Origin of the sequence: Kitasatospora sp. MAP5-34, from assembly GCF_029894335.1 — a bacterium.
In the GTDB taxonomy this organism is placed as follows: domain Bacteria; phylum Actinomycetota; class Actinomycetes; order Streptomycetales; family Streptomycetaceae; genus Kitasatospora.
Genome location: NZ_JARXZC010000007.1, coordinates 1 through 113,190 on the forward strand (window position 1 = coordinate 1; position 113,190 = coordinate 113,190).

General features: G+C 71.4%; 101 protein-coding genes, 5 tRNA genes, 1 other RNA gene and 2 pseudogenes (1 of these 109 only partly in view). 46 read left to right on the forward strand and 63 right to left on the reverse strand.

Annotation, left to right across the window (positions count from 1 at the left end):
• The first annotated feature begins 957 nt into the window (after positions 1 to 957).
• Genes P3T29_RS09050 through P3T29_RS09060 form a run of 3 tightly spaced genes read left to right on the forward strand, consistent with a single transcriptional unit; the run spans position 958 to position 2,175 of the window.
• Entirely contained in the window at positions 958 to 1,527 is a 570-nt protein-coding gene (locus tag P3T29_RS09050; RefSeq protein WP_280715781.1) for a TetR/AcrR family transcriptional regulator, read from the forward strand.
• A complete protein-coding gene (locus P3T29_RS09055) occupies positions 1,520 to 1,867 on the forward strand; it encodes a nuclear transport factor 2 family protein (RefSeq protein ID WP_280715782.1) in 348 nt (115 codons plus the stop codon). The genes P3T29_RS09050 and P3T29_RS09055 overlap by 8 nt, the downstream gene beginning before the upstream one ends.
• Positions 1,864 to 2,175, forward strand: a complete 312-nt coding sequence (locus P3T29_RS09060) for a TfoX/Sxy family protein (RefSeq protein ID WP_280715783.1) — start codon at positions 1,864 to 1,866, stop codon at positions 2,173 to 2,175. Before P3T29_RS09055 ends, P3T29_RS09060 begins: the two co-directional genes overlap by 4 nt.
• A 420-nt stretch (positions 2,176 to 2,595) precedes the next feature.
• On the opposite strand, the gene P3T29_RS09065 is transcribed toward P3T29_RS09060, so the two are convergent.
• Together P3T29_RS09065 and P3T29_RS09070 are read right to left on the reverse strand one after the other, a co-directional pair.
• Entirely contained in the window at positions 2,596 to 4,020 is a 1,425-nt protein-coding gene (locus tag P3T29_RS09065) for a DUF234 domain-containing protein (RefSeq protein ID WP_280715784.1), read from the reverse strand.
• A gap of 448 nt (positions 4,021 to 4,468) precedes the next feature.
• Positions 4,469 to 5,755, reverse strand: a complete 1,287-nt coding sequence (locus P3T29_RS09070; RefSeq protein ID WP_280715785.1) for an MFS transporter — start codon at positions 5,753 to 5,755, stop codon at positions 4,469 to 4,471.
• A gap of 146 nt (positions 5,756 to 5,901) precedes the next feature.
• Between P3T29_RS09070 and P3T29_RS09075 the strand changes: the two genes are divergently transcribed.
• Entirely contained in the window at positions 5,902 to 6,810 is a 909-nt protein-coding gene (locus P3T29_RS09075; RefSeq protein WP_348532806.1) for a winged helix-turn-helix domain-containing protein, read from the forward strand.
• A gap of 571 nt (positions 6,811 to 7,381) precedes the next feature.
• On the opposite strand, the gene P3T29_RS09080 is transcribed toward P3T29_RS09075, so the two are convergent.
• The 6 genes from P3T29_RS09080 to P3T29_RS09105 form a co-directional block, all read right to left on the reverse strand.
• On the reverse strand, positions 7,382 to 8,176 hold the full coding sequence (locus tag P3T29_RS09080; RefSeq protein WP_280715787.1) for a GntR family transcriptional regulator: 795 nt from the start codon (positions 8,174 to 8,176) through the stop codon (positions 7,382 to 7,384).
• Between the two features lie 599 nt (positions 8,177 to 8,775).
• On the reverse strand, positions 8,776 to 9,624 hold the full coding sequence (locus P3T29_RS09085) for an ABC transporter permease (RefSeq protein ID WP_280715789.1): 849 nt from the start codon (positions 9,622 to 9,624) through the stop codon (positions 8,776 to 8,778).
• 2 nt (positions 9,625 to 9,626) lie between these two features.
• Positions 9,627 to 10,595, reverse strand: a complete 969-nt coding sequence (locus P3T29_RS09090; RefSeq protein ID WP_280715790.1) for an ATP-binding cassette domain-containing protein — start codon at positions 10,593 to 10,595, stop codon at positions 9,627 to 9,629.
• A complete protein-coding gene (locus P3T29_RS09095; protein WP_280715791.1) occupies positions 10,592 to 11,485 on the reverse strand; it encodes a DUF4097 family beta strand repeat-containing protein in 894 nt (297 codons plus the stop codon). The genes P3T29_RS09090 and P3T29_RS09095 overlap by 4 nt, the downstream gene beginning before the upstream one ends.
• 90 nt (positions 11,486 to 11,575) lie before the next feature.
• Positions 11,576 to 12,115 (reverse strand): hypothetical protein, encoded by a 540-nt coding sequence (locus P3T29_RS09100; protein WP_280715792.1) that lies wholly within the window; start codon positions 12,113 to 12,115, stop codon positions 11,576 to 11,578.
• Positions 12,116 to 12,394: 279 nt separating this feature from the next.
• Positions 12,395 to 13,084 (reverse strand): alpha/beta hydrolase, encoded by a 690-nt coding sequence (locus P3T29_RS09105; RefSeq protein WP_280715793.1) that lies wholly within the window; start codon positions 13,082 to 13,084, stop codon positions 12,395 to 12,397.
• A gap of 351 nt (positions 13,085 to 13,435) precedes the next feature.
• On the opposite strand from P3T29_RS09105, the gene P3T29_RS09110 reads away from it, so the two are divergent.
• The gene (locus tag P3T29_RS09110; RefSeq protein ID WP_280715795.1) at positions 13,436 to 14,926 is read left to right on the forward strand and encodes an alpha/beta hydrolase; all 1,491 of its coding nucleotides are present in this window, start codon (positions 13,436 to 13,438) and stop codon (positions 14,924 to 14,926) included.
• A 202-nt stretch (positions 14,927 to 15,128) separates the two neighbouring features.
• On the opposite strand, the gene P3T29_RS09115 is transcribed toward P3T29_RS09110, so the two are convergent.
• The 6 genes from P3T29_RS09115 to P3T29_RS09140 all read right to left on the reverse strand — a co-directional run bounded on the left by P3T29_RS09115 (position 15,129) and on the right by P3T29_RS09140 (position 20,679).
• On the reverse strand, positions 15,129 to 15,953 hold the full coding sequence (locus P3T29_RS09115; RefSeq protein ID WP_280715796.1) for a hypothetical protein: 825 nt from the start codon (positions 15,951 to 15,953) through the stop codon (positions 15,129 to 15,131).
• The gene (locus tag P3T29_RS09120; protein WP_280715797.1) at positions 15,950 to 16,294 is read right to left on the reverse strand and encodes a PadR family transcriptional regulator; all 345 of its coding nucleotides are present in this window, start codon (positions 16,292 to 16,294) and stop codon (positions 15,950 to 15,952) included. Before P3T29_RS09120 ends, P3T29_RS09115 begins: the two co-directional genes overlap by 4 nt.
• Positions 16,295 to 16,409: 115 nt before the next feature.
• Positions 16,410 to 17,075, reverse strand: coding sequence for a response regulator transcription factor (locus P3T29_RS09125; RefSeq protein ID WP_280715798.1), 666 nt, complete (start codon positions 17,073 to 17,075; stop codon positions 16,410 to 16,412).
• A complete protein-coding gene (locus P3T29_RS09130; protein ID WP_280715926.1) occupies positions 17,072 to 18,415 on the reverse strand; it encodes a sensor histidine kinase in 1,344 nt (447 codons plus the stop codon). Before P3T29_RS09130 ends, P3T29_RS09125 begins: the two co-directional genes overlap by 4 nt.
• 43 nt (positions 18,416 to 18,458) lie before the next feature.
• Positions 18,459 to 19,622: an acyltransferase gene (locus P3T29_RS09135; RefSeq protein WP_280715799.1), complete on the reverse strand. Its 1,164-nt coding sequence runs from the start codon at positions 19,620 to 19,622 to the stop codon at positions 18,459 to 18,461.
• Positions 19,615 to 20,679: an alpha/beta hydrolase gene (locus P3T29_RS09140; protein ID WP_280715800.1), complete on the reverse strand. Its 1,065-nt coding sequence runs from the start codon at positions 20,677 to 20,679 to the stop codon at positions 19,615 to 19,617. Before P3T29_RS09140 ends, P3T29_RS09135 begins: the two co-directional genes overlap by 8 nt.
• Positions 20,680 to 20,977: 298 nt before the next feature.
• On the opposite strand from P3T29_RS09140, the gene P3T29_RS09145 reads away from it, so the two are divergent.
• A complete protein-coding gene (locus P3T29_RS09145; protein ID WP_280715801.1) occupies positions 20,978 to 21,403 on the forward strand; it encodes an MscL family protein in 426 nt (141 codons plus the stop codon).
• Positions 21,404 to 21,531: 128 nt separating this feature from the next.
• On the opposite strand, the gene P3T29_RS09150 is transcribed toward P3T29_RS09145, so the two are convergent.
• The 5 genes from P3T29_RS09150 to P3T29_RS09170 all read right to left on the reverse strand — a co-directional run bounded on the left by P3T29_RS09150 (position 21,532) and on the right by P3T29_RS09170 (position 30,496).
• Positions 21,532 to 22,650 (reverse strand): hypothetical protein, encoded by a 1,119-nt coding sequence (locus P3T29_RS09150; RefSeq protein WP_280715803.1) that lies wholly within the window; start codon positions 22,648 to 22,650, stop codon positions 21,532 to 21,534.
• A gap of 47 nt (positions 22,651 to 22,697) precedes the next feature.
• Entirely contained in the window at positions 22,698 to 24,386 is a 1,689-nt protein-coding gene (locus tag P3T29_RS09155; RefSeq protein ID WP_280715804.1) for a M48 family metallopeptidase, read from the reverse strand.
• A gap of 359 nt (positions 24,387 to 24,745) precedes the next feature.
• Entirely contained in the window at positions 24,746 to 26,869 is a 2,124-nt protein-coding gene (locus P3T29_RS09160; protein WP_280715805.1) for a vanadium-dependent haloperoxidase, read from the reverse strand.
• 263 nt (positions 26,870 to 27,132) lie between these two features.
• Positions 27,133 to 27,603 (reverse strand): hypothetical protein, encoded by a 471-nt coding sequence (locus tag P3T29_RS09165; protein WP_280715806.1) that lies wholly within the window; start codon positions 27,601 to 27,603, stop codon positions 27,133 to 27,135.
• A gap of 157 nt (positions 27,604 to 27,760) precedes the next feature.
• On the reverse strand, positions 27,761 to 30,496 hold the full coding sequence (locus P3T29_RS09170) for a LuxR family transcriptional regulator (RefSeq protein ID WP_280715807.1): 2,736 nt from the start codon (positions 30,494 to 30,496) through the stop codon (positions 27,761 to 27,763).
• A 147-nt stretch (positions 30,497 to 30,643) separates the two neighbouring features.
• Between P3T29_RS09170 and P3T29_RS09175 the strand changes: the two genes are divergently transcribed.
• Positions 30,644 to 31,006 (forward strand): nuclear transport factor 2 family protein, encoded by a 363-nt coding sequence (locus P3T29_RS09175; protein WP_280715808.1) that lies wholly within the window; start codon positions 30,644 to 30,646, stop codon positions 31,004 to 31,006.
• A gap of 60 nt (positions 31,007 to 31,066) precedes the next feature.
• The gene (locus tag P3T29_RS09180) at positions 31,067 to 32,884 is read left to right on the forward strand and encodes a prolyl oligopeptidase family serine peptidase (protein ID WP_280715809.1); all 1,818 of its coding nucleotides are present in this window, start codon (positions 31,067 to 31,069) and stop codon (positions 32,882 to 32,884) included.
• Positions 32,885 to 32,911: 27 nt separating this feature from the next.
• Here P3T29_RS09180 and P3T29_RS09185 read toward each other — a convergent pair whose 3' ends face one another.
• The 11 genes from P3T29_RS09185 to ffs form a co-directional block, all read right to left on the reverse strand.
• Positions 32,912 to 33,685: an SURF1 family protein gene (locus P3T29_RS09185; protein WP_280715810.1), complete on the reverse strand. Its 774-nt coding sequence runs from the start codon at positions 33,683 to 33,685 to the stop codon at positions 32,912 to 32,914.
• 74 nt (positions 33,686 to 33,759) lie between these two features.
• Positions 33,760 to 35,103 carry a hypothetical protein gene (locus P3T29_RS09190; protein WP_280715811.1) on the reverse strand — a complete coding sequence of 448 codons (1,344 nt, stop codon included), beginning with the start codon at positions 35,101 to 35,103 and terminating at the stop codon, positions 33,760 to 33,762.
• Entirely contained in the window at positions 35,096 to 35,617 is a 522-nt protein-coding gene (locus tag P3T29_RS09195) for a SigE family RNA polymerase sigma factor (RefSeq protein WP_280715812.1), read from the reverse strand. Before P3T29_RS09195 ends, P3T29_RS09190 begins: the two co-directional genes overlap by 8 nt.
• Positions 35,618 to 36,019: 402 nt before the next feature.
• On the reverse strand, positions 36,020 to 37,153 hold the full coding sequence (locus P3T29_RS09200; protein ID WP_280715813.1) for an aspartate-semialdehyde dehydrogenase: 1,134 nt from the start codon (positions 37,151 to 37,153) through the stop codon (positions 36,020 to 36,022).
• Complete coding sequence (locus tag P3T29_RS09205) at positions 37,150 to 38,430, reverse strand: aspartate kinase (protein ID WP_280715814.1); 1,281 nt, start codon at positions 38,428 to 38,430, stop codon at positions 37,150 to 37,152. The genes P3T29_RS09200 and P3T29_RS09205 overlap by 4 nt, the downstream gene beginning before the upstream one ends.
• 325 nt (positions 38,431 to 38,755) lie before the next feature.
• Positions 38,756 to 39,460 (reverse strand): DUF5063 domain-containing protein, encoded by a 705-nt coding sequence (locus P3T29_RS09210; protein WP_280715815.1) that lies wholly within the window; start codon positions 39,458 to 39,460, stop codon positions 38,756 to 38,758.
• Positions 39,453 to 40,052: a recombination mediator RecR gene (gene recR, locus P3T29_RS09215; RefSeq protein WP_280715816.1), complete on the reverse strand. Its 600-nt coding sequence runs from the start codon at positions 40,050 to 40,052 to the stop codon at positions 39,453 to 39,455. Before recR ends, P3T29_RS09210 begins: the two co-directional genes overlap by 8 nt.
• 231 nt (positions 40,053 to 40,283) lie before the next feature.
• Positions 40,284 to 40,613: a YbaB/EbfC family nucleoid-associated protein gene (locus P3T29_RS09220; protein WP_280715817.1), complete on the reverse strand. Its 330-nt coding sequence runs from the start codon at positions 40,611 to 40,613 to the stop codon at positions 40,284 to 40,286.
• A 115-nt stretch (positions 40,614 to 40,728) separates the two neighbouring features.
• On the reverse strand, positions 40,729 to 41,292 hold the full coding sequence (locus tag P3T29_RS09225) for a GNAT family N-acetyltransferase (RefSeq protein WP_280715818.1): 564 nt from the start codon (positions 41,290 to 41,292) through the stop codon (positions 40,729 to 40,731).
• Positions 41,293 to 41,358: 66 nt separating this feature from the next.
• Positions 41,359 to 43,563: a DNA polymerase III subunit gamma and tau gene (locus P3T29_RS09230; protein ID WP_280715819.1), complete on the reverse strand. Its 2,205-nt coding sequence runs from the start codon at positions 43,561 to 43,563 to the stop codon at positions 41,359 to 41,361.
• A gap of 69 nt (positions 43,564 to 43,632) precedes the next feature.
• Positions 43,633 to 43,723: signal recognition particle sRNA small type (gene ffs / locus P3T29_RS09235), an RNA gene on the reverse strand.
• Positions 43,724 to 43,855: 132 nt separating this feature from the next.
• Here ffs and P3T29_RS09240 point away from each other — a divergent pair.
• A tRNA-Ser gene (locus P3T29_RS09240) sits at positions 43,856 to 43,940 on the forward strand.
• 297 nt (positions 43,941 to 44,237) lie between these two features.
• On the opposite strand, the gene P3T29_RS09245 is transcribed toward P3T29_RS09240, so the two are convergent.
• Positions 44,238 to 44,555, reverse strand: a complete 318-nt coding sequence (locus P3T29_RS09245; protein ID WP_280715820.1) for a hypothetical protein — start codon at positions 44,553 to 44,555, stop codon at positions 44,238 to 44,240.
• A 232-nt stretch (positions 44,556 to 44,787) separates the two neighbouring features.
• Positions 44,788 to 45,990, reverse strand: a complete 1,203-nt coding sequence (locus P3T29_RS09250) for a serine hydrolase domain-containing protein (RefSeq protein ID WP_280715821.1) — start codon at positions 45,988 to 45,990, stop codon at positions 44,788 to 44,790.
• Between the two features lie 140 nt (positions 45,991 to 46,130).
• On the opposite strand from P3T29_RS09250, the gene P3T29_RS09255 reads away from it, so the two are divergent.
• Both P3T29_RS09255 and P3T29_RS09260 read left to right on the forward strand, forming a co-directional pair.
• Positions 46,131 to 47,372 (forward strand): histidine kinase, encoded by a 1,242-nt coding sequence (locus P3T29_RS09255; protein WP_280715822.1) that lies wholly within the window; start codon positions 46,131 to 46,133, stop codon positions 47,370 to 47,372.
• Positions 47,373 to 47,395: 23 nt separating this feature from the next.
• Complete coding sequence (locus P3T29_RS09260) at positions 47,396 to 48,076, forward strand: response regulator transcription factor (protein ID WP_280715927.1); 681 nt, start codon at positions 47,396 to 47,398, stop codon at positions 48,074 to 48,076.
• Positions 48,077 to 48,357: 281 nt separating this feature from the next.
• Here P3T29_RS09260 and P3T29_RS09265 read toward each other — a convergent pair whose 3' ends face one another.
• A complete protein-coding gene (locus P3T29_RS09265) occupies positions 48,358 to 49,248 on the reverse strand; it encodes an alpha/beta hydrolase (protein ID WP_280715823.1) in 891 nt (296 codons plus the stop codon).
• Positions 49,245 to 49,898: a CatB-related O-acetyltransferase gene (locus tag P3T29_RS09270; protein WP_280715824.1), complete on the reverse strand. Its 654-nt coding sequence runs from the start codon at positions 49,896 to 49,898 to the stop codon at positions 49,245 to 49,247. Before P3T29_RS09270 ends, P3T29_RS09265 begins: the two co-directional genes overlap by 4 nt.
• A gap of 106 nt (positions 49,899 to 50,004) precedes the next feature.
• On the opposite strand from P3T29_RS09270, the gene P3T29_RS09275 reads away from it, so the two are divergent.
• The 4 genes from P3T29_RS09275 (at position 50,005) to P3T29_RS09290 (ending at position 52,264) form a co-directional block, all read left to right on the forward strand.
• Positions 50,005 to 50,637, forward strand: coding sequence for a TetR/AcrR family transcriptional regulator (locus tag P3T29_RS09275; RefSeq protein ID WP_280715825.1), 633 nt, complete (start codon positions 50,005 to 50,007; stop codon positions 50,635 to 50,637).
• 390 nt (positions 50,638 to 51,027) lie between these two features.
• Positions 51,028 to 51,243 carry a type II toxin-antitoxin system VapB family antitoxin gene (locus P3T29_RS09280; RefSeq protein ID WP_280715826.1) on the forward strand — a complete coding sequence of 72 codons (216 nt, stop codon included), beginning with the start codon at positions 51,028 to 51,030 and terminating at the stop codon, positions 51,241 to 51,243.
• Positions 51,240 to 51,662, forward strand: coding sequence for a PIN domain nuclease (locus P3T29_RS09285; protein ID WP_280715827.1), 423 nt, complete (start codon positions 51,240 to 51,242; stop codon positions 51,660 to 51,662). Before P3T29_RS09280 ends, P3T29_RS09285 begins: the two co-directional genes overlap by 4 nt.
• 269 nt (positions 51,663 to 51,931) lie before the next feature.
• A complete protein-coding gene (locus P3T29_RS09290; protein WP_280715828.1) occupies positions 51,932 to 52,264 on the forward strand; it encodes a helix-turn-helix transcriptional regulator in 333 nt (110 codons plus the stop codon).
• A 273-nt stretch (positions 52,265 to 52,537) separates the two neighbouring features.
• Here P3T29_RS09290 and P3T29_RS09295 read toward each other — a convergent pair whose 3' ends face one another.
• The 3 genes and pseudogenes from P3T29_RS09295 to P3T29_RS09305 all read right to left on the reverse strand — a co-directional run.
• Positions 52,538 to 52,951: a DNA-binding protein gene (locus tag P3T29_RS09295; protein ID WP_280715829.1), complete on the reverse strand. Its 414-nt coding sequence runs from the start codon at positions 52,949 to 52,951 to the stop codon at positions 52,538 to 52,540.
• Positions 52,933 to 53,217, reverse strand: coding sequence for a hypothetical protein (locus P3T29_RS09300; protein WP_280715830.1), 285 nt, complete (start codon positions 53,215 to 53,217; stop codon positions 52,933 to 52,935). The genes P3T29_RS09295 and P3T29_RS09300 overlap by 19 nt, the downstream gene beginning before the upstream one ends.
• A gap of 166 nt (positions 53,218 to 53,383) precedes the next feature.
• A pseudogene (locus P3T29_RS09305) lies at positions 53,384 to 53,564 on the reverse strand (site-specific integrase); the annotation flags it as partial.
• A gap of 489 nt (positions 53,565 to 54,053) precedes the next feature.
• Between P3T29_RS09305 and P3T29_RS09310 the strand changes: the two are divergent.
• Complete coding sequence (locus tag P3T29_RS09310) at positions 54,054 to 55,601, forward strand: alpha-galactosidase (protein WP_280715831.1); 1,548 nt, start codon at positions 54,054 to 54,056, stop codon at positions 55,599 to 55,601.
• 595 nt (positions 55,602 to 56,196) lie between these two features.
• Here the strand turns inward: P3T29_RS09310 and P3T29_RS09315 are convergent.
• Positions 56,197 to 57,780, reverse strand: coding sequence for an Ig-like domain-containing protein (locus P3T29_RS09315; protein WP_280715832.1), 1,584 nt, complete (start codon positions 57,778 to 57,780; stop codon positions 56,197 to 56,199).
• Positions 57,781 to 58,291: 511 nt separating this feature from the next.
• Here P3T29_RS09315 and P3T29_RS09320 point away from each other — a divergent pair.
• Positions 58,292 to 59,506 (forward strand): metallophosphoesterase, encoded by a 1,215-nt coding sequence (locus tag P3T29_RS09320; protein WP_280715833.1) that lies wholly within the window; start codon positions 58,292 to 58,294, stop codon positions 59,504 to 59,506.
• 56 nt (positions 59,507 to 59,562) lie between these two features.
• On the opposite strand, the gene P3T29_RS09325 is transcribed toward P3T29_RS09320, so the two are convergent.
• Positions 59,563 to 59,904 (reverse strand): hypothetical protein, encoded by a 342-nt coding sequence (locus tag P3T29_RS09325; RefSeq protein ID WP_280715834.1) that lies wholly within the window; start codon positions 59,902 to 59,904, stop codon positions 59,563 to 59,565.
• Between the two features lie 464 nt (positions 59,905 to 60,368).
• Here P3T29_RS09325 and P3T29_RS09330 point away from each other — a divergent pair, with 464 nt between their 5' ends.
• The 4 genes from P3T29_RS09330 (at position 60,369) to P3T29_RS09345 (ending at position 65,414) form a co-directional block, all read left to right on the forward strand.
• On the forward strand, positions 60,369 to 61,814 hold the full coding sequence (locus tag P3T29_RS09330) for a prolyl oligopeptidase family serine peptidase (RefSeq protein WP_280715835.1): 1,446 nt from the start codon (positions 60,369 to 60,371) through the stop codon (positions 61,812 to 61,814).
• A 294-nt stretch (positions 61,815 to 62,108) separates the two neighbouring features.
• The gene (gene tuf, locus P3T29_RS09335; protein WP_280715836.1) at positions 62,109 to 63,290 is read left to right on the forward strand and encodes an elongation factor Tu; all 1,182 of its coding nucleotides are present in this window, start codon (positions 62,109 to 62,111) and stop codon (positions 63,288 to 63,290) included.
• A gap of 202 nt (positions 63,291 to 63,492) precedes the next feature.
• Entirely contained in the window at positions 63,493 to 64,416 is a 924-nt protein-coding gene (locus P3T29_RS09340; protein WP_280715837.1) for an NADP-dependent oxidoreductase, read from the forward strand.
• A 53-nt stretch (positions 64,417 to 64,469) separates the two neighbouring features.
• Positions 64,470 to 65,414 (forward strand): AraC family transcriptional regulator, encoded by a 945-nt coding sequence (locus tag P3T29_RS09345; protein ID WP_280715838.1) that lies wholly within the window; start codon positions 64,470 to 64,472, stop codon positions 65,412 to 65,414.
• A gap of 22 nt (positions 65,415 to 65,436) precedes the next feature.
• Here P3T29_RS09345 and P3T29_RS09350 read toward each other — a convergent pair whose 3' ends face one another.
• Both P3T29_RS09350 and P3T29_RS09355 read right to left on the reverse strand, forming a co-directional pair.
• Positions 65,437 to 66,531: a hypothetical protein gene (locus P3T29_RS09350; RefSeq protein ID WP_280715839.1), complete on the reverse strand. Its 1,095-nt coding sequence runs from the start codon at positions 66,529 to 66,531 to the stop codon at positions 65,437 to 65,439.
• Between the two features lie 271 nt (positions 66,532 to 66,802).
• On the reverse strand, positions 66,803 to 68,281 hold the full coding sequence (locus P3T29_RS09355) for a DUF4331 domain-containing protein (protein ID WP_280715840.1): 1,479 nt from the start codon (positions 68,279 to 68,281) through the stop codon (positions 66,803 to 66,805).
• Positions 68,282 to 68,578: 297 nt separating this feature from the next.
• Between P3T29_RS09355 and P3T29_RS09360 the strand changes: the two genes are divergently transcribed.
• Positions 68,579 to 69,229: a hypothetical protein gene (locus tag P3T29_RS09360; RefSeq protein WP_280715841.1), complete on the forward strand. Its 651-nt coding sequence runs from the start codon at positions 68,579 to 68,581 to the stop codon at positions 69,227 to 69,229.
• 352 nt (positions 69,230 to 69,581) lie between these two features.
• Complete coding sequence (locus P3T29_RS09365; RefSeq protein WP_280715842.1) at positions 69,582 to 70,661, forward strand: hypothetical protein; 1,080 nt, start codon at positions 69,582 to 69,584, stop codon at positions 70,659 to 70,661.
• Here P3T29_RS09365 and P3T29_RS09370 read toward each other — a convergent pair.
• Positions 70,649 to 71,230: a hypothetical protein gene (locus tag P3T29_RS09370; protein ID WP_280715843.1), complete on the reverse strand. Its 582-nt coding sequence runs from the start codon at positions 71,228 to 71,230 to the stop codon at positions 70,649 to 70,651. The genes P3T29_RS09365 and P3T29_RS09370 overlap by 13 nt on opposite strands.
• A gap of 477 nt (positions 71,231 to 71,707) precedes the next feature.
• On the opposite strand from P3T29_RS09370, the gene P3T29_RS09375 reads away from it, so the two are divergent.
• Together P3T29_RS09375 and P3T29_RS09380 are read left to right on the forward strand one after the other, a co-directional pair.
• Entirely contained in the window at positions 71,708 to 72,349 is a 642-nt protein-coding gene (locus P3T29_RS09375) for a BTAD domain-containing putative transcriptional regulator (RefSeq protein ID WP_280715844.1), read from the forward strand.
• Positions 72,350 to 72,452: 103 nt separating this feature from the next.
• Positions 72,453 to 73,049 (forward strand): HhH-GPD-type base excision DNA repair protein, encoded by a 597-nt coding sequence (locus P3T29_RS09380; protein WP_280715845.1) that lies wholly within the window; start codon positions 72,453 to 72,455, stop codon positions 73,047 to 73,049.
• A gap of 18 nt (positions 73,050 to 73,067) precedes the next feature.
• On the opposite strand, the gene pyrB is transcribed toward P3T29_RS09380, so the two are convergent.
• Positions 73,068 to 74,123: an aspartate carbamoyltransferase gene (gene pyrB, locus P3T29_RS09385; RefSeq protein WP_280715846.1), complete on the reverse strand. Its 1,056-nt coding sequence runs from the start codon at positions 74,121 to 74,123 to the stop codon at positions 73,068 to 73,070.
• A gap of 166 nt (positions 74,124 to 74,289) precedes the next feature.
• On the opposite strand from pyrB, the gene P3T29_RS09390 reads away from it, so the two are divergent.
• The 4 genes from P3T29_RS09390 to P3T29_RS09405 all read left to right on the forward strand — a co-directional run bounded on the left by P3T29_RS09390 (position 74,290) and on the right by P3T29_RS09405 (position 77,709).
• Positions 74,290 to 75,021, forward strand: a complete 732-nt coding sequence (locus P3T29_RS09390; RefSeq protein ID WP_280715847.1) for a rhomboid family intramembrane serine protease — start codon at positions 74,290 to 74,292, stop codon at positions 75,019 to 75,021.
• An 85-nt stretch (positions 75,022 to 75,106) separates the two neighbouring features.
• Positions 75,107 to 76,273 carry a hypothetical protein gene (locus tag P3T29_RS09395; protein ID WP_280715848.1) on the forward strand — a complete coding sequence of 389 codons (1,167 nt, stop codon included), beginning with the start codon at positions 75,107 to 75,109 and terminating at the stop codon, positions 76,271 to 76,273.
• Positions 76,274 to 76,392: 119 nt separating this feature from the next.
• A complete protein-coding gene (locus P3T29_RS09400; protein ID WP_280715849.1) occupies positions 76,393 to 76,689 on the forward strand; it encodes a type II toxin-antitoxin system VapB family antitoxin in 297 nt (98 codons plus the stop codon).
• A 282-nt stretch (positions 76,690 to 76,971) separates the two neighbouring features.
• Positions 76,972 to 77,709 carry a LytR C-terminal domain-containing protein gene (locus P3T29_RS09405; protein ID WP_280715850.1) on the forward strand — a complete coding sequence of 246 codons (738 nt, stop codon included), beginning with the start codon at positions 76,972 to 76,974 and terminating at the stop codon, positions 77,707 to 77,709.
• Positions 77,710 to 77,789: 80 nt separating this feature from the next.
• Here the strand turns inward: P3T29_RS09405 and upp are convergent, their stop codons facing one another.
• The gene (gene upp / locus P3T29_RS09410; protein ID WP_280715851.1) at positions 77,790 to 78,425 is read right to left on the reverse strand and encodes a uracil phosphoribosyltransferase; all 636 of its coding nucleotides are present in this window, start codon (positions 78,423 to 78,425) and stop codon (positions 77,790 to 77,792) included.
• 158 nt (positions 78,426 to 78,583) lie between these two features.
• Here upp and P3T29_RS09415 point away from each other — a divergent pair, with 158 nt between their 5' ends.
• From P3T29_RS09415 to P3T29_RS09455, 9 genes are all read left to right on the forward strand, one after another.
• Positions 78,584 to 78,799 (forward strand): hypothetical protein, encoded by a 216-nt coding sequence (locus P3T29_RS09415; protein ID WP_280715852.1) that lies wholly within the window; start codon positions 78,584 to 78,586, stop codon positions 78,797 to 78,799.
• Positions 78,800 to 79,082: 283 nt separating this feature from the next.
• Positions 79,083 to 79,652, forward strand: coding sequence for a hypothetical protein (locus tag P3T29_RS09420; RefSeq protein ID WP_280715853.1), 570 nt, complete (start codon positions 79,083 to 79,085; stop codon positions 79,650 to 79,652).
• 29 nt (positions 79,653 to 79,681) lie between these two features.
• Positions 79,682 to 80,179, forward strand: a complete 498-nt coding sequence (tadA, locus tag P3T29_RS09425; protein ID WP_280715855.1) for a tRNA adenosine(34) deaminase TadA — start codon at positions 79,682 to 79,684, stop codon at positions 80,177 to 80,179.
• A 68-nt stretch (positions 80,180 to 80,247) separates the two neighbouring features.
• Positions 80,248 to 80,337 (forward strand) — tRNA-Ser (locus P3T29_RS09430).
• Positions 80,338 to 80,506: 169 nt separating this feature from the next.
• Entirely contained in the window at positions 80,507 to 80,680 is a 174-nt protein-coding gene (locus tag P3T29_RS09435; RefSeq protein ID WP_280715856.1) for a hypothetical protein, read from the forward strand.
• Positions 80,681 to 81,093: 413 nt separating this feature from the next.
• On the forward strand, positions 81,094 to 81,258 hold the full coding sequence (locus tag P3T29_RS09440) for a hypothetical protein (protein ID WP_280715857.1): 165 nt from the start codon (positions 81,094 to 81,096) through the stop codon (positions 81,256 to 81,258).
• 116 nt (positions 81,259 to 81,374) lie between these two features.
• Positions 81,375 to 81,668 carry a Dabb family protein gene (locus tag P3T29_RS09445; protein ID WP_280715858.1) on the forward strand — a complete coding sequence of 98 codons (294 nt, stop codon included), beginning with the start codon at positions 81,375 to 81,377 and terminating at the stop codon, positions 81,666 to 81,668.
• Between the two features lie 341 nt (positions 81,669 to 82,009).
• Entirely contained in the window at positions 82,010 to 82,816 is an 807-nt protein-coding gene (locus P3T29_RS09450; protein ID WP_280715928.1) for an RNA polymerase sigma factor SigF, read from the forward strand.
• A 382-nt stretch (positions 82,817 to 83,198) separates the two neighbouring features.
• Positions 83,199 to 83,978 (forward strand): RNA polymerase sigma factor SigF, encoded by a 780-nt coding sequence (locus P3T29_RS09455; protein WP_280715929.1) that lies wholly within the window; start codon positions 83,199 to 83,201, stop codon positions 83,976 to 83,978.
• Positions 83,979 to 84,003: 25 nt separating this feature from the next.
• On the opposite strand, the gene P3T29_RS09460 is transcribed toward P3T29_RS09455, so the two are convergent.
• Both P3T29_RS09460 and P3T29_RS09465 read right to left on the reverse strand, forming a co-directional pair.
• Positions 84,004 to 84,903, reverse strand: a complete 900-nt coding sequence (locus P3T29_RS09460) for a tyrosine-protein phosphatase (protein WP_280715859.1) — start codon at positions 84,901 to 84,903, stop codon at positions 84,004 to 84,006.
• Positions 84,904 to 85,111: 208 nt separating this feature from the next.
• Entirely contained in the window at positions 85,112 to 85,309 is a 198-nt protein-coding gene (locus P3T29_RS09465; protein ID WP_280715860.1) for a hypothetical protein, read from the reverse strand.
• Positions 85,310 to 85,527: 218 nt separating this feature from the next.
• On the opposite strand from P3T29_RS09465, the gene P3T29_RS09470 reads away from it, so the two are divergent.
• Positions 85,528 to 86,133 (forward strand): GDSL-type esterase/lipase family protein, encoded by a 606-nt coding sequence (locus tag P3T29_RS09470; RefSeq protein WP_280715861.1) that lies wholly within the window; start codon positions 85,528 to 85,530, stop codon positions 86,131 to 86,133.
• Between the two features lie 87 nt (positions 86,134 to 86,220).
• On the opposite strand, the gene P3T29_RS09475 is transcribed toward P3T29_RS09470, so the two are convergent.
• Together P3T29_RS09475 and P3T29_RS09480 are read right to left on the reverse strand one after the other, a co-directional pair.
• Entirely contained in the window at positions 86,221 to 87,429 is a 1,209-nt protein-coding gene (locus P3T29_RS09475; protein ID WP_280715862.1) for an SPFH domain-containing protein, read from the reverse strand.
• 200 nt (positions 87,430 to 87,629) lie between these two features.
• On the reverse strand, positions 87,630 to 90,437 hold the full coding sequence (locus P3T29_RS09480) for an Ig-like domain-containing protein (protein WP_280715863.1): 2,808 nt from the start codon (positions 90,435 to 90,437) through the stop codon (positions 87,630 to 87,632).
• A gap of 380 nt (positions 90,438 to 90,817) precedes the next feature.
• Here P3T29_RS09480 and P3T29_RS09485 point away from each other — a divergent pair, with 380 nt between their 5' ends.
• The gene (locus tag P3T29_RS09485) at positions 90,818 to 91,261 is read left to right on the forward strand and encodes a globin domain-containing protein (protein ID WP_280715864.1); all 444 of its coding nucleotides are present in this window, start codon (positions 90,818 to 90,820) and stop codon (positions 91,259 to 91,261) included.
• Between the two features lie 10 nt (positions 91,262 to 91,271).
• Positions 91,272 to 92,486, forward strand: a complete 1,215-nt coding sequence (locus P3T29_RS09490) for a globin domain-containing protein (protein WP_280715865.1) — start codon at positions 91,272 to 91,274, stop codon at positions 92,484 to 92,486.
• Between the two features lie 57 nt (positions 92,487 to 92,543).
• Here P3T29_RS09490 and P3T29_RS09495 read toward each other — a convergent pair.
• From P3T29_RS09495 to P3T29_RS09505, 3 genes are all read right to left on the reverse strand, one after another.
• A tRNA-Arg gene (locus P3T29_RS09495) sits at positions 92,544 to 92,616 on the reverse strand.
• 89 nt (positions 92,617 to 92,705) lie between these two features.
• Positions 92,706 to 92,778 (reverse strand) — tRNA-Arg (locus tag P3T29_RS09500).
• Between the two features lie 162 nt (positions 92,779 to 92,940).
• Positions 92,941 to 93,031 (reverse strand) — tRNA-Ser (locus tag P3T29_RS09505).
• A 202-nt stretch (positions 93,032 to 93,233) separates the two neighbouring features.
• Here P3T29_RS09505 and P3T29_RS09510 point away from each other — a divergent pair.
• Positions 93,234 to 96,542: a PAS domain-containing protein gene (locus tag P3T29_RS09510; RefSeq protein WP_280715866.1), complete on the forward strand. Its 3,309-nt coding sequence runs from the start codon at positions 93,234 to 93,236 to the stop codon at positions 96,540 to 96,542.
• Between the two features lie 100 nt (positions 96,543 to 96,642).
• Here P3T29_RS09510 and P3T29_RS09515 read toward each other — a convergent pair.
• The 3 genes and pseudogenes from P3T29_RS09515 to P3T29_RS09525 all read right to left on the reverse strand — a co-directional run.
• A pseudogene (locus P3T29_RS09515) lies at positions 96,643 to 96,838 on the reverse strand (AraC family transcriptional regulator); the annotation flags it as partial.
• 35 nt (positions 96,839 to 96,873) lie between these two features.
• The gene (locus P3T29_RS09520; protein WP_280715867.1) at positions 96,874 to 98,535 is read right to left on the reverse strand and encodes a long-chain fatty acid--CoA ligase; all 1,662 of its coding nucleotides are present in this window, start codon (positions 98,533 to 98,535) and stop codon (positions 96,874 to 96,876) included.
• 165 nt (positions 98,536 to 98,700) lie between these two features.
• Positions 98,701 to 99,627: a glycoside hydrolase domain-containing protein gene (locus P3T29_RS09525; protein ID WP_280715868.1), complete on the reverse strand. Its 927-nt coding sequence runs from the start codon at positions 99,625 to 99,627 to the stop codon at positions 98,701 to 98,703.
• A 153-nt stretch (positions 99,628 to 99,780) separates the two neighbouring features.
• Here P3T29_RS09525 and P3T29_RS09530 point away from each other — a divergent pair, with 153 nt between their 5' ends.
• Positions 99,781 to 100,737 (forward strand): EamA family transporter, encoded by a 957-nt coding sequence (locus P3T29_RS09530; RefSeq protein ID WP_280715869.1) that lies wholly within the window; start codon positions 99,781 to 99,783, stop codon positions 100,735 to 100,737.
• Positions 100,738 to 100,996: 259 nt separating this feature from the next.
• Here P3T29_RS09530 and P3T29_RS09535 read toward each other — a convergent pair whose 3' ends face one another.
• From P3T29_RS09535 to P3T29_RS09550, 4 genes are all read right to left on the reverse strand, one after another.
• Positions 100,997 to 101,326, reverse strand: coding sequence for a hypothetical protein (locus tag P3T29_RS09535; protein ID WP_280715870.1), 330 nt, complete (start codon positions 101,324 to 101,326; stop codon positions 100,997 to 100,999).
• A 493-nt stretch (positions 101,327 to 101,819) separates the two neighbouring features.
• Positions 101,820 to 103,187 (reverse strand): FAD-linked oxidase C-terminal domain-containing protein, encoded by a 1,368-nt coding sequence (locus P3T29_RS09540; RefSeq protein ID WP_280715871.1) that lies wholly within the window; start codon positions 103,185 to 103,187, stop codon positions 101,820 to 101,822.
• A gap of 412 nt (positions 103,188 to 103,599) precedes the next feature.
• On the reverse strand, positions 103,600 to 104,943 hold the full coding sequence (locus tag P3T29_RS09545) for a 3-phosphoshikimate 1-carboxyvinyltransferase (RefSeq protein WP_280715872.1): 1,344 nt from the start codon (positions 104,941 to 104,943) through the stop codon (positions 103,600 to 103,602).
• The gene (locus P3T29_RS09550; protein ID WP_280715873.1) at positions 104,943 to 105,443 is read right to left on the reverse strand and encodes an AtaL-like protein; all 501 of its coding nucleotides are present in this window, start codon (positions 105,441 to 105,443) and stop codon (positions 104,943 to 104,945) included. The genes P3T29_RS09545 and P3T29_RS09550 overlap by 1 nt, the downstream gene beginning before the upstream one ends.
• Positions 105,444 to 105,810: 367 nt before the next feature.
• On the opposite strand from P3T29_RS09550, the gene P3T29_RS09555 reads away from it, so the two are divergent.
• Complete coding sequence (locus tag P3T29_RS09555; protein ID WP_280715874.1) at positions 105,811 to 106,704, forward strand: shikimate dehydrogenase; 894 nt, start codon at positions 105,811 to 105,813, stop codon at positions 106,702 to 106,704.
• Positions 106,705 to 106,753: 49 nt separating this feature from the next.
• On the opposite strand, the gene P3T29_RS09560 is transcribed toward P3T29_RS09555, so the two are convergent.
• A complete protein-coding gene (locus P3T29_RS09560) occupies positions 106,754 to 107,968 on the reverse strand; it encodes a transposase (RefSeq protein WP_280715875.1) in 1,215 nt (404 codons plus the stop codon).
• A gap of 328 nt (positions 107,969 to 108,296) precedes the next feature.
• Between P3T29_RS09560 and P3T29_RS09565 the strand changes: the two genes are divergently transcribed.
• Positions 108,297 to 108,968 carry a ScbR family autoregulator-binding transcription factor gene (locus P3T29_RS09565; protein ID WP_280715876.1) on the forward strand — a complete coding sequence of 224 codons (672 nt, stop codon included), beginning with the start codon at positions 108,297 to 108,299 and terminating at the stop codon, positions 108,966 to 108,968.
• A gap of 385 nt (positions 108,969 to 109,353) precedes the next feature.
• On the opposite strand, the gene P3T29_RS09570 is transcribed toward P3T29_RS09565, so the two are convergent.
• Positions 109,354 to 110,016: a ScbR family autoregulator-binding transcription factor gene (locus P3T29_RS09570; protein WP_280715877.1), complete on the reverse strand. Its 663-nt coding sequence runs from the start codon at positions 110,014 to 110,016 to the stop codon at positions 109,354 to 109,356.
• A 240-nt stretch (positions 110,017 to 110,256) separates the two neighbouring features.
• Between P3T29_RS09570 and P3T29_RS09575 the strand changes: the two genes are divergently transcribed.
• The gene (locus P3T29_RS09575) at positions 110,257 to 111,300 is read left to right on the forward strand and encodes a ScbA/BarX family gamma-butyrolactone biosynthesis protein (RefSeq protein WP_280715878.1); all 1,044 of its coding nucleotides are present in this window, start codon (positions 110,257 to 110,259) and stop codon (positions 111,298 to 111,300) included.
• Between the two features lie 139 nt (positions 111,301 to 111,439).
• On the opposite strand, the gene P3T29_RS09580 is transcribed toward P3T29_RS09575, so the two are convergent.
• The 3 genes from P3T29_RS09580 to P3T29_RS09590 form a co-directional block, all read right to left on the reverse strand.
• Positions 111,440 to 112,213, reverse strand: coding sequence for a glucose 1-dehydrogenase (locus tag P3T29_RS09580; RefSeq protein WP_280715879.1), 774 nt, complete (start codon positions 112,211 to 112,213; stop codon positions 111,440 to 111,442).
• A gap of 89 nt (positions 112,214 to 112,302) precedes the next feature.
• Positions 112,303 to 112,998, reverse strand: a complete 696-nt coding sequence (locus P3T29_RS09585; RefSeq protein WP_280715880.1) for an HAD family phosphatase — start codon at positions 112,996 to 112,998, stop codon at positions 112,303 to 112,305.
• A 110-nt stretch (positions 112,999 to 113,108) separates the two neighbouring features.
• Positions 113,109 to 113,190, reverse strand: partial view of a shikimate kinase gene (locus tag P3T29_RS09590; RefSeq protein ID WP_280715881.1) — the 3' end only. It continues 458 nt past the right edge of the window; 82 of the gene's 540 nt are visible here — the last part of the coding sequence; its start codon lies beyond the right edge, outside the window; its stop codon occupies positions 113,109 to 113,111.

The window sequence follows — 113,190 nt, forward strand, 5'->3', positions numbered from 1 at the left end:
GCTGAACGTGAACTCGACACTCACATCCTCGCAGGCCGGGAGCACCCTTCCTTGATCACGTCACCGCGCGAGCCACTGGCGCTGAATATCCGAGGCCTGTGTTCCGCTAGGACTTGCTGGTTATGAGTGCCGGCCACGTGCGCCTCTCAGCGGGGGATGTTCCCGCATGGTAGTACGCGCGGCGGGCGTCTGCTGGTGCTTCCCTGGAGAGTGGGACGGAGCCTGTGAGACAGAGGCCTTGCGGCGCAAGGAGAGATCGTCAGAGAGACCGAGCTCGGCAGACCCGCAGCCTTCTACACGCCCTCGAGACCGAGAAGAAGCGCCAGGAGAGCACGCGTCAGACCATCGGCGGGTTTGGCAGCTCGGAGGCGAAGTACAGCAGCAAAGTACAGCAACCGGGCCGTCCAGCAGTGACCACTGGCAACCCTGGCACCACCTATGACCTGCGCAGATGACCTCAGCGACCACGCTGCCTGTAATTCGGGACGAAGAGGCCGTGGGTTCAAATCCCGCCACCCCGACCCAGTAACACCAGCTCAGGGCCGGTGTCCTTCACAGGACACCGGCCCTGACTGCTTGTCGGGGAGCGCTCTGGAGAAATCTGGGAGAGAGTCCTAAAAGCCCTCTCCCGGAGATGCCCTCCTGACGGACACTCAGCAGGGCCGCGAAGGCAGACGTGGATGAGTCCGTGATGGAGCGTGCCGCGAACTCATCGCCTCGGCGACCGCCAAGGCAGCCGCAGCCAGGTACCGGCGTGCGCACGCGGCGTTCCCAGTCGTGTCCGTCCGACTGCTCAGCATCGCCCCCCCGTTCACCCAGGGAATCTCGTAGCTCGGCCGATCCCCGTGGATCTTCCACCGGGAGCGGCCGGCCCGGCTAGCGTGCTATTTTTGTGAGCAGTCGTTCAACTACTGGAGGGTGGCTGTGGGACGCAGACAGCTCTGGGACCCGGCAGAGGTGCTGACCTCCGCCATGCGGCTCTTCCGCCACCGGGGTTACCTCGGCGCCTCGCTGCGGGACATCGAAGAAGCCACGGGGCTGCACCCGGGCAGCCTGTACCGGGCCTTCGACAGCAAAGAAGGCCTGTTCCAGGCCGCGCTGGATGCCTACAACGACCAGGTGGTACAGGGCCGGGTCCAGGTCCATCTCCTGGAGCCGGCGGACCCCGTGGCGGGCATCCGGTCGTTCTTCACCTCGGCATTCGAGACCGGTCTCGATCCCGATCCGGGCTGCCTGCTCACCAACACCGCCGTGGAATCCTTCACCGTTCCGCAGGCCGCCGCAGGGGTGCGCCGTGGCCTGGAGGCGATCGAGTCCGGGTTCGCTGACGCCCTGACGCGCGCCCGCGCTCTGGGCCGGCTGTCGGCGGATCTGGACGTCGAGATGGCGGCAACCCAGCTACTGGCGCTCTATCAGGGCCTGCTGGTGCTCGTCCGGTCCGGCACGCCCGCCACCAAACTGCACACGATCACCGATGGCGCGATGGCGTCGATCGGCCCCGAGAGAAAGAGGGACAGTGATGAGTGACTCACAGCAGCTCTGGGAGAACTACGCCGCATGCTGGTCGGCCAACCCCGGCGAGCGGATCACCGCGCTCGGCGCGGTCGCTGTCGATGAGGTCGCCTACCGGGACCCGGGGACAGAGGTCAGCGGTCTGGCCGAGCTGGCCGCCTACATGGCCGGATTCGCCGGAGCTTTCCCCGGTCACCGGTTCCGCATCGACGAGGTACTCGAGCACCACGACCGGTCGCTCGCACGCTGGACCCAGCTCAGCGAGCAGGGCGAGGCCGCCATGACCGGCATGAGCACCGCGCTGCACCGCGACAGCCGGCTCGCCGACATCACCGGGTTCTTCCTTCCCGCATGAGCGGATCCCGCAGCCTCGCCGAGCACGTCGCCGACCAGCTGGCGCCGCTCGGCGCGGTCACCGTCCACCGCTACTTCGGCGGGTGGGCGGTCCGCAGCCACGGCAGGCAGTTCGCGATGGTCATGGACACCCTCTACTTCCGCGTCGACGACGCAGCCCGCTCCTCCTACGAAGAAGCCGGGTCAGTGCCGTTCAGCTACCGTGCCGCAGGTCGCGAAGTGGTGGTGCGCAGCTACTACAGCGTCCCGGCGGAGGCGATCGACGACCGTTCCGAGCTGTGCGCCCGGGCTCGCGCGGCACTCGCCTGATCGGCTGGCCCTCGTCGCTTGCCCGTGCGCCAGAACCCACCTGTGGCCACCGACCAACCCGGATCGTCAAGGGGCCAGAAGTACAGCAGCGAAGTGCAGCAACCTGGGCAGCCAGCGCCAACTTCCACCCCGCCTGACACCGTCTCTGACCTGCACGGATGACTCAGCGACCCCGCTGCCCGTGATTCGGGACGAAGAGGCCGTGGGTTGAAATCCCGCCACCCCGACCCAGTAACACCAGCTCAGGGCCGGTGTCCTTCACAGGACACCGGCCCTGACTGCTTCTCAGAAGCCCCTCTGGGAGAAGTCCGGGAGAGGATCTTGGATTTCTCCTACGGTCAGAGTGCCTGCGTCCCGCTGCTCAGCCAGCTTCGTGATGTCGCCCGCTCCGCTCGGCAAGGCTCATCAGAGAGCTACCGATCAGCGGGCGCGCCAGGCGCCGAGCAGTTCATCTGGTCCGTACGTTGCCTGGAGCCCTGCACAGCTGACGCCGCTTCGGGAGACCGCGACGAGCGGGATCGGGTCGTCTGTGAGCGCGGCCCTGTGCTTGTGCAGGGCGGCCAGGTCGTGAGCGTCGAACGGGGATGTCTCCAACCACTTGATCGACCCCAGAAACAACAGCTGCTTGGCAACGGGCTGACGATCAGCTCCAACGAGATCGATCTCGACGTCGTTACTACGGGTCCAGTAGCCACCGACGGCCGGGGCGGCCGGCAGATCGCTGTCAGGCAGGATACGAACGAGCGACTCACGAATCAGGGGCTCGACGGCGCGACCTCGCCAACTAGGCCACTGCTCTCGGACTCGCGCCAGAGTGAGGTCACCACGCATGCGCTCGATCTCTGCCATGTGCGGATCCAGGAAGGCCAACCAGAAGCGCAGGTACGGGTCCGCCACCCGGTAGCGACGCTCCTTGGAGGGGTGCAGGGCGATCGGAAGCTCGGCCGCCACCACACGCTTGTCGATCAGCAGGTCCGCTGCCCTGGTGAGAGTGCTGTGCGCGATGCCGCCGGCGGCACGGGCGATGTTGGTGAACGTCCGCTCGCCCGTCCCGATCGCTCGCAACACCTCCCGGCCCATCGCCTGCGGAGGGAACTCGGCAGCCAGCGACCGCTCGGCCGAAACCAGAAGCGCGGAGATCGGATTCTCCAGTGCTGCGCCGAGGAACTCCCACATCGAGGCGCCGACCGGCCACTCTCGGCAGATCAGTGGCAGCCCACCTGTGATCAGGGCGGCGTCGAAAGCAGTCGCGGGCTCCAGCTCGAGCATCTCGCTAAGATCAGCCGGATTGAGCGGCCCGACGACCATCTCGCGTCCGCGCTGATGGAACGGCCGGTCGTAGCTGTTGAGCGCCTCCATCATCGACAGATCCGAGCCGACAAGCAGAAGAAGGACGGGCTTGCGACTGAGCAGTCGGTCCCACGCCCGTTGGAGCATGCCCTCGAAGGCATCGATGCGCTCCATGAGGTAGGGCACCTCATCGATCACCACCACGCTGGGTGAGTCATCGGGCAGGATCTCGGCAAGCAGCCGGAAGGCAGCGTTCCACTGGGTCGGCGCCTCCTCCGCGAAGAGTGCCTTTCCCGGCAGTGTGGAGGTGGCGACCGCGTCGAGCAGCTCCACCAGTTCATCCTCGGCAGATCCGCCGCCGGCTGTGAAGAACAGCTGAGGGACCTCCGCACGCCGCAGGAACTCTTCGACCAGCGTCGACTTCCCAACCCGTCGGCGCCCTCGCATGAGCAGGCACTGACCGGGCTGCGCGGCGTCGGCACCAGCTTCTCGGACCTCATCGAGTGCGTGGTCCAGGATGCGCAGTTCTCGACCCCGACCAATAAACCGATGCACGTGGGGACCCCATCAGGTGGCGGAGACAGCGACTGCTAGATAGTAGCGCTAGAGATAGTATCTCACCGGAAACTATCTGTCCCTTGCGCGCGCCCGTGTCATCACACGCACCCCTCGAACCGCACATGCCGGAAGTACAGCAGCGAAGTACAGCAACCGGGGCGCCCAGCAGTGACCGCCAGCGCACCTGACGCCTCCTCTGACCAGTGCAGATGACCTCAGCGACCACGCTGCCCGTGATTCGGGACGAAGAGGCCGTGGGTTCAGATCCCGCCACCCCGACCCAGGTCAGAGGCCCTATCGGAGAGATCCGGTAGGGCCTCTGACGCGTTGGCCGCGCCAAAGTACAGCAACCGCCCCGACCGTTGGTGGCCTTCATCGACCGCCGGGACAGGCAGCCCGTGTGCGAGCCAAGCTGACGGCGCGTCGGACAGTCGGCCGAGATGTGTCACTTCGGCAGTGCGTGCGTGGTCCGCAGTGGTGAGAAGAAGATCGGCACCCAGACCACGGCCAGCCCCACCGCGCCCACCCACAGCGCCGCCCGGACGCTGACGGCCTGGCCGAGGAGTCCGGCCAGGGCGGAGCCGACGCAGAGCGCGCCAGTCAGCACGAACCGCATCGTGGCGTTCATCCGGCCCATCATCACGTCCGGTGTCACGCTCTGCCGGAAGCTCACCTTGAGCACGTTGTCGATGCCGACCTTGAAAGTCGTCACCAGCCAGGCCGCAGCGGCCAGCCAGAGAGCCGGTCCACGGTCGATGAGCGCGACGGGTATCCCGAACGGCGCCACACCGAGCCCCATCATCCACAGCACCCGGCCGGCGCCGAACCGCCCGGCCAGCCGACGGGCGGAGAGCGAACCGAGGAAGACCCCGACGCCACCGACCGCGAAGAACAGGCCGAGAACCCAATCGGGCAGTCCCAGCTCGCGGGTGACCAGGACAGGCAGCATCGTCTGGCAGAGCTGGATCGCCAGGTTGGTGCAAGCCCCTGCGACGGCGATGGGCCGAAGCACCGGGTCGGCGAAGACGAAGCGCAGGCCCGCGCGGACCTCGCGTACGAGATTCGCATCAGCCCGGCGCACCGGGAGCGGATCGGTTCGGCGGATGCCCAACAGGCACATCGCCGACCACAGGTAGCTGACCGCGTCGACGGCGACCGCCACCGGTGCGGTGACCACCGACAACAGGAAGCCACCGGCGCTGCGTCCGCTGACCTGAGTGAGCGCATCCGCCATCACCAGGTGGGCGTTCGCCTCACTCAGCCGGTCCCGTCCGACCAGGTCCGGGAGATGGCTCTGGGACGCCACGTCGAAGAACACCGTGGCTGCGCCACTGACCAGCACCACAACGTAGAGCTGACGGAGCGTGAGAGATCCGAGCCCCCACACGATCGGCACGGAACTCAGGGCGGCGACGCGGATCAGATCGGCGGTGATCATTACGCTGCGCTTGCGCATCCGGTCGACCCAGGCTCCGGCGGGCAGGCCGATCACCAGGAACGCAAGAGTGCTCAACGTCGACAACAGCCCGACCTGAGCCGGGGAGGCGTTCATCGCTGATACCGCGACCAGGGGAATCGCGAGGTAGCTGACCGAGCTGCCGAGCTTGCTCATCGCGGCGGCGGCGAACAACTGCCGGAATGCTCGGTCGCGGAACAGGGAGCGGGGCGGGCTGGGCTCCGTGGCCGGCGCGGAGGGCGGCACGGAGAGCAGTTCCTGCTGAGCTGTAGTCATGAACCGACCATGCTGGCCTTGGGCGCGCCGGCTCCACGAATTTAGACTGTGCTGAATCGAAACGGGGGTCCGGCATGCTCGAACTGTCTTTCACTGCCCAAGACCTGGCGCATACCCGGTTCGCGTTCTCCCCACTGTGGGAGGTCGTGGCAAGCGTCAAGGTACTGAAAGACCCGGTCGGCCACTCGCTCTACCGGCCCTGGGCCGAGCAGGTCCGACCACGACTCGCGGCATCGGGTCTGGACTGGCGGCTGCTCGCCGAGCTCCTGCCCCAGCCGCCCAGGACGATCCCGGTCTTCATCGCCCCGCCGCCCTCCACTCCAGAACCCGATCTCGGTCTGGAGCTGGCGGTCCTTCGCAGCACGCCGGCCGAACGGGTTCGGGCGGGCCTCGATGGCCTGGGCAGTCCGAGTCCGAGGCGCATCGAGGCACTCCGAGCATCTCCCGAGACCGGGCTGGTCGAGCTCTGCGGGATCATCGAGTCGTACTGGGAGCTCGCACTGGCTCCGTACTGGCCGCGCATGCTCACGCTGATGAAGGGGGACGCACTCCATCGGGCCAGACTGCTCGCCGAGGGTGGCGCACATCGACTGCTCAACGATCTCGACCCCGCCATCACCTGGACGGGCGAGACACTTCAGGTGCCCCACCGACACACCTCGGGCACCAAGGGGCTGGGCGGGCGCGGCCTGCTGCTGGTGCCCTCCGTCTTCGCCTGGCCCCGGGTCTACTCCATCACCAGCCCGAGCTGGCAGCCGACGCTGCGCTACCCTCCGCGCGGCATCGCCACCCTGTGGGAGCGCACGGAGACACAGACGCCCGAGGCCCTCGCGGCGGTGGTCGGCCGATCCCGGGCGCTGCTCCTGACTGAGCTGCACGCCCCGGCCTCCACCACCGACCTGGCCCGGCGCACCGGTCTCACCGCGGGCGGCGTCTCCCAGCAACTGACCGCGCTCCGGGCCGCCGGGCTGGTCAGCGCCCACCGCACCGGCCGGTTCGTGCTGTACGCAAGGACCAGCGCGGCCGAGGCCCTGCTTCAGGCCGCCGTCAACTGATCGGTACAGCAGCGAAGTACAGCAACCGAGCCGTCCAGCAGTGGCCGTCAGCGCCCCTCGCACCACCTGTGACCTGCACAGATGACCTCAGTGACCACGCTGCTCGTCATTCCGGACGAAGAGGCCATGGGTTCAAATCCCGCCACCCCGACCCAGTAACACCAGCTCAGGGCCGGTGTCCTTCACAGGACACCAGCCCTGACTGCTTGTCGGGGGCCACTCTGGAGAAATCCTGGAGAAATTTCATTGAGCCCTCTCCGGAAGGGACCCTACTGACCGGCCCTCAGCAGGAGATCGAGCTGCCACATACCGTCATGGCGGACGACGAAGTACAGCTGCAGCACCACGGGTCACTCCGGTCTCCGGCGGACGCCGAGCAGGATGAGCGCTGGGTCGAGGACGGCCCGCTGATCCTGGTCGGCCGCAAGATGCAGGCGATGGTGAAGATCCGAGCCGAGTTCGGTGTCGGCATCCGTGATGGGCTCGATCTTCTCGGCCGACGCTACGAGAAGCTCGGGCGTGACCGCCCGGATGACTTCTCGGCGAGCCCTGAGCAGTACTGGGACGGCTTCTACTCCTGGGTGCCCGGCGCTGCGGGCGGCTCCTGGCTGCCGGCCGCAGCGGGAATGTCGATCTCGTACGACAGCCGGAAGTGCTCGGCCGCGAGCACGATGTCGGCCGTCTCGACGGCGAGTTCGCCCGCCCGGTGGGTCCGTTCGATGACGAGCACGGTGGAGCCGAGCGGGATTCCGAGTCGCTCGGCCTCTGCTTCGAGTACCGGGCGCGACGCGACGTCCTCCGTCACCCGAGTGACTGTGATGCCGATGCTCGCCATGCGTTCCGCGACTCCGCAGCCCGCCAGCGGGCCGAGTTCGGGGAGCACCACGTCCGTTCCATCGGTGACAGCCAACGGCTCCCAGCTCGTTGCGAGTTGGACCGGCCGGCCGTCAGCCCGGAAGACGTACTGGGACTGCAGGATCGGAGCGCCGTCGGCCAGCCCGAGGCGGGCGGCGAGCGAAGCGGTCGCGTACGTCTTCAGCGAGCTGCCGGTCCAGGAGGGGTCGACACCCCGCGCGGCACTCTCGGCCGCGAACGGACTCCCGTCGGACTGGTCACGCCCCCGGGCCATCCGCACCTGAACCGGCCGGGCCCGGACGTAGGTGCCCGACCCCGGCCGGCCCTCGACCAGGCCCTCGGCGGTCAGGACGCGCAGCGCCTGACGGACCGGCTGCTCGGACAGGCCGTGCTCGCGGCACAGGTCGGCGATGCTCGGCATCTTCGAGTCCGGCTCGCGGGTGCCGGAGAGGACGTCACCCCGGAGGGCATCCGCCAGCCGCAGGTACGCCGGTCGTCCCAAGTCCCCCACGAGTAATCCTTTCTCACGGTTTCTCAGGTCAGCTTGGCAAGCTCGGATGCTAGCTTTCAAGCTCGAATTCGAGCATTGCTCAATGTGATTTATCTGCGCATTTACCGACGCGGACGGATCTTCGCCGTGCATTGCAGCATCCGATTTCAAGGGGTCCCGGAGGCGCTCGGGCGGCCGGACAGCTGGTCTGCGACGCGCTCGGCGACGGCCGGCCGTCCGACCGACGGGGGCACACCTACGCGGCTGGTCACCCTCAGTCAGAATGGGTCGAGCTAGCACCCCGGCAGGGCCGGCACTGGAGGGGCCCTGGCGGGAGAGACGCAGCGGATCACCGCCGTCAAGCACCCGTTCGCGCTACGCCGGGCGGCGAGGACCGACCGTACGGCCGGCCGGCGCTCCTGGCCGGTGCCGGTGCGGTCCGGATGGCGTCGCGGAGATCCGAGTCCGGCCCCGGACCCGGACCGGGGTAGGAAGCCTGCAAGACGACAGCAGGGCCCTCATGATCCGAGGGCCCTGCTGTGCTTCGTCATCCGTTGTCCGGGGTGTTCCGCCGCGCTCCGCGCGTCCTGCCATCAACTCGCCGTCAGCTCGCTGTCAGCTCAGAGTGCCTTCGGCTCCCGCTCGTACAGCCGCCGCGACCAGGCGTACGACAGCACCGCGACCCCGACGCACCAGGCGATGGTGATGATCAGGTTGTCGCCGATCTTCGTGCCGGTCAGCAGTCCGCGCAGCGTCTCGTTCACCGGGGTGAACGGCTCGTACTCGGCGAACCAGCGGATCCCCGTCGGCAGGGAGCTGGTCGGGACGAACCCGCTGCCGAGGAACGGCAGGAGGATGAGGAACATCGGCGAGTTGCTCGCGGTCTCCACGCTCTTGGCCGACAGCCCCAGGCCGACGCACAGCCACGTCACGGCGAAGGTCAGCAGCAGGACCACGCCTGCGGCGGCGAGCCACTCGGCCGCGTTCGCGTGCGGCCGGAAGCCGACGGCCAGCGCGGCCGCGGTGACGACCACGACGCCGATCAGCGTCTGGACGGTCGCCCCCACGACGTGCCCGGTCAGCACCGATGACCGGGCGACGGCCATGGTCCGGAAGCGGGCGATGATGCCCTCGGTCATGTCCTGCGCGACGGCGATCGCCGTGCCCTGCGCTGCTGCGGTCACGGCCATCAGGATGATCGCCGGGGCGACGTAGTCGGCGTACGCGGCGCGGCCGCCGTGCAGGCCGGCGGGCATCCCGCTGCCGAGTCCCGACCCGAGCGTCCCGCCGAAGACGTAGACGAACAGGAGCAGGAAGACCAGCGGCATCAGGGTGACCATCAGGGTCAGCGACGGATAGCGCTGCATGTGCCGCAGGTTGCGGCGCAGCATGATCCGCGCGTGGACGAGGGCGTGCGTCCGGGTGTCGGCGGTGTCGAGGCCGGTGTCGGACATCGTCGTGGTGCTCATCGTCAGGCTCCCTTCTTGCCCGTGAGGGCGAAGAAGACGTCGTCGAGATCGGGGGTGTGCACGGTGAGCGACTCGACCTCGACCGAGGCGTCGTCCAGCTGCCGCAGCAGCGTCCGCAGGGTGCTGACGCGGCCGTCGCCGGCGAGTTGGAGCGTGAGCGCGTCGTCGTCGCGGCCGGTCGGGGCGAGCAGCAGTGCGGCGGCGTCGAGTTCGGCGCGGTCGGCGAAGGCCAGCTCGATGTGCCCGCCGGGGATGCGCGACTTGAGCTCGGCGGGCGTCCCCTCGGCGACGATCCGGCCGCCGTCCAGCACCGCGACGCGGTGCGCGAGTTGGTCGGCTTCGTCCAGGTACTGGGTGGTGAGCAGGATGGTCGTCCCCTCCGCGACCAGCCCACGGATGATGTCCCACATCGTGTGCCGGCTGCGCGGGTCCAGGCCCGTGGTCGGCTCGTCGAGGAAGATCACCTTCGGGTTGCCGACCAGGGTCATCGCCAGGTCGAGCTTGCGCTTCATGCCGCCGGAGTAGGTCGAGGCCGGCTTGCCCCCGGCCTCCGTCAGCTCGAACCGCTCCAGCAGTTCCTCGGCCCGCCGGCGTCCGACGGCCTTCGGCAGCAGGTGCAGATCGGCCATCAGCATCAGGTTCTCGCGGCCGGTGAGGTAGCCGTCGATGGCGGAGAACTGGCCGGTGACGCCGATCGCGCGCCGGACCGCCTGCGGGTTCCTGGCGGGGTCCTGGCCGGCGATGCGGATCTCGCCGGCATCGGGACGGAGGTAGGTGGTCAGGAGGTGGACGGCGGTGGTCTTGCCGGCCCCGTTCGGGCCGAGCAGGGCCAGGATCGTGCCCTGCGGGACCGTCAGGTCGATACCGTCGAGCACGGTCTTCCTGCCGAAGGACTTGCGCAGGCCACGGGCCGAGATCGCGGCGACGGCGGTGGTCGCGCCGGTGGTGGTGGTGGCTGTCGTGGTGTTCACGCCTGGTCCTCCAGACGGGCCGCACGGCGGATGGTGACGTCGCCGAGCTTGGTGCCGGCGTGGACCTCGACCCTGTCGACCGGATCGCCGGCCTGGGGGGCGGCGGAGGCGGCGAGCTCGTTGTAGACACGGCCGACACCGGAGTTCAGCTCCAGCCAGGCGGCGCTGCCCGCACGGACGCCGACCTCGACGCCGCCGTTCTTGGACGTGGCGGACACCTTGCCGCGTACGACCTCGCCGATCCGCACCCCGCCGTTGGAGCTGGTGGCGGTGATGTCGGACAGCGCGCGGTCGACGGACACCGAGCCGTTGGCGGCCTTGATGTTCGCGGGACCGGTGACGAGGCCGACCTGCACCTTCCCGTTGGCGGCCGAGACCTCGGCGGTGCCGTCCACTGCGCCGATCCGGATGTCGCTGGAGCCGCTGTGCACCTCGGCAGAGCCGCTGACACCCTGGACGGTGATCTCGCCGAGACCGCTGCGGAGGTTCAGCGGCCCGGTCTCGGCGAGCCGGAGGACGCCCATGTCGGTCTTGAACACGACGGCACCGAGCACGCCGTCGGAGGAGAGGTCGCCGAGCCCGGCCGCGCCCCGGACGTCGGAGTCGGTGGGCAGCTGGATGACGACGTCGATCGACTCGGGGCGCTTGCTGCTGACGCCGACGAACCGGTTGAGGCGCTTGCGGGAGACGATGCTCAGCGTCCGGGTGGCGTCGTCGTACTCGACGCGGGTGCCCTCGGCGGCCTTGACGTCAGCGGCCTTCTTCGGATCGCTGGGGCGGACGTCGACGATCGTGTCGGTGCGGTCGGAGACCGCGAAGCGGACATCGGCGACGTAGAGGTCGAGGGTGACGGAGATCGGGGCCGGGGTGTTGAAGGTCGAAATGGACATCTCGGGTTCCTTACCAGGGTACGGTTGGTTGAGGTTCTGCTCGGTGCCTGATACCTGGTGCGCGGTGGTGCGGGAGGCCGGGCGACCGGGTCAGCGGGCCCAGCCGGTGTATTTCTGTCCGACCCGGCCGGGCTGCTGCACGGCGGCGGCGGCCGGCGCGGCCAGCCGGCCCTCGTTGGCCAGCCCGGCGGCGGCGGCCCGGACGATCCAGGTATTGACGGAGAGCCCACCGGCGGCGGCGGCGTCCTCGATCAGAGCCTTGATGTTGCCGGGCAGCCGCAGGTTGATCCGGACCATCGCGGCGTCGTCGCCCTCGGCGACAGGCAGCCGCACGTCGCCGAGGCCGGCCACGGCGTCGGCGACGGCCGGAGCGGCGGGCACGGGTGCGGGCGGCGGCGTCACGACGAACCCGGCCGCCCCGCCCCGCAGCCGGACATCGACGTAGCCGGGCGCGAGCTCGGCGGAGATCTCCTCGGCGGCGGCGGAGAGCGCCTCCAGCAGGGTGAGTCGCACGGCGGCGTCGAGCGGCGGGAGCAGCCGGTCGGCGAGCGCGCGGGCGTCCTCGCCGCCGACCTCGGCTGCGGTCGTCAGCTCGCGGCGGAGGTTTTCGACGTACTGGGTGAGTTCCATGGCTCTAATGTGGCACCACTTTGGCTCCTATGCAAGCCCTTCTGGCTCACCTTGGCGTTTTGGCAGCTCAGCCGTGGTGCCATGGATGTCACGGATGCACGGATGTGGCGCCAAACAGCACCACGCGACACCAGGTAGTGGTGCCGCGTGGTGTCGTGTGGTGCCAAGCTGTGCCAAGCCGTGCCGGGTGACGTCCGGTGATGCTGCCTTTCGCTCGTCCCGCGGCTACCGGCCTTCCGGACGGCTGCCGTCAGGTGGCCGCCATGACCCCTGGAGTTTCTAGACCGACTGAGCGGCGGCGCGGATCGCGTCGAGCACCAGTTCGGGGTTGGAGAGCATGGTGACGTGGCTGGTGTCGGCCTCGACGGTGGTGGAGCCCATGCGCTTGGCCATGAAGCGCTGCAGCTCCGGGTTGACGGCGTGATCCTGCTTGGCGACGACGTACCAGCTGGGCTTCGACTTCCAGGCGGGATTGTCGGTCTTGGCAATCCCGAGCAGGTCCGCGATCGGCGCGCCCTGGGTTGCCCAGACGAGCTGCTGGTCCTGCTCGGACAGGTCCCCGCAGAAGTGCGAGATGCCGTCCCGGGCGATCCAGATGCGCCCGTCCTCGACATCGAGGTGGGAGAACAGCGGCGGGGCGTCGTACTTGGCGATCAGGTCCTGCACCGTCTCGCCGGCGTCCGGGCCCAGCGCGGCGATATAGACCAGTCCGGCGACGCGGCTGTCGGTGCCGGCCGCAGTGATGACGAATCCGCCCCACGAGTGCCCCACCAGGATGGCCGGGCTGCTGACCCGCGCCAGCGCACGGGAGACCGCGTCGACATCGCCTTCCAGTGTCTCCAGGGTGTTCTGGGCGGACACCACCTCGTACCCCTCCTGCTGCAGCACGGGGATCACCTTGCTGAAGCAGGAGCCGTCTGCCCACAGACCGTGGGCGAATACGATGCTCGGCTTGGTCGGCGTCGACATGGCGTGCTCCTCCGCTCGGCACGGATCGCGGGTCCGCGCTCTAACTGGGACTCCACCTCAGGAACAGCCGGGGCGCACCTCAAGAAACCCAAACCGGGTATCCCGAGCTGTGGTCGTACACGGCAGCCGCCGCTCCGGGGCCACCAGCAGCAGCCCTGCAGGGCCACGCCCTCCTCCTCGAAGAGCGGGAGCAGCCGCGCAGGTGCTTGCGGTAGGCGGCGAGCGCCGGCCGCCGGCCGGCCCGACACCACCCGGAGAGCTGTCCCTGGCGGCCGGGGTAGGGCAATCCCCACCCCGGATCAACCGGGTGCCCCGATGGGCCTGGCGCTCCTGGCGGAGAAGACTCGACGCATGCGAAACCTCCATCGGACAGCGGCACTTGTGGCCGCCGGCGCCGTCCTGGCCCTGACCGTCCCGAGCGCGGCTGCCGCACCCCGGCCCGCACCACCCGTACCGCTCGAGTGGGGCAGCTGTGCGGGAACCGGTCTTGATCCCCATCAGCAGTGCAGTACCGTCTCCGTGCCGCTGGACTACCGGGCCCCGCGCGGGCCGAAGATCACACTGGCGGTGTCGCGCCTGACCGCCGCCAGGCCGGAGCTGCGCCGGGGCGCGCTGCTCATGATCCCCGGCGGACCGGGTAACCCCGGTCTGGGCGGGCCGTCCAGCGCGGCCAAGCGGCTGCCGCAGTCGGTGCTGGACCGCTACGACGTGATCGGCTTCGACCCGCGCGGGGTCGGGCAGTCCGCTCCGGTCGACTGCGGGTTGGCGCACGACGACCTGTCCATGACGAAGCTCCGCCCCTGGCCCGCCCCCGACGGCACGATCACCGACAACCTCGCCACCGCCCGGCGGATCGCCGAGACCTGCGCCCGCAATGGCGGCCCGGTCATCCGCACTATGAGCACCGCGAACGAGGCGCGCGACATCGACCGGATCCGGCAGGCCCTCGGGGAACAGCGGCTGTCGGCCTGGGGTGAGTCGTACGGCACCTACGCGGGCGCCGTCTACGCCACCATGTTCCCGCAGCACACCGACCGGATCGTGCTGGACAGCAACGACAACCCGGACCCGAGCCGGGTGGGGCGCGGCTGGATGGCCGGCTTCGACACCGGAGCCGAGGACCGCTTCCCCGACTTCGCCGCCTGGGCGTCCGCCCCCGGCAACCCCGACCGGGTGGCCGAGTCCCCGCAGGCCGTCCGCGCGCTCTATCTCGACCTGGCGGCGCGGCTGGACCGGCAGCCGATCCCCTGGCCGGGCGCCAACCCGGCGACGCTCAACGGGAACGTGCTGCGCGAGGCCATGCTGGAGAGCCTCTACGCCGACGCCAAGTTCCCGGCCCTGGCGCAGTTGATACTCGCCGCCCAAGGCACCCGGCCGCTGCCGCTGCCGTCGACCCCACCCGACCAAGCTCTGCAGAACACCGTCGCCGCTGCGGTCGGGACGTTCTGCGACGATGTCGCCTGGCCCGGATCGGCCACCGACCTCGCCCGTGCGGTCGCAGCCGACCGGGTCACGCATCCGTTGACGGCAGGCATGCCCGTCAACGTGATGCCGTGCACCTTCTGGCCGTACCCGCCGGCCGAACCGGCGGTTCGGGTCACCCCGGACGGCCCGTCGAACGTCGTACTGGTGCAGAACCTCCGCGATCCCGCGACGCCCTACACCGGGGCGCTGAAGCTGCGTCAGGCGTTCGGGAACCGGGCCAGGATGATCGCTGTCGACTCGGGCGGCCACGATGCGTACCGGGCCAACGGCAACGCCTGCGGCGACAGCCTGGTGACGAACTTCCTGGTCACCGGTCGGCGCCCGGCCCGGGATGCCTTCTGCCCCGCACGGCGATGACCGGGAGCCCGTCCGGCGCCGAAGAGTCCGAACCCGGCCCGACGGTCATCGCGGTGTCCCGGCCTTGTCGCACAGTCGGTGCAGCAGTGTGAAGCAGCAGGGTGAGCGGCAGGGCGGGGTTGGAGGCGGCGACCGGGGTCAGGACGCCGCCTCCGCACCGGGTGGGGTCCGAAGGTGCGGTCCGGAGGCGAGTCGGAGGCGATCAGGCGTCCCCGACGCCTGCGGTGGCCTCGCGCTTCAGGCGGTACCAGCCGATGGACAGGCCGATCGGGGCCGCGATGACCGCGCCGATCAGAATCGGGAAGATCACGTGGTCTCCCCCGTAAGAGGCTGCCAGCCCACTCGCGACCGCCGAGACCACTCCGGCGACCAGCATCTGCTTCAACTTGCCCCGGTACGTACGGCCGAGGAAGAGCTGCCGGTCCGGCGGGGCCAGCAGCTCGTCAAGTCCTGCTGCAGGACCGGAAGTTGCCGCCTTCGGGCGCTTGAAGTACATGAAGTACAGCCACTGGGCGCACGGCTCCCAGCCGTCCGGAGCGAGCCCGGCCGCGACCGACTCGCGCTCCTTCGCGTTGTTCGCGACCTCCCGCCGGTACTCCCATCGCAGCGCCGCACCCGGCTCGCGGCGGCACAGGAAGCGGCCGAGCCGGTCGAGACCCTCGACCTCCCAGCCCTGGTCGCCGTAGTGGTTCAGGTACTTCCGGTCGGAGTAGGCGTCGGCGGTCCACCTCCAGGTCTCCGCAGCCGCGTCGGGCTGCTCGTCCGTACGCTCCTGGGTGAGGCGCGCCGCGAAGACCTCCGGCGCGCCGAACTCCTCGTACGCATCGGGCGATCCGCTCTCGGCCAGGTAGCCGGTGAGGTCGGTGACGGTCGCCGTCACGTCCTGTTCCGGCAGGCCGGCCGCGCGCAAGTGCCCGGCGAGCTCGGCGAAGTAGCCACCACCTGCACCGACCGCACCGACCGAGCCGGCCTCGTTGCTGCTGCTGCTGTTACTGCCGCTGTTACTGCTGCCATTGCCGCGAATCACGATGCTCCCCCTGGATGTGCGCTCAGCATGGTCCTGACCGTGGTGTGGAACTCCAGCCACGACGCGCCCTGTTCGGCGAGTGCCTGCCGGCCCTCGTCGGTGAGCCGGTAGTAGCGGCGCCCCGGGCCGCGCTCGGCGACCCTGAACTCCCCTACGGCCAGGCCGGCTTCCTCCAGCCTGTTGAGCACCGGGTAGAGCGTCCCGCCCTTGATCTCGCCGAGTCCGGCTCCCGCCAGGGCCTTGGAGATCTCGTATCCGTAGCTCTCGCCCTCGGTGAGACAGGCGAGGACGAGGAGGTCAAGGACACCCTTGAGCCAGCTGGATCTGCGGTCTGTGGCCATGCATGCATTCCATCACCACCTAGGTAGGAATGCAACCTATATAGAATCCCGATCCATGTCAGGGTGGTTCGCCTGCTCCCCAGGGGGCCAGGGAGCAGGCGAACCACGCCTTCGATCAGTACGCGGCCGGGCGCACCAGTCCCGTCTCGTAGGCGAAGACTGCGGCCTGGGTCCGGTCACGCAGGCCCAACTTGACCAGGATGCGGCTCACATGGGTCTTCACGGTCTGCTCCGCCACCACCAGGCGCTCGGCGATCTCCGCGTTCGACAGGCCCTGCGCGATCAGGGACAGCACCTCGGTCTCGCGTTCCGTCAGGTCGCCGACGCGCTCCTTGAGCGGGGAGCGGGGAGCGACCGTCATCCGGGAGAACTCGGCGATCAGGCGCTTGGTGATGTTCGGGGCGAGCAGGGCCTCTCCGGCCGCCACCACCCTTACCGCCTGGGCGAGTTCGGCAGCAGATGCGTCCTTCAGCAGGAAGCCCGAGGCGCCCGCACGCAGCGCCTCGTAGACGTACTCGTCGAGGTCGAAGGTGGTCAGGACGAGGACCTTGACGGTGGCACCGGCCGGTGCGGTGATACGGCGGGTCGCCTCGATGCCGCCGAGTTCGGGCATCCGTATGTCCATCAGGACGACGTCGGGGGCGAGTTCGGCGACCTTGGCAACGGCGTCGAGGCCGTCCACGGCCTGGCCGACGACCTCGATGCCGGGTTCGGCGTTGAGCAGCACCGTGAACCCCTGCCGGATCATCATCTGGTCGTCGGCGATCAGAACGCGGATCATGCGGTGTCCTCAACAGGCTCGGCGGCGGGCTTCACAGGCAGTATCGCGGTCACTTCGTAACCGCCCTCGGGGGTTGCCCCGGCGGCGAGTTCGCCACCCAGCATGGCAGTCCGCTCGCGCATGCCGAGCAGGCCGTGCCCGGTGCCCGGCGACGCGGACGGGACGTCGCGCTCCGGCGCGGCGTTGGTGACCCGGACGGTGAGGCTGTGCGGGAGGTAGCCGATCTCGACCCGGACGGCCGCGCCCGGCGCGTGCCGCATCGCGTTGCTGAGCGCCTCCTGCACGATCCGGAACGCCGACAACCCGGTGCCCGGCGGCAGCGGTCGGGGCTCTCCGGTGGTCTCGGTGGTGACGGCCAGCCCGGCGGCCCGCACGGTGGCGAGCAGCTCGTCCAGCCGGTCGAGGGTCGGCTGCGGGGCGTGCTGCATGCCCTCGGACAGGTCGTCCTCGGAGCGCAGCACCCCGAGCACGACGCGCAGTTCGGTGAGCGCCTCGACCGCGCTGCGGCGGATGCCGGCCAGGTTCTCCTTCAGCTCGTCGGTCGGGTTCTCGACCAGGTGTACGGCGACCTGGGCCTGGATGGAGATCACCGACATGTGGTGGGCGACGACGTCGTGCAGCTCGCGGGCGATCCGGTTCCGCTCCTCCAGCAGGGTGCGCCGGCCGCGCTCCTCGGCGGTGAGCACCTCCTGCACGACCAGCTCGCTGCGGGCGATCCGGCGGCTGCGCAGCGCGGCGCCGAGTGCGGCCACGACCACGAAGACCGAGATCGCCAACGGCGCGTTCGACTGGTGTCCCCGATCGGCGAACAGCAGGCAGAATGTTCCTGCCAGGACGTTGATCCCCAGCGCCTGGGCCACGATCCGGGGGCGGACCCGGAGTGCCAGCAGGAACAGCACCAGGGCCTGCACGATGATCCCGGCGGCGGTCCACGGGAAGGGTGATCCATTGTCGAACGGGAGTCCGTGGAACCCGGGCAGCTCTCCGTCGCCACCGAGCCTGACCCACGGGGGGATCGGGTTCCCGGCGGAGTGCGCCTCCCCGGCCTGCGCGGCGACGAACATCACCATCGTCGTCGCCCACCAGGCGGGCACCGGACGGACCAGCGCGGCGACGAGCGCCGCCGACTGGATCACCGCGAGCCACTTGCCGAAGTTGCCGAGCCCGTAGCCGGTCTCGTACTGGTTCACGGCGGCGGCGAGCACCGCCACCGCCACCAGCACGACCAGGACGTGCGGCAGCCGGGCCAGTCGGCGCGACCGCAGGCGTGGCAGCGGGTCGTACTCCGCCGTCCACAGATCCTCGCGGATACCGTCCAGAGCTTCCCTGAACGCGTTCATGAAGGCGCCCCCGTCCCCGTCCACCGTCTTCACAAGATCAACCTTAGGCACTGGGCACCACCGTCATCCGGGCAGGACGCCCCTCGGCCACGATGCGGCTGCCCTTGCGCGGCCGCCCCTGTTCGTACGTATGGAAAGCGGTCCAGCAGATCAGCAGCGCCAGCGCGAACACCGGGAACCAGGCCAGCCTGGCGAGCACCCAGCCGGGGCTGTCGGGCACGGTGTGCAGGCCGGGCAGCGCGTGGCCGGCGAGCAGGCCGGTCGCGGTGACCGCCATCATCGCGGTCTGGTGCCAGAGGAAGATCGTCATGGCCGACAGGTTGACCAGCGCGACCGCCGCCCAGACGGCGGGCCGGGCGAGCACCCGGCGCAGCGGGCCGAGCAGCAGCAGGGCCAGCCCGCACTGGGCGAGGCCGAAGGTGACGGCGACCAGGGTCGGCGGGTTGAGGTTGGAGATCGCGGCGCCGGGCACCCCGACCATCGAGGCCGGGTAGCCGGCGAAGAGGACGAGCAGAGCGGTGGCCGTGGTGCCGCCGAGCAGCAGGGTCCACCCGGTCGTACGGCTCTGCAGCCGCCCCCGGGCCCAGGCCGCGCCCAGGCAGTACGGGACCAGCCAGCCGGCCGCCACGTTGACCCAGCCGAGCCAGGCCGGGCCGCCGAGACCGTACCGGACGACGTCGACCGACAGCACGACGGCGAACGGCCAGAGCGGGTGCAGCTTCGAGACCAGCGGGGTCGCCGCCGTCAGTCCGGCGAAGACCAGCAGGAACCAGAGCGGCGACAGGACCAGCTTGAGCAGCGTGTGGACGGTGTCCAGCCCCACCCCGGAGGCGAGCATCGCGACCGCCGCCACGCTCCACACCACCAGCAGGGCGGCGACCGGCCGGAACAGCCGGGCCATCCTGGCGCCGATCCACTGCCCGTACGTGGTACCCCGGGCCCGGGCGGACGCGTAACTGCTCGCCCCCACCTGCCCGCCCACCAGGAAGAAGACCGCGAGCGTCTCGAACAGCCAGGAGACCGGCGCCAGTCGGGGCATGTACTGGAGCGGACTGGCACCGTGCACCGTACCGCTGTCGGCGACCAGCGCGGTCACCGACCAGTGGCCGAGCACCACACCGAGGATGGCGAGGGCGCGCAGGGCGTCGACGGCACGGTCCCGGTCGGGCGGGGTGGCGTGGTCGATCCGCCGGATGAGTTCACGCATGGCGATCCTCCGAAGCCAGTGCCTGTGCGGTCTGCGGGGTCTGTGCGGTCTGCGGGGCCGGCTGGGCCTGCCCGGCGACGATCCGGGCGATGTTCTTCAGGGCCACGGAGCCGGGCTTCAGGTAGTCGCTGTGACCGCCGTCGCCCGCCGCGAAGATATGAGCGCCGAACTCCGGCGATACCGGATCAACTCCCAACCCGACTGTCACGAAGGGTAGTTGCAGCCGGACGTGCGGGACGTCGCCGATCCAGTCGCCGGCTCCCCGACCCGCCCAGACGGTGGCCCGGGTGTGCAGCGCCGCGACGTTGTCGGCGCCCGTACCGGGGCTGCCGTACAGGACGATGTCCGAGACGTCGAGGGCGGCGTCACCGGCGGCGGCCCGGGCGCAGACGACGGAACCGTAGGAGTGGCAGAGCAGCGAGATCCCGGCGGCCGGCTTGGCCGCGATCAACTCACCTACGAACTGCCGTAGTTCAGGTGCCGCGTCATCCGCCCGTCCAGTCGTCAGCACGTCCGGGCTGACCGTGCTCGGCGTCCGGTACCCGAGCCAGGCGACGACGACGGCCCGGTCGCCGAGTTCCTGCTGAAGCGCCGTCGCGCCGGCCCGGAAGCGTTCGTACGTGTCGAGATTGGTGTCCGAACCCGGCACCAGCACGGCGATCCGCTCGGCGCGGGACAGGTCGCCGAAGACCTCGGCGGTGCGTCCGCCGTCGCGCCCGTCGAAGGAGAGGAAGTGGCGCCCCTGGTCGGCCATCGCGCTCAGCGCGGTCGCCCGCACCCGGTCGCCGTGGTCCCCGGCCATCCGTTCCGCCGCCCTGATGCCCTCGCGGTTGACGGCGTAACGCTCGTCCAGAGCCGCCGACAAGGCGGCCGGGGTCGCGGCGGAGATCGTGCCGAGCGCCGCCGGGGCGGGCGCCGGGACGGCCGCCGGACGGGCCGCGCCCGACACCGGCACGACTACTGTGGCGGTGACGAGTGCGGCGAGCAGGGTGCGGCGCAGGCGGCTGCTGCCACCGCTCCTGTCACTGTCACTGCTGCTGCGCGGGCGGGACGCCATGGCGGGTGGTCCTTCCGTACCGGATGTCTCTCGTTCTTCCGGTACCGAAGTTATTGATCAGGCCCTGTGGTTGACGTCCCGCCAGGGAGTGCACCTGCCGCGTAGCTCCTGAGTACTACGGGTACGGGACAACGCGTCGGTCCGCCCAGACACTCGGCCCCCAGGTCGGCTCCCCGGTCGGTTCCCCCGCTCGGACCAGTCCCGCTTGCGGGCCGACGAGCGAGCGGTTGGTGTGGGAGCAGGACGCAGCGGGCGTCCCGGGTCCGAGGCGAGGAGCAGCCATGTCCGAGGAGCAGCCGTGCTGAAGGGCTTCAAGAACTTCATCATGCGCGGTGACGTCGTCATCGTGGCCGTCGGGCTGATCATCGCCTTGGCGTTCAGCACGCTGATCAAGGCGTTCACCGACAGCGTCATCAACCCGATCATCGCCCGCGCGCAGGGCGGCCACTCGGCCGGACTCGGCTGGCAGCTGGGCGATGCCGGGAACAGCGCCACCTACCTCGACATCGGCGCGTTCATCTCCGCCGTGATCTACTTCATCATTTTCATGATGGTGGTCTACTTCCTGATCGTCGTCCCGTACAAGGTCGTCCAGGCCCGCCGTGGCGTCACCGTCTTCGGCGATCCGGCCCCGGCCAAGACCTGCCCGGCCTGTCTCTCCGACGACCTCCCGATGGGCGCCTCCAAGTGCCGCTACTGCGGGACCGAGCAGCCCGCAGGCTGAGCCCGTCGGTGCCGGTGGGTCGGTGAGGGGTCGGTGAGGAGGCACCGGCCACTGGCTGAGCTGCTGAGCTGCTTCACCCGGACGGGCCCTGCCGGGAGATATCCGGCAGGGCCCGTCGGCAGTGGTCGTCAGCGCGGGGACAGTGCGCCGGAGTCGAGGGCGGCGAGGACGGCACCCGCCCGGTGCCCCACGTAGGCCCCGACCGGGTCGTGGAAGTGCAGCCACGGCATCGGGATGAACCGGCCCAGAACCCTGAACTGCTCGACCGCCTCCGCTCCGCGACCGCTCTTGGCCAGCACGAACGCCAACCATCCCCGGCTGCGCTGGACGCGGTGGTGGTTCGGGTCGGCGGCGGCGAGGTCGGCCTGTACGGCGGCCAGTGCGGCGGCCACGTCCGGGCGCTGGTACTCGGCCACCTCCGCGTTGTCCCGGGTGAACTGCTCGTAGAACGCCTGCAGCTTGTGCACCGAGAGCAGGCCCCCGGCGGGTGCGGTGGCGAGCGCGTGGTCGGCGAACCGGTGCATCAGCTCGTGGCTGCCGTGCCACTTGGCGCACCAGTACTGCAGCGCGCGGTCGTGGGCGCTCCAGTGGAACGGGTCACGGGCGGTCAGCTCGGCCCACAGCTCGGCGAAGCGCTCGTGGGACCAGCCGAGGCCCATCGCGATGGGTATCTGCGCCACGAACGGGTTCGGGTCGCCCGGACGGGCCAGCCGGACGGCTTCGTACGCGGCCTCCTCGGCCTGCCGCAGCACCCGGTGGAAGCCCTCGAACTGCTCGGTGCTGACGTCCGAGGCCCGGGCTCCGCTGCGGATCTTCCACGCCAGCCCGACCAGTGCGTCGATGTGCAGCAGCGCAGCCTCCGGGTTCTCCGGCTGCTCCGCGCGCCAGGCCCTCAGCCAGGTGTCGTCCTCGACCGCGAGCTCGTTGAACGGGCCCAGCCGCGACCAGCGCAGATCCCAGTCGGTGCCGCCGCCGGCCAGGTAGTGCGCGGCCGGTCGCCAGTCGCCGGCCCGCGCCGCCGCCAACGCCGCCGCCACCTCCTGGTCGTGCTCGCTGCCGGCCAGCACCAGCTCGGTCCGGGGGGCCAGGCCGTACAGCGTCGGGTCGATCGTGCGCGGGGCGGGGCCTGCGGGCTTGGCCGAGGCGGCCGCGCGGGCCTTGGCGGCCAGTCGTGACTTCCGGTAGGCGGAGACTGCGGCGAGGGCGATGAGGCCGGTGCCGCCACCGGCGGCGGAGAGGATGTCCATGGGGCTCTTATTTCTCGGGGGAGTGTGCAGGGAGATGTGGGGCGCGCTCAGGTGCGCCGAGGCGCTGCGGAGGCCGGCAGCGGCAGCAGCGCCGCCAGGGCACGCAGACCGGCCGGGTCGGAGCTGTCCGCGACCGCCGCGTCCAGTGCGGCCGGGAGCGCGTCGGCCACGCCGTCCGGCAGGCGCAGCGCCATCGGACGCGACCAGGAGAACTCCCAGTGCGCCAGGCCGGCCTCGATCAGCGACAGCAGGATGAGATCGGACAGCGCCCGGCGCAGTACCGGCCGGGCGAACTCCCGCGCGGCCCGGCCGGTGACCACCTGGGCCCGTGCGGTCTTCGGGAGCTGGTCGGCGAGTTCCCAGGCGTGGCCGAGGGTGAGCGCCTCCAGTACGCCCGCCAGGGTGCCGGGCAGCCCGAGCGAGCGAGCGGCCAGCCGGAGCTGCTCGGCGCGCTCGATGTACCGGGCGCTGCCGGTGCGGTTGGCCAGCTCCGGCCAGTCCAGCCGGGCCTTGGCGTCGGCCGCCGGATCCAGGGTGGCCTGCTCGACGGCGGCGAGGGTCTGCCCGGGCCGGGTCAGCAGCGCGAGCGCCGGGCCGGACCCGTCCGGCCCCCGGCCGTCGGGCGGCAGCGCCTCGATCGCGGCGACCCGGGCGGCGATCGGCGGGTGCGAGTCGTACGGGTCGTACGGGTCGGCCTCGTCGTACGGGAGCCGGTCGCGCAGGTCCGCGAGCTCCACCCGCCGCTCCGGGTCGGCGAGCAGCCGGGCGAAGCCGCCGTACACCTCGCCGGGGAACGGGAGCAGCCCCGCGTCCCACCCGAGCAGGGCGTAACACCCCAGGTAGACGTCGTAGGCCGAGTCGAGGACGGGGATGGCGCGCAGGGCACTGGCGGTGGCGTCCCGGCCCGCGATCCGCGCGGCGGCCCGGTCGGCGGCGTACTCCTGACGGCGGCTCACCGACTCGGAGACCCTGAAGTAGAGCTTGGCGTACGCGGTGAAGAGCCCGGCGAGGGCCTGGTCCAGGCCGCCTGTGGCCCGGCCGCCGGAGGGCTTGCGGCCCTTGGCGACCCGGGCGGCCGCAGTAGCCTTCAGTACGGCCGCCTGCTCGGCCTTGCGGCGGGCGGCGCGCCGGTTCAGGCCGTCGACGGTGTGCTGGACGGCTCGGCGGGTGGAGAAGTTGAGACCGGCCAGCCGGACGTCCTGGTTGCTGTAGTGGCCGATCTCGTGGGCCAGGACGGCGTCGAACTCGGCTTCGCTGAGGCCGAGCAGCAGCGGCACACCGACGTGCAGGGTGCGCCTGCCGGGGAGCAGGCCGAGCAGCCTGGTCCGCTCGCTTACAGCCGCGTTGACCACCGGGATCAGCCGGATCTCGGCGGGCTCCCGGGTGCCGGTCAGTTCGGTCAGTCGCCGCACCCTGGCCCACAGGGCGGGCTGCTGTTCGGGGGTGACGAGAAGTCCGGGCGGCCCGTCCCGGTCGGCCTTCGGACGGCGGGAGAGGAACACCACCCGCAGTACGGGGTAGCAGACGGCGGCGCTCAGCGCGTAGACCTTCAGCGCGCCGATTCCGAACGGCTGGCGGGAGCCCTCCGCCAGTACGACATCGAGGCCGACCACGGCCGCCAGGATGCCCAGTGCGAGCAGGTAGAAGCCGAGGAGCAGGGCGACGGCCAGCGCGGCCCGTACGGAACTGCTCAGCAAGCCGGGCCGGTGGCGGTCCGGCAGTGGGGTTGTGCTCATGACCGTTCTTCCTCACCGCACCCGGCCTCGGGACGGGATCTGTCGAACGCCGGTCAGAAACCGCTCCGGCGGAGCGTGATCGTAGCGAGCGACGCCGCGCGATGGAAGCCCGGGGGGGGAGTACCGGGGGGAGTACGGCAACCGGCGGGCTCCCCCGGTGGCGGACCCGAGACCCGCAGGTCAGCGGGTGTGCGTCGCTGCCCCCGGCCGGAGCATAGCCCGCACGGCCGGAGCCCGGGCACCCCGAGTGCCACCCGCGCCGGAGCAGCCGGGTGGCCGGGTGGCCGGTCGGCACGGACTGCCGAACGACCACCCGGCGCGGTGTGACCCGGAAGGCCCCGGGCGCAGTGGCGGTGTGGTCAGCGCAGGGTGACTGCGGCGGCCATCCACTGGTGGGTGGCGGTCCCGGTGGCGGCGTAGCCGCCGGTCGTCGACACCGACTGGTAGGCGGTGGCGAGTTGGTCGTCGGAGACGAACAGGGTGGGGCGGGCGGTGAAGCCCGGGGACCAGGTGGCCGTCTCGCCGCCCTGGATGCCGGCGACACCGAAGACGAGCTCATTGGGGGCCGAAGTCGTTGCGGTGGTACCGGAGTTGAACGGAGTTCCGGCAGCTCCGGTGGCGGCGGCACTCCGGTCGACGGCGCTGATTCCGCTGAACTCCTCTATCGAAGCGTGGTGTTCACCGGTGGTCGGGTAGCTGAGCTTGACCTGGTCCGTCGTGTTCAGCGGCTTGACCCCGACCGAGGCCAGTACGAGGGTGCGGTCTCCGGCGCCGTCGGGGGTGTTGCTGACCACGGTGTAGGAGTTGCCCTGGGTGTCGGTGGCGCCGACCGTGCCGGAGTGGGTGTTGGTGAGCATCACCGAGACGAGCAGCGTGTCACCGGCCCGGACCGCGCGGCCGACGGGCAGGGTCAGGCTCGACCCGCTCACCGCCGCCGCCGAGGCGGCAACCGATCCCTGGTAGCCGATGGTCGGCTTCAGCGCGTTCTGGTAAGCGAAGTCACCGACCGAGAACCCCGCCGCGAGCCCCTGCTCGGTGTCCCAGCGGTAGTGGACGCCCAGGTACAGCCGGCTGAAGCCGTCCTCGGTGGCGGCGGCGGTGAAGCTGGAGAAGTTGCGGGTGACCCCGGCCGCGTGCGAATCCTGGGTGGTGGCGGTGAAGCCGACGTTGTCGCCGAAGTAGTCGCGCATCACCCCGGCCCAGGCCCCGGCGAAGGTCGCGTGCCCCGAGACGTAGGACGGGAACGGAGGGGTGAAGTGGTCACCCTTGGAGTTCGTGGACAGCGGGTACCAGGTCGGGTCGGCGACCAGACCCGGGCTTTCGGCGGGATTGGCCAGCTGGATCGCGGTCACGGGCCGCCAGAGCTGGATGGCGGTGTCGTACTTGGCGTCCCAGGCGGTGATCGAGGCGTCCGCCATCGAGAGTCCGACCAGCGCGAACAGCCGCGCGTTGGCGAACTCGTCCAGGTTCTCCTTCTTGGACACGATCTGGGTGGTCTCGAAGAGCTGACCCGGCGGCTTGTAGGTGCCCGGGGTGATGACGGTGTCGTTCTGGTCGCAGATCGGGCTCTGGTCGTTGGCCCAGAAGAACGCGCTCTGGGTCTGGTCGGCCGAGCGGTCGGCCGGGCCGGCCAGCGCCGAGCCGACCCGCTCGACCTCCTGGACCTGGGCCGCGTACTCCGGACTGGCCAGCAGCGTCGCGTACGAGCTGTACCCGGCCGGCAGCGGTGGCCGGAACTGGGTCCCCGAGGTCAGCGTGAACGGCTTGAGCGTGCCCCAGGCGGGAGTTGCCGCGACCCAGCTGGTGTCGGTGGGCCGCCAGGCACCGTCCACCGTGCCGTTGGTGTAGGCGGGGTTGAAGGCCGGGGTGTCCCCGGACCTGGCCGCGATCATCGCCTGGGCCACCTGCTGCCCCACGCTCGCACCGTCGGCCTGCTGTTGGGCCGTCACAGTGCTCGGCAGATAACCGAGTTCGGTCTGCAGCTCCCGGCCGAACAGCGCCTGCTGCGCCGGGAAGGCGTTGACCAGCGTGTCGTGCGCCGCGTAGTCGATCGCGGCCTCGAGCGAGGCGCCCGCCGGTGCGGCCGTCCGGCCCAGGTAGAAGCCGTAGGCGGGATTACTGCCCCCCGCAACGGAGTTGGCCGCGTCCCAGATCGCGGCGTGCACCATCGCACCGGCCCGGGCCAGCGGTCCGGGCGCACCGTCCGCGTTGCACGCGTTCTGGTACGCCTGGAGCAGCACGTCGTTCCACTCCAGTACGTGGTCGTGCCCACCCACCGCCGACGCGCTCGCGGGCGAAGGCACGGCCAACGGCCCACCCAGCGCGATCACGGCGGCGACCGCTGCAGCTCCCCAGCGGCCGCCCGCTGCCCGGGCTCTGCGAGGCGCGGGCAGCAGGCCGGCCGAAGCTGTCGGGCGGGTTGGACCTGTCGAGCCGGTCTGGCCGGTCTGGCCGGTCTCGGCTGATGAAATCGTCGGACGCATCGGGCTCCTCAGTGTGGTCAGCGCCACCGGGAGCGGGTGTGGTGGCACCCCAACCCTCTGGAGCCCGAACTGGCCGCACTGTCAGGCCTGGTCCCCCCGATCACCGGCCGGTGGGCCTCCCTGCCCACCGGCTCCTGACCCGATCACGTACGCATCGCCGCAGGCAACCACCTCGGACGACCCCGGACGACCCCGGACGGACGCCCTGACCTCGGAGAAACCTCGGAGACCTCAGCGGAACGGCGGCCGGTCGGCCGGTCGGCTCACAGTACGACGATGTCGAAGGTCGCGGTGTTGTCCACCGGCGTCGGGGCGGCCGGCAGCTGTGCGTCGAGCCGACCGGTGAGGACGCCTGCGGGCATGCCCTGCGCGACCGAGATCGGGATGTCGGCGGTGTCGGTCTGCCCGGGGCGCAGGCCGGCCGGGAAGGTACAGGCGATGGTGTGCCCGAACGGGAACACCTGGCACGTGCTGGGGGAGAACGGCGGGGTGACGTCCACCCCCGGCGGCAGGCTGAGGGTGAGGGTGAAGGGGTCGGCGGTCTCCGAGTTCCCGTTGTTCAGCACCACGGCGTGCACCCGCGTGGTGCCGCCCGGGTGGACCGGGGCCGGGTTCTCCGCCGTCACCCGGAGGTCCGGTCCGCACGGGACCTCACCCGCCGCAGCCGGAGCCGCCACGAGCAGCACCGCCGCGCAACCTGCCAGAGCTGCCTTGTGGAACGACCAAGGGGTCATCTTCCTCACCTGTTCTCTGTCTCGTCCGTGCCTGGAGACGCGGCCGTACGGACCGCGCCAGGCCCATCCTGGACATCCGCCGAACGCCGCCGCGACGGGAACTGGCCCAGATGGGCGCTCCCACGGGCTTCGGACCGGGCCTGGTCCTGCCGGGCCGTCAGAGCAGCTGCGCCAGCTCTCCCCGGGCGGCCACGCCGAGCTTCGGGTACGCCTTGTAGAGGTGGTGGCCGATGGTCCGGGGGCTGAGGAAGAGCTGCGCCGCGATGTCGCGGTTGCTGAGGCCCCGGGCGGCGAGGCGGACGATCTGGAGTTCCTGCGGGGTGAGGGCGGCCAGCGGGCCGACGGTCGGACCGACGGTCGGACCGGCGGGGGCGGTCGCGCCGGTGGCGGTCAGTTCGGTGCGGGCGCGGTCGGCCCAGGGGCGGGCGCCGAGGGTCTCGAAGGTCTCCAGGGCGGCGCGGAGCAGCGGGCGCGCCTCGCTCCTGCGGCGTTCGCGGCGGAGCCACTCGCCGAACAGCAGGGCCGTACGGGCCTCCTCGAAGGGCCGGTTGGTCTGCCGGTGGAACCCGAGAGCGGACAGGTAGCAGGACTCGGCGAGTTCGTCCGGGCCGAGCAGCGCCTGGCAGCGCAGCAGCAGGGCCTGTGCCCAGGTGGTTCCGGCGGCGGCCACCCAGCGGGTGTAGCGGTCGAACGGCTCGGCCGCGCGCTCGGGCCGGCCCAGCCGGACGGCGGCCTCGACCAGGTCGGGGACGGCCCTGGTCGCCGAGACGTGGTGCCGGTACGGGCCGGTGGTCAGCGGGGCGAGCCGGTCGAGCGCGTCGGCCGCCCGTCCCAGGCCGAGATCGAGCAGCGCGAGCGACCACTGCACCCAGGGCTGTCCGGCCGCCGGGGCGGTGCCCGATCCGTCCAGCGCGGCAACGGCCAACTCGGCACAGGACTCGGCGTCTCCCGCGATCGCCGCCAAGTAGGCCAGCAGGCTCTGCAGTTGGCTGACCCACTGCCGCTGGCCGGTGTCCCGGGCGAGGGCCAGACCCTCGGTGGCGGTCACCTCGGCATCGCGGTGGCGGCCGTGGAACAGCTCGGCCTCGGCCAGGAAGAAGAGCAGGGTCGGCAGCGGCCCGACGGACCCGGTGGCACGGGCTTCACCGACGAGTTCGGTGGCGAGTTCGTGGGTCTCCTCGTCGCGCCCGAGGATCAGGGTCGCCCCGCAGACCTGGACCAGGTCACGCACCGGGGAGGCACCCGCCCGGCGGGCCTCGGCTGCGGTGTCGCGGACGGCGGGCAGTTCGGGGGCGGGCCGGCCGATCATCGGGAGCATGGCGGCGAGCAGGTAGCGGGCGGGCGGCGCGGCCGGATCCGTGTCGGACAGCGGCAGGGCCGCCAACTCGTCCAGCACTTCGCCGAGTTGCGTCTCACCCAGGTACCAGGCGGCATGCAACGCCTGAAGCAGCATCCGGGCGGCGTGCGGCGCGTCGACACCCGCGCGGGAGCCGTCCAGCAGCAGCTGGTACGCGGCCGGGTAGGCGCCGCGCCAGAAGTGGGCGGTGGCTCGGACGTGGTCGAGCAGCGCGACGGCGAGCGGTTCGTCGGTACGGGCCGACGCGCGTTCCGCCAGCTCGGCGGCCCGGTCCAACTCCCCTGCCTCGGTCGCCGATTCGGCCGCCAGGACCAACCTGCGGGTGGCCGCGTCCCGGTCCGGGGTGAGCCGGGCGGCCCGCTCGTACGCGGTGGCCGCGCCGTCGTGGCCGCCCAGCGCCCCGGCGTGGACGGCCACCCGCTCCAGGGCGTCGGCGAGGGCGGCGTCGGGGCCGGTGGCCGCGAGGGCCAGGTGCCAGGTACGGCGGTCGCCGTCGGCCAGGGTCTCGCCGAGCGCCCGGTGCACCGCCAACCGCTGGGACAGTGGCGCTCGTTGCAGGACGGCCGCGCGCAGCAGCGGGTGCCGGAAGACCACCCAGTGGTCGGCCGAGATCCGGACGGCACCCTGCTCCTCGGCGGCGGGCAGACTCTCCGGCGAGACCCCGAGCGCGGTCGCGGCCCGCAGGACGGCGGCGAGATCGCCGCTCTCCTCGGCGGCGGCGACCAGCAGCAGGGTCTGGGTGGCTGCGGGCAGCCGGCTCACCTGGCCGTGGAAGGCGATTTGGAGCCGGCTGGTGAGCGGCAACCCCCCGACGGCGCCGGGCTGTTCCTCCTGGGCCAGCGCCGCGGGCAGCTCGTGAAGCGCGAGCGGGTTGCCGTGCGCCTCGGCGAGCACCCGTCGCCGTACGGCCGACAGCCGGTGCTGCCCGGCCCGGGACCCAGCAGAGAGCAGCCCTGCGGAGAGCAGCTCGGCGGCGGCCGTCGGTGAGAGGCCGCCGAGTGACAGCTCGGCCAACCCCGGCGCCTCGAAGGCACCTTCGCCGTCCCGGGCGGCGAAGAGCAGCACCACGCCCTCGGCCTGCAACCGGCGGGCCGCGAGCAGCAGCGCCTCGACGGACGAGCGGTCGAGCCACTGCGCGTCGTCGACCAGGCACAACAGCGGCTGGTCGGCGGCCAGTTCGGCGAGCAACCCGAGGACGGCCAGGCCGGTCAGCAGCCGGTCGCCGGGCCCGTGCTCGGCGAGCCCGAACGCGCCCTCCAAGGCCCGGCGTTGCGGCCCGGGCAGGGCGGCGAGTCGGCCGAGGGCCGGCGCGAGCAGCAGACTGAGCCCCGCGAAGGGCAGTTCGGCCTCGCACTCCACGCCGGTCGCCCGGATCACCCCGAACGACTCCCCCGCCCGCGCGGCCGCGTACTCCAGCAGCGCGCTCTTGCCGATCCCCGGCTCGCCGCGCAGCACCAGTGCCCCGCTCCAGCCGTCCCTCGCCCCGTGGAGCAGACCGTCGATGACGGCCTGCTCGTCCACCCTCCCGTACAGCATGACCCGCACCCTACCCAGGCCGGTTCCCACACCAAGGCCGGTACCCCTCAAGGGGATTACCTATGGCTGACAGATTCGGCCCGCCCAGCTGCCGCGTAACTTCTTGACCTGCGGGAAGGGCCCGCAGGGAACGAGAAGGAGCAGACCATGAGCAACCTCCAGCAGCTGGCCGAGCGCTACATCGCCACCTGGAACGAGACCGACCAGCCGGCCCGCCGCAAGCTGATCGACGAGCTGTGGGCCGAGGACGGCCGCTACACCGACCCGCTGGTGGACATCACCGGCCGCGACGCGCTGGACGCGACCATCGGCGCCGTCCAGAGCCAGTTCCCCGGCCTGGTGTTCACCCTCGGGCCGGTCGACGCCCACCACCACCTCGCCCGCTTCACCTGGCTGCTCGGCCCGGCCGGGGGCGAGGAGCTGGTGATCGGCTTCGACGTGATGGCCGTGGACGGGGAGGGCCGGATCGCGTCCGTGCTCGGCTTCCTCGACAAGGTGCCGGGAGCCTGAGCGCCGACCGGAGAGCCGATCGGGGCATCGTCCGAGGCCCCGATCGGGTTGGATAGGGGCATGAACGAGGAGAAGAGCGCCGTACCGGCGTGGGAGCAGCGGTTCCGGGCGGCGCGGGTCTCACTGCCGGACTGGGCGGAGGACGCTCCCGGGCGCGCGCTGTACGTGTCGAACAGCACCGGCACGTACGAGCTGTACGCCTGGGACCGCGCGGCCGACCGGCACCGGCAGGTGACCGACCGGCCGAACGGCACGACGGACGGCGAGCTGAGCCCGGACGGCGAGTGGATCTGGTGGTTCGACGACACCGACGGTGACGAGGTCGGCGTCTGGCGCCGCCAGCCGTTCCACGGCGGCGCGGACACCGCTGCGGCACCGGGCGTTCCGGCCGCGTACTCGGCGGGCCTGGCCCTGGGCCGGGACGGCACGGTGGTGGTCGGCACCTCGACGGACGACGAGGGCACCACGCTGTATCTGCGCCGCCCGGGGGCGGCCGAGCCCGAGGTGGTCTACCACCACGAGGAGTACGGCGGCGTCGGCGACCTCAGCCACGACTCCGTGCTGCTCGCGATCGACCACACCGAGCACGGCGACGCGATGCACTCCGCGATCCGGGTGATCCGCACCTCGGACGGCTCGACCGTCGCGGAGCTGGACGAAGTGACGGACCGTCAGAACCCGCTGGGCGTGGCCTGCCTGGGCTTCGCACCCGCTGCGGGCGACACCCGGCTGCTGGTGGCCCACCAGCGGCGCGGCCGCTGGGAGCCGATGCTCTGGGACGTCGCGACCGGCACCGAGACCGAGCTGCGGATCCGGGACGACCAGGGGCGCGAGTTCCCCGGCGACCTCTCCGCACAGTGGCGTCCCGGAGCCCGGTCGCTGCTGATCGAGCACGAGTACGAGGCGCGCAGCGAACTCTTCTCGTACGACCTGGAGAAGGGCGAGCTGAGCCGCCTGGAGACCCCGCGCGGCACGGTGGCGGGCGCGACGGCCAGGCCGGACGGGACGGTCGAGTTCCTCTGGTCCTCCGCCGCCGAGCCGTCGGCCGTGCGATCGACCTCCGGCGCGGTGGTGCTGCGGGCGCCGGGGCCGGTGCCGCCGGGCTCGGTACCGGTGGAGGACGTCTGGGTGGAGGGGCCCGGCGGGCGGGTGCACGCGCTGGTCCAACGCCCGGACGGGGAGGGCCCGTTCCCGACCGTCTTCGAGATCCACGGCGGCCCGACCCACCACGACAGCGACTCCTTCGCGGCCGGCCCGGCCGCCTGGCTGGACCACGGCTTCGCGGTGGTCCGCGTCAACTACCGTGGCTCAACCGGCTACGGACAGGCCTGGACGGACGCGCTGCGCCTGCGGGTCGGCCTGATCGAGCTGGAGGACATCGCCGCCGTCCGGCAGTGGGCGGTGGACTCCGGGCTCGCCGACCCGGCGCAGCTGGTGCTCTCCGGCGGCTCCTGGGGCGGGTACCTGACCCTGCTCGGCCTCGGCGTGCAGCCCGCCGACTGGACCCTCGGCCTGGCCGCCGTTCCGGTCGCCGACTACCTGACCGCGTACGCCGACGAGATGGAAGCCCTCAAGTCGCTGGACCGGACCCTGTTCGGCGGCGCTCCGGAGGAGGTGCCGGACCGCTGGCGGGCTTCCTCGCCGCTGACGTACGTCGAGCAGGTGCGGGCACCGGTCTACATCAGCGCCGGGGTGAACGACCCGCGCTGCCCGATCCGGCAGATCGACAACTACGTCGAGCGGCTGGCGCAGCTCGGCAAGGTGCACGAGGTCTACCGCTACGACGCCGGGCACGGCTCGCTGGTGGTCGAGGAGCGGATCAAACAGCTCCGGCTGGAGATCGACTTCACGCTTCGACAACTGGGCCGGGGCCGGTAACAGGGCCGGGGCCGGTAGCAGGGGCTGTCAGAGGGCCGGGTCCAGGCCGAGGGCCCGGTCCTCCGCCGCCTCCGCCTCGCGGCGGACCAGGCGGAACCACATGAAGACCACGAAGCCCGCGAAGACGAACCACTCCAGCGTGTAGCCGAGGTTCTGGAAGGCCCGCAGGCTCAGCCCGTCACCGCCGTCCGGCTGCACGGTCGGCACGGCGGTGAGGCCGGCCGGTGCCGCGTCGGCGGCCACCCAGCCGTCGTACGTCCCGTACGGGAGCAGGTTGACCAGGGAGGCCGGGCTGATCGTGCCCAGTTGCCCGGCGGGCAGCCCACCGACGACGGCACCGTTGCTGCCGCTGCTCTCCGGCGCCTGCAGACGGCCGGTGACGGTCACCTCGCCGGTCGGCGCGGCGGGTGCCGGAGCGGCTCCGGGCGAACCGGCCGTCCAGCCCCGGACCACCGCGACCGCCATACCGCCGGCGGTGCGCAGCGGGGTGAGCACGTAGTAACCCTGCTTGCCGGCCACCGTGCGGTTCGGCACCAGCAGCTGGTGCGCGGGGTCGTAGCTGCCGGTGGCGGTCACGCTGCGGCCGACGGTGTCCGTGCCGACCGTCGGCCGGGCCTTCGTCAGCACCGCATCGAGCGGGACGGCCGTGGCGGGGGCCGAGCCGGACGTGCTGTGGTGGGTCGACGCCCTCGCCTCGAAGCGACCGAGCTGCCAGGAGCCGAGCCAGAGGCAGACCGCGATGGCCACCAGCGCGACGGCGGCGCCGCCCAGCCAGCGCGGAGTCAGGAGGAATCGGTACACACTCACCACCGTAACGACTCCCTACCTCGCCCCGACCGCAGGGGTCGCCCTGGGCCCGGTCCGAGTGGCCCGGGTCAGCCGCCTGTCGTGGGCGTCCCGGCAGGGGCGGCAGCCGGCAGCGCCTGGGGCGCGGCACGGTAGACCGTACCGGCGCACGCGCCGTTCACCACGGCGGTCGCGGCGGCCGGAGCGCCGGCTTGCGGGGTGTGGACGAGCGTGATGCTCGGGGTCGCGCCGGTCGGGGACGGTGAGACCGTCGGCCCGGTGGAGGGCGAGGGCGAGGCCGAGAGGTTCGGGACGGGGGTGCCGGTCCCCCCTGCGGCCCCCGGATCCGGCGTCGCCGTCCCCGGCCCGCCCAGGTCGGCCGCCCGTACCCCGCCCGCTCCCCCTCCCCCGGAGCCGCCCCCGGAGCCGGAGACCGGGCCGGGTGCCGGGCTGCTCCAGGGTGCACCGGTCCCCGTCGGGCCCGGGGCGGCCACCCGCAGGGCGTTGGACGAAGTCGGGCACGGCGCGTCCGGCACCCAACCGAACTGCACCTGGTACCCCGCCAGCGGTTGCAGCACCAGCGAACGCGGCACCGAGCCCGGGTCCGGCAACCCCCCGGCGGGGTCTCCGGTCTGGTGGTCGACGACCTTCACCCACCCCGGGTCCGTACCGCTGACGGCACTGATCCGCACCGTCCCCGCGCCCGTCAGCGAGCAGCTGCGGCCCGAGATGTTGAGCACGGTGAACCAGCCGTAGATCTTTCCGCTACCGTCCGCCGCCGCCAGGTACGAGCCGCCCTGCCCCAGGTCGGCCCGAGCGCAGGACGGCAAGGCCGCCGCACCGGTCGAACCGCCGGCCGGCAGCGCCTCCGGGCCGCCACCGAAAGCGGCGGAGGCGCTGCCGGCCGGGATGCCGCTGGTCGCGACCCCGATGCCGACACCGGCCGCACCGGAACCGGTTCCCGCCGGACCGGGTACGTGCGGCCGACCGCTCGACCGGGCGCCGCCGATGACGGCCGCGCCCGGTCCACCGGTGTCCGAGATGACCCGGCCGTCGGTGGGACTGTCGGACAGTCCGACCGGGCCGACACCGCGGATGGTCGGCACTGCGGCGACCGCGAGCAGCACGGCCGCCACCGAACCCGTCCAGACGTTGCGGTGCCTGGCCCGCCGACGCGGCACCGCCCGCTGGAGCCGTGGCAACGCCCCCGGATCGGGCTGCACCTGCGCGACCGCCCGGTGCAGCATCGCCCTGACCTCGCGCTCCGCCCGGACCTCGTACTCCATCGCGACCTCGCGCTCCGCCATGGCCTCGCGCTCCGCCACGATCTTGTGTTCCGCCATGACTTGGCGCGCGGCCGCGACTTCACGCTCCGTCGCGACTTCACGCGCCGTCACATTCGGGGTTTCGTCCGCGTGCCGGTCGTCAGTCATGGCTCTTCTCCATCCGGACCCGCAGCGCGGCGAGGCCCCGGGAGCCGTACGCCTTCACCGAGCCGAGCGAGATCCCCAGCACCTCCGCGACCTGAGCCTCCGTCATGTCCGCGTAGTAGCGCATCACCAGCACCTCCCGCTGACGGCGTTGCAACCCCCGGAGCGCGGCCTTCAACTCGTCGCGCTCCAGCGCATCGTAGGCGCCTTCTTCTGCACTGGCCATGTCAGGCATCGGCTTGGGCAGCAACCGCAGGCCCAGAATCCGCCGCCGCAACGTGGAGCGGGACAGGTTGACGACGGTCTGCCGCAGGTAGGCGAGGGTCTTCTCGGGTTCGCGTACCCGGCGCCGGGCCGCGTGCACCCGGATGAACGCCTCCTGGACGACGTCCTCGCAGGAGGAGAGATCGTCCAGCAGCAGGGCGGCCAGCCGCAACAGGGAACGGTAGTGGGCCTGGTAGGTCTCGGTGAGATGGTCGACGCTGGCTCCCGCCGCGTCCGCGGCGGCCGTGCCCATCCGGCTACCGACCGGAGGCGCTGCTCGCGGCGGCGGCGGTAGCGGCGGCAACAGCGGTGACCCCATGGGCAGTGGTCCGATCACTCGCACACTCATCGGCGCCGCTCTCAAGGGCGGTCCGCCTGCGGGCGGACCTGCTGACCGACCCACAGACCGACCTGCTGACCGACCTGCCGCCCGACTCACCCGCAGTGCGGCCGGCAGACCTTCGGGCAGTCCGACAGGCGGTGCCCCCACTAAGTTCGCCACACCTGTTGGACACTTGATCCCCTGTCATGGTTGCCCGGATCGGGCGCCGGTCTCCGGGTTCTGCCGTACAAGAAGAATCCCCCTCCAGGGGCCCGGAGGGGGATTCTGACACTACTTACGAGTAGCCGTCTGCCGTACCAGCCTTTTTTCACCTCATGCAGAGGGGTTCTCCACAGGGTTCTCCACATGGCGGTCCACGCGGTTCTCCACGCGGTTCTCCAGGTAGGGGGGACAGGTCAGCTCGGCCGCCACCAGTTCGGCGATCTGCGCGGTGTTCAGGGCGGCGCCCTTGCGCAGGTTGTCCCCGCAGAGGAAGAGGTCCAGCGCGGCCGGGTCGTCGAGCGAGCGGCGGACCCGTCCGACCCAGGTCGGGTCGGTGCCCACCACATCGTTCGGGGTCGGGAACTCGCCGGCCTCCGGGTTGTCGTACAGCACCACGCCCGGGGCCTCCCGCAGGATGTCCTGCGCGCGGGCCTGGGTGACCTCACGTTCGAAGACCGCGTGGACGGCCAGCGAGTGCGTGGTGATCACCGGGATGCGGACGCAGGTCGCGGAGACCCTGAGATCCGGCAGCCCGAGGATCTTGCGCGACTCGCCCCGGACCTTGAGTTCCTCGGAGGACCAGCCGTCCGGCTGGACCGAACCGGCCCACGGCACCGCGTTCAGTACCAGCGGCGCCGGGAACGGACCGTTCTCGGTGATCACGGCTCGCAGGTCGCCGGTCTGCTCGCCAACGCCCGTGCCCGCGACCTGCTTGATCTGGTCGCGCAGCGTGTCGACGCCGGCCTGCCCGGCGCCCGAGGCGGCCTGGTACGAGGCCACCACCAGCTCCTTGAGCCCGAACTCCGAGTGCAGGGCGGCGAGCCCGCTCATCATGGTCAGCGTGGTGCAGTTCGGGTTGGCGATGATCCCGCGCGGCCGGATCCGGGCCGCCGGGGCGTTCACCTCGGGAACGACCAGCGGTACGTCCTCGTCCATCCGGAACGCGCCCGAGTTGTCGACCACCACGACGCCCTTGGCGGCGGCGATCGGCGCCCACTGGGCCGAGACCTCGTCCGGGACGTCGAACATGGCGACGTCGATGCCGTCGAACGCCTCCTCGGAGAGCGCGACCACCTCGACCTGCTCACCGCGTACGGCCAGCATCCGGCCCGCCGAACGGGCGGAGGCGATCAGGCGGATCTCCCCCCAGACGTTCCGGCGGGACGAGAGGAGGCCGAGCAGCACGGTGCCGACAGCGCCGGTGGCGCCGACGACCGCGAGGTTCGGCCTCCTCTCGGAGGTCACCGTCCGGTCCCGCCGTAGACGACCGCCTCGTCCGTGTCGCTGTCCAGACCGAACGCGCTGTGCACCGCGCGGACGGCCTCGTTGACGTCGTCGCCCCGGGTGACCACCGAGATCCGGATCTCGGAGGTCGAGATCAGCTCGATGTTCACCCCGGCCTCGGAGAGCGCCTCGAAGAAGGTCGCGGTGACGCCCGGGTTGGAGCGCATACCCGCGCCGACCAGCGAGATCTTGCCGATCGCGTCGTCGTAGCGGAGCGACTCGAAGCCGATCCCCTGCTTGACCCGGCCCAGCGCGTCGATGGCCTTCTGGCCCTCGGTCTTCGGGCAGGTGAACGAGATGTCGGTGAGGCCGGTGGACGCGGCGGAGACGTTCTGCACCACCATGTCGATGTTGACCTCGGCATCCGCGATGGCGCGGAAGATACGGGCCGCCTCGCCCGGCTTGTCCGGCACCCCGACGACCGTGACCTTGGCCTCGGACGTGTCGTGGGCGACTCCGGAGATGATCGCCTGCTCCATCTCGCCACCTTCGGGCTTGTTCGGGTTGGTGCTACTGACAATGGTCCCCGGAAGTCCGGAGAAGGACGAGCGTACGTGAATCGGGATGTTGTAGCGCCGGGCGTACTCGACACAGCGGTCCAGCAGCACCTTCGAGCCGGAGGACGCCAGCTCGAGCATGTCCTCGAAGCCGATCCAGTCGATCTTGCGAGCCTTCTTCACCACGCGCGGGTCGGCGGTGAACACCCCGTCCACGTCGGTGTAGATCTCGCAGACCTCGGCCCCCAGCGCGGCGGCGAGCGCCACGGCCGTGGTGTCGGAGCCGCCACGGCCGAGCGTGGTGATGTCCTTGCTCACCTGCGAGACGCCCTGGAAACCGGCCACGATCGCGATGTTGCCCTCGTCCAGGGCGTTCCGGATCCGGCCCGGCGTCACGTCGATGATGCGCGCCTTGTTGTGGACGGAGTCGGTGATCACTCCGGCCTGGCTGCCGGTGAACGACTGCGCCTCGTGACCCAGGGATCTGATCGCCATGGCCAACAGCGCCATGGAGATCCGCTCTCCAGCGGTCAGCAGCATGTCGAACTCACGGCCGGCAGGGATGGGTGACACCTGCTCCGCGAGTTCGATGAGCTCGTCCGTCGTGTCGCCCATCGCGGACACCACGACGACGACCTCATGGCCGGCCTTCTTGGTGTCGACAATTCGGCGGGCTACGCGCTTGATGCCCTCGGCATCCGCAACGGATGAGCCGCCGTACTTCTGCACGACAAGGCCCACGTGCGCTCCTCGACTTGTGTCGTTGTCGGGGGACGGTGGCCCCCCGAACCCCCAGGGAGAGGGGGCTCTACGGTCGGCGCCAGTCTAACGAGCGGGACAACCCCCACAGCCGTGTTCCAGATGGCGAGACGGTGGTCTCGCCTGGCGGGCAGACGTGTGGACGGCCCGACGGGCAGGTATGCGGAGGACCCCGCACCTACCCGAAGATTTGCCCGGGGAGTGGCCGCTGGGCCCCGGATTTCACTGGGCTTTCGCAGCCGGTGAATTTTTTGAATTGTTCGTCACACCACGGGCGTGGGCGGGCCGGAGGCGGTGGAGGCCGGGCTCAGAGCCCGAGTTCGGCCGCCATCAGATCGCCGGCCTGCTGCTCCAGCTGCTCGTCCGTCAGCCCGTCGTCGTCGGTGTCGGCACCGTCCGCCGCCGCGCCGATCGGGCTGTCCAACCGGACGTGCGCGATCAGCGACTGCAGCGCGCGGAGCACCGCCGTACAGGTCGAACCCCAGTTGGAGAGGTACGAGAACTGCCACCACCACATCGCCTCACTGACCCGGCCCTCCCGGTAGTGGGTCAGCCCGTGCCGCAGCTCGCTGACCACCCCGGCCAGGTCGTCCGAGATCCGGAACGCGTTGGGCTTCTCGGGCGGGCCGTACGGGTCGAAGACCTCGTGGTAGACGTCGATCGGCGCGAGCAGCTCGGCGAGGCGCTCGCGCAGGTCGACACCGTCCGGCTCCGGACCGGCGTCGGGCTCGAAGCGGTCCTCCGGGAGAACGTCCTCGACGGCGCCCAGCCGGCCGCCCGCCAGCAGCAGCTGCGAGACCTCCAGCAGGAGCAGCGAGACCGCACTGCCCGGCTCGTCGCCCTTGGCGACCTCCGTCACGGCGAGCACGAAGCTCTCGACCGAATCCGCGATCTGGACCGCGAAGTCGTCGGGCTCGTGCCGGTGCGTGCTGCCCTGGCTCGCGCCACTGTCAGTGGTGCTGCTCTGGTGCGTGCTGCTCTGGTGCGTGCTGCTTTGCGTACGGTCAGACATCGAGCAGTCGTCTCCCTTCGAAGGCCCGGCCGAGGGTGACCTCGTCGGCATACTCCAAGTCCCCGCCGACGGGCAGTCCGCTCGCCAGTCGGGTCACCTTCAGACCCATCGGCTTACAGAGCCGGGCCAGGTAGGTGGCGGTCGCCTCCCCCTCCAGATTGGGGTCAGTAGCCAGGATCAGCTCGGTGACCGTGCCGTCGGCGAGTCGCGCGAGCAGCTCCCGGATCCGCAGGTCGTCCGGTCCGACGCCCTCGATCGGGCTGATCGCGCCGCCCAGCACGTGGTACCGGCCCCGGAACTCGCGGGTGCGTTCGACCGCCACCACGTCCTTGGGCTCCTCGACCACGCAGATCACCGCGAGGTCGCGCCGCTGATCGAGGCACACCCTGCAGCGCTCGGCCTCCGCGACGTTGCCGCAGACCACACAGAACCGGACCTTGTCCTTGACCTCCAGCAGCGTGTGCGCCAGCCGGCGAACGTCCACCGGGTCGGCCTGCAGGACGTGGAAGGCGATCCGCTGCGCGCTCTTGGGCCCGACGCCGGGCAGCCTGCCCAGTTCGTCGATCAGGTCCTGAACCACGCCCTCGTACACTTCGCGCCTTCCGTCGGCTTCTCTACTGCTCGGTGCTGCTCGATGTTGCTCGATGCCGTTTCGTACTGCTGGGGAGCTGCTGGGAGCCCCGGTGCCATCATCCAACGAACCGGGCGTCGGACACACCGTCCGACGCCCGACCCGCGCAGAAATCACACATCACCGACCGGCCGAGAACGCCCGGCTCGGCCGGTCGGGCTACTCGGACCGATCGAGCCGGGACCGGTCGGGCTAGAAGGGGAGCGCTCCGCCCAGGCCCTGGGTCAGCGGCCCCATCCGCTCGGTCTGCATCTTCTGGGCCGCCGCGCTGGCGTCCCGGACGGCCGCCAGGACGAGGTCGGCGAGGGTCTCGGTGTCGTCCGGGTCGACGGCGGCGGGCGCGATGGTCAGCGCCACCAGCTCACCGGCACCGGTGACGGTCGCCTCGACCAGACCGCCGCCGGCCGTACCGCTCACCTTCGTCTCGGCCAGCTCCCGCTGCGCCTTGCCGAGCTCCTCCTGCATCTTCTGCGCCTGCTTGAGCAGCTGCTGCATATTGGGCTGGCCACCACCAGGGAACACGGGTCACTCCTGCCTGTGCACGGAAAGATCAACATCTGACTCACCAAGCCGTCGGCCGCCGCGCGGAACCCCGCTGGACGTGCCTCCGACGTCACACCGAGCCTACGCGCCGGGTTCAGAGCCCGAGCGCCATCTCGACTTCCAGGGTGCTGGGATCGAGCAGGTACGGGCGGGTCACGCCGGTCCGGACGAATCCGCGCCGCTCGTAGAAGGCCGCCGCGCGGGCGTTCGTCTCGTGTACCTCGAGGAGGATCCGCACCGCCCCGACCTCGGTCCTGGCCCAGTCGATCACCTCGTTCAGCAGCCGATCGGCGACTCCGTCGCCGTAGCCTCCCTCGGCCCCGGCCCCGGCCCCGCTCCCGGCCCTGCCACGGCCCCGGTGCTCGGGGTGGAGCCAGACGCCGACCAGCACCGCCGTACCCGGCTCCGTCGCCAGCCCGCCCATGACCCCGATCCAGTCACCGTCCGGAGCCACCGCGACCACCCCGAGCTGACCAGGTCCGGCCATCCGCCCCACCCTGAAGCGCCACTCGACCTCGGGATGGGCCAGCGCCTCCTGGTAGGTCTCCAGGTAGGCGACCGGGCTGTCCTGCAGCATCTGCAGGCGCAGCTCCCGGTAGCGCTCCCAGCCCGCGCGCCGCACCCGCTCGATCCGGTAGCTCGCGGCCGACCTCGTCACCACTTCCGCCTCAGCACTTTCGCCTCACCCGCTCCGACTCAGCCGCTCCGACTCCCCCGTCGGGCATCACCTGTTGTGGTGGATTTCTTCGAGTACGGTCGCGCCGAGCTCACGCACGATCAGCTCCTGACCGGAGAACGCGGCCTCCTGCGGGCTCAGCTCCACTCCCGCGTCCTCGGGGAAGTCGTCCTCGGGAGCGACCGCGACGGACGGGGCCGGCGGGGCGACCGACTGCTGAGGCTGCTGAGACTGGACGGGCTGCTGGGGTTGCTGAGGCTGCGCGGGCGGTTGCTGCGGTTGCTGCGGCTGCTGAGCCTGCGGCTGCACCCGTGTCTGTGCCTGTGTCTGCGCCTGTGGGACGGGCGCCGGGGCAGGAACAACCTGCTCGGGCTGGAACGCCGGAGCCGACCTGGGCGCCTGCGCGACACCGCCGCCGCCTCCCCAACCGCCGCCTGCGCCCGCGCTACCGCTACCGCTCCCGCTCGACGGCGGCGTGGCCGTGGCCGTGCTTCCGCCACCCGAAGGATCGACGATGCACTCGACCCGCCAGTCCACGCCGAGCGCGTCGGACAGCGCCTGCTTCAGCACGTCGTCGCTGTTGCTGCTGACGAAGCTGTCGCGGGCACCCGCGTTGATGAACGAGACCTGGAGCGTGCTGCCGTCGAACCCCGCGACCTGCCCGTTCTGGCTGAGCAGGATCCAGGTGAAGCGCCGACGGTTCTTCACCGCCTCCAGAATCTGCGGCCAGTGCTGCCGTACCTGGCCCGCCCCCTGCTGCGCGGACGCGGACGGCTGCCCCGCCGTCGACTGCGGAACGACGGCGACCGGAGTGGGCACCGGAGCAGCCGGTACGGGCGCGGGCGCCTGGGGCGCGGCGGCACCGGCCGGCGGGAAGCTGCGCGGGATCGGCCAGGCGCCCGGCGCGGGCGCGGCGGCTGCAGCGGGCGCGGGCGGCTGCGCCTGCGCTGGTGCCTGCGCCTGCGCCTGCGCCTGCGCTGCCTGAATCGTCGGAGCCGCCGGAGCCGGGGCAGCGACGGGAGCCGGCGCGGGAGCCGTCATCGGCGGCGCGGCGGCAACCCCGACAGCGGCGACCGGGGCCGCGAAGCCGCCCGCCGACGCGCGCCGCTCCAGCTTGTCCACCCGGGCCAGCAGCGACAGCTCGTCGTCGTACGCGCCGGGCAGCATCACCCGGGCGCAGATCAGCTCCAGCTGCAGCCGGGGCGCGGCGTTGCCGCGCATCTCCGTCAGCCCGGTGTTGGCAATGTCGGCGGCCCGGCTCAGTTCGGCCGCGCCGAAGCCGTCGGCCTGCGCCTGCATGATCGCGACCCGGTCCGCCGGAGCGTCGATCAGGCCCTTCTCACCCGCGTCGGGAACGGTCGCCAGGATGACCAGGTCCCGCAGCCGCTCCAGCAGGTCCGTGACGAAGCGCCGGGGATCGTGCCCGCCCTCCACCACGCGGTCGATGACCTGGAAGACCGTCGCACCATCGCGTACGGCGAAGGCGTCCACGACCTCGTCCAGCAGCGCCGAGTCGGTGTAGCCGAGCAGCGAGGTGGCCATCTGATAGGTGACGCCGCCCTCGTCGGCGCCCGCGAGCAACTGGTCCATCACCGACATCGAGTCACGTACCGAACCCGCGCCCGAGCGCACCACCAGCGGGAACACCGAGTCCTCGACCTGGATCTGCTCCCGTCCGCAGACGTCCGCGAGGTAGTCGCGCAGGGTGCCGGGCGGGACCAGCCGGAAGGGGTAGTGGTGCGTACGGGAGCGGATCGTCCCGATCACCTTCTCCGGCTCCGTGGTCGCGAAGATGAACTTGAGGTGCTCCGGCGGCTCCTCGACCACCTTCAGCAGCGCGTTGAAGCCGGCCGAGGTGACCATGTGCGCCTCGTCCAGAATGAAGATCTTGTACCGGCTGTGGACGGGCGCGAAGAACGCCCGCTCACGCAGCTCACGCGCGTCGTCCACACCACCGTGCGAGGCGGCGTCGATCTCGATCACGTCGATCGAACCGGGACCGCCCGTCGCCAGGTCACGGCACGACTGGCACTCACCGCACGGTGTCGGTGTCGGGCCCTCGGCACAGTTGAGGCACCGGGCCAGGATGCGGGCGCTCGTCGTCTTGCCGCAGCCGCGCGGGCCACTGAAGAGGTAGGCGTGGTTGACCCTGTTGTTGCGCAGGGCCTGCTGGAGCGGAGCGGTCACGTGCTCCTGCCCGATGACCTCGGCGAAAGTCTCGGGGCGATAGCGGCGGTACAGGGCTAGGGACACGCCACCGACGATATCGGGACACACGGACAAACGCGTCGCCCTGCCGCCCCCGGCCCTCCCTGGGAACGCAAAGACCCCCCGTGCACCCGCCAGAGCCCTCCTACCCTTGCTGCCTTCCGGCCCTGGGGGAGTTCAGAGAGATAACGCCACACGAGGGGCTGCCCCCAACACTACCCGATCCCGGCCCCACCCCGTACCGCCGCCCCACCTCGACGATCCTTAGGCATCCACCCGCGACCACCTGCAGATAGGTGGTCGCGAGCACCCCCAAACATGTACTAAGCTCTCCCACGGAGGATTCGCCTAGTGGCCTAGGGCGCACGCTTGGAAAGCGTGTTGGGGGCAACCCCTCACGAGTTCGAATCTCGTATCCTCCGCACCCGCCCGCCAGGGCAGACGAAGGACCCGACCGCACTGCGGCCGGGTCCTTCGTCGTTGTGTGGTTGCAGTTTTGCAGGCGAGCATCCCGATGGGCAGGACCACGACGGGGCCGACCACCGATTCGTCTGACTTCTCGGACCCGTCGCGGCCCGCGCGCGGGCGCGTGAAGAGGGTGAGCACGATGGCCAGGACGACGAAGAGAGCTGCGGTCAGCGCGAGCGGCCACGGCATCGACAGTCCGCTCAGCGTGCCGACCAGGGCGAAGACCCCGGCCGAGGCGGCGCTGGCGCCGGTCAGCATCGTGCCGGACCCCACGGCTCGGGCGGGCCGGGCAGATCGCGTCGTGCCGACGTCGCCCGCTTGACGGCGGGCAGCCGGTACCGTCGCCACCCGGATGGCGAGCACGATGGGGTCGGCGGCGCCGCCGCCAGTCGTTGGGACAGGCTGCGCAGGCGGGCGGCCACGACCTCCGCGCTCGGCGGACGCTCACCCGCCGCCTTGGCGAGCAGCTCCAGCACCTCGAGCCCGTCCGGAATGCCGGGGCGCAGCACACTTGGCGCAGCGGGGGTCGCGGTCACGTGCCGGTGGAGCACCGCGACGGCGTCGCCCAAGAAGGGCGGCCACCCTGTCAGGAGCGCGTAGAGAAGGCAGCCGAGGGCCTAGACGTCGGCGGGCTCACCGACGGTCCGGTCGCCGCCGGCCTGCTCAGGCGCCATGTAGGCAGGTGTGCCGATCACACTCCCGGCAGTGGTCAGGGCTGGGCGCCAGCCGTCCAGGTGGCTGGCGATTCCGAAGTCGACGACCGTGACCCTGGCGAGCCGGGCCCGGGCGGGGTGGCGTGCCTCAGCCGCACAGGGCCCTGTCCACGGCGTCCTTCACGTGCTGCGTGGCCGCCTCGTCCGTCGGGATGGTGGTGACCGCGACGTTGGCGGCGCGGCCGTCGTCGGTGACACCGCCCCGGGTCTCGTACCCCGGGATGTCGCCGCCGTGGCCCCAGTAGACGCCGCCGCAGGACAGCGGCCTGCTCGTGAGCCCCAGCCCGTAGCGGAGGCCGGGGTGGCCAGTGGGGACGGTCGTGCGCATCTCGGCGAGCTGGGCCGCCGGGAGGAGGCGGCCGGCGAGGAGCGCGGTGAAGAAGCTGTTGAGGTCGGAGTTGGTGGAGATCAACTGGCCTGCGGCCCAGCCTGCGGAGGGGTCCAGCTCCGTGAAGTCGCGCAGCGGTCCGTCCGCCGGGTTGCGGTGGTAGCCCTGAGGGTGCGGCTCTCGGATGGTCGTCTCGCCGGGGGCGGGGAAGTAGGTGTGGCGCAGCCCGATCCGCTTGATGATGCGCCGGTCCATCTCCTCGGCGAGGGGGCGGCCGGTGACCTTCTGGACGATCAGGCCGGCCAGGACGTAGTTGGTGTTGCTGTACCCCCACTTCGCCCCCGGAGCCGCGTCGGCCTTGTAACGGAGGGCGATGTCGAGCAGCTCGCGGGGCTCGAAGTACCGGTTCCTGATCTCGTCGTCGTCGAGGTGGATGCCGTAGTCGGGGAGTCCGCTGGTGTGCTGGAGGAGCTGGCGGACGGTGATGCGCCGCCCGTCGATCCCCTCTCCGCGGACGAGGCCGGGCAGGTAGGTGTCGACGGAGGCGTCCAGGCCGATCTTCCCTTCGCCGACCAGTTGCAGGACCACGACCGCCGTGAACGCCTTGGTGTTGCTGCCGATCCGTACCTGGCCGTCCCTGGGCACCTTCGAGCCGGTGGTCAGGTCGCCGACTCCTGCGGTGTAGGTGCGGGTGCGGCCGTTCCGGTCCCGGACGCTCGCCAGCGCGGCGGGCATCCCGTCGTCGCGCACCAGCGTGTTCAGGGCCTGCTGGACGGCGTCCGGCCTGGCGGCGGCAGCAGCGGAGGCGGCTGCGGAATCAGAGGCGGAGGCGGCGGGCGGGGCGAGGGCGCCCAGCGTCATGACGCCGATGGCCACCGCGGCGGCGGCCGACACGGCTCGTCGCCGCCTGCCACCCTGCTGCCTGGTCGAGGAACGAAGGCCCTGCCGGATCTGAGCACGCATCAGTCAACTCCTGGGGAATCGTTTGGTCTGGGCACGATCCTGGTTTCCAGGGCCCTCTGACCGCATCGCGGGAAGGCGGGAGAAATCGCTCCCCCGATCGGGGGAGGCTGCCGGTGGGCTGCCCGGCGATACTGGCGACCATGATCAGGGGAATCCGGCCGCTGCTGCGCGGCTCCACGTATTCGGGTGTGCTGTTCGCCTACTGCGGTGCGCTGGCGAGCCTTCCGCTGCTGCCTCTCGCCCTGTTGCCGGCGCTGTCGTGGCGATCCGCTCCCGAGAGCGTGCAGATCGTCCTGGTGCTGCTGGTCTGGGCGGTACTGGTCGGCGTGGTCGGACTGGCGCGCCCCGTACGGCGGGCGCTGGTCGTGTCCGCCCGCCGGCTGCTGCGGGTGCCGCTGCCGAATCCGGTGGCCGGTCGCCGGACCTCTGGTTCACTCGGCCTCGACCGCTGGCGGACCCCGATCTGGCTGGTGCTGCACGTGGCTGTCGGATGGACGGGGGCGCTGGCGAGCGGGGTGCTGTTCATCATGGGCCTCTCCCTGCCGGGGAACTGGCTCGGTGGCGAGGCGCGGGCGAGTCTGTTCGGCACATCGGTCCGGGTGTCGGGCGGGTGGAGCTGGGTGATGGCGGCCGCGTGCATCCTGCTGGCGGTGGCCGTCTGCGTACTCGTGACGAAGGCCCTGCGGTGGTCGGCGCCACGGCTGTTGGGCCCGTCGGCGGCCGAGCGGCTCGCGCTGGCTGCCGAGCGGGAGCTGCTGCTGGCCGAACGCAACCGGATCGCTCACGAGTTGCACGACTCGATCGGGCACACGCTGACGGCGGCCACCATCCAGGCGGCGGTGGCGGGCGAGGTGCTTTCCGCCGACCCGGCGGCGGCGCGGGCTGCCATGCGCAGCATCGAGGAGTCGGCCCGGGCCGCGCTGGAGGACCTGGACTACGTACTCGGAGTGCTGCGCGAGGAACAGTCAGGAACAGCGCCGACCCGGACCCTGGCCGACCTCCCCGAGCTGCTGGACCGTCTGCGGCACGCGGGGGCAGTGGTGGAACCGGCCCTGTCGGGCGAGCTGGCGCAGGTGCAGGGGACGCTCTCCCGGGCGGCGTACCGGATCCTCCAGGAGGGGCTGACGAACGCGCTGCGCCACGGGGCGGGCGGCCCGATCGAGGTCCGGGTGGCGGCCGGGCCGGACGGACTGGATCTCACCGTGGTCAACCGGACCGGAGCACGGACGGGCCCGGGCCCGGGTGCCTTCCCGACCTCCGGCCACGGTCTGCCCGGACTGGCCGAGCGCGTCCGGCTGCTGCACGGTGAGTTCCAGGCCGGCCCGGACGGGACGCAGCACTGGCGGCTGGCCGTCCGGCTGCCGGTACGGGTCTCGGCGTGAGTGGATCCGACGCGGGCGAAGGCATGGCCCCGCTCGCCGTCACCGGCCCCGCCGTCACCCTCCTGATCGCGGACGACGACGAGGTGACACGCAGCGGCCTGCGCATGCTGCTCGCCGCGCAGCCGGGGATCACGGTGGTCGGCGAGGCCGCCGACGGCGTCGAGGCGGTCGAACGGGCGCAGAGCCTGCGGCCGGACGTGGTCCTGATGGACGTCCGGATGCCGCGTCGCAACGGGATCGAGGCCACCCGCCAACTGCTGGCCGAAGCGGCCGACCCGCCGAAGGTCGTGGTGATCACCACCTTCGAGAATGACGGCTACGTCACCGCCGCCCTCAGCGCGGGCGCCAGCGGCTTCGTCCTCAAGCGGCTTCCGGTCCGCCAGATCGCCGAAGCGGTCCGGGTGGTGGCGGCGGGCGAAGCGGTCCTCTTTCCGGCCGCACTGGGCCGCATGGTCGCCGCCCGCCCGCTGGGCTCCGCCGAGGCCCTGCCGCAGGCCGCCCTGACCGGCCGGGAGGAGGAAGTGCTGCGGTTGATGGCCACCGGCCTCTCCAATCCGGAGATCGCGGAGTCCCTCACGGTGAGGCTGGAGACGGTCAAGACCCACGTCGGAAACGTGCTGGCCAAGCTCGGCGCGCAGAACCGGACCCACGCGGTGGTGATCGCGTACGAGTCCGGCCTGGTGGTCCCGGGCTTCGCCGGCTGACCATTCCGAACGGCACCCAACCGCGACGGCTACAAGGCGATCCCAGCTACGTCCTGGTTGCAGTTCTGGTTGCATTCACCCCCGTCCAGCACCGTTCGGAGCCCATCTGGCGGGCCACTCCGCCGCAGGTCAGGACGCTTGCGGACGCCGCCGGACAGCCGGACGAACAGTTGGAAAGCGTGTTGGGGGCAACCCCTCACGAGTTCGAATCCCGTATCCTCCGCCGACAGAAGGCCCGGACCGCGTCGCGCGGCCCGGGCCTTCGTCGTCTTGGCCTCAGCTCAGCTTCGGTCTCGTTCACGGCCGGACTGCTTCACGAACTCCCGGATCAGCACAGCGACCCGGACCGGCGCGTCGAGATGGACCATGTGTCCGGCCGACTTCAGTCGGGCCACTCCGACGCGATCCGGCAGCGCCGCGAGCTCCGCTCCGATCCCGAGCACCAGCGCCTCGTTCAACTCTCTGATGTGCTGCGGGAGATGTCCGAGGTCCGGCATCCGCTCGCCTGCGACCAGCAGCACCGGCACGCGGAGGCCGCGCACCTCCGCGAACAGGTCGTAGCCATCCAACGGGGCCATCAGCGCGGGCAGCTCGCCAGGAAGCGGACGCCCTGCGGAGCGCCTCACACGCGCCACCTCGCGCTCCGCGTCCCACCCGAAGCGCTCGGCCGTCGCCCGTGCCCGCGCCTCCAGTTGCCCCGGATCCGTGACGGCCGGGGCGCTGGCGAAGAGAGCGATCTGCTCTGCTCGGCGCTCCCCCACCTGCTGGGGCGTCAACCCGGGGTACGACGCGGGCATCCCGCCGCCGAAGCCGTCGAGGTCCACCACGCCAGCACACTCCCGCGACGCCGCGTACCGCACGGCGATCATGCCGCCCAGCGAGTGTCCGACCAGCCAGGGCCTGCGCAGGCCCAGCCCGTGGATCACGGCGTCCACGTCGCCCAGATGGTCGTCCCATGTGTACGACGACGCCAGCGCCGAGCGTCCGTGTCCGCGCAGGTCCATGGCGACCAACCGCAGGCCGGGCAGGTGCGGCAGGACCGGCCCCCAGTCGAGCGCCGTGCGGTTCGCGCCGTGGAGGAGCAGCACGTCAGGCCCGTCGCCGCCGTGATCGAGGACGGCGAGCCCGTCGATCCGCTGCTCCGCCGTCACACGGTGACCCAGTTCCGTCACGCGGCGACCTCCTTCGCGATCCGTTCGATCTCGGCGGGCGTGCCCGCCATGATGGTGCGCAGGTGCTCGGTGACCAGGCCGACCGGCCAGTCCCACCACGCCGCTCGGAGCAGCCGCTGGATGTCGGCGTCCTCGTAGCGGCGACGGATCGGGCGGGCGGGGTTGCCGCCGACCACGGCGTACGGCTCGACATCGGCGGTGACCACCGCGCCGGCCGCGACGACCGCACCGTCGCCGATCCGCACGCCCGGCATGATCAGCGCCTGGTAACCGATCCAGACGTCGTTGCCGAGCACGGTGTCGCCCCGACTGGGCATGCCGGTGACCAGGTCGAGGGTCCGTTCGGTCCAACTGCCGCCGAACATGGTGAACGGGAAGGTGGAGACGCCCATGGCAGGGTGGGCGGCGCCCGCCATCAGGAAGCGCGTGCCGGCGGCGATCGCGCAGTATTTGCCGATCACCAGCCGCTCGGGACCGTAGCCGTAGAGTACGTTGCGGCGTTCGAAGTCCGTCGCGCCGTCGGGGTCGTCGTAGTACGTGTACTCGCCGACCTCGATCCGCGGGTCGGCGACCAGCGGGCGGAGCAGGACCACCCGGTCGTGGCCAGGGAGCGGGTGCAGGGCTTCGGGGTTCGGTATCGACGCGGTCATGAGGGGGTCCTTCCTGCATCATAACGTCTAACGCGACGCTGGTCGCCTTAGTATCCTGGCGGCACCAGCTACCCGCGCGCAAGCCCTAATGCGACTGGAGTCGACTTTGCCTGAGAACCTGGAGGCCACGCAGGCCGCGACGGCAGGCACCAGGCCCGGCGGCCGAAGTGCCCGAGTCAGGGCCGACATGGTCACCGCGACCCTCGCCGAGCTGACGGAGAAGGGGTACGACCAACTCACGGTCGAGGCGATCTGCCACCGCGCCGGCGTCCACAAAGCCACCGCGTACCGGCGCTGGGGCGGCGTCGACGGCCTGATCGCCGGCGCACTCGCCCTCTCCGCCGATCAACCCTGGCCGATCCCCGACACCGGAAACGTGGACGACGACGTCGAACTGCTGGCTCGCGAGGTGTACATCACCTTCACCGACCGCGACCTGCGCACCACCCCGACCGCTCTTATCGGCGCGGCCCTCCGCTCCGACCTCGGGGCGGCGGCACTCGGCGCCTTCTTCGCGGCCCGGCATCAGCAGGCCGCCGAAGTCGTGACCCGCGCGATTGGACGGGGCCAACTCCCCTTCGGCGTCGACCCGGTGGAGCTGGTCCGAGCCACCACCGCACCGCTCTACCACCGCCTCTTCATCACCGGCGAGCCCCTCGACGAACGGGCTGCCCACCGCGCGGCGGCCGCCGCCCTGCTCGCCGCCCGCGCCGGCCTGTTCGACGCGGCAGTGCGCTGACCGCTCGGGGCGGTCCGGTGAAGTCGCGCCGAACGCGGCCCAGGAGCGAGGTCGACCTCCGGGTCGCGGCGGGCGAACGCTCGGAGCCGACGAGATGGCCTTGGTCGCGTCGTGGTCTCAGTTGGGGTCTTGGGACTCAGGCAGCGCCTTCGTCGGGGTCTCCCGCCCCAGGTCCAGCCCCGCCCCGCGCGCCCCACCAGTCGGAACCCGCCTTGCGCCCGCAGTTCACCGGGAAACGTCCACTCTCCCTAACTGCCGAAGCCCTCCCATACCAGCGCACAGCACCCTCCACCTCCTTGCCCTCCGCCGACGACATTCACCGGTGCCTTCCTCCCGTGATGCAGAGAGGGATATACTTACAACGCGAGTTGATATCAGGAGGTGTACCGCATGAGCCGGACCGTGATCGACCTGGACGACGAGTTGCTCGCCGACGTGGCGCAGGCTCTGGGCACCAGCACCAAGAAGGAGACGGTCAACACCGCCCTTCGCGAGGTGCTGGAGAACAGACGGCGAGCGCTCGCCCTCACACGGCTGCGCGCTGCGGCCGATGCCGGGGCCTTCGACCTTGAGATCTTCGACGACAAGAGGAACTACCGTCGGTGAACGCGGCACAGTTCCTGATCGACACCAGCGCGCTCGCGCGATTCATGCGCGGCGACGCCGAGCAGTACGGCTGGGACCAGGCCGCAGCAGCTGGCCTGATCGCAACCTGCCCCATCACCGAACTTGAGTTCTTCTACAGCGCGCGGACAGCCGCCGACCGCGCTCAGGGGATCGAGGACATGCGGCTGCTGTTCGGTTGGGTACCGGTCGATGACCGAGCCTACGATCGCGCCTGGCAGGTCCAGCAGTTGCTGACCAGACGAGGCCAGCATCGCAGCGCCGGAGCCGTCGACCTGATCGTCGCCGCCACAGCCGAACTGCAGGGCCTGACCCTCCTGCACCGGGACCGCGACTTCGAGTGCATCGCGAACGTCACCGGACAGGCCCTCCAGTGGTACGGGCCGGAGTCGGGCAAATGAATCATGCTCGGTCCAGTCCATGACCGGAAGAGGGCCCTGATCCTGTGACGACGCGCCCGTGAGACGGCAGAACACGGCGCACTGTGGTTGCAGTTCTGGTTGCATTCACCTCCGTCCGGCACTGTCCGAAGCCGGGCAAGCCAGCCGCTCCACCGCGGGTCAGGACGCTTTCGGCTGCTCCCGGACAGCCGGACGAACAGTTGGAAAGCGACCGAACGCCACACCGCGCACGACGAGTTCATCCGCACTATCAGGAAGGGAGAAGCCCGATGAGCCACACTCGCTGGAAGCTCGCCCGCGAGCGCGCGATCACCGAAGGCCAGAACGAGCCGCCCGAGGTCGAAGCCATGCGCGCAGAGATCCGCATGGCCTTCGACCTCGGGCAGGCGGTCTACGACCGCCGGACAGCGCTGGGCATCTCCCAGACGGAACTCGCCAAGCGGGCCAACATGACCCAGCCCCAGATCTCGAAACTCGAGCTCGGCGGAACCGTCCCCACGCTGCCGCTGCTGGCCCGCCTCGCCAAGGCACTGGACGCATCACTGAACATCGCCCTGGATGGCGACACCTCCACCGTCGCCTTCACACCGCACACCGCCTGATCCCACGAGCAGCGGGGAGAGCCCGATGTAGTTCTCGGGGTCCGCCAGATGGGCAAGCACAGCGGCGGGCGTCGCCGCGATGTCGTAGCTGAGGCTCAGTTCGATGCTGGGCACGTCCAACTCCCCTGTCCGGTCCGGGTCCGGCCATCATCGTGGACCGGGAACGATCAGTGGATGGTCGCACCGTCCTGCTGGCTCCGCCAGGCCATCGCCGGAAGCTCCTCCAGCCGCCTCAGCCGCTATATTCATCAAGCCAGCAAGCCGAGGCTGGTGTCAGACAGCCACGAGCCGAACGCGATCACCGCAGAGCTTGGTCATGTCGTCGATGTCGGATGTCAGCAGGACGACCGGTCGCTGCTGTCGCAGCGCCATCTCGGCTACTGCCGCGTCGATCGCGTACTTGTGGCCATGAAGCCCAGCGGCGATCAACATCGCGCTGGCCGCTCGAGCCTCCTCGTCACCCACCTGCACAATCCGCAGACCGGAGAGAATCCATCGGAGCCCGGCCTGGTCGGTACGGCTGTGCACGGCTTCGATGATGGTCAGAGCACTGATCACCACCTCCATGCCCCGCTTCCGGGCCTCCGCGACCAGCGCGACGGCAGGCTCGTGGTCGCCCAGCAGCTTGGACAGACCCTCGGAGTCGAGCACCAGTGTGCCCTCGTGACTCAGCTTGCGACGGGCCATCCGCCCTCCTCGGCGAACACCTCGTCAAAGACCTGACGGGCCCGATCCTGCTCCGTCGCCGAGATCGGCCCCTTGCGACGTTCATAGTCGGCCAGGTACTCGTCCAGGATCTGACCGCGCAGCTCCCGCTCGACGGCTGCGGTGATGAACGCGGAGAACTCGCGCTTGCCCACTCGTTGGCGGATGGCCTCGGCCGTACCTTCGGGCAGGGAGAGGCTGACCCTGGTGGCCGGCCCCTCTCCGATGCTGTAGGGCATCTCAGTCATGGAGCCAGATTATCAAAGAAGTAGGAATATGGCCCATGGTCCGGACTGCCGCTCGACATGGTTGCAGTTCTGGTTGCATTCACCCTGGTCCAGCGCCGTTCAGAGGCCGATCACAGAACCGCTCCGCCGCAGGTCAAGACGTCTGCGGCTGCCCCCGGACAGCCGGATGGTCGCGCCGCACAGCCTCGTCGAGGGCGACACGGATGGTGCGGTGGGCCTGGTGCGCAGTACTGGCGGCGCCTCCGGCGGCCTGCATCTTCCCGGTAGAAGCGCTCCAGGTGCTCGGGGTCCGGCTTCTCCAAGCGGTGCGCACTGAGACCGAGGACGAGGTGCACGCGGATGGCCACGTCGATTTCCAAGCGAGGGCCATCGGCGCTCACGATCTCTCGTCGGCCTCGGGAGCCGTCCAGGGCGTTCCCGGAGGTGGCGACGAGATCTCGGGCACCTGTTTTTGATCAAAGTCTTGACACAGGGGCGAACAAAGCCGTTCGATGTCACCCACCGTGTTCGATATCGTCGAGTTATGGCGATCAATGTTCACTTCTGGTAGTTGCTGGTACCTCAGTTCTTCTTCGCCATGGAGCTTCTGCCGGTGCGTCAGGGCCCGACGGCGGGCCGGGGCAGTCGGTGGCCGTCGTCCAGGCGGTAGGCGTGCCAGCGGTCCGGGAGGTTCAGTGGGCTGATTTCAGGGATTGGGGAAGCGGATGGCGGCAAGGACGAATCGGTCTTGGCGACTGCGGCGGGCAGCCGTGGCGGCGGGGGTTCTGGTGGCAGGGGTCAGCGTGGTCCCGGCCGCGGTCGCTGCCACCCCGAGACCGCTGCTCCAGGTTCCGCCCATGGGTTGGAACGCCTGGAACACCTACGGGTGCGGCGCGACCCAGTCACTGATCGAGTCGGTCGCAGACAGCCTGGTCGCGAACGGCATGCGGGACGCCGGATACCGGTACGTCAACGTCGACGACTGCTGGATGGCCCGTGACGCGAACGGCAAGCTGACCGGCAACTCCAACTACCCCGACATGAAGGCCCTCGGCGACTACCTGCACGCGCGGGGCTTCAAGTTCGGCATCTACGAGTCACCGGGTGCCAAGACCTGCGCGGGATACTCCGGTAGCGCCGGGCACGAAGTCAACGACGCCAACACCTTCGCGTCCTGGGGCGTCGACTACCTCAAGTACGACTACTGCGAGAGTGCCTCGTCGCTGTCCGCCCAGGTCGCCGACTTCGCCAAGATGCGCAACGCGCTGGAAGCCACCGGCCGACCGATCGTCTTCAGCATCAACCCGAACAGCGGCAGCAATACGGGCGCGGGCGTCACACGGGACTGGGGCGACGTCTCCGACCAGGTGCGCAGCACCGAGGACATCGGGAACCAGTGGTGGGGCCAGAGCTGGCCCAACGGCATCGCCAACATCGTCAGCGAGAACGCCACGCTGGCTTGGCGGGCCAAGCCGGGCTCGTTCAATGATGCGGACATGCTGGAGGTCGGCAACGGCGGGCTCAGCACGACCGAGGAGCAGAGCCACTTCGCCATGTGGGCGATGATGGCCGCGCCCCTGATCGCGAGCGCCAACCCGAGCAGCGTGAACGCGACTTCGCTGGCACTGCTGAAGAACCCGCGACTCATCGCGATCGACCAGGACGCCCTGGGCCTCCAGGCGAGGGTCATCGGCGGGAGCCGATTGATCAACTCCTCGGGGTCGCTCGTCCTCGCGAAGCCGCTCAGCAACGGTGACGTCGCGCTCGCGCTCTACAACGGCTCGGACAGCACGCAGACCCTGAGCACCTCCCTGGCTGCGGTGGGCATCCCCGGCACAGGAACCTGGACCGACCAGTACACCGGCACCGTCGTCCAGAGCAGCGCCGCCGGCATCACCACCCAGGTCCCGGCCCACGGCACCGCGGTGTACCGGGTCACCGCGCCCAGCGCGCCGGCCTCCTGGTACACCGCGCTGATCAACCCCACCGCGGGTGCCCAGAGCTACGAGGCCGAGGACCCCGCCCACTCGATCGTGTCGGGCCGCTGGATCAACAATTCCGGCGCGGTCTTCTCGGCCTGCTCGGTCTGCTCGGGCGGCGAGAAGGTGAGCTGGATCGGGGGAACGAACAAGCTCTACATCAACGGTGTCTATGCCCAGAACGCCGGCACCTACCCGGTCACCGTCCAGTACGTGAACGGGGACGGGGATCGCTACGCCTCGATCTGGACCAACGGCGAGAACCTGCAGAAGGTCTCGTTCCACGGGAACGGCAACTGGAACTCGACCCAGACAGCGACCGTGGAACTGACGCTGAACGCGGGCTACAACACGATCACCTTCGGCAACGAGTACGGCGGTTGGGCCCCCGACATCGACAAGATCTCGGTGCCCGCCACCGGTTGACGTGCAGCGGTCGTAAGAGTCTCGGTTTTGCTCTCATTCACCCCCGTCCAACGGGGTTCAGAGGGCGCCCAGGAGGCGTCTGCGCCGCACATCAGGACGCCTGCGGACCCCGCCGGACAACGCCCAGCAGAATTGGAAAGCGTGTTGGGGGCAACCCCTCACGACTTCGAATCTCATATCCTCCGCACCAGCCCGCCAGGGCAGATGAACGTGATGACGGCCACCGCCCCGGGCGCCGCCCGCCGGGTCGGCCTCACGCCCGTGCCCTGGACCACCTGGGGTGAGGACTGGACGGCCCGCGCCACGGCGGACTCGGTGCACCGCACCGTTACCGGCCGACTGGCCGACTGGCCGACGGCGGCACCATCCTGCTGCACGAATCCGACTGCACCTCCGCGCCGCTGGCCTGGCGCTCGGCCCTGGGCGCCCTGCCCCGGCTGATCGACACCTGCCACGAGGCGGGCCTGCGACTGGGCCCGCTGCGCGAGCACGGCATCAAGACCGGCCGGCCCGAGCCCACCCCCGACATGACGATCCGTCATGCCGGGGGTCTCATCTCAGCACCTCGGGCCGGGGCCATGGGCCGCGCCTCAGGTCAGCGCCCGACCGGCCGTCGACGCAGCAGGAGCAGCACCGCACCGCCGACTGCGACCAGCGCCGCGCCGGCGCCCGCCAGCATGCCCGCCTCGCCCCCGCCACCGGTGGCCGCCAGCTCCTGGCCGGGCGCGCTCTCGAACGTTGTGTCCGCAGCTGCGGAGGTTCCGGCGTTCGTCGTGGTGGACGTGGTACCGCTCGACGGGCTGCCGGAGCCGGCGGGGGCGTCCGTCACCGTTACCGCGATCTCCGCCTCCGAGCCCACATGCCCCGCGTCGCCGGCGTAGCTCGCGCGGTAGACGTGCTTGCCGGTGGCGGAGGGCTGGTCGGTGAAGGAGTAGCGTCCGTCGGCGCCGACCTGAACATCCGTCAGCGGCTTACCGTCGCGGGTGATGCGGACGGTCACGCTCGTCGGCAGCGGCTTCGCGCTCTTCGCCTGCCCGGTCATGGCGAACGGCTGACCGAGCGGGACGGGCAGCCGGCTGTCCAGGAAGACGTACACCTGCGGCAGGCCGGGGTTCTCCTCCACATGCAGCGCGTAGGTGTCTCGGTCCACGTCGTGGGTGATCGCGTAGAGCCTGCTGCCGTCATGGCTGAAGGCGATGCCGTGTCCCATCGAGGCGTCCACGCCGTACAGGTAACGGTGGAGCGGCAGGACGTCGCCGAAGGCGCCGAGGGTGTAGACGTCGACCTCGCCGTCAGGGTTCGACTCCGCCACCAGGCCGGGCCCGGTGGCGAGGTGCTCGCCACCACCCGTCCAACTGTGGTCGAAGTTCCCGACGGTGGACAGATCGCTCGACTTCAGGACGAGGTCGCCGCCGTAGCGGTCCGGCCATGGGGTGGCCGCGACGACCTGGCCGCCGTCGGCGCTGAAGCCGAAGTCCGAGAGCGGCGCCTTGTCGGCCGGCAGCGCCGCGGTCCGGGTGAACACACCGGGCCCGACCACGTACCGGTCCAGTTCGACGCTGCGGCGGTAATCGGCGACCTGCGCCTGCCCGACCAGGAGCACCCCGGGGGCGGCCGGCGAGGCGGCGATGTGCGGGGCGACGTCCAGTTGGACCCAGTGCTTCGCCATGCGCGGGACGGGCGCGGGGTCGGCGAGGTCGAAACTGCCAACCCCGGTCGACGAATGCCCGGGCGGGCCTGAGCGAATGTTTCTGTAGCTGAAGAAGAGTTGGCCGCCGGTGACGGCCAGTTCGGCCGGGACGGTGTTCCCGTCGTAGAGGTCGTAGGTCTTCTTGAGAGCGAAGGTGCCGGTGTCGAAGGCCTTGATGGTGCTGGACTGCCCGTTGTCTCCCAGGACCGAGACGTAGACCGTCCCGGAGTCCGGCGAAAGCGCCAGGTGGGTCGGGTAGGGCTCAGCGACTGAGGCGAGCTTCTTCCCTCTCAGGTCGGTGACCAGGAGTTGGGCCTGGTCGAGGATGATGAGATGCCCATGGGCTTCGTCCAGGACCATCTCCTGGTAGCCGTGGATGGGAAGTTGGGCCGTCAGGCCGGCCGGGATCGCAGCAGCGGGCTGGGAACCCACCGCCACTGCGGCCACCACCGCTGCGGTCACCACCATGGAAATGCGTGCACGTCGCACGATGAACGAGCTCCCCCCGGGCTACGGATCAGTGAGCTCGTACAGTAGCGCCTCCGTTCGAAGGTTCAACTCTCCTTGCCGAGGGTTGCGGCATCGAGGTGGCCGGACCGCATCGGCGCGACCACGCCGTCCCTGCGCGGGCGTCGGACCGGCTCCAGTCTGGTCGGACGGCCGCCGGGCCCGACGAACCCCAGTGCTCTTCAGGCGCGGGTACGTCGACGCCCGACCCCAGGGCGGGCGGACGTGGGGCCGGGCGTCGAAGCGGTCCCTGGCCACCTGAGGGGGCAACGAGACCCGGACGATTCCAACGGCCAACGTGTGCCGGATGATGGGGTCAACGGACGTGAGGGGCGGCGCAGTGACAGACAGCGGATCCATCGGGTCGGAGTCGGACCTTAAGTCGAACGGTCGGGGGTCCGAGACCTTCGTTGCCGTCACGCGTTCCGAGGCCGGGGAGGTACCCGTGCCGCGCGCGGAGACCCCGGGCAGGAGCGCGAGGCCTCGGCGATCCATGCGCCGGCGGCTGGCAGTGGCCGTCCTGGTCCTGGTGATTCTGTGCCTCCCGCCGTGGTGGACGCTGTTCGCCTCCGGCGTCGACTGGCCGTTCCCGGTCTTCCTGGTCGGCACGGTCGTCTTCGCCGGCTGGCTGGTCTCCTTTCCTTTCCTGATGGTCGCGGGCCACGGGCCACGACGGAGCGACCGGGCCGCTCGCGTCGCGGACACCTCCCTCGGGATGGTCTGGGTGCTCTTCACCTGGTCGGTGCTGGGCGGCTTGGTGGACCTCGTGCTGACCGGGCTCGACGCCGGCGGCGCCGACCGGGCCAGGATCGTCGCCCTGGCCGTCGCCGTGGTCTCGGCCGGGCTGCTGGCCTGGGGGCACTACGAGGCGATGCGCGTGCCCCGGGTGAAGCGGCTGGACGTCCACATCGCGCGGCTGGGCGGTGGCCTGGACGGGACCCGAGTCGTGGTGCTGGCCGACACCCACTACGGGCCGATCGACCGGGCGGACTGGTCGGCGCGCGTTGCCGAGGCGGTCAACGCGCTCGACGCGGACGTCGTCGTCCACGCCGGCGACATCGCCGACGGCACCCCCGCCCAGCGCCGGGAGCAGTCCGCGCCGCTCGGAACGATCCGGTCCCGGCTGGCCAAGGTCTACGTCACGGGGAACCACGAGTACGGCGGGGAGGCCCAGGGCTGGCTGGACCGCATGGCGGACCTGGGCTGGGAGCCACTGCACAACCAGCATGTCGTGGTGGAGCGTGGTGGGGACGCCCTCGTGCTCGCAGGCGTGGACGACGTGACCGCCGAGTCCTCCGGCCTGGCCGGGCACCGCGCGAACCTGCACGGCGCGCTGGCGGGGGCGGACCCGGCCCGACCGGTCCTGCTCGTCGCCCACCAGCCCAAGTACGTTCCCCAGGCCGCTGCCGCCGGCATCGACCTGCAGATATCGGGGCACACCCACGGCGGCCAGATCTGGCCGTTCAACTTCCTCGTCCGGTTGGACCAGCCGGTGGTGCACGGCCTGAGCCGGCACGGGGAGCGGACCCAGCTCTACACCAGCCGTGGCACCGGCTTCTGGGGGCCGCCCTTCCGGGTCTTCGCACCGAGCGAGATCACCCTGCTCACACTGCGCTCGGGCGGCACGTCACCCGCCGCACAGCGCACCGGAGCCACCACCACGAAGGACACGAACTCCGAGCTGGGCACCAACGCCGGCTACCGCTGACCGGTCCGACGACCCTCGAACTCATCCCGCTCCTGCGGAGATCGCACCCGGCGGCACTACAGGTCCGCCGGGGAAGTCGCGAGCAACTCCCGGACGGCCATGCCGATGAAGGCTGCCGCCTCAGCATCCACCCCGCCGCCTGCGAGGTGTCCCCAGATCCCGGGGATGGTCCGGACCGTGCCGTCGGGGATGTACTGGCAGGCCCAGACTTCGTCCTCCGGCGGGAAGTAGAGGTCTCGTCGGGAGGGCAGGCTCAGCGTTCGGGCCGGGATCGCACCCAGTGCCCGGGGGAGGTCCCCCTGGAAGCCCGGGGTGGCACCGATGTCTGCGTGCTGCCAGGTCCACAGCATCGCCAGCAGGTCGTTGGCGTCGCAGCCGGCTGCTACTGGAGCTTCCACTGCTGGTTCCAGGCGTTGTTGCAGGTCCAGACGCCGAGGGCCTTGGCGTCCTCGTCGTAGGTCAGGCAGTCCTGGTCGGTGATCCGGATCTGGTACTGGTCGCCGCCCTTCGCGGAGCCCGCCGGCTGACCCCCGGCCGGGCCGACCCTCGCAGGGCCGGCCCGGCCGGGGGATCAGATGCGGTCGGCCGCGCCCAGTTCAGGCTGCGACGCCAACCCGGTTCAGGGGTGCTACCCCCACCCCGTGGATGGGGGTGCTCCTCATGGGCCGTCAGGTTCCGGTGGGCCAGGCTGATGGGACGGAATCGACGGCCGCCAGAGGCGGCCCACACCTCGGGGACGGCCGGCATGCGCGTGATGAGAATCGGTGACAGCCAACGGAGTTGGGCCCGGTCGCTCGCCGCTGCGGCGAGGGCCGTCATAGCGATGGCCGTAGTGGCGAGATCCGTCATGGCGAGGTCCGTCATGGCGAGGTCCGTCACCGCCTACCGTCTCGGGCTGCTTCCGCTGCTGCTGTCGTGCGTCGCGCTGGCTCTGCTGCCCGCAGGTACCGCAGCGGCCGGCTCCGCAGACCCGGCGGTCACCGAGGTCTCGTTCATGGGGGTCGGTGGCGTCGAGTTGCACGGGACGGTGGTGGCACCGGCGTCACAGGGGGCCGGCGGGCCGGGCAGCACCGGGCGTCACCCGGGTCTGGTCATGCTGCCCGGGGCGGGGCCCGGCGGGCGGACGGAGCTCAGGAGTGCTGCGGAGGCGTACGCCCGGCACGGCGTGGTCACCCTGATCTACGACAAACGGACGGTCGGCTACTCGACGGTCCACCGGGACTACTCGGTGCTCGCCGACGACGCTCTCGCCGCCCTGCACGTGCTTCAGGCGCGGCCGGACGTCGACCGGGGAGAGGTCGGGCTCTGGGGCCTGTCCGAAGGAGCGTGGCCGGCCTCGCTCGCCGCCGGTCGCTCGGCCGACGTGGCGTTCCTGATCACCGCCGGTGCGGTGGGGCTCACTCCGGCCCGCCAACAGGCCTGGGCCTACGGGGAGTTCCTCGGTCACCACCAGGTGTCCGGTTCCCTGCCGAGCACCCTGCAGGACACCGCGTCCCGGCAGCTGGTCGGCGCGGGGCTGTTCCCGGAGGCCGACTACGACCCGGTGCCCGCCTGGGAGCACGTGCACCAGCCGGTCCTGGCCCTCTGGGGTGACCTCGACCGCGAGGCCGCACCCGCAGAGAGCTCCCGGATCATCCGGCAGGCGCTGGACCGGGGCGGCAACACCCACTACACGATCCACTTCGTCCCAGGGGTCCGCCACAACCTGAACCTGACCGCCGACGGCGGCTTCGACCGGCCCTCGGCGCTGCCGGCCGACTACGCGGACTACGAAGTCTCCTGGATCCAGCGGCTGAGCCAAAGCGGCAGCCTGCCACCGGTCAGCGTGGACCCGGCTCCGCAGCAGGACCGGCAGAGCCAGGCGCTCGCCCCGCTGAGCTGGTACGAGTCGCCCTGGCTCCAACTCGTGGCCGTCCTGGTCATGTTGGCCGGCTTCGCCGGATACCCGCTGGTCGGTGCGGTGCGCAGGCTGCGCGGCCACCGGCACCCCGCCCCGCTGGGCCGGTCGGCCCGCCGGCTCGCGGCAGCCGGGCTGGCGGCCTCGGTGGGAACGCTCGGCTACCTCCTCTTCACCGTGCTGACGGCGGCCAACCTGATCGGACCGGTGTTCCTCGGCCGACCGGTGCCCTGGCTCGTCCTGCAGTGCCTGGCGGTCGTCACGGTCGTGGCGACCGTGTGCACCGTGGTCGCGTGGCGGCGTACGCGGCCCGTACTGTCACGGCTGGAGCGGGCTCGGCTCGGCCTGCTGCTGACCGCCGGGGCGGTGTTCGTACCGTGGGCCGCCTACTGGGGTCTGCTCCGGCCCTGACAGTTCCTGCACATACAGAACAGCGGCCCCTCGGGCTCAACGCACCGCAGGCGCACGGAAAACCGATGGCGTCCGGGCCCGCCGCGCGGGCAGGATGGTCCGCATGTCCAAGTACGCCATCGCCGAGATGCCCGCAGTCGCGGGCGCGATGGCTGCTGCCCTGGCAGTCGCAGCCGCATTCGACGGCGCACGAAGCTGACCTTCCCCGGGATGTCCCGGAGCCTCGGACGGGGAAGGTCGGCCCGTCGCTGAGGTTCCGTCACCATGCTTACGACTCGCAGGGAAGATCCCGTCATGGCCAAGCAGGCCTTCGTGCGCACCAAGCCGCACCTCAACATCGGCACCATGGGTCACGTCGACCACGGCAAGACCACTCTCACCGCCGCCATCACCAAGGTTCTCGCCGAGCGCGGCGGCGGCACCTTCGTCCCGTTCGACCGGATCGACCGGGCCCCGGAGGAGGCCGCGCGCGGCATCACCATCAACATCTCCCACGTCGAGTACGAGACGGAGACCCGCCACTACGCCCACGTGGACATGCCCGGGCACGCCGACTTCGTGAAGAACATGATCACCGGCGCCGCCCAGCTGGACGGCGCGATCCTGGTCGTCTCCGCGCAGGACGGCGTGATGCCGCAGACCGCCGAGCACGTGCTGCTGGCCCGTCAGGTCGGCGTCGAGCACGTTGTCGTCGCGCTCAACAAGGCCGACGCCGGCGACCCGGAGCTGCTCGAACTGGTCGAGTTGGAGGTCCGCGAGCTGCTGACCACCCACGGCTACGACGGCGGCGGGCTGCCCGTCGTACAGGTGTCCGGACTGCGGGCGCTGGAGGGCGACCCGCAGTGGTCGGCGGCCCTGCTGGAGCTGCTGGACGCGGTGGACGAGTACGTCCCGACTCCCGTTCGGTACACGGACGCGCCGTTCCTGCTGCCGGTCGAGAACGTGCTGACCATCACCGGTCGCGGCACGGTCGTGACCGGCGCGGTCGAGCGCGGCCGGGTCCGGATGGGCGACCGGGTGGAGGTCCTCGGCTACGGCTCGGACCTGCAGTCCGTCGTCACCGGCGTCGAGACCTTCGGCCGGACGATGGAGTGCGCGGAGGCGGGCGACAACGTCGCGCTGCTGCTGCGCGGCGTGCAGCGCGGTCAGATCCGGCGCGGGCAGGTCGTCGTCGCGGTCGGCAGTGCCTCGGTGCACACCCGCTTCACCGCGCGGGTGCACCTGCTGTCGACGGCGGAGGGCGGCCGCCGCACGCCGATCACGAGCGGCTACCGCCCGCAGTTCTACCTGCGGACGGGCGACGTGGTCGGTGACGTCGAGCTGGGCGAGGGCACCTCGGTGGCGCGGCCGGGTGACACCGTCGAAGTGACGGTGACGCTCGGCCAGCCCGTGCCGCTGGAGCCCGGCCTCGGCTTCGCCGTCCGCGAGGGCGGCCGTACCGTCGCTGCGGGCACGGTCCGGACCGTCTGCGAGTAACCCGGCTCCGGCCGGGACGAGGGCTCCGGCCGCTGCGGCGCGGTCGGAGCCCTCGTCCGCATATACCCGCAGCGCGAGGGCGGAAGACGCTGGGACATGTATCTGAGACTTGAGGATATTCTGCGTCTCTTTCGATCTCCCTAGGGTTGGCCACATCAAACCGATGTCGAAAGACTCGAAGACGAAGACAAGGGAGAGTCCCATGCGTGCAGTCATCCAGAACTCGATCGGCGGCCCCGAGGTGCTCGAGGTCGTGGAGGTCGCGCGGCCGAAGCCGGTCGAGGGCGAGGTGCTCGTCCGGGTGCACGCGAGTGCGCTGAACCCGGTGGACACGATGGTCAGGTCAGGGGCGCTCCCGCTGCTCGGGGAGCCGCCGTTCGGGCTCGGCTGGGACATCTCCGGGGTGGTCGAGGAGGCCGGGCCGGGGGCCGGGTTCGCGGTCGGCGACGAGGTCTACGGGATGCCCTACTTCCCCCGCGCCGCGACCGGCTACGCCGAGTACGTCGCCGCCCCCGCGCAGCAGCTGGCCCGCAAGCCGGCCTCGCTCGACCACGTGCACGCCGCCGCGCTGCCGCTCGCCGCGCTCACCGCCTGGCAGGGCCTGGTGGACGCGGCGCGGCTCGCGGCCGGGGACCGGGTCCTGATCCACCGCGCCGCCGGCGGTGTCGGCCACCTCGCCGTCCAGATCGCCAAGGCCCGAGGGGCTTACGTGATCGCGTTGGCGAGCGCGGCCAAGCACGAGTTCGTACGCGGCCTCGGCGCCGACGAGGTGATCGACTACCGGACCACGGACTTCACCGAGGCCGTGCGGGACGTCGACGTGGTCTTCGACTCGACGGCCCAGGGCGAGCGGTCGCTCGGCGTGCTGCGGCCGGGAGGCGTACTCGTCACCATCCTGGAGCACCGCGACGACGAACTCGCGGCCACCACCCGGGCCTCCGGCCGACGCTTCGCGGGGGTCATGGTCGCGCCGGACCGCGCGTCCCTGGAGGCGATCACCGAGCTTGTCGACGCCGACCGGATCCGTCCGTACGTCGCCGAGACCTTCCCGCTGGACGAGGTCGGCAGGGCGCACGAGCTGATCGAGTCCGGCCGTACGCAGGGGAAGATCGTCCTGACGGTCTGACCGGGCAGCGAGCCCGTACCGTTGGGCGCGAAGAGCATGGAGGAGGGACACACATGGACGTCCTCAGCGAGGCGTTGGCATCGATGCGGACCGGGAGCCCGGCGTCGATCCGTACCGACGGCCGCGCGCCGTGGGGGCTCCGGCTGCCGTCCGTGGCGGGGGCCGGGTTCCATGTGGTGCTGCACGGAACCTGCTGGTTCATCCCACTGGAGGACGCCGCACCACGTCTGAAGCCGATCGCGCTTGGCCCCGGCGACGTGATCTTCCTCCGGGACGGCAGGGGCCACATCCTCGCCGACGACCCGTCCTCGGCCGCGTCGGCGGCCGGGCCCGAGCAGTTCCGCAGCAGGCCGCCGATCGGATCGGTCTCGATCGGCGGCGACGGTCCGCAGACCAGCCTGCTCTGCGGCAACTACCACCTGGACCAGGGCCGGCCGCATCCGTTGGTCCGTCAGCTGCCCGAGGTGATCCATCTGCCCGCGAGGTGCGGCCGGTATCCCGAACTCACGGCGGCGGTCCAGCTGCTCGGTTCGGAACTGGAGAATCCGCGCATCGGCTCGGACGGCATCGTGCCGGCCCTGATCGACTCGCTGCTGCTCTACATCCTGCGGGCCTGGCTGGAGGAACAGCCCATCGCCGCCGCCGAGGGCTGGGCCGCCGCGCTGGGCGATCCGGCGGTCGCCCCGGCCCTGGCCGCCATCCACGAGGACCCGTCGGCGCAGTGGACGGTCGAGTCACTGGCCACCCGGGCCGGGCTCTCCCGCGCGGCCTTCGCCCGCCGCTTCGCCGCACTCGTCGGCGAACCGCCGCTCTCGTACCTGACGCGCTGGCGGATGACGACGGCCGCCAGACTCCTGCGGGAGGCCGACGTGCCGCTGAGCACCGTCGCCACCCGGGCCGGGTACGGCTCCGAGTTCACCTTCGGGAAGGCGTTCAAGCGCGAGTACGGCCTGGCCCCCGGCCACTACCGCCGCCAGGCCCAGGATCAGGCGGCCTGACGCTGCCGACGGTCCGCAGTCCTCAACCGTCACCGGGCAGGCCGGCCAACAGCTTTGCTGCCGACGGCCCTTGGTACGGGGAGAAGTACGGGTTGAGGGCGAGCGCCTCGCGCAGGTCCGCCCGGGCCTCGGGTCGGCCGAGAGCGGCCTCGATGGCGCCCCGGTGATAGGCGAAGAGCGCGTTGTGCCAGCCGGTGGCGGCGGCCTGCCCGGCGAGGTCGAGCGCCTGGGCGTCCTGGCCGGCCCGGTGCAGCGCCCAGGCGAGGGCGTCGGCGACCAGCACGCTCTTGCGACGCCGCCACTCCTCGGTCAACAGCCTGACGGCAACCGACGGTTCGGCGTGGTCGGCCTGATAGAGCATCAGCGCCGGATCGACCGGTCCGCCGGTGGATTCCAGCAGCTTCACCTCGGCGGCCAGCGCCGCCAACTGCGGCTTCGCCGAATCCTCCTGGTGCAACGAGAGCTGCAACTCCGCCAGTTCCAACAGGAACTGGGGTAGCGGCACGCGGGCGACCAGCGCTTGATAGCCCCGCACCGCCTCGTCCGGATGACCGGTGGCCGCAGCGACCCGCGCCTGCCCCGCCTGGGCGAAGTAGTCGTCGGGGGCCACCGCCAAGGCTCGGCGGTAGTGGTCGTCGGCCTGCGCCAACTCACCGCTGTCCCAGGCGAGATCACCGAGCCGGTGCTCGCAGAAGGCGGTGTCACCCGGGGTGACGGCGGCCTCCCGGGCGCGCCGGAGGGCGATCTCCGCCTCCTCGGTGCGCCCGTGCGTCTCCAGGTCGTACGCGGCCCGGGTGTAGGCGGGCACGGTGGGCGCCAGATCGAGCAGGCGTTGGACGGACGCGGTGGCCGCCGGGTAGTCGCCGAGCTGGATCTCGGCGTCGGCCAGCACCAGGTAGCCGGCCGCCCGATCCGGTGCCATCGCCGTCGCCTGCTCGCCCAACTGCCTTGCCGTGGCGAACTCGTGGCGGGCGTTGGCGAGCATGCCGGAGCCGGTCAGTGCTCCGTAGTTGAGCTCCGGCTTGAGAGCGAACGAATGCTGGAACGCCTGGTCGGCGTCGGCCAGCCGGGCGGCGTCCAGCGTGAGCCGGGCCTGGTCGAGGTCGGCCAGGCCCAACTGCTCCCAGGCGTAGGGGTCCTGGGGTCGGCCCCGGCGGCGGACCGGGCCACCCCCAGCCGGTCCGCCGGGGGCGGTGCGGCCGGCGGAGTGCCGCCCGCACCGGCCGGGGCGAGCGGGGCGGGCGGTGTGGCCGGACCGAGGGCGAGCAGCCCGGCCGCGCACCCCAGCACCGCGCCGACGGCACCCACGGCCAGCCCCGCCCGCGCCCACGGCCGGAGCGACCCGGGGCGGAGCAGGCGCGAGCGGCGGGCCGGCTCCTCGGCCGAACTCACGGGGCCGCGTGCGGCAGGTTGAGGTACGGGAAGACCGAACCGGCCGGCGCGGGCTGGGCGTCGAAGCTCGGCGGCGGCAGCAACCCGGCGGCGGAGCGGTCCGAAGGCTCGCCCTCCAGCATCCGCAGCAGCGGACCGTCGATCACGTCGTTGGGCCGCCGGCCGTTCGGGTAGCCCTGTAGGTCCCCGCCGAGCACGCCGTTCGGATCGGGCCGCGCCGCCAGTGGCGTCAGCAGGTTGAGGCGCACCTCGTCGGCCCAGGCCAATGCGCTCGGGTCGGCATCGGCGTTCATCGCCTGGGTGTTGAGGTCGAAGCCGAACTTCGACCCGTTGTTCTTGCCGATCCCGCCCAGGTAGAGCGCGCGGATATCGGTGCGCGGACCCTGCGGGGCCGACATGACGCCCGTTGCCTCGATCTTGTGCGGCGGGGCCGGGTCGAGGGCCGAGTTCAGGAAGGCGGTGTCGTACTGGTCCTGGTCCGCAGGACGGGCGTTGAAGCGGTCCTCGGGCCCACCCGGTGTGGTGGTCACACCGGCGGTGCCCCACAGCGCGAAGCAGATGTGCGGGTTGCCGAGCCGGGAGACCTGCCGGTAGCTCGCCGCCTGGGTGCGCAGGTCACGACCGAGGTCGGCGCCCTGCCGGGACATCGTCGCCCAGACGCCGACCACCGGGTTGCGGGACGGGTCGCCTCCCAACGCCAGTTCTTTCTTGGGTACTTGGAGGATCAGGCTGCTGACGTTGACGGCGGCGAGCGGATTGGCGGCCGGCAGGTAGCCCGGGACCGGGCCGACGGTGCCGAGGACGAAGTAGCCGAAGACCCGGGCGTCCGCCTGGAAGGACTCGGCGCTCTGGGTGGTCACCGTCCGGCCGCCACCGGGCAGCGTACGGGTCGCCTCCTGGCGCAGCGCGCCGTAGTCCGGCATCAGCGTGGACCCCGCGTGAGTGGGGGCCACCGGCACGTCGGAGAGCAGGACTTCGGGCTGCTGACCGGACCTGATCCGCTCCAGCGTGTAGTACTGGCGGAACAGCAGGTTGCCGTCATGCAGCGACCGCACCGGGCCTGCGGCGATCGGCCCGGCGCCGAAGAGGCGGCGGTCCTCGGTCCGGAAGGTCCAGCGGTAGGTGATGTCGGAGCCGCCGGTACCGCGCCCGTCAACGTGGATCTCGTAGCGGGCGCCGGTGGCGAACGGGTAGTTGACCGCACCGCTGCCGAGCGAGCTGCCCGGCAGCTGGGTGGGCTGGACGTCCGCGATCACCGTGGCCATGTCCGGGTTGTCCGGGCTGGTGAAGGCGTAGACGTCGGTGAAGTTGGACTGCGAGTCGGCGATCACCGAGGGCGCGTCGAAGTGCCCGCCGGCCTGGCTGGTACCGAGGTACGGACCGGCCAGCGTGGCGGCGGTGAGCAGGGCGGTCGTCGCGGCAAGAGCAAGTCGTCCGTTGCGGCGGGGCGCGGGGCTGGGCATCGGGCTGGGCATCGGCTTCTCCAGGCGTCAGGCGTTGGGCGTCGGGCGTCGGGCGTCCGAGGGGCGGCTGCGGAGCTCTCTCCACGCAGCACAAGGCGACCGTCGGTCCGTTCCGCCGGGCCGACCGCGAGCCTCACCCTAGGGCGGTTCTGGATCATGAATCGAGCAGGTCACGGCAGCGACCACCGAACGGGTGGCAGGTTCCCCCGGATGGGCGCAACAAGTTGGCGGATGAGCCGCGAAGTGACGTACAGATTGCCCGCTTCGTCAACGAAGCGTCAATTATTGCTCGGTTATGGAGAATTGATCATGCGTCTGTTCCGTACCCTCTCGGCCCTCGCCATGGCAGGTGCGCTGGCACTGTCGGCCGCCCCGGCCGGCGCCGGCACCGCACCCGCCGCCGCCCCGGCGGCCTCCGCCGAGCACCGGGCCAACCGCGTCTACATCTCCCCCTGGGGCAGCGCCCACGTCCGGCTCAGCGGCGACACGCAGAAGTGGCTCACCGACAACGGCGTCACGCTGGGCGTGATCGCGCCGTTCACCCTGGACCCGGACGGCTTCGGCGTCGACATGCCGATCGGCTCCTCGGCCGGTGACCACATCGACTCGAAGGGCCGGATCTTCTATCCCGGCGGACTGACCCTCAACCAGGCGAGCAGCGGCACCTCCGTGGAGCTTCAGCCCACCTGGATCCGGATCGTGCCGGAGCCCGGCTACTCGGCCGGCATCAAGGTCAACGGCACGGACCTCAGCCCCGAGACGCTGCTCGGCTACACCACCCCCGCCGAGGTGCTGGCGAGCGGGCGGCCGACGATGACCGGCTTCAGGCTCGACAAGTGCCCGTTCCACGTCACCCAGGCCACCAGCGACCTGACCACGCAGTACTTCGGCGCCGGGTTGAAGACCGACTCCATGTTCTTCACGCTGACGCCCAGGTTCGACTACGTCCCCACCAGCTGACCCCGCGTAACCCTGCGGCGCAGCTCGAAGGCTCCGACCGGTCTCTCGGTCGGAGCCTTCGGCATTCCGTGCCTGTCCGGGCACCAGACGCCCTGACATCCTGACACCCACCCCGTCTGACGAAGGGTCTGCCCGATCGGGCAGCGGAACAGGGCCGAATTCCGCGCTCTGTTGCTTGGCCGTGACGGCCGCCCAACAGATCCCGGATCTCGGACTGTCAGGCTTCCCACATCGCGCAGAGCAGCAACCGGTCGAACCGGTGAACCCGGCCCCTTTCGGGACGACGGCGCGGCTCCCGCGAACTCAGCGCACCACACCGCCTCGTCGTGATCGTCCCTGGGGGGAAGCACTCATGTCCGCTCGTGCCCACAGCCGTACCGCCGCCGCCATCGTCCTCACCGCCGCCGTAACCGCCGGAGCCGCCCTGCTCACCGGGTGCGGCCCGACCGCCGCCAACGCCGCCGCCCCGACGAGCGCCGCTCCGTCCGGCGTCTCGTCCGGCCTCCCGTCGGCCGTCCCGTCCGGCGTCCCGAGCACCAAGTCCGGCGCCCCGAGCGCCACCCCGAGCACCACGCCCCGCAGCACCCCGAGCGCGAGCACTCCGAGCCCGAGCGCCCCGGCCCGGAACGGTACGGCGAACAGCAGACTGACCATCAGCAACGGGACCAGCCGGGTCCTGATGAACGGCACCTCGGTCGACTTCGGCACCGTCGTCCGGGACCTCGCCTGGTCCCCGAACGGCAGCAAGGCCGCGTTCATCGACGGCGCGGGCAATCTCGACACCGCCAACCCGGACGGCAGCGGACGCGTCGTGGTCGCCAAGGCCCCCAGCGGTCAGGCCTGGTCCCACCCGACCTGGCAGGTGACGGCCGTGGACCCGGTGAACCACGTCCCCGTGAAGAACAACATCTTCTTCGCCGCCTCCCAGGGCGGTGTCTCCCGGCTGGAGAAGGTGCTCGCCACGGCCGTGGGCGGCACGCCGGAGGCGCTCGAGCTCGTCCAGGACGACGGCGAGGAGAACCCCGCCGTCCTCCCGCTGGTCGGCAACAGCTGGCCGAACGGCGGCGGCACCATCGGAAGCGCCGTCTACGCGAACACCAACGGCAACGTCTACATCCGCGACGAGAACCTGCGGCAGAGCGGCGCCATGGTCACCCAGGGCTCCCAGCCCGCGCTTGCGCCGGACGACGAGAGCGTCGTGTTCGTCCGTTCCGTCGGCGGCCACGACCACATCTTCCGGGGGAGCTTCGACCACACCGCCAAGGACCTCACCCCGCACGCCACCACGGACTACACCGAGCCGGCCTGGTCCCCGGACGGCAAGACCCTGGCCGTACGGACGCCCAACGGGGTCGCGACGCTGCCGGCCGACGGCTCAGCCGCGCCGACCGTCGTCTCCACCTTCCCGGGCCTGCCCGCCTACCGGGGCTGACCCCGGTCCCGCTCGGGGCGGGCGAGCTCGGCGCGCAGCTCCTCCAGGTGCGCGTCGGCGGTGTCGTGCGGCAGGAACTCGACCAGGTCGACGAACCTGAACAGGACCTGGGCCTCGGCGATCGCGAACTCGTAGTCGCCGAACCCCACCACCGCGCCGAGCCCGCCCCGCACCGCGCCCCGGACGACATGCGCGGTCAGCTCGTCCGGCTGAGCGGCGGACATCCCGCGCCGCGCGTTGGGCCGGGCCAGGTACGGGCAGACCATCGAGGCGTACAGCATGCACGCGCGGTGCCCCGGCCCCTCCAGGGTCGGGGCCAGGTTGCGGTACGGCCGCCCGGCGGCCAGCGCCTCGCCGATCGCGGCGGCCTCCGCCGCGCCCACCACCCGCCACACCGGCCCCTGCGGCATCAGCGTGTTGCAGACCGAGCAGAGCCGCCCGCGCGCACACTCCGCGCTGCGCCCGTGGTCGGTGAGCGCGAACTGCGGCTCCTCGCCCTCCCACGGGGTGATGGCGGGCACCGGGTAACCGCGGGTGTCGCGGGGCCGTACCTCAACGGTCGGCGGCATCGGAACCGAGTCGAAACGCACCCCTCATGCCTACCAGGCACCCGCCCGGCGTCAACCACCACCCCTGGAGCTGAGGGCCCTCCCCCCGAGAGGGCCCTCAGCCGGGTCACTCCACCGACCGGTGGCTCCACGAGCCGGGCCGGCTGTGGACGCCCACCCCGTGCGACGTGTTCAGCCAGACCCCCGTACTGGCCGATGCACTTCCCGCCGCCATTCCCGGCCCGCCGGCGGCCGGCGCCGCCACTGCCGTGACCGTGGCCGCACGGCGTCCGAGCTCTAACCTCATAGTTGCCTCCTGACAGGAACGACCGACACGGACGACCGCTCCCGGGTGGCCCGGTAGTGAATCCGCCGGCCGGGCCACCCGGTGGAAGCGGCTGGCCACAACCTATGGACAGGCGTCCTTGATCCGTCCTAGGTTCGTCCTGCTGCAGGCTCAGCGAACTGTCGCGCGCGAGCTCACGGGATGCGGGGGAAATGAGATTCGGTGTCCTGGGGCCGCTGAACGCCCGGTTCCAGGGGCGTGAGGTCCGGCTCAACGGTCCACGGCACGCCAAAGTGCTCGCCGCCCTGCTGGTCGAGGCCAACCAGGTGGTCCTGATGCCCCGGCTGATCGAGGTGATGTGGGACGGCGACGGCCCTGCCACCGCCGTCCGGCAGGTCCAGGACGCCGTCTCCGGGCTCCGCCGCAGCCTGTCAGCCGGCGGCGCGCCGCCCACCCTGATCAGCACCCTGCGCGGCGGCTACCGGATCCAGCTGGACACCGACCAGCTCGACCTGCTGGCCTTCGAGCGGGAGCGGCAGTCGGCACAGCAGTGCCCGGCCGCCGCCGACACCGTCGCCGGGCTGCGGCGCGCGCTGGCCTGTTGGCGCGGTCCGGCCCTCGCCGGGCTCGCCGGCCGCGCCCTGGAGAGTGACGCGGCCCGGCCGAACGTACTGCGCACCACCGTGCACAAGCAGTGCCTCGACCTGGAACTCACCCTGGGCCGCCTGCACCGCGACCTGGGGCGGACCGAACCGGCCCGGCAGTCCTTGGCGGAGGCGCAAGCCCTCTTCCACACGCTGAAGGTCCCGGAAGCCCAGCAGGTCGCGGAGCTGCTGGCCGAACTACCGCAGTAGCCACACCGGGCGCCGGACACACCGAGCGCCGCACTCCACGACGCGAGCGCCGCACGGGCGTGTTGCGCCACGGCGGGACGGTGGCGTCCGGGAGGATGCGCGCATGGACCACACCATTCGGCTCGCACAGCAGCCCGAGGCCGACGAGCTGCTCGGCCGCAGCCCGCTGGCCGCTCTGATCGGCATGCTGCTGGACCAGCAGATCCCGATGGAGTGGGCGTTCTCGGGCCCGTACACGATCGCCCAGCGGCTGGGGCGCACCGACCTGGACGCGCACGAGATCGCCGCGTACGACCCGGACGAGTTCGCCGCGCTGCTCTCGGCGAAGCCCGCCGTCCACCGCTACCCGGGGTCAATGGCCAAGCGGGTGCAGCAACTCTGCCAGGCCCTGGTGGACGACTACGACGGCGACGCGGCCGCCGTGTGGCACGACGTCACGTCCGGCAGGGAACTGCTGGCCCGGCTGAACGCGCTGCCCGGCTTCGGGAAGCAGAAGGCCCAGATCTTCCTGGCCCTGCTCGGCAAGCAGCTCGGCGCCACCCCGGAGGGCTGGCGGGAGGCAGCGGGCCCGTACGGCGAGGAGGGCGGCTTCCGCTCCGTCGCCGACATCACCGGCCCCGAGTCCCTGGACAAGGTCCGCGCCTACAAGCAGGCCGCCAAGCTGGCCGCGAAGCAGGCGGCCAAGGGCGCCGGCAAGTAGGCACCCCGGCGCCCCCGATCAGTCGGCGATGTTGGCGGTGTTGCGGTAGAACGCCGCGTCGTCCGGCCTGCGGTACGCCGGGCGGTGCCAGGTCGCCGGGCGCAGCGACTTGCGTACCTCGTCGGCGACACCGAGCACCGAGGCGAACAGGGCCATCCGGGTGGGGATGCCGGCGTCCGACTGCCGGAAGACCGCCAGGCGCGGGTCACCGTTGAGGTCGGTGCCGAGGTCGTTGGCGCCCGGACGGCTGTCGCGCGGCAGCGGGTGCATGATCACGGCGTCCGGACGGCAGACCCGCTCGACCAACGCCCGGTCGACCCGGAACTCGTCGCTGTACGGGAGCGGCTTGTCGGCGAACCGCTCGGTCTGCAGCCTGGTCGCGTAGATCGCGTCGGCGTCCGCCAGGCCGACGCTGGGCCGGTGGCTCTCCTCCACCCGGTGGCCACGGGCCGCGACCAGCTCCAGCAGCTCCTCGGGCATCCCGAGCCCCTCCGGAGAGACGCAGACGATGGTGAGGTCGTCATAACGGGCGAGCAGCTTCATCAGGGAGTGCGGGGCCCGGCCGTGCCGCAGGTCGCCGATCAGCGCGATCCGTCGGCCGTCCATGCTCTTGCCGAGCCGGCCGAACTCGCGGTACAGGGTGTACATGTCGAGCAGCGCCTGCGTCGGGTGCTCACCCGCGCCGTTGCCCGCATTGACCACCGGGATGTTGCTGACGGCCGCGAACTCGTGGATGGAGCTCACCTCGGGGTGCCGCATCACCGCCAGGTCGCAGTACCCGGCGATCACCTGGCTGGTGTCGGCGAGCGACTCACCCTTGCTGAGCGACGAGACCTCGGAGCCCGTGGTGCTGGTCACCGCGCCACCGAGCCGCAGGAAGGCCGACTCGCAGCTCAGCCGGGTGCGGGTGCTCGGCTCGAAGAACAGGCTCGCCATCACCGCGCCCTCCAGCACCCGGGTCACCTGCTCGCCCCGGGCGACCGGCACCAGCACGTCCGCCAGTCCGAAGAGCTCCTCCAACCGGCCCCGGTCGAAGAGGTCGCTGGAGAGAATGTGCTGTCCGGTCAGTGACATGGCGGCTCTGACTTCCTCGTAGTGCCAGTAGTACTAAGTGGTGCTCGGCAGTGCTCGGCCGTGCCGTTCGGCGCCGACAGTCTACTTGGCAGGGGTTCTCGCAACATTTGCCGAAAGTTCGCCACGGCCGGGGCGACCAGGGGCGGGCGCCCGTAGAGTCGTCCATATGGCGATGGAGCGACCCAGCAGCACACTCGACCCGGCCCGGATGATCGCCGAGGCGCGCAAGGCGTTCTTCGTGATGTTCGCGCTGCTCTGTGTGGTCTGGGCGGTTCAACTCGCCAACTGGGCCGACGACTACCGGCTCTCCGTCGACTTCGGCATCATGGCGCACCAGCCCGACCGGCTGCCCGACGTGCTCGCCGCCCCCTTCCTGCACGCCAACTGGCGTCACCTGGAGGGCAATTCCGGCCCGCTCTTCGTCTTCGGCTTCCTCGCCGCCTACCGGGGCGTGAGCCGCTTCCTCGGGCTGACGCTGCTGGTGGCGCTGACCAGCGGCCTGGCCGTCTGGCTGTTCGAGCGGGGCGGGGTGGTCACGGTCGGCGCGAGCGGCGTGATCTTCGGGTACTTCGGCTACGTGGTGCTGCGCGGCGTGTTCGACCAGAACCTGATCGACACGCTGATCGGCCTGGTGATGGGCGCGTCCTTCGCCTACATCCTCACCACCGCCGTGCCGGGCACACCGGGCGTCAGCTGGCTCGCCCACCTGGGCGGACTGACGGGCGGGCTCGCGGGTGCGTGGATCTTCCGCGACCGGGGGCCGAAGCCGACCGCCGCCGCGCAGCCGTCGACGGCAGGGCCGGCCGCCGCCGTCCCGACGCAGTCGGACGGGCCGGTGTCGAGCACCGACGCCTCCCGCGCGCAGCTGCTGAAGGATCTCGACGACCTCGGACTCTGATCTTGGACTCTTCAGGTATAGACCAATCCGCCGCGCGCGGGCTAGCGTGGTGCCCCCGCACCGCCACCTGCCCCGGAGCCGCCCCGTGGAGTCCTCAGTCCTCGCCTTCGCGACCGACCTGATCGACGAGGGCGCCGACACCTTCTTCGGCAACCTCACCGACCGGGCGGGTGTCGGCGGCGTCACGCTGGCCTCGGTCTACCACGCGGCGCGCGACGTCTTCCCGCACAACCCGCACCGGGTGGTCCGCCACCTCGAGCCCGGCGCCGCGTACTTCCGCCCGGACGCCGCCCGCTGGGCCGGCCGCCGGCTGGCGCCGACGCCGTCCGGCGCGATCGGCGAGCGCGACCCGTTCGCCGAGGCGGCGGAGCAGGCGCAGCGGCGCGGGCTCAAGCTGCACGCCTGGACGGTGTTCTGCCACAACGACCGGCTCGGCTTCCAGCACCCCGACTGCGCCCCCGCCAACGCCTTCGGCGACCGGTACCCGACCGAGCTCTGCCCGGCCAACCCCGAGGTGCGTGAGTACGCGACCACGCTGGTCGCCGAGTTCGCCCGGTACGGGGTGGACGCGATCCGCGCCGAGTCGCTGCACTTCCACGGCCTGCGCCACGGCTACCACCACGAGCGCTACTTCGAGGAGCTCGGCCCGGTCACCGAGGCCCTGCTCGGGCTCTGCTTCTGCGCCCACTGCCGGGCCAACGCGGTGTCGGCAGGCGTCCCGGCGGGCGAGGTCCAGGACGCGGTCCGAGCCGAGCTGCGCGCCCGGCTCGCCGACGAACGGCGGGCCGCCGAGCCTGCCGCGCTGGACGAGCTGGCGGGCGGCGCCGTCGCCGCGTACATCGACGCCGCCGCACTGAGCGTCACCTCGCTGACCACCGAGGTGGCCGAGGCGGCGGAGCGGCTCGACATGCGGCTGACCTTCATGGACGGTGGCGGCCCGGGCAAGGGCTGGCTGTCGGGCATCGACCTGCCCGCGCTCGGCAAGGCCGCCCACCAGATCGAGACGCTGGGCTACGCCACGACCCCGGAGGCCATCCGCGAGAAGATCGCCGCGTTCGCCCTGCACGGCATCCGTCCTCAGGAGATGGCGGTGATCCTGCGCCCGATGGCCCAGGACTGCGACGGCCCGGCCAACCTCGCCGCGAAGATCGGGGTCCTGCGCGAACTCGGTGTGCCGGAGGTCGAGTTCTACCACTACGGCCTGATGCGGCTCTCCTCGCTGGACCGGATCGGCACGGCCCTGAACCAGTAGGCCGGGGCGCCGCCCAGATGGACCAAAGCCCTATTTCCTATGTAATCGCTACAAATCGCCGAAGGCGGGCCGGGGCGCGCTTGCTGGGCCTGCGGGCGCCGTGACGGTAGGCTTTCCGTGTGATCTTCAAGCGCATCGGCAACGCACGGCCGTACCCGGATCACGGCCGGACCAGCACCCGCCAGTGGGCGGACGTCGCACCGCGTCCGGTGCGGCTGGACCAGCTGGTGACCACCAAGGGACAACTGGACCTCGAAACCCTGCTGGCCGAGGACTCCACCTTCTACGGGGACCTCTTCGCCCACGTGGTGAAGTGGCACGGCGACCTCTATCTGGAGGACGGCCTGCACCGCGCGGTCCGGGCCGCGCTGCAGCAGCGCCAGGTCCTGCACGCTCGCGTCCTCGAGATGGAGTGACGCCCAGCGGAGCCGCACCATATCCGCGCCACACCCGTACTGACCGTCTTTCACCCGCCCGAGGCCGCCACCCAGGGTGCCGGTACATCCTTTCGAGTGCCGTCGTACTCCAGATGATGATCATTTAGTACATTCACCACCGGACTGGCACTAGTCTTCCGAGTACGGCCGAAGCTTGCGGCGCTCCGCCCTCCCGGCCGTACCCGTCACTGGCCCGTACCCGTCACTGGCCACACCCGTCACCGAGCCTGACCAGGCACGAGGGGGAGACAGACTGTGAGCATGTTGACTCCCCAGGGGTTGAAGGGGAAGCAGTACCGGATCACCGGCAACTCGTACCCCCGCCTCGGCCGCCCGCCGCGCAAGAGCCGCAAGATCCTGGCGCTGATCGGCTCGCTGCTGGCGCTGGCCCTGATCGCGCTCGGCGGCGTGCAGCTGGTGGACATCTTCACCGGCAAGGGCAAACACCCCGTGGCCCAGGCGTGCTCGAGCCCGGCCGCCGGCACCTCCGGCAAGCCGCTGGCCGCGCCCGTCAGGAGCGCCTCCGCCGCCGCCTCACCCGGCGCCTCCGCACCCGCCTCGGCGCCCGCCGCCGGGGCACCGGCCGGAGCGGCCTCGGCGCCCGCTGCCGGGGCCACCAGCACCGCCGTCCCGCAGCCGCAGGCCGTCACCGTGAACGTGTACAACGCCACCGCCAAGGCCGGGCTCGCCGCCCGCACGGCGGACGAGCTGAAGAAGCGCGGCTTCACCATCGGCAAGGTCGGCAACGCACCGGCCGCCCTGGACAAGAAGGTCACCGGCACCGCACAGGTGGTCAGCGGACCGGCCGGGCTCGGCGCGGCCACCCTGCTGGGCTCCCAGGCGGCGGGATCGGCCACCTCGGCCGACACCCGTACCGACGCCACGGTGGACTTCGTGATCGGCGACGCCTACACCGCGCTGCTCGACCCGACGCAGGCGGCCGCCGCGCTCGCCCTGGCGACCAAGCCGGCGCCGTCCCCGGGCCCCGGCAGCTGCTGACCCCGGCCGTACGGAGAGCGATGCGAGAAGGGGTCCCGGAGAGCTCCGGGACCCCTTCTCGCATCGCTGCTTCCCGGACTTCAGCCGGCCGTGCCGTAGAGGCGGTCGCCCGCGTCGCCGAGGCCCGGCACGATGTAGCCGTTCTCGTTCAGCCGCTCGTCCACAGCGGCCGTGACCACGGTGACGGGCAGCCCGGCGAGCTCCTTCTCCAGCACCGCGACGCCCTCGGGAGCCGCCAGCAGGACGACGGCGGTGACGTCCGTGGCACCGCGCTCGATCAGCATCCGGATCGCCGCGATCAGGGTGCCGCCGGTGGCCAGCATCGGGTCCAGGACGTAGACCTGACGGCCGGAGAGGTCGTCCGGCATCCGGGTGGCGTACGTGGACGCCTCCAGGGTCTCCTCGTTGCGCACCATGCCCAGGAAGCCGACCTCGGCGGTCGGCAGCAGCCGGGTCATGCCGTCCAGCATGCCGAGGCCCGCGCGCAGGATCGGGACGACCAGCGGGCGGGGGTAGCTCAGCCGGGTCCCGGTGGTGACGGCGACCGGCGTGGTGATCTCCACCTGGTCGGTCCGGACGTCCCGGGTGGCCTCGTACGCGAGGAGGGTGACGAGCTCGTCCGTCAGCCGACGGAAGGTCGGCGAGTCGGTGCGCTCGTCGCGCAGGGTGGAGAGCTTGTGGGCCACCAACGGGTGGTCGACGACTTGGAGACGCATACTTCGACCATAACGGGCACCGGCACGTGCGTACGACCCCCGCGCGGGGCCGCCGGCTCCGTGACGGCCCGTGACAGGGCGATCCGCGCGCCCCGATATGTCCGAACCGATACCTCTCCGGTGGTATCAATCGAACGCTTCTGGGAACGTCGGACCATATGAAGAGCAACCCGGACACCGGGGCCGGCTCGACAGACGAGTCCCGGCCTCCCCCACAGGCCCCACCCGAGAACGAGGCGCAGCGCCGCCGACGGCGGGCCGTGTTCCTGCGCGAACTCGCCGAGGCCCGCGAGCTGCGCGCCCGGGTCCAGCCCCGGCGGACCAAGGAGCGCCGGCTGCGCGAGGCCCTGCGAATGCGGACCTTCCGGATCTGACGCCGCACGCCCGACACCGCGCCCCCGACGCCACGACCTGGCACCGCGCCTGACGCGTGCTCCGGGTGATCTGACGGTGCACCGGCCGCATCGGCGCCGTTACTCCCGGCCATTCCGACACGACCTGCGAAGACGCGCTGCAGAACACCCCCCGCAGCGGCGGCCTTTCTGTCACGATGCCGGTGGGACGGTCCGAACAGCGGGCCGCCTCTGGTGCGGGGGCGGCCAGGCCGCGTTCGCCCGGGATCGCCTACAGCCGAGACCAATCTTGGGAGAGTCCCCGGTGGCGTACTTCGCTGCAGTGCTTGCTCGCACCGATGGCGGGTGGGATGTGAGCGAGACAGAACTCGACAGTGTCGAAACCCTGGCCGACCTGGCCGACCTGGCCCGCGCGGCCGCCCAGGACGACGACACCGTCCTGGTCTTCATCGAACAGGAGGACGCGTGGTTCGCCGTCCTCCGGGTGGACGGCGAGGAGGACCCGCGGATCTTCGTCTCCGACGGCGCCGCCGCCGCCCGCAGCTCGTACGGCGTGATTCTCACCGACGAGCTGGTCGACCGGGTCGGGGACGGCGACTTCGACGACCTGGACAGTCTGGTCGCCGAACTGGACGACGAGGACGACGAAGCGGCCACCGACAGCGGTGACCAGGACGAGGACAGCAGCCGTGGGGCCGTCGGCCCCGGCGGCGTCCCGGTCGGGCCGCTCGGCGACTCGGAGCTGCTGATCGACTTCGGCCTCACGGCCCCGCAGCTGCTCGACCTGAGCGGCGAGGGCGCGGTGCCCGGTGACGCGCTCGCCGAGATCGCCGAGACCCTGGGCTGCGGCGAGGTGCTGGAGGCGGTGCGGTAACGGGCGCACCGGTGTCCGACACTGGTGCCATGCAGATCGCTCCCCTCCCGGCCCCCGTACGCCCCGACCCGGTACGTGACCGCTGGACGGACCAGATGCGCCTGGCCATGGCCGAGGCCGCGCTGGCCACCGCCACCGGTGACGTACCGGTCGGGGCACTCGTGCTCGGGCCCGACGGCACGGTGCTCGGGCGCGGCCACAACGAGCGGGAGGCCGTCGGCGACCCGACCGCGCACGCCGAGGTGGTCGCCATCCGCGAGGCGGCCCAGGCCGTCGGAGAGTGGCGGCTGAGTGGCTGCACGCTGGTGGTGACGCTGGAGCCGTGCACCATGTGCGCGGGCGCCATCGTGCTCTCCCGGATCGACCGGGTGGTGTACGGCGCCTACGACGAGAAGGCCGGCGCGGCGGGCTCGCTCTTCGACGTGATGCGTGACCGGCGCCTCAACCACCGCCCCGAGGTGGTCTCCGGAGTGCTCGCCGGTGAGTGCTCCGACCAGCTGCTGGCCTTCTTCGAGACCCAGCGCTGAGCCCAGCGCACGAGCCCCACCGGATACGGATTTCGTGACCGCCGGGCCCGTCCGGTAGAGTTCCCCTCGGTAGCGTGTCCGAGCGGCCAAAGGAGCACGCCTCGAAAGCGTGTGTGGGGGCAACTTCACCGTGGGTTCGAATCCCACCGCTACCGCCAGAGAGCAGTACGAACGTAGGGCCCCGACCGGAGACGGTCGGGGCCCTACGTCGTTGTCGTGTCGATTTCGTCGCAGTTGGGCCCCGCGCCAACAGGGCGTTGACCTGACGGTTCTATGCTGGCCCCGCACGGTCGGCACTGGGTTGGCGTGCATGAGGGAGGAACCCCGATGGAGAGCCAGATCGTCCACAAGGCCGCATTCCTGCTGCACGAGTGCCACGAGCCCGAGCAGGTCGTCGTGGAGCGTCTCAAGGACTACTTCCCCGACCTGTCCCTGACCGAGCGTGAGCGCTACGTGTCCGAGGCCTGGGACCAGGTTCACACCAAGGGTGGCGCAGTCTGACCAGGGCGGTTCCGGGGCTTTCGGATCAGTCGGAAGGCCCCGCCGGTAGTCTCGCGGGAATTCACACCGGAGACGTTTCGGAGGGGGAGCTGCCCCGGGGGGACGGGCAGCTCCCCCGACGGAGTCCCACAACCGGCGCCGCGTCGGGGGGAAGTCGCGGGCACCCGGTCCCACAGCGGGGAGCTCCGGATCCATGTACCGGCGATTCCTGCCAGATCCTCGGTACAACCCCAATCCTGCTGCACGGGATGTGACGAAGCACCCGGAGAAAGGCCCCAGTCGCGGGGACCTTCGTCCCGGCGGGTGAACGCGCCTCTCACCGCCTGGGCCGTCCGGTGGATAAGCTGCGCAGGAGTTGGAGGGGCGCGCGGGGACCGGGACTGCGACCCACGACAGGGAGGCGGGCCAGGTCAATGGCACAGGCAAGAAAGATCGGCATGTATCTGCTGCTGATCTTCGTGGTCTACACGATCATCACGTCTCCTGCCAGGGCGGCCGAGTTGGTCCAATCGGGGTTCGTCGGCATCTCGGACGCGGCCAAGTCGGTGGGGACGTTCATGACGGGCCTGGTGAAGTAGTCGGGCTCTGTCCGGTGGCCGGGCTGATGAGCGTCGATCAGGACGCGGTCGTTACCGTGGCGGGTGGACCTGCCCCGGGCCGGTCCACCACACCCTCAACCGCTAGGAGCGGCATCGTGATCCGGCACCTGGTCCTGTTCAAGCTCAACGACGGCGTCGGCAAGGACGACGAGCGCGCGCTCGCCGGCGCCAAGGCGTTCGAGGAGCTCGGCGCGCAGATCCCCGAGCTGCGCGAGTGGGAGTGCGGCTGGAACACCACCGAGCGCGACATCGCCTACGACTACGCGATCAACAGCCTGGTCGACGACCGCGCGGCGCTGCAGTCGTACGTCGGCCACCCGGCCCATCAGGCCGCCGCCGGACAGTGGCGTGAATTCGCCACCTGGGTGATCGCCGACATCGAGGTCTGACACTCCGACGGCCTACCGGTCGTACTCGTACCACCCCTGCGGCCCCCCGGCTTCCACCGAACCGGGGGGCCGCAGCGCGTCCACCCCTACCCCCCGCAATCAGCCAACACGCCTAGATGCGGTACTTGCCCGGACTATGGGCGACTTGTGATGCTATGACCGGTTTTGCCGGACCTGGCGAGGTGGTGAGCCCCACCCAGTACCGCGATCAGCGGCGCTGATCACAAGGTGTCGACTTTGGGAGGGGTGACGTGTTCGTGCGGACACAGGACAGCGCACCGGAGACCGGCGAAGAAGAACCCCCGTCGGCCCTGCCGGGGACCCCGGGCGGCCTGAGCGGGCTGGGGGCCCTGACAGCCGTGCGGAGCCGCAGCGCCGCCGGACGCGGCGCGGTGGACGTCCGTACGCTCACCCGGGTGCTCTTCGAGCGGCTCACCGAGCTGCCACCCGGCGCCCCCGAGCGGGACCAGGTGCGGGCGGCACTGATCGAGGTCAACATCCCGCTGGTCCGGTACGCCGCGACCCGGTTCCGCAGCCGCAACGAGCCGATGGAGGACATCGTCCAGGTCGGCACGATCGGCCTGATCAACGCGATCGACCGGTTCGACCCGGGCCGGGGGGTGCAGTTCCCGACGTACGCGCTGCCGACCATCCTGGGCGAGATCAAGCGGTACTTCCGGGACAACGTCCGCACCATGCACGTACCGCGTCGGCTCCAGGAGCTCTGGGTCCAGGTCAGCGGCGCGATGGAGGAACTGACGGTCACCCACGGCCGGACCCCCAAGGTGCCGGAGATCGCCGCCAACCTGCGCATCCCGGAGGAGGACGTCCGGGCCTGCCTGGACGCCGGGCGGGCCTACAACGCCGCCTCGCTGGAGGCCGCCCAGGAGCACGAGGGCGGGCTGGCACTGCTGGACCGGCTCGGCTACGAGGACTCGGCGCTGGCCGATGTCGAGCATCGGGACATGGTCCGGCACCTGCTGGTCCAACTCCCTGAGCGGGAGCGGCGGATCATCATGCTGCGGTTCTTCGCCAATCTGACGCAGTCCCAGATCAGTACCGAACTCGGCATGTCCCAGATGCACGTCTCGCGGCTACTGTCGAGAATCCTGACCCGGCTGCGGACCGGGAACTCCTGGGAGGAGTGACCCAGCGTGGCGGGATCGGGCGCCTGGGTAGCTGGTAGTCACTGCCACGTGACATCTTGCGACGTTCGGGTTTGCCGGGACTCGTGATCCGGTATTGAGCTGGAGAGTCACCCAGCCGGGAACTGCCACTCGGTAGCGTCCGTTGAACAGTCAGTCACGAGGGGGTGGGTACATGTCCGGAAAGCTGGGCGGTGCTGAGATCCACGGCACGACTTCGGTCGCCGAGAAGATCCCTGCGCAGATCGGAACCGTGCAAGGCGTCCACGCCGCAGTCGGCACGGTGATCGGTACGGTCGCCGGTGCGGCGCCGGGCGCGCCCGTGCCCCCGCCCGGTGCGGCGGCGGCCCCTGCGGGGGCCGCGACGGGCGCCTCGACGGAGCCCATGGACCGCACGCTGGACCGGACGCTGGACACCCGCACACTCTCCCGCTCGCTGTTCCACCGCCTCGCCGCCCTGGAGGCCGACAGCGCCGAGCACACCTACGTCCGCGACACCCTGATCGAGCTCAACCTGCCGCTGGTCCGGTACGCGTCCGCGCGCTTCCGCAGCCGCAACGAGCCGATGGAGGACATCGTCCAGGTCGGCACGATCGGCCTGATCAAGGCGATCGACCGGTTCGACCCGGAGCGCGGCGTCGAGTTCCCCACCTTCGCGATGCCGACGGTGGTCGGCGAGATCAAGCGGTTCTTCCGGGACACCAGCTGGTCGGTGCGGGTGCCCCGGCGGCTCCAGGAGCTGCGGCTCGCGCTCACCAAGGCCGGCGACGAGCTCTCCCAGAAGCTCGACCGCTCCCCCACCGTCGCCGAGCTGGCGGTCTTCCTGGGTGTCACCGAGGAGGACGTGGTCGAGGGCCTCGCCGTCGGCAACGCCTACACCGCCAGCTCGCTGGACTCCAGCCCCGGCGAGGAGGACGGCGACGGCCCGCTCGCCGACCGCCTCGGGTACGAGGACCTCGCCCTGGAAGGCGTCGAGTACCGCGAGTCGCTGAAGCCGCTGCTCGCCAAGCTGCCGCCACGCGAGCGGCGGATCATCATGCTGCGGTTCTTCGGCAATCTGACGCAGTCCCAGATCGGCGAGGAGATCGGCATCTCCCAGATGCACGTCTCGCGCCTGCTGACCAAGACCCTCACCCAGCTGCGGGCGGGGCTGGTCAACGAGTAAGCCGCCGGCCCCGGTCCCCCGTTTCTCAGGCGAGCAGGTTGCGGCGCAGGCCCTCGAGGACCTCGTCGTCCAGGCCGAGGCCGTCCTGCCAGAACTTCTCGAAGGTCACCCAGCCGGTGGTGACCTCCTCGAAGGCCGCCTCCAGGTAGCTCCGCTCGGCGCGGAACACCGGGAGCAGCAGGGTGGGCTCCTTCATCAGGCCCCGGGTGCCGAAGCTCTCCACGATGTTCTCGATCAGTGCGGCCGAGCGGGTGTTGGTGAGCAGGTAGTCCTCGAAGACGGTCTCCCGGTCGACCCCGAGGGCGGTGAGCATCAGTGCGGCCACCCAGCCGGTGCGGTCCTTGCCCGCCGAGCAGTGGAACAGCACCGGCGGGCCGTCCGGCGCGGCCAGCAGGCGCAGCACGGTCGCGAAACGGTCCCGGGCGGTGGCGTCGGTGACGAACCAGCGGTAGAGGCCGATCATCATCTGGCTCGCCTTGCCGTCGCCGAGCAGCGCGCGCTGCCGCTCCGCGTCCCGGCCGGCGAGGGCGTCGCGCAGCGCGACGTAGATGTCGAAGTCGGCGGCGAAGACCGGCAGGTGGTGCAGGGTCAGCCCGCCCGGCGTGGTGGGCTCGACGGTGACCGGCACGTCGGATTGCTCGGCCTGGGAGATCTCGAGGGCGGGCAGCCCGGGGATCAGGTCGGGGCCGGCCTCCCGGACCTCGTCCTGGCTGCGCAGGTCGACGACCCGGCGCAGGCCGCTGCTCGCGAGCACCGCGAGGTCGCCCTCGGTCAGCCGGTTGAGCGCGTCGGCGCGCAGCGCGACGCCGTGCCGCACGGTACGGCCGTCGCCGGTCCGGTAACCACCGAGGTCACGGGCGTTCGCCGCACCCTGGAGGCCAAGGCTCCGGGCGGGCTCGACGGGCTGCTCGGCGGGCTTGGTCACGAGGGTCCTCCAGAGGCGCGGGCACAGGCTGACGCGTACGGGTGTACGAGCCGGCCGGACCCGATCAGTCTAGGACGGCACAGATCTGATCGGACCGCCTGGCGGCCGGGCACCTGGCTGCTGCCCGGCTCTGCAGGGTCGGCGAGGGAGCGGCGCGGGCGGGTGGGCCCGGCCGCCGCGTGTGCCTGCCGCAGAGAGGGTGAAGGGATTACTTGACGGCGAGCCAGATCACGGCGCCCAGTACGACGATCACCGCGACGGCGATGCCGACGATCTTGCCTGTCTTGTTGCCACCGCTGCTGCTGTAGGTCGAGACGGAGCCCGGCGCCTGAGGTGCGGGGCTCTCGTCGACGAACGCCCGGAACATCTGGGTGCTGCCGGCGGGGTCGTAGTCGTTGTCAGCCATGGCACGGACTCTAACCAACTCGGCCGGTCCGAGAACACCCCGGACCCCCGCCGGAGTGACCGGGTCCGTCGTGACCGGGCTCGGCGGGTGGCCGACCTGCGACATCCTCGTCGGGGAGGCAACGGCCTGATCCACCCGTCCGTGGCATGACCCAGCCGACTGTCCACAGGGTGTGGACAGTCGGCGCGCCCGGCAGCCCGGGTGGCTAGGTTGGGCCGATGACAGCGAACCTGCGTGTGTGCTTCGTCGGTGACTCCTTCACCCAGGGCGTCGGCGATCCGGAGTACCGGGGCTGGGTGGGCCGGGTGTTGCAGGCCACCCCCGGCGAGATCACCGCGTTCAACCTGGGCATCCGCCGGAACACCTCCGAGGACATCCTCCGCCGCTGTCGGCCGGAGCTGGACGCCCGGACACTGCCCGACGCGGACAACCGCCTGGTGCTGTCCTTCGGCAGCAACGACGCCATCGAGGAGGACGGCGCGGTACGGGTCGACCCCGCGCGCTGCCTGGACAACCTCGCCACCCTCCTGGACGACGCCGAACGCCGTGGGACGGCCGCACTCGTCGTGGGGCCGCCCCCGTGCATCGGCGTCGGCGCCGAGCACCTGGAGCGGCTGCTGAAGCTGTCCGAGGAGATGGCGGCCCTGTGCGCCCGGTGGGGAGTCCCCTTCGTCCCGGTGACCCGCGCGCTGGCCGACGACGCCCGGTGGACCGCCGAGGCGATGGCCGGCGACGGCGTGCACCCCGGCGTCGGCGGTTACGCGCGGCTGGCCCAGCTCGTCCTGGACAGCGGCTGGGTGGAGTGGGTCGGCTCTCGGCGGTGAGCGCCGAGCGGCCCGGGCCCGCCAGGCGCCCTCAAGCCGACCGCCCTCAACCGGCCGTCCTCGACCGGCCTCTTCGCGCAGCCGGCTTCACGCGGGTCGGCCTTCTTTTCGCCCGGCCCGGGTGGCCGGGGAGGGCACGGGGGCGGAGGCGGAGGCCGTGACGCCGGCCGGTGCCACGAAGGCGACCAGCAGTTGCTCCATCAGGGACCTGCGGGCGGCCTGGTCCAACTCGAGTGCGGTGGCCCGCTCCAGGCGCCGTACGGCGAGTGCGGCCGCCTCGACGGCGTCGTCGACCAGGACGGTACGCAGGCCCGCGTCCAGGTCGGCGAGCCGGCGGCGGCGCATGCTCTCGGCGACCTCCGGCGCGTAGTCGAGGGCGAGCGGCTGGACGGAGTAGACCTCCAGACCGGCCGGGGCCACCTCGGCGGCCAGCGCCCGGGTCAGCTCGTCGGCGAACCACTGGCCGTCCCGCAGGGCCGGACCGGGCACGGCGTTGCTGTCGCAGGGCAGCGTGCTGGCCGTCCGGGTCAGCACCGCCTGTACCTGCTCGCGGAGGTAGTCCTCGTACGCGGCGAGGCCGAACAGGGCGCGGGCGGTGTCCTTGACCCGCCAGACGATCAGCAGCTGGACGACGATCGGGGTGCCGGTCCGATCCACCACGTGGACCGGCTCGCTGCGCCAGTGGCGCAGCCGTACGTCCACCCGGCGGCGGCGCAGCGCGGGGTTGACCCAGACCAGCCCGTTGCGGCGGACGGTCCCCCGGTAGCGGCCCCAGCGCGTGAGGACGCGGGTCTCGCCCCCGGCGTTGACCAGCAGGCCCCCCAGCACGAGCAACGCCAGCAGCCCGGCGGCGCAGCCGGCGGCGATCACCGGGGTGGTCATCTCGCCCGCGCCGACCTCCCCGGCCTCCCTGGCGGCGACACTGCGGATGTCCGGGAGCGCCTCGAAGTGCGGGATCACCCCGGTCCGGGCCAGCACCAGGACGGCACCGGCGACGACGAGCACCAGCAGGGACAGGGCGATCCAGCCGGGCAGCGCACGGGCGTGCTGCTCGCGCAGGCCCGGATCGGCGCGCGGTGGCCGACGGGCGGCGGGCGTGGCCTGCGCGGCGGGAGGCTGGGCGGACGGGGTGCTCTCCAACTCGTCCTCGACCAGGGCCGGGCTCGCCTTGATCAGCGGCCTGGCGACCGCGTTGGCCACCGCCCGGCTGAGCTGGGTGGCCCCGGCCGGGGCCAGTTCGGGGACGGCGGGTGGCCAGGAGTCGGGTCGCTGCGAAGAATCGCGAGTGACGTCCATGCACGGTCCTCAGGGTCGGTGTGTCGCGCGACGGGCGGCCCGGAGCTGACGGGCCGTACCAGAGCCAAGCTAAGCTGACAAGTCATCAAATGCGACATATTGGACACGGCGCGTCGGCGACTTTCTGACGGCACGTCGAGACCGGTCCGCCCAGCACCGCAGGTGAGGTGGTTGCGGCGATGGGCGGACCGGTCTCGACCTCAGCGCCTCCGTCTGCCGGGCCCGCGACCGAGAACCCGGCGGGTTGCCAAGGTGATCGCGGCGAGCAGGAGCAGCACCCCGCAGCCGGCGGCGCGCCAACCGTCCATGGCGGACCGCTGCGCGGCGGTCTCGGCCGCCGTGTCGACCGGCGGCGCCGCGAGCACCCGGCTGTCCGAGGCCTGGGCGGTGGTCGAAGCCGAGGCCGCGATCGGCACGGCCGGGTCCGGAGCGTCCGCGCTGTGCGAGGGAGCAGCGGCAGCCTTGCTCGGGACGGAGGCCCCGGACGCAACGATGGACGCGGACGGCGACGATGCCGGAGAGGGCGGAGAGGGCGGAGCAGCCGGGGAGAGGGACGCGCTCGGCGACGCGGGCGGGTGGACGGTCGGCTGGGTGGGAGACGCGGCAGGGACGGCGGGCGCCACGCTCGGAGCGCCGACGGGCGCGGGAGCCGCAGGCACAGGCACAGACGCAGCGGGCGTCGCAGCGGGAGCAGGCGTCGCGGGCGGGGACGGCGGGATCGGGGTGGGGCTGGAGCTGGGGGCGGGCGCCGCGGGGGCCGTCGCCTTCGGGACGTGTACGTTCACCGCGTCCGCCGCCGTGGCGTTGCCCGCCCGGTCCGTCGCGGTGACGGTCAGTGCCTGGTCACCGTCCGGGAGGTCCTGGGCCGGCGTGCAGCTCCACGTCCCGTCCGTGGCCGCCCGGACGCTGCAGAGCAGCACGGACGCGCCGCCGTGTGCGGTCGCCGTGACGGTGACGGTCGACCCGGCCTCGGCGCTGCCGGTGAGCCGGGGTCGCGCGGTCGGCAGGATGTCGCCCGCCGACGGGGTGCTGAGGACCGGCTTGTCGGGTGCGACGGTGTCCACCACCAGGAGGACCGGCTTGCTCGCGGTCCGGTTGCCCGCCGCGTCGACGGCGGTGGCGGTCAGCTGGTGGTTGCCGTCGGCGAGGTTCTCCACCGGCAGGCAGTACCAGCTGCGGTCGTCCGCGACCGCCGTACTGCACAGCTCGCCGCCCACCCGGTCGGCGCCGGGGGCGGTGACCGCGTCGGTGACGGAGACCGTGCTGCCCGGGTCGGCGGTGCCGCCGATCAGCAGGCCGGGGTCGTTGGTGTATTCGGGCAGGGTGAACGTCGGGGCGGCCGGCGGGTCGCTCTTGACCGTGAGCCGTACCGCCTCGCCGCGCAGCACCACGCCGCCCCTGGTCGTCTCGACCGGGACGAGGCTGTGGGCGCCCTGGCCGAGCGGCGCGTCGGGGCGGCAGGACCAGGTCCCGTCGCTGCCGACCCTGGTCCGGCAGAGCGTGCCGGAGCCTTCGACGATCTCGACGGTGGCGCCCTGGACGGCGCCCTCGCCCCGGATCTCGGGCCGGCTGTCCGCGACGACCGCCCCGCTGACCGGGCCGGAGATCTCGGGGCGCGCCGCGCCCACGGTCAGCTGGACGCGCTGGTCGAGCACCTCGCCCGAGTCCGCGAACCCGGACGCGCCGACCAACTGCGAGGAGTCCCGGGCCAGTCGCAGCCGGGCCCAGGTCTGCCCGGTCGCCGCGCTGTCCGGGACGGTCCACTCCAGGGTCGCGGAGGAGCTGCCGGGCAGCACCTCGGTCTGCACCCGCTCGGTGGCGTCGAAGCCCCCGCTGTGGTCGAAGTCGATCCACCCGGCGAGGGTGGCGGGCCCGCTGCCGGGGTTCACCGGGACGGTGAGCGAGTAGTACCGGCCGATCGCCGCGACCGTCGGGAAGGTCACGGTGGGGTCGGCGCCCTGGTACTCGCCCCGGCCCGGCTGGAGGGCCGGCGGCACCGGGTTCGACCAGGGGCTGCGCTGCCGCGAGGCGTGGTCCAGCTCGACCATCGGCCGTGCGAGCCGGTCGAGTTCGGCGGGCTCCCGGATGCCCGGGACAGCGGCGGGCACCAGCGGGTGGAGCGACTTCGGCTGGGCCGCCACCGTTCTGGCCAACACCGCGCCGCCGGCCGCGTCCTGGCCGAGGAAGAGGTCGGAGAGCAGGTGCGAGGCGTTGCCGTAGCCCTGCGGCGCCGTACTGAGGCCCTCGTCCAGGGTGACGGTGTACGCCTGGCTCAGCGGTTCGGGGGCGGTGGTGCTGCCCGCGCGCGCGGTGCTGCGCTGCTCTACCCGGAGGTCCACCGTGCTGACGGTACCGGCGAGTTCGAGCGTGCCCAGGCCGTTCACCGTGCCGTCGGCGGTGTCGTCCCCGGCCGGGGCGAGGCTGTTGCCGCCGACCGTCCAGCCCGTCCAGTCGGTGCGGCCGACCAGACTCGGGACGCTCGGGGAGCCGCCGGTGACGGTGAGGCGCGCCGAGGTGGCCGTACTGCCGTCCTTTCCGGTCGCGAGCGAGGTGAGACCGCTGACGTGCAGCCGGGGATTTCGGACCGGCCGGGAGAAGGAGATCTGGAGCGTTCCCATCGTGCGCCAGGAACCGTCCGCGTGGAGCCGGTCCTCGGCGATCCTGAACGTCTCGGCCGGGTCTCCGCCATGCAGGCCGTCTGCATACGAGCTTGCTCCACCGGCACCGGAGCCCAGCTTTCCGGGAACCGACGAGGCGGTCACGCCGGGCAGGGGGGCGAATTCGACGGTGACGGTGAGCCCGGAGGGGAGCACGGCCCGGTGCTGTCCCGTCCAGGTGTCCGGAGTCTGCTGTGCGTCGGCGGGTGGCGGATTCCAGCCAAGAAGCAGGGCGGTGACCGCGAGCGCGGCCGCTCCCCCGCCAAGTCGCCTACCTGACAGGGCATTGTGACCGCACCGCCCAGGACGGATGACGGACACCTCGGTGGCATGGGGAAACTGTCGGCTCATCCGGCTCTCCGTTCGGTGTCGGCCGCCAACCGGCGGTGCAGGCACGGAGCCTGACGCAGCCATAACATCTGACAAAAGGGAATCACGATCTGGAGTCCGTCATACTGCGACACCGTCGGCAATACCCGGTTAGCACCCGATTGGCCGGCATACGACGGTCTTTCGACCGTCTTTCGACGAGCTCCCGAGGGGCCTACGAGGCCTCCGGGGGCTTTCGGCAGGCTTTGGGTGGACTTCCGCCGGACAGAGCGGGAAGTACCCATCGTGGACGCATTTCAGCCATCGTGGATTGTGCACAACCCACGGCCACCGACGAGTACACGACCATTCATCAGTAAGACCTGTTCGATTTGGGCACCGGCTCAGTAGAGTCAGGGCCCGTGACGATTGATCCCGTTCTCATCAAGAGCAGCTTCGCCGTGGTGGAGCCGCACGGCCCCGAGGTCGCGGCCCGCTTCTACCGGCATCTGTTCGAGCACAACCCGGGCGTCCGCAGCCTGTTCGCCGAACATCTGGACGGACAGCAGGACCGACTCTGGGCCGCCCTCGGCGCACTCGTCACCCGGTTGGAGGACACCGACGCGCTGCTCGCCCTCCTCCGGGACCTCGGGCGGCGGCACGCCGGCTATGGCACGCTCCCCGCGCACTTCCCCGCCGTCGGGGCCAGCCTGATCGCCACCCTGCGGCACTTCGCGGGCGCGGCCTGGACGCCGGCGACCGAGGACTCCTGGCAGGCCGTGTACGGGACGGTGGCCGCGACGATGACCCAGGCCCTCACCGAGGCCCTGTCCGGGGCCGGCCCCGCCGCAGCCGCCGCCGGCTGAGGGCTCGGCGGTGCCCTTCGATCCAGCGGTCATCCGTGCGAGCTTCGCCGTCGTCGAGCGCCGCGCCGACCACCTGGCCAAGTACTTCTACACCCACCTGTTCGCCCACAACCCCGAGTTCCGGGCGATGTTCCCGGCCGCGATGGCCGAGCAGCGCGACCGGCTGTTCGCCGCACTCACCGAGCTCGTCGGCCGCGCGGACGACTCGGCCAGGTTCGCCGGCTACCTCCGGACGCTCGGCCGCGACCACCGCAAGTTCCGGACCGCGCCCGAGCACTACCCAGCCGTCGGCACCAGCCTGATCGCCGCCGTCCGGCACTTCTCCGGCCACTCCTGGACGGCCGAGATCGAGAAGGCGTGGACCGAGGCGTACACCGTGATCTCCCAGGCCATGATCGCCGCGGCGGCCGCCGAACCGGCCGGCACCCCTGCCTGGTGGGAGGCGCAGGTGACGGCCCGTCGCCGGGCGGCGCCCGACGTGGTGGTGCTCACCCTGGCCCCCGATCACCCGTACCCGTACCGCGCCGGGCAGTACCTCTCGCTCTGCTCGCCCCGGCAGCCCGAGGTCTGGCGCCCGTACTCGATCGCCAACGCCCCCCGCGCGGACGGCACCCTGGAACTGCACGTCCGCCGGGTGCCCGACGGACTGCTGAGCACCAGCCTGGTCAACGACGTGCTGCCCGGCGAACGGCTGCGGATCGGCGCGCCGCTCGGCGACTGCGTCCTCGAACCGCACCCGGCCCGGCCGCTGCTCGCGGTGGCAGGTGGGACCGGCTGGGCACAGATCAAGGCGCTGATCGACGAGCTGGCCGCCCAGGGGAGGGCGCTGTGCGGTGTCCGGCGGACCACCGTCTTCCTGGCCGCCCGGAGCGAGGCCGACCAGTACGATCTGCCCGCCGTCCGCGAGTTGGCGGCCCGGCACGACTGGCTGGACCTGGTGCTCGCCACCCCCGCCCCGGGCGCGGGCCGGGAGCGCGCCTCGGAGCTGCTCCGGGACGGCCTCCGGGCGCGGGGCGGCTGGGCGGGCCACGACATCCACCTCAGCGGGCCCCCGGATCTCGCACCCGAGATCACCGAGCTGCTGCTCGACCTCGGCGCAGAGCCCGAACTGATCCGCCACGACCCGGTGCCGCTCACCCTGAACCGGAAGCGGCCGCTGACCTCGTCCGAGTGGTTCCTCGACCAGCGCGACATCGCCTGGATCAACCGGACCGACCTGGGGTGAGCCCGCCGTCCGGGTACGGCGAAGGCCCCGGGCGATCCGCCCGGGGCCTTCGGTCTGTGCGCTCAGCAGGATTCGAACCTGCAACCTCTTGATCCGTAGTCAAGTGCTCTATCCGTTGAGCTATGAGCGCTCAGGTACTGCCTGTGCTGCGGTACTGCTTGTACTGCGCCTTGCAAGCGAGGAGACCCCGGAACGAAGCCCGGAGCCTCTCGATTGCAGTGCGCTCAGCAGGATTCGAACCTGCAACCTCTTGATCCGTAGTCAAGTGCTCTATCCGTTGAGCTATGAGCGCTCGCCCCGTCGGCATGTACCAGCGGGGCGGTGCGGGGACAACATTACATGACCTGCGACCTGGGGCGAAATCGATTGATCCCGGACAGCGACCACAGCGGAGCAGGCCGGGCCGGGACAGCAGAGAGCCCCGCCGGCGTACTGCCGACGGGGCTCTCGGAGGCGGAGGCTGAGGGATTTGAACCCTCGATGGGATTGAAGTCCCAAACCGCATTAGCAGTGCGGCGCCATAGACCGGACTAGGCGAAGCCTCCTCCACGCGAACCGCACCGGTTCCCCGGCGCACTCCGTGCGAATGTGATGATGCCACAGCCAGGGGCTCCGACACCAACCACCGACAACGTTACTAGGCGGGTCATCCGCAGCGCAAAGAAGAATGAGATACTCCAGTCTCCCCAGGAGGGCGCGAGCCGCTAGTCGCAAGCCGTGACGCAAGTCGTGAGGAGACCTGTCGACGTGAGCAGCAGGCCGATCCGAGGCGCTGCTCGCCTCGCCGCGATACTCGATGCGCTGCCCGATGCGCTGTTGCTGGTCAACAGCAACGGCACCGTGGTCGACGCCAACCAGGCCGCCGTGCAGAGCTTGCAGGCGCCCGGAACCTCGCTGGTCGGGATGGGTGTGCTCGATCTGCTGCCCGAGTTCGACCCGAGCCGCATCCCCGGTTCGATGCGCCCCGCACCGCGCGAACCGGACGGCCTGGACCACCCCGTCCGGATGACCGCCCGGCGTACCGACGGCAGCGCCTTCCCGGTCGAGGTCTCCGGCAACGACTTCGCCGACGACGGCTCGAACGACGGCCGGGGCAGCGAGGGCCGGGGTTACGCGTTCTCGTCCAGCGCCCAGTACGGCAGCAGCTCGGGCAGTGACCTGCTGCTGCTGCTCGTCCGCGACCTCTCCAGCCGGCTCGGGGTCGAGGCGGAGCTGCGCCGTCAGCACAAGCAGACGGAGATGATCCTGCGGGCCGCCGCCGAGGGCGTGCTCGGGGTGGACCTCGAAGGCCGGGTGGTGCTGGTCAACCCGGCCGCCGCGCACATCCTGGACTACCGGGCGAGCGAGCTGGGCGGGCGCGAGCTGCACCCGCTGATCCAGCACTCCCAGGCGGACGGCAGCCCGCTGGCCCTGGAGGGCTCGGCGCTGCTGGACACCCTGCTCTCCGGCCGCAAGCACCGGGTGCGCGGCACGGTGCTCTGGCGCAAGGACGGCCAGCCGGTGACGGTGGACCTCACCACCGCGCCCGTCCGGGACGGCGACCAGCTGGTCGGCGCGGTGATGACCTTCACCGACCGGACCAGGGAACTCGCGCTGGTCGCCCGCAACGAGCACCTCACGGCCGTCCTGGAGAGCGAACTCGGCACCGCGCTGACCGCGCTGCACCGGCGGATCGACGCCCTGGCGGCCGACCCGGCCGGGCAGCTCTGGCCCGAGGCCAACTGGACGCTGCGGCGGCTCGCGGACGAGTGCCGGCGGTTCGGCACGCTGATAAACGGTGTGCTGACCCACCAACGGTTCGAGGACGAGGCCGAGACCGGCGGGCAGTCGCTGGAGCGCGAGCCCGTCCGGCTGGACAAGATCGTCCAACGTGCCGTCGAGCGCGCGGGTGAGCTGGTCGGCGCGGGCCGGGTGCGGTACTCGGTGCACGCGGCCTCCGTCGAGGTGACGGCCGACCGGGAGCGGCTGGCGCAGGCGCTCGCCCACCTGGTGGCGGACGTCAGCGGTGTCGCGCTCTCGCTCGACGGTCCGGCGGCCCCGGTCGGCCCGGCCTCGCTCGGTGTCCCCGCGCTGCCCCCGGTCGGCCCGGACGCGCCGATGGTGGTGCTGGCCGCCGCGCAGCGCGGTGACGTCGCCCGGATCGAGGTGCGCGGGCCCGCACGGACCAGCAGCCCGGTGCACCTCCCGATCGCCCGCGCCATCGTGGAGCGGCACGGCGGCGTACTGCAGCGGCACGAGCTGCCCAACCGGGCCGGGACGACGTACGTGGTGGAGCTGCCGCTCGACCCGGCGGCGGCGAAGGCGGCGAAGGCCGGGCAGCGGCACGTCCCCAAGGAGACCGACACCGCGATGCTGCCGGACCTCCCCGAGGTACCGCCGGCACCGCCGGAGCCCCCGAAGGCCGAACAGCCGGACCGGACCGCCCCTGAGGAAGCCGCGCCTGAACCTTCGGCAGCACAGCCCGCAGAGCAACCCGCCGCGCGTGGCCCGATCGCGCTCGGGTCCACGGCACTCGGGTCCACGGCACTCGGGCCGATCGCGCTGGGACCCGCCGCTCCGGCGCGGCCCGAGGTCGAGGAACTGCCCGTGCACCCGGCGCCCGAGGCCTCGTCGGCGCCCGAGGAGGGTGCGGCGGCGGAGCAGGCACGTTCGGGACGGCGTCGGCGCGCGGCGGCGGCTGCTGCGGCCGGGGGCGCGGAGCCGTCCGGCGCGCTCTCGATCCCCGGTATCCCCGACCCCGGTACGCCGTTCTACCCCGGCCTGGAGCACGCGCTGCCCCTCGCACCCCCCGAGCCCGTCGCGCCCCCGGCCGTCCCGCCGACCGGACGCAGGCGTCGGCTTGCCCTGCCCGCGCAGGCGTCGGCGGGTGGATCGGGCTCCGGGGCCGAGCTGGAGCTCGCGAAGCCGCACGTCCCCGAGCGCCCGTCGACCCCACCGGCCGTCCCCACCGCTCCCGCCGAGGTGTCGGAGCCCCGGCCGGTCGGCAGCGGTCTCGGGGAGCTGGCGCCGCCGCGTCCGCTCGGCGGGTTCGCCAGTGCCTTCCCGAACGCCTTCCCGCAGCCGGACGCAGCACCCGAGCAGCCCCCGGCTCCCCCGGCCCCCAACGCCGCTGTCCCCGCTGTCCGGACGGCTGCGGCACTCCCGGCCACCACGACCAGCACGGCCGCCACGGCCGCGCCCGACGCACCCGGGCAGGTCGAGCCGCGTACGCCCCCGCGCCCGGTGTCCGAACTGGCCCGCTCCAGCGCGGAGCAGCCCGAGCCCGACCGGGCGGAGACGCCCGACTTCCCGAACTACCCGACGATGGTGGGCCCGGCCGTCGACGGCGGCGCCCGGCGGCTGCTGGTCTGGCCCGAGCCCGATCCGTCCACCAAGCAGGCGCTCCAGGACCGTGGCTACCGCCCGGTGATCGTCCGCTCCCGCGAGGAGGTGGACGCCCAGGTCGCCGCGTACCCGGCAGCGCTCTTCGTCGACCCGCTGACCGGTCCGATCACCCGGACGGCCCTGCAGTCGCTGCGCACCGCCGCGCTCAACAGCCGGGTCCCGGTGCTGGTCACCGCCGGTCTGGGCCAGGCGACCCGGGACGCCGCGTACGGCGCCGACCCGGCCGTCCTGCTGCGGGCGCTGGCGCCGCGCGACAGCGAGCAGCACGCCCCCCGGGTGCTGCTGGTCGAGGCCGATCCGGACATCGCCGCCGCGCTGATCAGCAGCCTGGAGCGGCGCGGGATGCACGTCGAGCACGCGGTGAGCGAGAACGACGCCGTCTCCCGCGCCAGCAGCGTCCAGCCCAACCTGGTGGTGATGGACCTGCTGCAGATCCGCCGCCGCCGGGTCGGGCTGCTGGACTGGCTACGCGCCAACGACCGGCTGCACCGCACCCCGCTGGTCGTCTACACCTCGGTCGACCTCGACCCGCAGGAGCTGCCGCGCCTGCGCACGGGCGAGACGGTGCTGTTCCTCGCCGAGCGGTCGACGACCGAGGACGTGCAATCCCGGATCGTCGACCTGCTGGGCCGGATCGGCGCGATGGGCGAGGTCAGCACGGCCGGGCGCTGACCCGGCGGCCGGTCGGGCGTCGTCAGCGCTCGAGCTGCTGCGAGAAGCGCACGTGGTTGCCCGAAGGGTCCCGGAAGGCGCACTCGCGGACGCCGTAGGGCTGGTCGGTCCGGCGCGTCATCAGGTAGTTGTACGGCGTCTCGCGTCTCGCCGTACGCGGCGCAGAACTGCCGGGAGAAGTGGGCCGGGGACATCAGCGCGGTACGCGCGAGCGCCGGAACGTCCAGCGGTCGCGCGTACTCGCGATCGATCAGGTCACGGGCCCTGCGCAGGTGGGCGAGCTCCTCCGGCGTCACCTGTCCAGGGTCGCACGAGGGTCCGACAGAACTTGTTACTCCTTGCCGAGGACCGTGACGTCCAGTTCGTCGGCCGCGTAACGGGCCCGGATGACCTTCTTGTCGAACTTGCCGACGGAGGTCTTGGGCACCGAGTCGACGACCGTCCAGCGCTCCGGGAGCTGCCAGGCGGCGATCCGCTCGGCGAGGAAGGCCCGCAGCTCGCGCGGCCCGGCCTTGGCGCCCGTGCGGAGCACGACGGTCGCCAGCGGGCGCTCGCCCCACTTCTCGTCCGGGACGGCGACGACGGCCGCCTCGGCGATCTCTGGGTGGGCCATCAGCTCGTTCTCCAGCTCTACCGAGGAGATCCACTCGCCGCCGGACTTGATGACGTCCTTGGCCCGGTCGGTGAGCGTCAGGTAGCCGTCGGCCGTGATGGTGCCGATGTCGCCCGTCCGGAGCCAGCCGTCCTCGCTGAACTTGTCGTCGGGCCGCTCCGTGTCCTGCCCGGCCCCGCCGAAGTACGCGCCCGCGATCCACGGCCCCCGGATCTCCAACTCGCCCGCGCTGACGCCGTCGTGCGGCATCCGCTCGCCGGCCGGGCCGGACAGCCGGGCCTCGACGGAGGCCGGGAAGACGCCCTGGGTGATGCGGTACGGCCACTCCTGCTCGGGCGTCAGCCCGCCCGGCGGGTTGGCGAAGGTGCCGAGCGGGGAGGTCTCGGTCATGCCCCAGGCGTGCACGACGGTGATGCCGTGCCGCTCCTCGAAGCCGCGCATCAGGGCGGGCGGGCAGGCCGAGCCGCCGATCACGACCATCCGGAGCGAGGAGGTGTCGTAGTCGCCCGCGTCCAGCTCGTCCAGCAGGCCGTTCCAGATGGTCGGGACGGCGGCACCGACGGTGGGCCTGACCTGCGAGATCATCTCGGCGAGCGGCTTCGGCTGCAGGTGGCGGTCGGGCATCAGCAGCTTCGCGCCGGACATGAAGGCGGCGTGCGGCACGCCCCACGCGTTCACGTGGAACATCGGGACGACCGGCAGCGCGGTGTCCCGCGAGGTGAGCGCGAAGCTGTCCGCCGAGTTGACCTGCAGTCCGTGCAGGTAGAGCGAACGGTGGCTGTACAGCACGCCCTTGGGGTCGCCGGTGGTGCCGGAGGTGTAGCAGAGCACGGCCGCCCGGCGCTCGTCGAGCCCGGTCTGCCACGGGTACTCGGCGGGCCGGCCGGCGATCAGCGTCTCGTAGTCATGGACCGTCCCGGCGAAGCCGTCCAGCTGCGAGCGGTCGCCCGGGCCGTTGACCACGATGTGCTTGAGGGTGGCGTTCAGCTGCGGCAGCACGCCCGCGAGCAGCGGGAGCACCGAGCCGTCCACGATGATCGCGTGGTCGGCGGCGTGGTTGACGATGAACGCCAGCTGGTGCGCGGGGAGGCGCAGGTTCAGGGTGTGCAGCACCGCGCCCATGGCGGGGACGGCGAAGTACGCCTCCAGGTGCTCGGCGTTGTTCCACATCAGGGTGGCGACCCGCTGGTCGCCCGTGACCCCGAGTTCGTCGCGCAGCGCGTACGCCAGCCGGGCCGCCCGGGCGCCGATCTCCGCGTAGCTGCGGACCACCGGGCCGGTGCCGTCCCAGGTGGTGACGGTCGAGCCGCCATGGATGGTGGACCCGTGGACGAGTATCCGGGCGACGGTGAGCGGGACGTCCTGCATCGTGCTGAACACGCGGGTCCTCCTTGACCGGGCTGGCGACGGAACAGCCCGCTACTGGCCGGTAGCCAGGACTGTTCAAGGCCGATTGTCGCGCCCGGCGCGGCGGATGTCAGCTGCTGGCAGCGGAGTGAGACCTGCGGCTCACTCCAGGGGCCCGGCTCTGTCAGCTCGGCTCTGTCAGCTCGCGACCAGCGCGTCCAGTTGGTCACGGTCGACGGTGAGGGTCGCGCCGCCGAAGGTCTCCTGGATGTCGCCGTGGTTCTGGTGGGTGCGCTGGTGGCGGACCCACCGGCCGGCACCGAGGTAGCCGCTGCCGTCGGTGCCGGGGCGGTCGTCCCAGCGGGCGTACCAGACGGCGTCCGGCAGCGGGGAGGCACCGGCCCGGGCGGCGGCGTCGAGGTCGCGGATGCCGGAGTCCGCGCTGGAGTAGAAGCCCGCGTGGTAGCCCGCGCCGTGCAGGGCCTGGGTCCAGCCGAGGGTGAAGTCGACGACCGCCTTGGCGCAGGCGGCGTCGCCGTCCGGGTACGACTCGATGTCCAGGTAGACCGGGCTGCCCCGGCCGAGCCCGAGTGCCCGCAGCCCGCGCACCGCCTCCGCCGCCTCCGTCCGCCCCTGCGCGACGGCCTTCGCCGGGTCGATCCGCCCGGGCCGCGACTTCCCGGTGCTGCAGGGGGCCTGCAGGCCGACGTGGGTGGGGAGCAGCTGCCAGCCCAGCTCCCGCACCTTCCGCACCCAGGCCGCCGTCAGCCGGGGCTGGTCGCAGGCGCGCTGGCTGCCGCTGGTGTAGATGCCGACGGCGCCGTACGGGGAGTACTGGCGCCAGGCCTTCATCGCGTCGAGGGACGGAGCCGTGCAGGCGTCGAAGCCCGCGCCGGTGAAGATCCGGCCCGGGGTCGCGGGCCACCGGGGGGAGTCCGGCAGCACGGTCGGGGGCGGCAGCGGGGTCCGGGGCCGGGCGGCCGGCGGCACGGTCGCGGCCGTACTGGCCAGCCGGACGGTCCGGACGGTCCCGGTGTCCGCAGCCGCCTCGCGGAGCGGGTGGTCGGTGGCGAGGAGCAGGACGAGGGTGGCCGCCGTCAGAGCCGCCGGGGCTAAGTAGCGCATCCTCTCTTGGTACTGATGTGTCATCGAACAGGGAGCCCAGGCGCGCCGAGAGCGCTGCGCCGTATCACCCGGTCAGCCCCGCCCGGACGTCCGTCGTCCATATTGCGGTAATGGGCTTGCACTGGGAGCAGTCATTACGCAACACTGCCCGGTATGTCCACCGCGAACCCCTGCGACACGCCTCTCGACTCGACGGCCGGCACCGGTCCCCTGATCCCGGACGCGCTGCGGCGGTCGGGACGAATCCCGGCGCCGCTGCTCTGTGTGACGGCGATGTTCGCGGTGCAGCTCGGCATCGCGTTCTCCAAGCCGCTGTTCGGAACGCTCGGCGTCAACGGGACGACCTTCCTGCGGCTGACGATCGCGGCCTTGATCCTGCTCGCCGCCACGCGGCCGAAGCTGCGCGGCCGCACCCGGCGGGAGCTCGGCTCGGCCGTGCTGCTCGGCCTCGCCTCCGCCGGGATGACCCTGCTCTTCGCCGGCGCGATCGACCGGCTGCCGATGGGCACCGCCGCGACCATCGAGTTCCTCGGCCCGCTCGGCGTCGCGCTGGCACTGGCCCGGCGGGCGAGCCACCTGCTGTGGGCGCTGCTCGCCGGGGGCGGGGTCGCGCTGCTGACCCTCTTCGGGTCCGCCGGGTCCACCGGGCACGGCGGGCACGGCGGCTCGCTGGACCCGGTCGGGTTGGCGTACGCGTTCGGGGCGGCGGCCTGCTACGCCGCGTACATCCTCTTCACCGACAAGGTCGGCGCCGCGTTCCAGGGCTTCGAGGGGCTCGCGGTGTCGATCAGCATCGGCGCCCTCGCGCTCGCCCCGTTCGGCCTCGGGCAGGCCTGGCACGGGCTGAGCCGGGTGGACTCCCCCGGGCTGCTGCTGCTCGGCGTGGCCGGGGTGGCGCTGCTGCTGCCGGTGATCCCGTACGCGCTGGAGATGACTGCGCTGCGGCGGCTGCCGCAGCGGGTGTTCAGCGTCATCGTCAGCCTGGAGCCGGCCGTGAGCGCGCTGGTGGGCCTGGTGGTGCTCGGGCAGCTGCTGGGGTGGCCGCAGCTGGCCGGGATCGGCTGCGTGGTGGCGGCGAGCGTCGGGGCGACCCTCGCCGGGCGGCGGTGACGCTCGCCGTCGGCGCGAGGGCGGGAGACGGAGGGCGGGAGACGACTGTGGGCGGTGCCGACGCCGGCACCGCCCACAGCGCGCCTGGGACGCGGTGACCCTTTCCGCTCCCGGGCTGTCCCTGGGGTTTCTCCCCCGCGTTACGGGGGCGCCACGCGGATGCTCAGCTCATCCGCCCGGACGCCCGCCGCAGGCCGGCAGCGCCCCCGCTGCCGAGGCCCCGCCGTCAGTTCGTCAGGTCCGCCGGTTCGCCAGTTCGTCAGTTGATGACGGGCGCGAAGACGAAGTGGAAGTTCTTGTTGGACTGGTCGGTGAAGACGAAGCCCGTGCTGTCCTTCACCTGGGTGTTGTTGTTCTGATTGGAGGCACCCGCGCCCGTCGCGGTCTGCTGGGTCGTGTTGTAGTTGCCGTCCACCGAGCCGAAGATGTTGCCGCTGCCGTAGTTGTCCACGACGCTGCTGTTCGAGCCGTTGCCGACCACCGCGCCGTTGTCGGCCGAGGCCGCGCCGGCTCCGGCGAGCAGCAGGCCTGCCGCGAGCGGGGCGGCGACGAGCAGACCGACCAGTCGAGCGGTACGAGTACGAGCCATGTGTGCCTCCAGAGAGCTGACAGCCCATCAGAGCTGCAAGACAGGTGCTTCGTAAATCTCTTGCCGTGTGCGGGAGTTCGTGGCCAGACGAACCCCTGCGTGCTGCGACGCCGAGAGACAGACTCCCCCGGCGGATCGTCGTACCGCCAGCATGGGATCGCTTTTTCGCCCGTTAGCGTGACATCGTCCTCCGGTTCGCTTGGCCGGGGAACAGCAGCTTCGTAGGCAGACACTCCGCCAGCCGCTTGGAAATTCCACCGAATGGCGGAAGATCGGGCCGCTGCTCGGAGGGCGCGCAGAGTGGTCTGGCACGCCGGGGCGCGCCGCTTCCGGCGCATTTGATTCCCACGCGCCCCTCAGAGGGAGTAATCGGCCATTCTTCCCGGTGGTTTCAGCCGCAGATCATCAGATTTCCCGGCGGGCAGCCGAAGAGTAATTGTGTAGGACGGTTATTTTTACGACCTTCAGAGAACTTAGGGGAACTCGGGGGAACTCAGGAGAGGGTCTTGCCGGGATTCATGATTCCCAACGGGTCGAAGACCGCCTTCACCCCGCACTGGACCTCCAATCCGACCGGGCCCAACTCGCGTGCCAGCCAGTCGCGTTTGAGCAGACCCACCCCGTGCTCCCCGGTGATGGTGCCACCCAGGCCGAGACCGAGGGCCATGATCTCGTCGAAGGACTGCCGGGCCCGGGCCACCTCCGCCGGGTCGTCGGCGTCGAACACCACCACCGGATGGGTGTTGCCATCCCCCGCGTGGCAGACCACCCCGACAGTGAGCGCGTGTCGCTCGGCGATCTCGGCCACCCCGCGCAGCATCTCTGCCATCCGGGAGCGTGGCACCGCGACGTCGTCGATCATCGTGGTGCCCAGCCGGTCCAGCGCGGGCAGTGCCAACCTCCGGGATTGGAGCAGGAGTTCGGACTCCGCCGGATCCTCGGCCGGTACCACCTCGGTCGCACCCGCCGCCCGGCAGAGCCGCGCCACCGCCGCCAGCTCGACGGCCGGATCGGCGGTGTCGAAGGCGACCAGCAGCAGCGCCTGGGTGGAGTCCGGCAACCCCATCCTCGCCATCGCGTTGACGGCCCGGACCGTGGTCGAGTCCATCAGCTCCATCAGTGACGGGGTGAACCCCCGGGCCATCACCTCGCAGACCGCCGCACAGGCGGCGTCCGCGCTCGGGAACTCCGCCGCCAACGCCAACTGCGGGGCGGGGGCCGGGCGCAGGGCGAGCACCGCCTGCACCACCACCCCGAGCGTCCCCTCCGAGCCCACCAGCAGCCGGGTCAGGTCGTAGCCCGCGACGCCCTTGGCGGTGCGGCGACCGGTGCGCAGCAACCGTCCGTCCGGCAGCACGACGTCCAACCCGAGCACGTACTCGCTGGTCACCCCGTACTTCACGCAGCACAACCCGCCCGCGCCGGTGCCGATGTTGCCGCCGATCGTGCAGGACTCCCAGCTGGACGGGTCCGGCGGGTACGCCAGCCCGTGTTCGGCCACCGCCCGGGACAACTCGGCGTTCACCACGCCCGGTTGGACGACGGCGATCCGGTTCACGGGGTCGATCTCCAGGATCCGGTCCATCTTCACCAGCGAGAGCAGGATGCAGCCGTCCACCGCGTTGGCTCCGCCGGACAGCCCGGTCCGGGCCCCCTGCGGCACCACCGGAACCCGCAGCTCGGTGGCCGTCCGCAGCACGTGCCGCACCTGCTCGACCGTCTCGGGGAAGACCAGCACGGCCGGCTCGCCGGCCTCGCAGAAGCCCGCCATGTCTCGGCGGTAGCCGGACGTGACGTCCGGGTCCACCACGACGGCGCCCGGCGGCAGTTCCAGCAACAACCGGCCGGTCAGATCGCCCACGGCAGCCTCCACTCCTGGTGTCCGGGCTCGCACTCTGCCCCGCCACCCGGGCGGAGGCAAGACCATCGGGCGGGCCGCGCCGAGACGGCCGTCGGGCGGCCGGTCTGAAGTGGTCGGCCGGGCCCGGCACGGTGGGGGATACCGTGCCGGGCCCGGCCACCAGGGACAGGCCCGGGCTGTCGGGGGCGTGACAGCCCGGACCGATTGGCGCGAGATCCGGCCACACCGTCAGCTGGGGGAGTCTTCGGTGCGACGGTGGATCTCGGCCTGGCTCAGGGGGTCGTACGGTCTGGAACTGGGTTGCGGGCAGCGCGACTTCGGCTCAGGGTCGGGCAGCCACCTTGTGGACGACCGGTGCCGTACTCAGGGACGGGTGGGGCCGGTCCGCCCGTCGGGGGCACCAATGCCGTACTCAGGAAGCAGTCGAGACGGCCTGTTCGCCGAAGAGCCGGCGCAGCTCCTCGTGGAAGCCGGGGAAGGTCTTCCCCACGCACCCCGGGTCGTCGAGCGTGATGCCGGGCACTCGCAGCCCGAGCACCGAGAAGGCCATCGCGATGCGGTGGTCGCGGTGGCAGGCGACGGTCGCCGCCGCAGGGCGTCCCGGGTGGATGGTGATCCAGTCGGGGCCGTCCTCGACCCGTACCCCGAGAGCCCGCAGATTGCCGGAGACTGCGGCGATCCGGTCGGACTCCTTGAGCCGGGCGTGGCCGATTCCCCGGATCGTGATCGGGCCGTCCGCGAGCGGGGCGATGGCGGCCAGGGTCATGAAGGTGTCCGAGATGTCTCCCATGTCCACCTCGAAGCCGCCACGCAGCGGACCGACACCCGTAACCGCGGTGGAGTCGGCCTCGATCTCCACCTGGGCCCCGGCCTTGGCCAGCACCTCGACGAACCGCAGGTCACCCTGCAGGCTGTCGCGGCCCAGGTGCGGCACGGTCACCCGGGTGCCCGTCAGGGCAGCCGCCGCGAAGAAGTAGGAAGCGGTGGAGGCGTCCGGCTCGATCCGGATCCGGGTGCCGACGTAGCCGCCCGGCTCCACCCGTACGGTGCCGCCGCTGCTCCCGGCCGCCGAGGCCGCCGAGGCCGCCGAGGCCGCCGGGGCCACGGGGGGCACCTCGGCCACCTCCGCCACCTTCGCGCCGAAGGTCCGCATCAGCGCGACGGTCATCGCGATGTACGGGCGGCTGACCAGCCCGGCCGCCGAGACGGTCAGCGGCTGGCGCATCAGCGGTGCCGAGAGCAGCAGGCCGGTCAGGTACTGGCTGCTGGTCGAGGAGTCCAGCCGCAGTTCCCCGCCGCTCAGTCCACGGGCGTCGATCCTGAGCGGCAGGCCGCCGCCCGCGCCGGGCTCGACCCCGGCGCCCAACTCGGCGAGTGCCTCGACCAGCGGCCCGAGCGGGCGGGCCGTCAGCTGCGCACTCCCCTCGAAGACGAACTCGCCCTCGCCGGTGGCCGCGAGGACCGGCAGGAAGCGCGCCGCCGTCCCCGCGTCCGCGCACCAGATCCGCGCCGGGCCGGACGGCCCACGGCCGGTGCCGCGTACCTCCCAGGAGCCCTGGCCCACCGTGACCTCGACTCCGAGGTCGGTGAGGGCCTTGCGGAAGGCGACGGTGTCCTCGCTCTCCAGCGGATCGTCCAGCCGGGTGGTCCCGGCCGCTGCGGCGGCCAGCAGCAGTACCCGGTTGGTGATGCTCTTCGAGCCGGGTATCCGGGCGGTGACCGCTCCCCGGTTGTCCGTACTCGTCGGGGTGCCCATCACGCCACCGCCGACAGGATGGTGAAGTGGCCTGCCGTGGCCCGGATCTCGTCGACCGCCGAATGCAGCGCGTCGGTGAAGTAGGCGTCGGCCGCCTCCAGGAAGCGGCTCTCCCGGAACGCCTTGGCGGTGGCCGCCGGGGCCAGCCGCACGGAGATCGTCAGGGCGAGTCGGCCGTCCTCGTCGCAGCCGACCTCGTTGGTGATGAACTCGACCTCGGGGTCGCCGGGTTGGCGGTAGACGATGCGCTGTCCCGGGTCGATCTCGATCCGCTGGAAGACCGGCCGGCCGTCCCGCACGATCTCCCTGGTGAAGCCGCCGGGGAAGCGGTCCAGGATGGTGCACCGGGTGATGGCCGGCGTGTACGGGACCGGATTCTCGGCCTTCTGGAGGAGCTGCGCCCAGAGTTGCCGTGCGTCGAGCGGCACCGACTCGGCGCCGGACTCGCTGTCACCGTCGGAATTGACCGCGCGGGTCCAGGACACCGTTATCCCTGACATCGAATTCTCCCCCTGAGAAACCTGCCGACCGCTCTCGTGAAGAACTCTGTCCTGACCGGGGAAAGGCGGCAACGACTATCTCGATACTTCGTCAGAACTCTTGGCATACTCCAGAGTTCGCACTTCGGGCGGATCCGGCCACCGGGTCCGGGTGAAGGTCCGGAGACTGCCGGCGGTCCCACCCGCACCAGGCGCCCCGGCCGCTGATGAAGTAGTGGTCGCGGTGCATCAGCTCGGCCGGGAGATGACTCTGTGTCATCGAGTTCGGCGACTCCGGCGACCGTGCTACCTAAGCTGGCAGGACTGGGGAGAACCGCGAAGCAGTCCGTCCGGCCCCGTGCCCCGCAGCGGAAGGAGTCCCACCACCATGCGCGCAAACCACAGGTTCACGGATCTCAGGACCGTCATGGGCAGCTCCGAGCCGCACGGCGGCCGAGTCGGCCGGCGCACCGCCGTACTCGGCTACCCGGTCGACCGGTCGCTGTCGCCCGTGCTCCACCGTGCGGCCCTGAAGGCGATGGGGCTGAACTGGAGTTGCAACACGATCGACTGCGAGGAGACCGGCCTGGCCGGCCTGCTCGACTCACTGGACGACTCCTGGGCCGGCCTCGCGCTCTGTACGCCGCTGAAGCGGTCCGTCCTCCCGCTGATCGACGAGGTGACCGATCTGGCTCTGGACGTCGGCGGCGCGAACACGGTGGTATTCCGTGACGGCCGGACGTACGGCCACAACACGGACGTGCACGGCATCCTCACCGCGCTGCGGGAGGCCGGGGTGCACGCGCCGGGCTCCGCCGTCGTCCTGGGCGGCGGCACCGCCGCCTGCTCGGCGCTCGCCGCGCTGCGGGAACTCGGGGTGACGGAGCCGACGGTGGTGGTGCGCGAGCACGGCCGGGCGGCCGAGGCCCACGCGGCGGCGGGCCGGCTCGGCATGGCGATCGACGTGCACACCTTCGACCGGCTGGACCGGCTGCTGCACGGCACCGGGCTGGTCGTCTCCACCCTGCCGGCCGGGGCGGCCGACACCTATGCCGCCGCGATCGTGCACTCCCGGGCGGCGATATTCGACGTGGTCTGCTCGGCCTGGCCGACCCGGCTCACCAAGGCGGCCGGCTTCGCCGGCAGCACCGTGGTCGACGGCCTGTCCCTGCTGGCCCACCAGGTCGCCGACCAGGTGCGGTTGATCACCGGCCAGGCCGAGGTCCCGGTACGGGCGATGCGGGAGGCGGGTCAGGCGGAGCTGGTCCGGCGGGCGGGCTGAAACTCTCCTCCGCCCGCCGGACCACCTCACTCCGACCGTCGGTCTTGGCTCAGGCGGACAGCTCCTGCGACTTGTCGAAGCTCTGCCGCCGGGCGGAGGAGAGCGCCGAGATGGCGTGTGCCACCGAGCAGAGCGTGGCGTGGCGGTGCCAACCCGCGTACGAGCGCCCCTCGAAGTCCCGCATGCCGACCCTGGCGCTGACCTCGGAGAAGTCCTTGGCCACCCGCCGGGTGAGGCGTCCCAGCCGCAGCAGTGCGACGGGCGGCACCTCGATCAGGTTCGACAGCCAGAGTTCGGCGGGCTTGCCCTTGGGTCCGGACCAGCCGCCCACCAGGGTGAGGGCCCGCTCCGGCGGCAGCGCGCTGCCCGGCCTGCGGACGGTGGGCATCGTCACCCTGGTCCCACTGACCAGGATGGACCGGGTGATCGAGTAATCCGGGTCCACCCAGCCCACCGGGCGGGAGAAACGCTTCGCCCACTCGACCAACTGCTGTGCCTGAAAAAGGCGTTCGCCGCGTCCGGGCAGGCTGAGGTCGTAGCCGATCAGCCGGGTCGAGCCACCGACCCGCATCACGAAGGGCACTCCCCGCCGGGTGAACTCCTCGACCAGGACGGCGGCGTCGAGCTCACGCGCGTCCAGCACCGCCGGGCGCCGGCGAAGTCCCCACTCGGGTCGGGCGAGCGCCACCACCGTGTTCACCGCGCACAACTCGGGGGTGGCGGCGGCCACATCGTCCGGGATCTTCGCACGACGCCTGCGCTCAGCGTCCTCCAGCCACTCGGGCGGCAGGATCAGATCCCAGTTGACCGGCGCGCTCATCTCTTCGTTGGCGAGCCAGACTCCGTACGCCTGCTGACTGTTGACCACCCGGCCGAGCTCGGTGCGGAACGACTCCTCCACGCCGACGGAGTGCTCGCCCGCCTTCGGGATGGCCATCGAGTTGAGCACCCAGGCCTGCGGCAGCGTCACCCGGTCGAGGTGGCGCGCGAGCGCCTGGCGCACGGGCAGCCAGCCCCAGGAGGAGTCGCTGATGAAGTGGTGCAGGCTCTGCTCGGCCGCTCCGTGCCCGGCGACCGAGGCCAGGGCCCGCATGGACTTGCGCCCCGGCACCGAGAGCAGGCCGTTGATGTACCACTCGCCCCGCGCCCGCTGGTCGCGGCGCTTGAGCGAAGCCAGCATCCGCCGGGAGAACTCGGTGACGAAGTCATCGGCGACGTCTCCCCAGACCTGCTCCGGAACGTCCTTCTCTATGAGACCTTCCACAACTCTCGACTCCTCCTCTGCACTCACGGACGCCGACGCCCACGGGTACGGACCGGTACCCGGGGCCAGACGCGAGGTCCTGACACAGAGGACCATACCGAACCGACTGGTTGGTTTTCTAGACCCAATGCCCTTCAGGGTCAACCTCGCGAATCGGAACGGATCGCGAAACCGCTTGGTTGGTTTGTTATGATGCCATGCACACGTCCCACCCACCCCGCGCCAGCCCATGACCCCTCGGCAAGGCCCGAGGCGGTCGGCTCCGACGGCGGCCCCTGCCCGGGATCGCCCCGGCAGCCCGGCCGCGCTCCATCACGAGGGAGAAGTGATGCCCCCCCAGGAACGGACCGCACGCACCAGGCAGCTCATAATCCAAGCTGCAGCGGCATCGTTCGACCACAGAGGTTTTGCGATGACCGGGCTGCTCGAGATCGCTCAACTCGCCGGCGTGTCGAAGGGAGCCCTCTACTTCCACTTCGGCTCGAAGGAGCAGCTCGCCGAGGGAGTGATGACAGAGTCGAGGGAGGAACTGCGGCGGATCATCCTCTCGGTCCGCCGAGCCGGGATCCCGGCACTGCAGTACCTGATCGACCTGTGCCACGAGCTGGCCCGCCGGCTCGATCAGGACGTGGTGTTCCGCGCGGGGCTCCGGCTCAGCGACGAGCCCGGGATGGAGAAGGAGCAGCATCCCAGCCCCTACCCCGGCTGGACCCGGTTGATCAGGCGTCAGCTGGCCAAGGCGGCGGCGGCGCAGCAGCTCCGCCCGGGCATCGCCCTGGACGACGTGGCCGGGCTGCTCGCCTCCACCACCGCCGGCATCGAGGTACTGTCCCGCCGGGACCGGGCCTGGCTCAGTCCACAAGTCACCGCCGGCCTGTGGAAGGCGGTTCTCCCGGCCCTGCTACCGCCCGAGCCGTCGGACTGGGTCGAGCTGTCGACCGAGCCACCGGACGCTCGGGCGCGGGTGCCCGAGCAGGGCTCGGCGCAGGGCTCGGGGTAGGGCTCGAGAGGTAAGGCTCGGCGCAGGGCTCGGGGTAGGGCTCGGCGCGGGGCTCGGTCGGCTCGGGTTTCGGAGTCGACGGCCGTGCGGAACGGGACGAGCCTCGCGCCGGGGCTGCGGCCGTCGCGCGGGGGTGAACCACGCGCGGCGGCGTCCGGGCCCGGACCGGCACGCCTGAACGGGCACGCCTGAACGGCGGGTGTCCTGACCGTGTTACTGCGGTCAGGACACCCGCCGTTCGGCGTACCTCCGACTGCCAGGCGTGACGGGTCCAGACGTGCCCGGGTCCAGACGTGCCCGGGTCCAGACGTGCCCGGGTCCAGACGTGCCCGGGTCCAGACGTGCCCGTCCGGCGGGCGACCAGTCGCCCGCCGGACGGGCGCTGCTACGCCGCGCCGTCCTCGTCCTCGGCCCGCGCAGCCGCGAGACGTGCCAGCCGGGCTCCCCGGTCGGGAGCCGCGTCGATCCGCGTCATCACGGCCGGTACCGCGATTCCGGGCAGCAGGTGCTGCCACATCACCGAGATCCGTTCCTCCAGGTCGGCCAGGCCCGAGCTGGTCTGCGAGAACGCCTGGATCCCGGTGAAGGAGCCGACAATGAGCTCCGCCGTCGCCTGGCAGTCGATCTGCGCCAGCACCTCGCCCCGCGCCAGCGCGTCCGTCAACAGCTGCTCGCACAACTTCGCCCAGGCGAGAAAGGGGCTGCTGGCGGAGAAATCGACAGATCCTCGCTCCAGCGCCAACCGGGCCCCTGCGCGTAGCATCGCGTCATGCGGCAGGGCGTGGGCGACGGCCATCGTCAAATCCACGAGTTCCTGAACTTTTGACGCGTTAGGGACAAGGTCAAGGTGCAGCGTCTGCTCCTCCATCACCCCGCGGGCCAGGTCTTCCTTGGACGGGAAGTGGAAATAGAGCGCGCCCTTGGTCATCGACACCCGCGCGAGGATCTCCTTGATCGACGCGGCGTCATACCCGAACTCGTCGAAGACCGAAGCAGCCCCCTGCAAGATGACCCGCCTGGTCCGGATCGCACGTTCCTGCTGTGCCATGTGAGGGGCTCTCCTGTCTTGCCGTCGCGCTGTTCGGTCTTCAACGCGATCCTGAGGGTTGGGATGGGTTTAAGGGTCTACAAAAAACCGGACGACCTGTATTCTAACTCGCGGGCCGCTTGAGTTCGTCCGCTTCTGCTCGTGATCCTTGGGGGAGACGTGTCCAGATCGCAGCTCGTGACCAGTGCATCATCCGCTTGCCTTGTGCGCCAACCATTGCGTACCACCCAGTTCATCCCGATGCAGTCCCTACCTGCGCAGTTCACCACCACGGTACCGAAGGAGCTGGTCCATCGGGCAGCTGTGGCGGAAGTCCTGCTGACTCGCTGGCTGCGCCACGACGCCTCCCACTTCAGCGCTTCCGCCCAGTGGCCGCGCGGTCACAGCTTCTTCAAGTCACCTGACGGGGTCCACTACGACTCCATGCTGGTCGCAGAAACAATCCGACAGGTCAGTACTCTAATCGCCCATGCCGAGTTTGACGTACCGCTGACAAGCCACTCGCTGATGGGCGACCTCGACTACACGGCCGACCTGGACCTGTTGAAGGTCGGCGGGACTCCTGCCGACCTGGAGCTGTCCGTCACCTGCACCGAGATCCGGCGTACCGGCGGCCAGGTCAGCAAGATCCGCTTCGATGTGGTCTTCTTCCGCGACGGCAGGCAGGCCGCGTCGGGCTCGGCGGTCGCAGCCTTCATCCGGCCGGAGGTCTACCGCCGGGTACGCGGCGACCGGCTCTCCACCACTCGGGCGGAGCTACCGCTCCTGACGCCCGTCGCCCCCCGCCTGGTGGGCCGCTACTCCGGTGACGACGTGGTGCTCGCCCCCAGCGGGGATCAGCAGCGCTGGCTGCTGCGGGCGGACACCCGGCACCCCATACTGTTCGACCACCCGGGCGACCACATACCCGGCATGGTCCTGCTGGAGGCCGCCCGCCAGGCGGCCCGGGTCCTCGTCCCGGCCGGCGCCTCGGTCTCCTCGACCGTGAACATCTTCGAACGGTATGTCGAGTTCGACGCCCCCTGCTGGATCGAGGCCCGGGAGGAGCCCTCGGGAGACCTCGGCACCCGGCAGGTGTCGGTCAGGGCAGAGCAGTACGGGAGGACCGCCTTCACCAACACGATCACCGTGCCGGTGAGCACCGAGCCGGCGGCCGCCCCCCTGCCCGTCCCCACCCCGCTGCCCATCCCTGCTCCTCGGGCCGCCGACCGGCCCGTCGCCGCCCGACCCGCCGCCGCCCTGCTGGCGAACGGCGCGACGGCAAGGCAGTTGGCCAACGCCTAGCCCGATGGTGGTGGCGGCAGACCAGGGTGGCCCCCAAAACCGTGAGTGGGGCCTTCGCCTGACGCGGCGTAGGCCCCACTCCGAACTCACCCTGTACGCAACCCGGTTACAGCCTGGCCGGAGAGCTGGCCCGGCTCGCTCAGAGGATCGTGAAGCCACCGTCCACCGGCAGAACCGCGCCGGTCACGAAGGAGGCGCGGTCGCTGCACAGCCAGGCCGCAGCCTCGGCGATCTCCTCCGGCTCCGCAGTACGCGGCTGCGGCGTCAGCTGGTGCAGCATCTCCTCCACCCCCGGGTTCTGGTCGAACCACTGGGCGACCATCTCGCTGCGCGTCGTCCCGGGAGCCACCGCGTTGACCCGGATCCCCTGACTGCCGTACTCGGCGGCCGCTGCCTTCGTCAGACCGATCACCGCGTGCTTGGACGTCACGTACGGCGCCGCCACCGGGGTGGCCACCAGGCCACCGACACTGCTGGTGTTGACGATTGAGCCGCCGCCGTGCTCCAGCATCACGGTGATCTCCTGCCGCAGGCAGTTCCAGACCCCGCGTACGTTGGTGTCCATGATCTGGTCGTACACCGAGTCGTCCATCAGGTGCAACGGAGTCCGCCCGACCCCGTACCCGGCATTGTTGAACGCCGCGTGCAGCGCGCCGAATTGCTCGACCGCGAAGCGCACGGCACGCGCGACGTCGTCCGGCTGGACCACATCGCCGACCACATAGGCGGCCTTGTGACCATCTCCCTTCAACTCATCGACTATCGAGGCGAGTTCCTTCTCGCGGCGGGCGAACAGTACGACCGAAGCCCCTTCTCGTGCGAAAACTCGCGCGGCGGCCGCTCCGATGCCGCTGCTCGCCCCCGTGATCAGCGCTACCTTGCCGGACAGAAGACCTGTCTGCTGCTGTGTCATGATCAAAGTCTTACAAAATGACAGTCTCACTGACTAGCAGTTCTGCCGAATTGCCCACCACCAAAAGGCTGGTGGAGCACCAGGCCCCCTCAGGACCAGGCTGCCCCCACCGCCGCCTCGCCGTCGAGCGTGCGCACCAGTGCCTCGTCGATCGCGTCCAACGAGTCGGCCAGATGCCGTACCCCCGCCTCCCGCATCAACTCCGCCTGGAAGCTGTGCTCGAAACGGGTGGGGTGGCCGATGAACGGCACCCCGAGCGCCTTCGCGTGCTCCGCCACCCGGGCCACGTCATCGATGAAGAGCACCTCGTCGAAGCCGAGTTCGAGCACCTCGGTGGTGATCTCCCGGATTCCGGGACGGAAGTCGTTGGTGCATACGTACCCGGGCTCGTCGAACAGGCCGTCGTACTCCCCGAGGAACCGGTCGAAGTGCACGCGAGCCAGACCGCCGTAGCAGACCGTCCGCAACCCGAGCGCCCGAAGCCGTCCGACCAGCGCGACCGCACCGTCCAGCAGGTGCACCGGGTGCCGTTCGGTGTACTCCTCCCGCTCTCGGAAGTACACCTCCAGCGTCTGCTCCGGCGTCCAGTCCACCCCGGCGGCCTCGGCGATCACCACCGCCGCGTCGGCCTGGCGCTGGGAGAAGATCCGGCGCTCGATGTCGGCGGTGTAGGAGCCCCCCCGGCTGACGATGAACTGGTGAATCACCGGGCTGAAGGTGTCGTTCAACATGACACCATCGATGTTGACTGCGGCGGCGCGAAGGCGCTTCAGTTGACCGGTCATACGTTCCCCCCAGATTTTGCGCTCATCATAGGGGGCCTCTCCTGTGCGACCTCAGGTGCCTCGGGTGTGGCCTCATATGTGGCGTCATATGTGGTTGTCTCAGGGGCGGTTCAACTCGATCGGAGCGACCTCCGAGGTGGGAAGAGCGCGCCGACCCGGGCCGCGACGGCGCGGGACGAGCCGTCGCCGGAC

Excerpts from the sequence above, each read along its gene's own strand:
- P3T29_RS09210 (WP_280715815.1), bottom strand. The coding sequence starts at position 39,460 with ATGTCTGACCGTACGCAAAGCAGCACGCACCAGAGCAGCACGCACCAG.
- P3T29_RS09140 (WP_280715800.1), bottom strand. The coding sequence starts at position 20,679 with ATGGCGTCCCGCCCGCGCAGCAGCAGTGACAGTGACAGGAGCGGTGGC.
- P3T29_RS09480 (WP_280715863.1), bottom strand. The coding sequence starts at position 90,437 with ATGAGCCGACAGTTTCCCCATGCCACCGAGGTGTCCGTCATCCGTCCT.
- P3T29_RS09165 (WP_280715806.1), bottom strand. The coding sequence starts at position 27,603 with ATGACCCCTTGGTCGTTCCACAAGGCAGCTCTGGCAGGTTGCGCGGCG.
- P3T29_RS09155 (WP_280715804.1), bottom strand. The coding sequence starts at position 24,386 with ATGAGCACAACCCCACTGCCGGACCGCCACCGGCCCGGCTTGCTGAGC.
- P3T29_RS09170 (WP_280715807.1), bottom strand. The coding sequence starts at position 30,496 with ATGCTGTACGGGAGGGTGGACGAGCAGGCCGTCATCGACGGTCTGCTC.
- P3T29_RS09300 (WP_280715830.1), bottom strand. The coding sequence starts at position 53,217 with ATGACTGAGATGCCCTACAGCATCGGAGAGGGGCCGGCCACCAGGGTC.
- P3T29_RS09585 (WP_280715880.1), bottom strand. The coding sequence starts at position 112,998 with ATGACCGGTCAACTGAAGCGCCTTCGCGCCGCCGCAGTCAACATCGAT.
- P3T29_RS09470 (WP_280715861.1), top strand. The coding sequence starts at position 85,528 with ATGACAGCGAACCTGCGTGTGTGCTTCGTCGGTGACTCCTTCACCCAG.
- P3T29_RS09070 (WP_280715785.1), bottom strand. The coding sequence starts at position 5,755 with ATGACTACAGCTCAGCAGGAACTGCTCTCCGTGCCGCCCTCCGCGCCG.
- P3T29_RS09440 (WP_280715857.1), top strand. The coding sequence starts at position 81,094 with ATGGCACAGGCAAGAAAGATCGGCATGTATCTGCTGCTGATCTTCGTG.
- P3T29_RS09250 (WP_280715821.1), bottom strand. The coding sequence starts at position 45,990 with ATGCGTGCTCAGATCCGGCAGGGCCTTCGTTCCTCGACCAGGCAGCAG.
- P3T29_RS09320 (WP_280715833.1), top strand. The coding sequence starts at position 58,292 with ATGCGCCGGCGGCTGGCAGTGGCCGTCCTGGTCCTGGTGATTCTGTGC.
- P3T29_RS09345 (WP_280715838.1), top strand. The coding sequence starts at position 64,470 with ATGGACGTCCTCAGCGAGGCGTTGGCATCGATGCGGACCGGGAGCCCG.
- P3T29_RS09390 (WP_280715847.1), top strand. The coding sequence starts at position 74,290 with ATGGCGATGGAGCGACCCAGCAGCACACTCGACCCGGCCCGGATGATC.
- P3T29_RS09565 (WP_280715876.1), top strand. The coding sequence starts at position 108,297 with ATGCCCCCCCAGGAACGGACCGCACGCACCAGGCAGCTCATAATCCAA.
- P3T29_RS09060 (WP_280715783.1), top strand. The coding sequence starts at position 1,864 with ATGAGCGGATCCCGCAGCCTCGCCGAGCACGTCGCCGACCAGCTGGCG.
- P3T29_RS09475 (WP_280715862.1), bottom strand. The coding sequence starts at position 87,429 with ATGGACGTCACTCGCGATTCTTCGCAGCGACCCGACTCCTGGCCACCC.
- P3T29_RS09290 (WP_280715828.1), top strand. The coding sequence starts at position 51,932 with ATGAGCCACACTCGCTGGAAGCTCGCCCGCGAGCGCGCGATCACCGAA.
- P3T29_RS09405 (WP_280715850.1), top strand. The coding sequence starts at position 76,972 with ATGTTGACTCCCCAGGGGTTGAAGGGGAAGCAGTACCGGATCACCGGC.
- P3T29_RS09150 (WP_280715803.1), bottom strand. The coding sequence starts at position 22,650 with ATGGACATCCTCTCCGCCGCCGGTGGCGGCACCGGCCTCATCGCCCTC.
- P3T29_RS09415 (WP_280715852.1), top strand. The coding sequence starts at position 78,584 with ATGAAGAGCAACCCGGACACCGGGGCCGGCTCGACAGACGAGTCCCGG.
- P3T29_RS09550 (WP_280715873.1), bottom strand. The coding sequence starts at position 105,443 with ATGTCAGGGATAACGGTGTCCTGGACCCGCGCGGTCAATTCCGACGGT.
- P3T29_RS09375 (WP_280715844.1), top strand. The coding sequence starts at position 71,708 with ATGAGATTCGGTGTCCTGGGGCCGCTGAACGCCCGGTTCCAGGGGCGT.
- P3T29_RS09535 (WP_280715870.1), bottom strand. The coding sequence starts at position 101,326 with ATGGCTCGTACTCGTACCGCTCGACTGGTCGGTCTGCTCGTCGCCGCC.
- P3T29_RS09435 (WP_280715856.1), top strand. The coding sequence starts at position 80,507 with ATGGAGAGCCAGATCGTCCACAAGGCCGCATTCCTGCTGCACGAGTGC.
- P3T29_RS09370 (WP_280715843.1), bottom strand. The coding sequence starts at position 71,230 with ATGCCGCCGACCGTTGAGGTACGGCCCCGCGACACCCGCGGTTACCCG.
- P3T29_RS09525 (WP_280715868.1), bottom strand. The coding sequence starts at position 99,627 with ATGCGCTACTTAGCCCCGGCGGCTCTGACGGCGGCCACCCTCGTCCTG.
- P3T29_RS09310 (WP_280715831.1), top strand. The coding sequence starts at position 54,054 with ATGGGTTGGAACGCCTGGAACACCTACGGGTGCGGCGCGACCCAGTCA.
- P3T29_RS09260 (WP_280715927.1), top strand. The coding sequence starts at position 47,396 with ATGGCCCCGCTCGCCGTCACCGGCCCCGCCGTCACCCTCCTGATCGCG.
- P3T29_RS09455 (WP_280715929.1), top strand. The coding sequence starts at position 83,199 with ATGGACCGCACGCTGGACCGGACGCTGGACACCCGCACACTCTCCCGC.
- P3T29_RS09380 (WP_280715845.1), top strand. The coding sequence starts at position 72,453 with ATGGACCACACCATTCGGCTCGCACAGCAGCCCGAGGCCGACGAGCTG.
- P3T29_RS09255 (WP_280715822.1), top strand. The coding sequence starts at position 46,131 with ATGATCAGGGGAATCCGGCCGCTGCTGCGCGGCTCCACGTATTCGGGT.
- P3T29_RS09330 (WP_280715835.1), top strand. The coding sequence starts at position 60,369 with ATGGCGAGGTCCGTCACCGCCTACCGTCTCGGGCTGCTTCCGCTGCTG.
- P3T29_RS09365 (WP_280715842.1), top strand. The coding sequence starts at position 69,582 with ATGTCCGCTCGTGCCCACAGCCGTACCGCCGCCGCCATCGTCCTCACC.
- P3T29_RS09270 (WP_280715824.1), bottom strand. The coding sequence starts at position 49,898 with ATGACCGCGTCGATACCGAACCCCGAAGCCCTGCACCCGCTCCCTGGC.
- P3T29_RS09360 (WP_280715841.1), top strand. The coding sequence starts at position 68,579 with ATGCGTCTGTTCCGTACCCTCTCGGCCCTCGCCATGGCAGGTGCGCTG.
- pyrB (WP_280715846.1), bottom strand. The coding sequence starts at position 74,123 with ATGTCACTGACCGGACAGCACATTCTCTCCAGCGACCTCTTCGACCGG.
- P3T29_RS09280 (WP_280715826.1), top strand. The coding sequence starts at position 51,028 with ATGAGCCGGACCGTGATCGACCTGGACGACGAGTTGCTCGCCGACGTG.
- P3T29_RS09055 (WP_280715782.1), top strand. The coding sequence starts at position 1,520 with ATGAGTGACTCACAGCAGCTCTGGGAGAACTACGCCGCATGCTGGTCG.
- tadA (WP_280715855.1), top strand. The coding sequence starts at position 79,682 with ATGCAGATCGCTCCCCTCCCGGCCCCCGTACGCCCCGACCCGGTACGT.
- P3T29_RS09100 (WP_280715792.1), bottom strand. The coding sequence starts at position 12,115 with ATGGAACTCACCCAGTACGTCGAAAACCTCCGCCGCGAGCTGACGACC.
- upp (WP_280715851.1), bottom strand. The coding sequence starts at position 78,425 with ATGCGTCTCCAAGTCGTCGACCACCCGTTGGTGGCCCACAAGCTCTCC.
- P3T29_RS09355 (WP_280715840.1), bottom strand. The coding sequence starts at position 68,281 with ATGCCCAGCCCGATGCCCAGCCCCGCGCCCCGCCGCAACGGACGACTT.
- P3T29_RS09465 (WP_280715860.1), bottom strand. The coding sequence starts at position 85,309 with ATGGCTGACAACGACTACGACCCCGCCGGCAGCACCCAGATGTTCCGG.
- P3T29_RS09340 (WP_280715837.1), top strand. The coding sequence starts at position 63,493 with ATGCGTGCAGTCATCCAGAACTCGATCGGCGGCCCCGAGGTGCTCGAG.
- P3T29_RS09085 (WP_280715789.1), bottom strand. The coding sequence starts at position 9,624 with ATGAGCACCACGACGATGTCCGACACCGGCCTCGACACCGCCGACACC.
- P3T29_RS09195 (WP_280715812.1), bottom strand. The coding sequence starts at position 35,617 with ATGGGCACGGCCGCCGCGGACGCGGCGGGAGCCAGCGTCGACCATCTC.
- P3T29_RS09130 (WP_280715926.1), bottom strand. The coding sequence starts at position 18,415 with ATGAACGCGTTCAGGGAAGCTCTGGACGGTATCCGCGAGGATCTGTGG.
- tuf (WP_280715836.1), top strand. The coding sequence starts at position 62,109 with ATGGCCAAGCAGGCCTTCGTGCGCACCAAGCCGCACCTCAACATCGGC.
- P3T29_RS09575 (WP_280715878.1), top strand. The coding sequence starts at position 110,257 with ATGCAGTCCCTACCTGCGCAGTTCACCACCACGGTACCGAAGGAGCTG.
- P3T29_RS09110 (WP_280715795.1), top strand. The coding sequence starts at position 13,436 with ATGCGAAACCTCCATCGGACAGCGGCACTTGTGGCCGCCGGCGCCGTC.
- P3T29_RS09180 (WP_280715809.1), top strand. The coding sequence starts at position 31,067 with ATGAACGAGGAGAAGAGCGCCGTACCGGCGTGGGAGCAGCGGTTCCGG.
- P3T29_RS09105 (WP_280715793.1), bottom strand. The coding sequence starts at position 13,084 with ATGTCGACGCCGACCAAGCCGAGCATCGTATTCGCCCACGGTCTGTGG.
- P3T29_RS09545 (WP_280715872.1), bottom strand. The coding sequence starts at position 104,943 with ATGGGCACCCCGACGAGTACGGACAACCGGGGAGCGGTCACCGCCCGG.
- P3T29_RS09120 (WP_280715797.1), bottom strand. The coding sequence starts at position 16,294 with ATGGCCACAGACCGCAGATCCAGCTGGCTCAAGGGTGTCCTTGACCTC.
- P3T29_RS09125 (WP_280715798.1), bottom strand. The coding sequence starts at position 17,075 with ATGATCCGCGTTCTGATCGCCGACGACCAGATGATGATCCGGCAGGGG.
- P3T29_RS09295 (WP_280715829.1), bottom strand. The coding sequence starts at position 52,951 with ATGGCCCGTCGCAAGCTGAGTCACGAGGGCACACTGGTGCTCGACTCC.
- P3T29_RS09530 (WP_280715869.1), top strand. The coding sequence starts at position 99,781 with ATGTCCACCGCGAACCCCTGCGACACGCCTCTCGACTCGACGGCCGGC.
- P3T29_RS09580 (WP_280715879.1), bottom strand. The coding sequence starts at position 112,213 with ATGACACAGCAGCAGACAGGTCTTCTGTCCGGCAAGGTAGCGCTGATC.
- P3T29_RS09570 (WP_280715877.1), bottom strand. The coding sequence starts at position 110,016 with ATGGCACAGCAGGAACGTGCGATCCGGACCAGGCGGGTCATCTTGCAG.
- P3T29_RS09190 (WP_280715811.1), bottom strand. The coding sequence starts at position 35,103 with ATGACTGACGACCGGCACGCGGACGAAACCCCGAATGTGACGGCGCGT.
- P3T29_RS09095 (WP_280715791.1), bottom strand. The coding sequence starts at position 11,485 with ATGTCCATTTCGACCTTCAACACCCCGGCCCCGATCTCCGTCACCCTC.
- P3T29_RS09555 (WP_280715874.1), top strand. The coding sequence starts at position 105,811 with ATGCGCGCAAACCACAGGTTCACGGATCTCAGGACCGTCATGGGCAGC.
- P3T29_RS09175 (WP_280715808.1), top strand. The coding sequence starts at position 30,644 with ATGAGCAACCTCCAGCAGCTGGCCGAGCGCTACATCGCCACCTGGAAC.
- P3T29_RS09160 (WP_280715805.1), bottom strand. The coding sequence starts at position 26,869 with ATGCGTCCGACGATTTCATCAGCCGAGACCGGCCAGACCGGCCAGACC.
- P3T29_RS09135 (WP_280715799.1), bottom strand. The coding sequence starts at position 19,622 with ATGCGTGAACTCATCCGGCGGATCGACCACGCCACCCCGCCCGACCGG.